The following is a 111,346-nucleotide window of genomic DNA, read 5'->3' as shown; positions in this document are numbered from 1 at the left end:
CAGAGCCTGTCAAGCGTTTATTTTGAAGTTTTTTGCGAGAAACTCGTTTAGCTTCAAACACTTGGCTCGCTGCGATCTCTCGTAGCGGGAGGCGAATCATACAGCGTTTAAAACCGCTGTCAACCACCATTTCAACCGCTTGCGATCATTCGATCGTAGCCCTTTCAACTTCACCTTAACTAGTTAACTCGTTGAATATCAAGGAGTTTTTCGTTCCGATGTCGCTGGAAGTGGGGCGCATTATAAGGGGATTCGAAAGCGCGTCAACCCTTAATTTCAGAAATGTTTCAAACTGCCCTACCCCGCCCACGGGCGAACCTGGGCAGAGCCCGCGTAATAGCCGGAATACGCAGCAGCATCAGTAAAGCGCCAACCCCTGCATAGATCGCCCACTCCCTGAGGTCCGAGCGCACGATCCACAAAAAGTGCAGCAACCCCAAGCCAAGAATCACGTACACCAACCGGTGCAACTTCTTCCACCTGGCCCCCAACCGCCTCTGGCTATAGCGATTCGAGGTCACCGCCAAGGCCAGCAAGCCGAGGAACCCCAGCGCCCCCACAATAATGTAAGGCCGCTTACGCAGCTCCACCGCCAGTTGCCCCCAATCCAGCCCCAGAATAAAGAACAGGTAGGCCAGGATGTGCAGCACGATGTAAGCAAACACCCACAGCCCCAGCTGCCGACGCACCACGACCCAGCCCGCCCAGCCTGTCAGCTTCTGTAGCGGCGTCATGCTCAAGGTCACCAGCAGGAAAGTGAGCGCCCCGAGCCCAAGACGATCCATCATGATCTTGCCGGGGTCCGGCCCCAGCAGATTCATCGCCGCCTCATACAACCACCACGCCGGGAACAGACACCCCACAACGAAGATGGCCAGGCGAAACCAGGGATAGCGCATCAATAGTTCTTCCGCAGATCTAGCCCGCTGTACAGTGAGGCCACTTCATCAGCGTAGCCATTGAACATTTGTGTTTCGCGCACATTGGGGCTGAACAACCCGCTGGGCAACCGCCGCTCACGCGCCTGGGTCCAGCGCGGGTGGTCGACCGTCGGGTTCACGTTGGCATAAAAGCCATACTCATCCGGCGCCAACCCTTGCCAAGTGGTGCCGGGCTGTTCAGCCACCAGGCTGATGCGCACGATCGACTTGATACTCTTGAAGCCATACTTCCAGGGCACCACCAACCGCAACGGCGCACCATTCTGGTTGGGCAACACCCGCCCATACATGCCCACCGCGAGGATCGCCAGCGGGTGCATAGCCTCATCCAGTCGCAACCCCTCTCTATAAGGCCAGTCGATCAGGGCGAACCCGGAGCGCTGCCCCGGCATATGCTGCGGGTCTTTCAATGTCTCGAAGCGCACGTAGCGCGCCTTCGAAGTCGGCTCGACCTGCTTGAGCACCTGCGCCAAGGGAATGCCCAGCCAGGGAATGACCATCGACCAGGCTTCGACGCAACGCAACCGGTAGATGCGCTCTTCAAGCTGATAGGGTTTAACGAAGTCTTCCAGCGCATAGCGGCCTGGCTTACCTACCTCACCATCCACTACAACCGACCACGGCTCGGTCTGCAGGCTGTCGCCATTTGCCGCCGGGTCGCCCTTGTCGGGGCCGAATTCATAGAAGTTGTTGTAGTGGGTGGCATCCTTGAAGGGCGTGATCGCCTCCCCCTGCACCGTCACAGCCTGCCAGTGGGCAGAAGAAAGCTTGTCACTGAACCAGCCTGGCGCCTTGCCCGCCTCGACATCGGCATATCGACTGGGCTCTGCCGCCAGCCCCATGCGCGGCAATGCACCCAGCGCCAGGCCGGCCAACGAGCCACCCAGCAGGGTGCGACGGGAAAGGTAGATGCCTTCGGGGGTGATCTCCGACACCTTGCACTCGGAAGACCTGGGAAGCTTGATGAGCATGGGCGGCTCCACAGCACTGGATAACGGATGTACCAGTAAGACTATGGAGCCGGAGGGTTATTCCAGCATTAAGCGTTTTTTACGCTTTGCGCCGACGCGCCTTCAACAGGAACTGGATCGGCCCCGATGCAGCATAGGCGAGGAAGATCAGCAGCAGGATGCGCGGTGGGTCGCTGAACACCACGGCAAACACCAGCACCACCGCCAGAATGGCCACGAACGGTACGCGCCCTTTGAGGTCCAGTTCCTTGAAGCTGTTGTACTTGATGTTACTGACCATCAGCATGCCGGCAGCCGCTACCAACAGCGCCACCAGGAACGACAGCTTGGAGCCCTGGATACCGTAGTCGCTGAACGCCCACACGGTACCCGCCACCACGCCCGCCGCAGCCGGGCTGGCCAGGCCAATGAAGTAGCGTTTGTCGGCGGTGCCGACCTGGGTATTGAAGCGTGCCAGGCGCAGTGCTGCACCGGCCACATAGATGAAGGCGACCATCCAGCCGACCTTGCCCATGTCACCCAGCGCCCAGCCGAAGGCCAGCAAGGCCGGGGCCACGCCGAAGGCAACCATGTCCGACAGCGAGTCGTACTCGGCGCCGAAGGCACTCTGGGTATTGGTCATGCGCGCAACGCGGCCATCCAGGCCGTCGAGCACCATGGCCACGAAGATGGCGATGGCGGCAAAGGCGAAGTACTTGCTCGCCTCACGCGGGTCACCGGCACTCAGGGCGCTCTGCGCACTCATCGAGCTGATGATGGAATAGAAACCGGCAAACAGGTTGGCGGTGGTAAACAGGTTGGGCAGCAGGTAGATGCCGCGGTGGCGCACCTTGCGCCCTTCGGCGTCATGCCCTTCTTCAACGTGCTCATCGACAGGTAGCAGGCTTTCGGCGTCGGAGGGCTTGTTCGGCTCTTCGGGACGTTCGCTCATGGAGGGTACCTTGCAACAGGATGGAAAATGTTCGACACGGGCCTGCGAAACAGGTTCTGACGGCAGGCCACTGGTCTGCTTTATACCAGAAGCGGACTGCCAGAACGAAAAAACGCGGCCGAAGCCGCGTTTTTAATCTTTCGATAAGACTTAGTTCTTGGTCTTGTCGACGATTTTGTTAGCCGAGATCCACGGCATCATCGAACGCAGTTGCTCGCCGATGATTTCGATGCCGTGAGCGGCGTTGTTGCGGCGCTTGGCGGTCATCGATGGGTAGTTGGTAGCACCTTCGGAGATGAACATCTTCGCGTATTCGCCGTCCTGGATGCGCTTCAGGGCGTTGCGCATGGCCTTGCGGGATTCTTCGTTGATGACTTCCGGGCCAGTGACGTACTCACCGTATTCGGCGTTGTTGGAGATCGAGTAGTTCATGTTGGCGATGCCGCCTTCGTACATGAGGTCAACGATCAGCTTCAGCTCGTGCAAGCACTCGAAGTAGGCCATTTCTGGCGCGTAGCCAGCTTCGACCAGGGTTTCGAAACCGGCTTTGACCAGCTCGACGGTACCGCCGCACAGAACAGCCTGCTCACCGAACAGGTCGGTTTCGGTCTCGTCCTTGAAGGTGGTTTCGATGATGCCGGTGCGGCCACCGCCAACGCCCGAAGCGTAGGACAGGGCGACGTTCTTGGCGTTACCCGAGGCGTCCTGGTAGATAGCGATCAGGTCAGGGATGCCGCCGCCTTTGACGAACTCGGAGCGAACGGTGTGGCCCGGGGCCTTCGGCGCGATCATGATCACGTCGAGGTCGGCACGCGGAACAACCTGGTTGTAGTGGATCGAGAAGCCGTGGGAGAAGGCCAGGGTAGCGCCCTTCTTGATGTTCGGCTCGATCTCGTTCTTGTACAGCGCGCCCTGGAACTCGTCCGGGGTCAGGATCATCACCAGGTCAGCCGCAGCGACAGCGGTAGCAACGTCAGCAACTTTCAGGCCGTGGGCTTCAGCCTTGGCAACGGTAGCCGAACCTTTACGCAGACCGACGGTAACGTCTACACCGGAGTCCTTCAGGTTGCACGCCTGAGCGTGGCCCTGGGAGCCGTAACCGATGATGGCGACTTTCTTGCCCTGGATGATGGAAAGGTCGCAGTCTTTATCGTAGAAAACTTTCATGAAAATACCCCTGGTTATATCTCGGCCCCTGCGGAGCCATCGCTAATTTTTGAATTTAGATGCTGAGCACTTTGTCGCCACGGGCAATGCCGGTAACGCCGCTGCGCACGGTTTCGAGAATCGATGCAGTGCCGATTGCCTGGATGAAGCTGTCCAGTTTGTCGCTGGTACCGCTCAGCTGTACGGTGTACACGCTGGCGGTCACGTCGACGATCTGGCCACGGAAGATATCCGTGGTGCGCTTGATCTCGGCGCGCTGGGCACCGGTGGCCTTGACCTTGACCAGCATCAGTTCACGCTCGATGTGAGCGCTTTCCGACAGGTCGACAAGCTTGACCACTTCGACCAGCTTGTTCAGGTTCTTGGTGATCTGCTCGATCACTTCGTCATGGCCAACGGTGGTCAGCGTCAGACGCGACAGGGTCGGGTCTTCGGTCGGCGCCACGGTCAGGCTTTCAATGTTGTAGTTGCGCTGGGAGAACAGGCCGACCACGCGGGACAGAGCACCGGGTTCGTTTTCCAGCAGCAGGGAAATGATGTGCCGCATATCAGGTACGCTCCGTCTTGCTCAGCCACATGTCACGCATCGAGCCATCCTTGATCTGCATCGGATAGACGTGCTCACTGCGGTCAACCGCGATGTCGATGAACACCAGGCGGTCCTTCATCGCAAACGCTTCTTCCAGCTTCGGCTTGAGGTCCTTCAGGCTGGTGATGCGGATACCCACATGGCCATAGGCCTCGGCCAGCTTGATGAAGTCAGGCAGCGATTCGACGTACGAGTGCGAGTGACGACCGTTGTAGGCCATGTCCTGCCACTGGCGAACCATGCCCAACACACCGTTGTTCAGGTTGACGATCTTCACCGGCAGGCCGTACTGCATGCAGGTGGACAGCTCCTGGATGTTCATCTGGATGCTGCCTTCGCCGGTCACGCAGGCTACGTCCTGGTCCGGGAAGTTGAGCTTGACGCCCATCGCCGCCGGGAAGCCGAAGCCCATGGTGCCCAGGCCACCGGAGTTGATCCAGCGGTTCGGCTTGTTGAAGCGGTAGTACTGCGCCGCGAACATCTGGTGCTGGCCCACGTCGGAGGTGACGAAGGCATCGCCATGGGTCACTTCGCACAGGGTCTCGATGACTTTCTGCGGCTTGATGACGTTGCCGTCGCCCTTGTCGTAAGGGAACAGTTCGCCATTGCCACGCCATTCGTCGATCTGCTTCCACCAGGCATCCAGCGCAACCTTGTCAGGCTGCTCGCCGATTTCCTTGAGGATGCCGAGCATTTCGCTGAGCACGCTGTCGACCGGCCCTACGATTGGCACGTCGGCCTTGATCATCTTGGAGATCGACGCCGGGTCGATGTCGATGTGGATGATCTTGGCGTTCGGGCAGAACTTGGCCGGGCCGTTTACAACGCGGTCGTCAAAACGCGCGCCCACGGCAAGGATCACGTCGGCATTGTGCATGGCCATGTTGGCGGTGTAGCTGCCGTGCATGCCGAGCATGCCGAGGAACTGGCGGTCGGTACCCGGGAAGCCACCGAGGCCCATCAGGGTATTGGTGACCGGCAGGTTCAATGACTTGGCGATTTCGGTCAGGGCTTCGGAGCCACCGCCGAGGATCACGCCACCACCGGAGTAGACGATCGGGCGCTTGGCCGCCAGCAGCATTTCGGCAGCCTTGCGGATCTGGCCGGAGTGGCCACGGACCGCCGGGCTGTAGGAGCGCAGCTTGACCTTTTTCGGGTAGACGTATTCGAACTTCTCAGCCGGGTTGGTCATGTCTTTTGGAATGTCGACCACGACTGGACCTGGACGACCGGATTGCGCCAGGTAGAACGCTTTTTTCAGAACTTCCGGGATCTCGGTCGGGTTCTTGATCATGAAGCTGTGCTTCACGATCGGCCGCGAGATACCGATCATGTCGGTTTCCTGGAAGGCATCGGTACCCACCATGGTGCTAGGCACCTGGCCGGACAGGATGACCATCGGAATGGAGTCCATGTAGGCAGTGGCAATGCCGGTAATGGCATTGGTCGCGCCCGGGCCGGAGGTTACCAGCACCACACCGGCCTTGCCGGTGGCGCGGGCGTAGCCGTCCGCCATATGGGTTGCCGCCTGCTCGTGACGAACCAGGATGTGTTCCACTTCCGGTTCTTTGAACAGTGCGTCGTAAACATGCAGGAGAGCACCACCAGGGTACCCGTAGATGTGCTTAACGCCTTCGTCACGCAAGAAGCGGACGACCATCTCAGCGCCAGATAAAAGCTCCACGTTGTTCACCTCTAAAACGCCAGAATACCGCCCTCACTGGACGGGTCTTAATAGGTTTACTGCCAAGCAGAGCATGAGCGAACGTCAGCACTGACTGAGCAAGTATTGGGAGCGCCCCAGAGTGTTGCGGGGTTTTCCCACCCAGCGCGAGGTAACGCGTTGCGGGGTGTAACAGGTCGGCGCGGGTGTGCACCTCATGATCTGCTTAGCGGGTCTGCTTCTGGCAGTCCCTCTACAGCGGAAGTTGGATTCTTGTGATTCGGCGCCAACAAGTCAAGAAAAATTATTGCCAATTTTTCCCCAAGATGAATTCCTGCCACCACTAAAAATCGCTTCAGCAGCAGAATTAATAAGATTTCCAAAAAAAAGGGCCACAATCTGCGGCCCTTGAAGGAAAAACTGAAGAAATCAGGCGGAAGGAGCGATCAATTGGTCAAAAGCTGCCAACAGGCGGCGAAGCTCACGACTTTGCTCCGGGCGGTCGGTAAACACGGTTTCGGCCATGACGAGAATGCTCGACGCGTTGGGCAGCGGGTGGCCCAGCTCGATGATGATCTTCATGCGCGGCAGGAAGATCCATTGCAGCCATTGCTCGAAACTGAGGGTATCGACGGCGAACGGCACGGTACTGGCCAATGCCTCGTCGCTTGGCGGTTCGTCATCCCACCAGCCTTGCACCTGCAGCTCTCGCTCGATCAGCAACAGGTGGTCGGCAATGTCCAGAATGCGTTGCTCGATCATCACGAATTGACCCGCGCTTTTTGCCGGGCCAGTGCGGCACCCGCGCTGTCACCCTGCTTTTCACGGGCCTGGGCGATGGTGTTCCACAGCTCGGCCTGCAGGCTTGGGCGGCCGTTGGCGTAAGTGAGCGCGCGGCGCGCCAGCTGCTCGGCCTGAGCCGCATCACCCTGCGACAGGCGCACCTGGGCGAGGCGGTACAACACCTGCGGCTCGCGCGGGGCAATGCGTTGGGCACGCTCCAGGCTGGACGCGGCGCCGTTGAAGTCGCCACTGCCCTGCTGGGTCTTGGCGGTAGTCAGCAATGCCAGTACCGGGCCGTCCAGTTGCTCGTCTGCCGACAGGCCGCCAGCAGCGCTGCTGCGCGGAATGCCGGTTGGCGCGCTGGTGCTTTGCGGGGTGCTGTTCATCGCGGCGATGTCGAACGGTTCGTCGGCGATCGGGTTTGGGTTGGTGGTCATTGGCGCCGAACTTACCGGCCCCGGGGTAATCGGGCCAGGCGTGATCGGCGAGGTGCTGATGGGCGCCGCACCATTGGCCGCCGGGAACGTCTGGATGCCCGAGGCGCCAGCGCCCTGCGGGATCATCACGGTGACGCCAGAATCCTCGGGTAGCGTCTGCGCCTGGGCGGTGCCCGTGTTATAGCCACCCGCCGAGCGGTTGGCTGTCACGCGTTCGCTGTTGGACACGCGGGTGCTCGAATCGACCACCGGAATATTGCCGCGCGGGACGCTGGAGCACCCCTGGAGCACTGCCAGCGCCGTCACGGCAGGAAACAGCCACTTGTTCACGTCACACCTCATCAATGCAGCCTGTGCTTAGTTCATCCAGCCCTTGACCCAGTCCATGACCGATTCGACTGGGTCCTGCTCGCCGCCACAGGTCGCGCCGGCGGGCGGCTCACTGCCGCGAATATACGGCATCTGCACCGCTCCCGGACAGCTGGCATCAGACCCATGACCCGTGTACGGGTCGATCCAGGCCTGCACCACGTTGTCCGGCTGCGGCATGTCCAGCGGCAGCGGGTCGGCCTTCTTCATGAAGCTGGTCCAGACCTGCAGGGCACCGGTGGCACCGGTAAATGGCGTTTTGCCGTTATCGTCACGCCCCATCCACACCACGGCCAGCAGGTCCTGGCTGAAGCCGGAGAACCAGCTGTCGCGCGAGTCGTTACTGGTACCGGTCTTGCCCGCCAGGGTCAGCGAGCGCGGCAGGGTGTTGTACACCGATCGGCCGGTACCTTCACGCATCACCCGCTGCATGGCGTTCTGCACCAGATAGATGGCGCCTGGGTCGAAGGTTTGCTGGATCTGGAACGGGTAGCGCTTGAGCGGCTCGCCTTCGGCAGTGAGCACGCTGCGGATACCGCGCATCGGTGTGTTGAAACCGCCGTTGGCGATGGTCTGGTACATGGTCGCAACCTGCATCGGCGACATGCCGCCGGCCCCCAGCAGCATGGCCGGGAAGGCTGGCCAGTCGACATTCACCCCCAGACGGCCGATGGTCTTGATCACGCTGGGCACGCCCACTTCCAGACCGAGCTTGGCAGTCGACAAGTTGTACGAGTTGGCCAACCCCTGATACAGGTAGATGGTCCCGTGCGGGCGGCGGTCATAGTTTTGCGGGCGCCAGACCTGGCCGTCGGCACCTTTGACCGAGAATGGCTCGTCCTGCACCCAGCTGGTCAGGGTGTACTTGCTCGGCTGTTCCAGCGCCGTCAGGTACACCGACGGCTTGACCAGCGAGCCGATCGGGCGCACAGCGTCGATGGCCCGGTTGAAACCGGCGAAGCCTGCCTGGCGGCTGCCGATCAGGGCTTGGACTTCACCGGTTTCCGGATTGGTCACGACCATTGCCGACTCCACCTCGTCAGCACCCTTGCGCCCCGCCAGGCGCTTGAAGGTCTCACTCATCGAGGTTTCGGCCTTCATCTGCAGGATCGGGTCGAAGCTGGTGAAGATACGCAGCCCTTCCTCGGTCAAGTCTTCGTCGCGGTAGTCCTGGCGCAACTGGCGCTTGACCAGGTCGAGGAAGGCCGGGAACGAGCTGTCAGCCAGGCTGCCACGCTTGGTCACGCCCAGCGGCATCTTCTTCGCTGCATCGACTTCTGCCTGGCTGGCCACGCCTTGCTCGGCCACAAGGTCCAGCACCAGGTTGCGGCGGGCCAGTGCGCGGTCAGGGTAACGCCGCGGGTTGTAGTAGGACGGGCCTTTGACCATACCCACCAGCAAGGCGATCTGGTGCAGTTTCAGCTCCGACAGCGGCTGGCTGAAGAAGAACTGGCTGGCGAGGCCGAAGCCATGCACGGCACGCTGGCCGTCCTGACCGACGAACACCTCGTTGAGGTAAGCCTCCAGGATTTCGCGCTTGTCGTAGTGCAGCTCCAGCAGCACCGCCATCATCGCCTCGGTCAGCTTGCGGCTGAGGCTGCGCTCGCTGCTGAGGTAGAAGTTTTTCACCAATTGCTGGGTCAGGGTACTGCCACCCTGGCGCATGGAGCCGGAGGAGGTATTGACCCACATGGCCCGGGCGATGGACTTGGGCGACACGCCAAAGTGGCTGTAGAAGTCGCGGTCTTCGGTCGCCACCAGGGTTTCGAGCAGGTACTTGGGCACCTGGTCGATCTTGATCAGGATGCGGTCTTCGAGGTTTTTCGGGTAGATACCGCCAATCATCAGCGGCTCCAGGCGCACCACATCCAGTGCCTTGCCGTTGGCACCGGAAAGGCCCGCCACGTAATCGCCCGAGAAGCGCACGCGAACGAACTGCGCCGGCTCCATGCCCTCGTAGAACTGGAAGCCACGGGTATTGAGGTCGACGGTATTACCGTTGATCGCCGCGGCACCCGGGCCGTTGGCCGCGCTCTCACGGCGGTAGCCGAGCGCATCGAGTTCGGTGAGGAAGTCGTTCTTGCTCAGTTTCTGGCCGGTGAACAACTCCAGTGGCCGGGCATACACCTTGGCCGGGATGGTCCAGCGCTTGCCGGAGAACTTCTCCTGCACAACGGCATCGAGGTAAACCGCGAAGCCGGCAACGATCACCAGGCCTACCAGGCTGAGCTTCAAAGCCCAGCCCAGCCAGGCGCGGGAGCGGCCAGTCGGGCGTTTCGGAGGGGTACGGGGATTTCGGGTTCGGGTCATGGCGGCGGATTATACGCACTTTATAAAGGCTGGGCAGACGGCCCGGCGGTAGGCAGGGACGGCACCATTGACCATAATGGCGCATTCGAATTCCCTGCCCCGGATGGATTTCCCGTGAGCCAAGCCCTTATCACTGCGTTGCAGAACCCAGCCCTGTACCCTCACCCTGTGGATGGGTTCCAGCTCATCGAGACGCATATCTCCTGGGTGCTGCTCACCGGCGAGTACGCCTACAAGATCAAGAAGCCTATGAACTTCGGCTTCCTCGACTTCACCAGCCTGGACCAGCGCCAGCATTTCTGTAACGAAGAGTTGCGCCTGAACCAGCGCATGACCGACGGCCTGTACCTGGAAGTACTGCCGGTCACCGGCAGCGTCGATGCGCCGCAGATCGGTGGCGAAGGCGAGGCCATCGAATACGCGCTGAAGATGCGCCAGTTCCCCCAGGGGCAGATGCTCAGCACCCTGCAGGCCAACGGCGAACTGAATGCCGCGCACATCGACCAGATGGCCCGGCAAATCGCCGAGTTCCACCTGCAGACCCCCAAGGTACCTGCCGAGCAGCCTTTCGGATCGCCTGAAAGCGTCATGGCTCCGGTCGAGCAGAACTTCGAGCAGATCCGCCCATTCCTCACCGAGAAGGCGGACCTTCAGCAACTGGACAACCTGCAGGCTTGGGCACGGAGCAGTTTCGAGCGGCTGCAAGGCCTGTTCGCTTCGCGCAAGGCCAATGGTTTCACCCGCGAGTGCCATGGCGACATCCATCTGGGCAACGCCACCCTGATCAATGGCCAGGTGGTGATCTTCGACTGCATCGAGTTCAACGAACCGTTCCGCAAGACCGATGTCTGGGCCGACACCGGCTTCCTTGCCATGGACCTGGAAGATCGCGGCCTCAAGTGCCTGGCACGACGCTTCATCAGCCAGTACCTGGAGCTGACAGGCGATTATGAAGGCCTGGAAGTGCTCAACTTCTACAAAGCCTATCGCGCCCTGGTACGGGCCAAGGTCGCGCTGTTCAGCATGCCGGCCAATGCCGATGGCGTGCAACGGGCCACCACCCTGCGCACCTACCGCAACTACGCCAACCTGGCAGAAAGCTACAGCGCCATTCCTTCGCGTCTCCTGGCCATCACCCACGGCGTTTCGGCAGTGGGCAAGAGCCATGTAGCAATGCGCCTGGTGGAGGCCTTGGGCGCCATTCGCGTGCGCTCTGATGTCGAGCGCAAGCGCCTGTTCGGCGAACAACAGCACGCCGACGCTGGCCAGCTGAGCACCGGTATCTATGGCCAGGACGCCAATGTAGCGACCTACCAGCGCCTGCACGAAGTGGCGGCAACCGTGCTGCGTGCCGGTTTCCCGGTGGTACTGGATGCCACCTACCTCAAGCGTGGGCAGCGCCAGGCTGCGGCCGACGTTGCCAGCCAGACCGGTGTGCCATTCCTGATTCTCGACTGCCACGCCCCGGATGCGGTCATCGCCAGCTGGCTGGAGCAGCGCCAGGCGCAGAACAGCGACCCGTCGGATGCCACGCTGGAAGTGGTCAAGGCCCAACAGGCCAGCCGTGAGCCGCTGGATGCGCAGGAGCTTGTGCAAAGCACCCAGGTCGATACCCAGACCGCCGGCAGCATGGACCAGGTGATCGAGCAGATTCGCCAGCGCTTGCCTGGGCTCTAAGCTCAGCACTTTCCTGTACCGGCCCCTTCGCGGGCTTGCCCGTGGAGCCCGGTACAGCACATCTCGTCACCCCCGATGGCAAAAGGCCGCGCATTTCCCAACCCCCGCTACACTCCTCTCTGACCTGCTCGCGATTTATCCCCCAGACCCGTTCAGCCATCGCAAGGAGGCTCGATGAACGATGAATTGCAGCATCTGAAGAACCTTGGCAAGACCTCTGCGCAGTGGCTGCACGCAGCCGGCATCCACAGTGCATCGGATCTGCGCCGCCTGGGCGCGGTGGGTGCATACCAGGCCGTGAAGACACGAGGGTTTCGCGCATCAAAGGTGCTGTTGTATGCCATTGAAGGCGCCCTGCTGGACATGCACTGGAACGATTTGCCGCTCGAACGCAAAGAAGCCCTCAACCAACAACTCGACGCGAAGAACCCTTCGCAAAAAAATCCAAAATAATCGTGAAAAGGGGATTGACGGCTAAATGAGAATTGTTATGATTATCACAACTGGTCGCGAGACTGGTTGGATAAGCTAAGAGCCCCTGGTTCGGACTCTCAGATTATCTCCTCATCAGGCTAATCACGGTTATTGACCCGGCAATTTGCCGGGTCTTTTTTTGCCTGTAGGTTTTGTGTCGCCTGGCGTGACCCGGTCACCGCTCACATTACTGACGAAACTGCGCGCAATAGTCCTGCTCCGGCATCGCCGCCGTGTACCACACGTAATCCGCCTCGCCTGGCTCAACCTGCTCGCCCACCTCGGTAAGCAGCAGTACCTTGCTCTCCCCCGATGCGCCCAGATCAGCCAGATGCAACGGCACGCCCAAGTCCTTGCGCGCGTGGTAGGCCCCTGCGAACAGCAACGCCGGCTGCGGTGCCGCCAGCAAGCGCTCGGCCATGCGCCGGTCGCGCTGTTGCTGCACAGCCAGCATCGCTGGCAACTGGCTTTCAGGCAGCATCCCGCAGTGCCCAGCGCGCACTTGCTCCAGCAACGCAGCCTTTACCGTAGGCGCATTGGACTTATCACCCTTTAACGAAGCGGGCTGCCGATAAGCCTGGCGCATCTCGCCAGGCGACAGGTTGGCCGCCAGCAGCGGCACGCGCTGCTGCAAGGCCTCACGCACGATCGGCCCGTACAACGTCCAGTCCCAACCCTCTTGCCACGCCAGGGCCTTGGGCAAGTCTGCCGGCACAGCATGCGCCTGCACCTTGTCGACCAGCGGTTGCTGCTCGGGCTGCAGCATTTCCAGCAAGAGGCTGCCTTGCGCGCGCCGAGCGTGCAAAGCGCGTAGCAGCCAAAGCTGCAGCGCATGATGATCGGGGTTGTCGTGCTTCTCGCCCACCATTACTCGGGGAGCCTCCGCCAAGTGCTGCACCAGCTGCTCAGGACTGATCACCTGACCACTGGCAAGGTCGATGATGTGCCCCAACTCGGCATGCGTGCGCCCTTCACTGCTCTGCCAGTCGGGTAATGGCGGCAAGCTGGCCTGGCAGCCACCCAGTGACAGCATCAGGCATAGCATGAGACCAGACAGCAGCAGATGACGCATCGGCAATGCCTCCTAGCGGGTGATGATCAGTGGGTGCCCACGCTCCGGGTGCGCCTGCACCAGCACGTCAATACCGTATACCGCTTTCAACGCTGCGGGTGTCAACACCGCCTCGGGCGTGGCAAAGGCATGGCAGCGCCCCTGTTCCAGCAACAGGATACGGTCACAGTAACGCGCCGCCAGGTTCAAGTCGTGCAGGATCACCAGCACTGCGGCGCCGCGGTCGGCGAAGCGGCGTACAGACTCCAGCGTTGTGTGCTGGTGCAGCGGGTCGAGCATCGAGGTCGGCTCGTCGAGCAGCAGCGTGGTGCCCTCTTCGCCCGGCCACAACTGCGCCAGCACGCGGGCCAGGTGCACTCGCTGCCGCTCACCTCCCGATAAGGCCAGGTAACTGCGATCCACCAGATGCCAGGCATCTGCAGCCTGCAAGGCCGCCTCGACAATTTCTGCATCGCGCCGCTGCCCAGTGCCATGCGGCATACGCCCCATGCTCACAACCTCTTCGACCCGGAACGAGAAGCCCAGGCTGGACACCTGCGGCAGCACCGCCAGGCGCCTGGCACGCTCCTGCCCACCCCAGTCAGCCAATGGCCGTCCCTGTAGCGTTACCTGCCCACGGTCCGGCGCCAGTTCGCCACACAACACCCCCAACAGGCTGCTTTTGCCGGCACCGTTGGGGCCTAGCACACCCACAACCTGCCCCGGGCTCAGTTGCAGGTGAATGTCGTGCAGCACCTCGTTGCTGCCCCGCCGCAGGTGCAGCCCTTCCACTTGCAACATCAGCTGCGCCCTCTTATCAGCAAGAACAGGAAGAACGGCGCACCGATAAAGGCCGTGACGATACCGATCGGCAACTCGGCAGGCGCCAGCAGCAGCCGCGCGGCCAGGTCGGCGAACAGCATCAGCACGCCGCCCGCCAGCAACGAAGCCGGCAGCACCACCCGGTGATCAGGCCCGGCCAGCAAGCGCACCAGGTGTGGTACCACCAGGCCGATGAAACCGATCAGCCCGGCGGCAGCCACCGCTGCCCCCACCCCCAGCGCCGTGCAGAACACCAGCTCACGCTTGAGCCGCTCGACATCAACGCCCAGGTGGCGTGCCTCCGACTCACCCAACAACAGCGCATTCAGCGCCTTGGCCCGGCGTGGCAACCACACCGCCACACCCGCGGCCACCAGCAGCAACGGCCACAGCCGCTCGTAGCTGGCACCGTTCAGACTGCCGAGGTTCCAGAACGTCAGGGTGCGCAGGGTAGCGTCGTCGGCCAGGTAAGAGAACAGCCCCACCGCCGCGCCGCCCAGCGCGGTCATGGCCACACCGGCCAGCAGCATCGTGGCCACGTTGGTCTGCCCATCGCGCCGCCCCAGGCGGTAAACCAGCGCGGTTACCCCAAGCCCCCCGACAAACGCGCAAAAGGACAGCAAATAGGGCGCGAAGGCCTCCGGCATGCCGCCAAACCAGGCACCGCCGACAATGGCGACCGCAGCCCCCATCGCAGCCCCGGCGGCCACCCCCACCAGCCCTGGGTCGGCCAGCGGGTTACGGAACAGGCTCTGCATGGCCACACCGGACAGCGCCAGCACCGCGCCCACCGCCAACCCCAACAGGGTACGCGGCAGACGGATCTGGCCCAGGATCATCTCGGCCTGTTGCAGGCCGTCAGCCGCAATCGGCAGCCCCAGCAGGCGCAGGCCGGCACGCAGGGTGTCGAACAGCGGCAGGCTGACCGGCCCCAAAGCCAACGACAGCCAGACCGCCAACAGGCACAACAGGCTCAGGCAAATGAACAACGTACGTGGCTGTACCCGCTGCTTCATTGTGCAAAGCTGGCCTTGGCCGCCGGGTAGAAGTTGGCAGCCAGCGACTGCAAGGTAGCCGGCAGGCGTGGCCCAAGACCGCCGACCAGCAATGTTGGGTCAAGCGATACAAGGCGCTTCTCACGCACGGCACGGGACGCCGCCAGCGCGGGGTTTTCTTTCAGCAGCGCCTGCAAGGCCTGCTCATCGGCCAGCGCCCGGTCGGAGAACACGATCACATCCGGGTCCAGCGCGGCCAGTGCTTCATTGGAGAAATTCTTGTAACCCTGATGCGCTGCCAGGTTACGCCCACCCGCCTGGCCCAACAGCCAGTCACCCGCAGTGCCCTGCCCGGCAATCAGCGGCTTGGCGCCGGCATGCCCGACGAGTAGCAGCACGCCCGGCGCCTTGTGCCCTGCCTGGGCCTGCTTGACCTTGGCCTGCAAACCCTCAAGCTGCTGGTGGTAACTGGCCGCCAACGCCGACGCTTGCTGCTCGGCGCCAAGCAACTGGCCCAGGTGCTTGAGGTTTTCATCCAGCGCCGACAGCTCGGCCTTGCTGGAAAACAACTCCACCTGCACACCCGCCTTGCGGATTTGCGCCAGCACCGGTGGCGGGCCCATTTCTTCGGTGCCCACCAGCACATCCGGGCGCAAGCTAAGGATGCCTTCCGCCGACAGTTGCCGCTGGTAACCCACACTGGGCAGTGATTTCAACGATGCCGGGTGCTGGCTGGTGGTATCAACCCCCACCAGCCGCGCTTCACCGCCCAGCGCAGTTATCCACTCACTCAGTGCACCTCCGGCGCTGACCCAGCGTTGCGGCAGCTCGGCCGCCAGGGCCTGGGTAGAGAGCACAAGGCTTGCGCACAGCGCGAGCAAGGCGACGGGACGGCGCATCATCGGGTTCCTTCTGAAGGCGGACCACACGCCTTGTGGCGGGCGGCAGAACTGCGCACCATAGGTAGCCAGGCGCAGCGAATGCGGGCAATTTGATAATTATTCGCATTGGCACGTCAAGCCATCATCTGTTTCACGAGTCGTCCTTGCCATGCACTTCCTTTGTACCTCCCACGGCCTGGCCGAAGGCCAAAGCCGCGCCTTCAGCGTAGACGGCGTCGAACTGTTCGGCGTGCGCCGCCAGGGCCAGGTGTACCTGTACCGCAATCGCTGCCCGCATCGGGGGATCCCGCTGAACTGGGCGGAAGATGCGTTTCTGGATGACAGCGCCAGCCTCATCCACTGTGCCCACCACGGTGCGCTGTTCCTGATAGAAAGCGGCGAATGTGTGGCCGGCCCCTGTGAAGGAGAGCAACTTCAGCCCATAGGCTGCCACGAAGACAGCCAGGGCATCTGGTTCAAGGGTTGAGCAGCACTGGCAAGCGGCGGTCGATGACGATGCCTTCAGCGTCCAGGCGGGTACCGTAGGCCAGCACCTCCACTCCGTCGGCCACCGCGGCACGCAGGGCCTGAGCGTAGGCACCGTCGATTTCCTCGGCCGGGCGCACGGCATCGATATCGGTCAGGTTCACGCAGTACAGTTGTACCGCCCGTACGCCCTGCCGGGCCAGCGTGGCCAACTCGCGCAGGTGCTTGGCACCGCGCTGGGTCACCGCATCCGGGAACGCTGCGACCGTGCTGTCGGGGTAGCCCAAGGTTACGCTCTTGACCTCGACATACACGGGCGCGCCGTCAAACTCCAGGCGAAAGTCTATCCGGCTGCCTTCCTCGCCGTAAGCCACTTCGCGCTTGAGCGCCGTGAAACCGGCCAGCTCGGCAATCACGCCAGCCCTCAGCGCCTCCTCGACCAGCGCATTGGCCCGCCCGGTATTCACACAGGCCAGCCGCCCCTGCGGCGTTTCGCTGATTTCCCAGGTACCCGGCAGCTTGCGCTTGGGGTCGTTGGAGCGGCTGAACCACACCTGCCCACCTTCACGCATGCAGTTGAGCATGGAGCCGGTGTTCGGGCAGTGAATGGTCAGCTGTTCACCATTGGCCAGTTCGATATCGGCCAGAAAGCGCTTGTAGCGGCGCAGCAGGCGACCCTGTTCAAGTGAAGGAGAGAAAAGCATCAGCCTTGCCAGCTCCGCAGGCCACGGGCAATGCGCTGCACCGCCTCCTCCAGGCGTGGCAGGCTCTGGGTGTAGGCAAAGCGCACATGGTGGCCGGCCAGGTGGCGGCCGAAGTCCAGGCCCGGCGTGAAGGCCAGGTGCTCGGTTTCCAGGAAGTGCCGACAGAAGGCGAACGCATCACCGCCAAAGGCACTGATGTCGGCATACAGGTAGAACGCGCCCTGTGGCTCGACGGCAATGCGGAAGCCCAGTTCGCGCAGGGCTGGCAACAGATAGTCGCGACGGCGGGCGAATTCGGCGCGGCGTTCTTCGAAAATGGCCAGGGTTTCCGGCTGGAAGCACGCCAAAGCGGCATGCTGCGCCATGCTGGGTGCGCTGATGTACAGGTTCTGCGCCAGCTTTTCCAGATCGGCCACTGCACCAGGCGGCGCCACCAGCCAGCCGAGGCGCCAACCGGTCATGCCGAAATACTTGGAAAAACTATTCAGGACGAACGCCGAGTCGTCGACTTCCAGCACGCTTGGCGCGTCCATGCCATAGGTGAGGCCATGGTAGATCTCGTCCACCACCAGGTGACCGTGACGCTCATGGGTGGCCCTGGCAAGGCTGGCCAGCTCGTCACGCCCCAGCACGGTGCCGGTCGGGTTGGCCGGCGAAGCGACCAGAGCGCCCACCGTGTCCTTGTCCCAATAACGGTCGACCAGGTCGGCTGTCAGTTGGTAATTCACGTCCGGCCCTACCGGCACCAACTGCGCGCCACCCTCGACCAGGCGCAGGAAGTGGCGGTTGCACGGGTAGCCCGGGTCGGCCAGCAGCCAGTGCTTGCCCGGGTCAACCAACAGGCTGCTGGCCAACAGCAATGCGCCAGAGCCACCCGGGGTAATGAGGATGCGCTCCGGGTCGATACTCAGCCCATACCGCTGGCCATAAAAGCCGGCGATGGCTTCGCGCAGTTGTGGCAGCCCGCGCGCAGCGGTGTAGCGGGTGTGCCCAGCGGCCAGTGCCGCCTGGCCGGCTGCGACGATGGGCGCGGCCGTGGTGAAGTCCGGCTCACCGATTTCCAGGTGGATCACGTCATGCCCGGCCGCCTGCAGCTCGTTGGCCCGGGCCAGCAGTGCCATGACATGGAAGGGTTCGATGGCGCGACTGCGCGCACTGTAGGGGTGGGCCATGACCTTCTCTCAATTGGGTCTAAACTGGAGATTCTACCTCTGCACGCCACCGAACGTACGGCTCAGGCCGCTGTCAATTGCCAGTAACAGGCGGGGTAGCGCACCCCCGATCTATCTGGTAAGTTCGGCGGCTCGCAGTCGCAGGGCCGGCGGGTGCCGGAGATGGAGCAGCCTGCGCATTGGATCAGATGAGTGAGAGGCGGTCTATTCATGTCCACCGTAGAAAAGCAAAAAGCCCAGACCATGTACGGTGTCGAGCCATACGTAGAAACCAAGGGTGAAGAGTACATGGGCGAGCCCATGAAAAAGCACTTCACCAAGCTTCTCGGCGCCTGGAAGCAAGAGCTGATGACCAGTGTGGACCGCACTGTGGACCACATGAAGGACGAAGCAGCCAACTTCCCCGACCCGGCCGACCGCGCCAGCCAGGAAGAAGAATTCGCCTTGGAGCTGCGCAACCGCGACCGCGAGCGCAAGCTGATCAAGAAAATCGACAAGACCCTCGACAAGATCAAGGCCGACGAATACGGCTGGTGTGAGTCGTGCGGTATCGAAATCGGCCTGCGCCGCCTGGAAGCCCGTCCGACCGCGGACCTGTGCTTCGACTGCAAGGAAATCGCCGAGAAAAAGGAAAAAACGGTCGGCAAAGGCTGATCTTTCTTCCACCTGAACGGGGCGCTCGATGCGCCCCGTTTCATTTATATGCCCAGCCAGACCATGACCGACTCCAGCTACATCGGGCGTTTCGCCCCCACCCCCAGCGGCTTCCTGCACTTCGGCTCGCTGGTCGCCGCCCTCGCCTCCTGGCTCGATGCCCGCGCCGTCAATGGCCGCTGGCTGCTGCGCATGGAAGACACCGACCCACCCCGCGAAATGCCCGGCGCCCGCGATGCCATCCTGCAAACCCTTGAACGTTACGGCCTGGAATGGGATGGCGAGGTCGTGTTCCAGAGCCAGCGCCACGACGCGTACGCGGCAGTGGTCGACCGCCTGTTCAACATGGGCCTGGCTTATGCCTGTACGTGTTCGCGCAAGCAACTGGAGGGTTACAACGGGATTTACCCGGGCCTGTGCCGCAACGCCGGGCATGCCCGTGAAGGCGCGGCAATCCGCTTGCGCGTGCCCGAGCTGATCTACCGTTTTACCGACCGGGTACAGGGTGAGTACCAGCAGCACCTGGGGCGTGAGGTGGGCGACTTTGTCATCCAGCGCCGTGACGGGCTGTATGCCTACCAGCTGGCGGTGGTGCTGGACGATGCCTGGCAGGGTGTTACCGATATCGTGCGTGGCGCCGACCTGCTCGACAACACCCCGCGCCAGCTGTACCTGCAAGAGCTGCTGGGCTTTTCGCAGCCGCGCTACCTGCATATTCCGCTGATCGTGCAGCCGGACGGGCACAAGCTGGGCAAGTCGTACCGCTCGCCGCCGTTGCAGGCGGAGCATGCTACGCCGTTGTTGCTGCGCGCGTTGCGGGCGCTGGGGCAAGAAGCAGACCCCGAGTTACTGCTGGCAACACCGGCTGAAGTGCTGGCGGTGGCGCGCAAGCAGTGGCGGCCAGAGGCGATTGCGCAGCGGACCACGGTGCCAGAGGCTGATTTGCGCTGAGCCTCGGATCTGACCGGCCAATGCGGTCAGTGTAGGAGCGGCCTTGTGTCGCGATGGGCTGCAAAGCAGCCCCGGCAATATGTGCGGCAGGGCTGAAATCCTGGGGCCGCTACGCGCCCCATCGCGACACAAGGTCGCTCCTACAGGGATCGCGTGATGCTAAACACCGCGCATCTCACCAAAAACAAAAGCCTAACAAATTCAAACTCTTGGCTAACGCCACCGATTCCCGCTAGCATCCCCTCAGCCATTTGCGCCAATAATAAGTCCAAGCCCGCAGCGCCCAACCATCGAGGCCAGCATGTACATCTATCGTTTGGTCCTGCTTCTGGTCGTGGGGATCTACCTGTTCTCCCCGGCCATCATGGACTGGTGGATCGAACCGACCGGAGCCTGGTACCGCCCTTACCTGCTCTGGCTGATCCTGATCGTCGTCACCTTCATCCTGCAGAGCCAACGAGATGCCGATGAGCTTTAGCCTGACCCAGATGATCCTGATCAGCGCCGGGTACCTCATGGTGCTGTTCGGCGTGGCCTGGATCAGCGAGCGGGGGGTCATCCCGCGCTCGATCATTCGCCACCCGCTTACCTACACCCTGTCGCTGGGCGTATACGCCAGTGCCTGGGCCTTCTATGGCTCAGTCGGCCTGGCCTACCAGTACGGCTACGGCTTCCTTGCCTGTTACCTGGGCGTGTCCGGCGCGTTCCTGCTGGCACCGGTGCTGCTATACCCGATCCTCAAGATCACCCGCACCTACCAGCTGTCATCACTGGCCGACCTGCTGGCGTTTCGCTTCCGCAGTACCTGGGCGGGGGCGCTGACCACCATCATCATGCTGATTGGCGTGTTGCCTTTGCTGGCGCTGCAAATCCAGGCGGTGGCCGACTCGATCAGTATCCTCACCGGTGAGCCGGTCAAGGCAAGGGTGGCATTCGCCTTCTGTACGCTGATCATCCTGTTCACCATCTTCTTCGGTTCGCGGCACATCGCCACGCGTGAGAAACACGAAGGGCTGGTGTTCGCCATCGCCTTCGAATCGGTGATCAAGTTGCTGGCCCTGGGCGGCATCGGCCTTTACGCCCTTTATGGCGTATTTGGCGGCCCGCACGAACTGGAAGTCTGGCTGCTGCAGAACCAGACCGCCCTGGCCGCCCTGCACACCCCGCTGCAGGAAGGGCCATGGCGCACCCTGCTGCTGGTGTTCTTCGCCTCGGCCATCGTCATGCCGCACATGTACCACATGGCCTTCACCGAAAACCTCAACCCGCGCTCACTGGTCAGCGCCAGCTGGGGCCTGCCGCTGTTCCTGCTGCTGATGAGCCTGGCCGTGCCGCTGGTGCTGTGGGCCGGCCTGCGCCTGGGCGCCAGCACCAACCCCGAGTACTTCACCTTGGGCCTGGGTATTGCCGCCAACAACGAGGCACTGGCACTGTTGGCCTACGTCGGCGGCTTGTCGGCCGCCAGCGGCCTGATCATCGTCACCACCCTGGCGCTGTCGGGCATGGCCCTCAACCACCTGGTATTGCCGCTGTATCAACCCCCGGCCGAGGGCAACATCTACCGCTGGCTGAAGTGGACCCGCCGCGCCCTGATCGTTGCCATCATCACCGCCGGCTTCATGTTCTACCTGACCCAGAACAACCACCAGAGCCTGGCCAACCTGGGCATCGTCGCCTTCGTCGCCACGCTGCAGTTCCTGCCCGGCGTACTGTCGGTGCTGTACTGGCCCACCGCCAACCGCCGCGGCTTCATTGCCGGGCTGCTGGCCGGCACCCTGGTGTGGATGGTGACCATGCTGCTGCCGCTGCTGGGCAACCTGCAGGGCTTCTACATCCCGCTGCTGGACATGATCTATGTGCTGGACGACACCAGCTGGCACATGGCGGCCATTGCCTCGCTGGCGGCCAACGTGCTGCTGTTTACCCTGATCTCGCTGTTCACCAACGCCAGCAACGAAGAAGTCAGCGCCGCCGAAGCCTGCGCGGTGGACAACGTGCGCCGTCCGCAGCGCCGCGAGCTGCACGCAGCCTCGCCCCAGGAATTCGCCACCCAGCTGGCCAAACCACTGGGCGCCAAGGCCGCACAAAAGGAAGTGGAGCAGGCCCTGCGCGACCTCTACCTGCCGTTCGACGAGCGCCGCCCCTATGCCCTGCGCCGCCTGCGAGACCGCATCGAAGCGAACCTGTCCGGGCTGATGGGGCCGAGCGTGGCCCAGGACATGGTCGAGACCTTCCTGCCGTACAAGTCCGGTAACGAAAACTACGTGACCGAAGACATCCATTTCATCGAAAGCCGCCTGGAAGACTACCACTCGCGCCTGACCGGCCTTGCCGCAGAGCTCGATGCCCTGCGCCGTTACCACCGCCAGACCCTGCAGGAGCTGCCCATGGGCGTCTGCTCGCTGGCCAAGGACCAGGAAATCCTGATGTGGAACAAGGCCATGGAAGAGCTCACCGGCATCGCCGCCAAGCATGTGGTCGGCTCGCGCCTGGTCACCATCGACGAGCCTTGGCGCGGCCTGCTGCAAGGCTTCATCAACGTGCCCGACGAGCACCTGCACAAGCAGCGCCTGGCGCTGGACGGCCAGCCGCGCTGGCTGAACCTGCACAAGGCCGCCATCGACGAGCCGCTGGCACCCGGAAACAGCGGCCTGGTGCTGCTGGTGGAAGACCTGACCGAAACCCAGGCACTGGAAGACAAGCTGGTGCATTCCGAGCGCCTGGCCAGCATCGGCCGCCTGGCCGCTGGCGTAGCCCACGAAATCGGCAACCCGATTACCGGCATCGCCTGCCTGGCGCAAAACCTTCGTGAGGAACGTGAAGGTGATGGCGAAATCATCGAGCTGTCCAGCCAGATCCTCGACCAGACCAAGCGGGTATCGCGCATCGTCCAGTCGCTGATGAGCTTCGCCCATGCCGGCGGCAGCCACCAGAACAGCGAAGAGCCGGTGTGCCTGGCCGAAGTGGCGCAGGACGCCATCGGTCTGCTGGCGTTGAACCGGCGCAATTTCGAAGTACAGTTCTTCAACCTCTGCGACCCGGACCACTGGGCCGAAGGGGACCCGCAGCGCCTGGCCCAGGTGCTGATCAACCTGCTCTCCAACGCCCGCGACGCCTCACCGCCCGGCAGCGCCGTGCGCGTGCGCAGCGAAGTGAGCGAGCACACCGTCGACCTGATCGTCGAGGACGAGGGCAGCGGGATACCGAAGAGCATCATGGACCGCCTGTTCGAACCCTTCTTCACCACCAAGGACCCGGGCGAAGGAACCGGACTGGGGCTCGCTCTGGTCTATTCCATCGTGGAAGAGCATTATGGGCAAATCACCATCGACAGCCCGGCCGATATCGAACGGCAACGTGGCACCCGGATCCGCGTGACCCTGCCCCGGCATGTCGTAGCGACGTCCCCTGAAATTCGAGACCGTCGAGAGAATTGAATCAATGCCGCACATTCTGATCGTCGAAGACGAAACCATCATCCGCTCGGCCTTGCGTCGCCTGCTCGAGCGGAACCAGTACCAGGTCAGCGAAGCCGGCTCGGTGCAGGAAGCCCAGGAACGCTTCAGCATTGCCACCTTCGACCTCATCGTCAGCGACCTGCGCCTGCCTGGTGCGCCCGGCACCGAGCTGATCAAGCTCGGCCAAGGTACCCCGGTGCTGATCATGACCAGCTACGCCAGCCTGCGCTCGGCGGTGGACTCGATGAAAATGGGCGCGGTGGACTACATCGCCAAGCCCTTCGACCACGACGAGATGCTGCAGGCCGTGGCGCGTATCCTGCGCGACCGGCAGAACGCTCCGGCCGCCGCACCGGCTGCCGAGCCACGCGCCACCAATGGCAAGGCCGCCCCGGCCGACAAAGGCAGCGCGGCTGCGGCCAATGGCGAAATCGGCATCATCGGTTCATGCCCGCCCATGCAGGACATGTACAGCAAGATCCGCAAGGTGGCGCCCACCGACTCCAATGTGCTGATCCAGGGTGAGTCGGGTACCGGTAAAGAGCTGGTGGCCCGCGCCCTGCACAACCTGTCACGCCGGGCCAAGGCACCGATGATCTCGGTGAACTGCGCGGCCATCCCCGAAACCTTGATCGAGTCCGAACTGTTCGGCCACGAGAAAGGCGCGTTCACCGGTGCCAGCGCCGGGCGTGCGGGCCTGGTAGAGGCCGCCGACGGTGGCACGCTGTTCCTTGACGAAATCGGTGAACTGCCACTGGAAGCCCAGGCCCGTCTGCTGCGTGTACTGCAGGAAGGCGAGATTCGCCGGGTGGGGTCGGTGCAGTCGCAAAAGGTCGATGTGCGCCTGATCGCTGCGACCCACCGCGACCTGAAGAACCTGGCCAAGGCCGGCCAGTTCCGCGAAGACCTTTACTACCGCCTGCACGTCATCGCCCTGAAACTGCCTGCCCTACGCGAGCGCGGCAGTGACGTGAACGAGATCGCCAGCGCCTTCCTCGCCCGCCAACGCGCGCGTATCGGTCGCGACGACCTGCACTTCTCGGCCGAGGCCGAGCAAGCCATTCGTCATTACAGCTGGCCAGGTAACGTGCGAGAGCTGGAAAACGCCGTGGAGCGTGCGGTGATTCTTAGCGAGAGCGCAGAAATTTCGGCCGACCTGCTGGGCATCGACATTGAACTGGGCGACCTGGAAGAGGACGAGATCCTCAACAACGCCCTGGTTGCAGCCAGTGCTGCCAATGCCAGCCACGAGCCGACCGAAGACCTGTCGCTGGAAGACTACTTCCAGCACTTCGTGCTCGAACACCAGGACCACATGACCGAGACCGAACTGGCACGCAAGCTTGGCGTCAGCCGCAAGTGCCTCTGGGAACGCCGTCAGCGCCTGGGCATTCCTCGGCGCAAGAGCAACGTTACCAGCGATAACTGACCTGCCTGGGCGGGAGGTTCCTCCCGCCCCTTCTCTACCAGCCTCACCGGCCTATTCGCGGGCTCGCCCGCTCCCACAGGGACCGCACAACCTGGCAGCCCGTGGTGATCCTGTGGGAGCGGGCAAGCCCGCGAAAGGGCCAGCACAGCTAGCCACCACACCCCAGGTAACACATCAGTCCCCGCAAAAATCTGTTACCCAACCTTTCCGTCGTAACAGTTCCCGAGGCGTACGGTAACGAAATCCCGACATTTTCAGCCCCTCGAAAATCACCAGAACGCCCCAACCCCTTGATTTTACTGGGTTTGCAAAAGTTGGCACGGCACCTGCTATATGCTTAGTACAAAAACAATAACAAGCACTGCAACTCAGAATAAGAACAAGACGAAACGGCTCACGCACAATAAAAACAAGACGGCGGAGGCGCAGCTAACTGATTCTTTTGGAGAGGATGCGTGTTTGGGGCTTGCCCCACAACCAGGCAGAGAACAACAAAAACTGCACTAAAAAGCAGCGCCTGAACTGGTTGGATCGACAGATCAACGTGACATCAGCGGCCAAAGCAATCCGTTTGCTCTTAACCCCTGGATTGGGGGTCGTCCACAAGCTTCGAGATTTGTGGACAGGGCACTCAACAAAAACAAGAAGCCCAGCAAAAAAACAATAAGAGCACGCAACGACTTCTTGGGGAGCTTAGGCTCCCCTTGTCGTTTCTACCCTTCTGGCAGGCATCCTGCTACCCGCCTACACCATTCCCTGAGTAAATGCTAGAATCCCCGCCCATCATGCGGCCATTCTCCTATTCTTGGCCGAACATTCCTTCAAACAGTGCATCCCATGCTGAAGAAGCTGTTCCAGTCGTTCCGCCCGCCCGTACCGGGCCAGCACCACAGGCGCACCACGCCTGAGGTGATCAACAAGAGCCAGCACTCGCTGCAGCGCCACCAGTTCAGCCGCCATGCGGTGAACATCGTGGAACGCCTGCAAAGCGCCGGCTACCAGGCTTACCTGGTCGGTGGCTGTGTCCGCGACCTGATGCTGGGCATCACGCCGAAAGACTTCGACGTCGCCACCAGTGCCACTCCCGAACAGGTCCGTGCCGAGTTCCGCAACGCGCGCATCATTGGTCGCCGCTTCAAGCTGGTCCACGTGCATTTCGGCCGTGAGATCATCGAAGTCGCCACCTTCCGCGCCCCTCACTCGGAAGACGATCAGGGCGACAGCCACCGTTCGTCGCACAATGCCAGTGGCCGCATCCTGCGTGACAACGTGTACGGCACCCTGGAAGAAGACGCGCAACGCCGCGACTTCACCATCAACGCCCTGTACTACGACCCGGTCAGCGAGCGCATTCTCGATTACGCCAACGGTGTGCACGACGTGCGCAACCGCCTGCTGCGGCTGATCGGCGACCCGACCCACCGCTACCAGGAAGACCCGGTGCGCATGCTGCGTGCAGTGCGTTTCGCCGCCAAGCTCGACTTCGGCATCGAAAAGCACACGGTCCAGCCGATTCGCGAACTGGCCCCGTTGCTGCGCGAAATCCCGCCAGCGCGCCTGTTCGAGGAAAGCCTCAAGCTGTTCCTTTCCGGCCAAGGCGCCATCGCGTTCGAAATGCTGGTCGACCTGCAATTGTTCGAGCCGCTGTTCCCGGCCAGTGCCCACGCCCTGGACGAGCGCCCGACCTACACCCACACGCTGATCAGCCAGGCACTGAACAACACCGACCTGCGCGTGAAGCAAGGCAAGCCGGTCACGCCGGCGTTCCTGTTCGCTGCACTGCTGTGGCCAGCCTTGCCATCCCGCGTGCTGCACCTGCAGAACCAGGGTGTACCGCCGATCCCGGCCATGAACGGTGCCGCTCATGACCTGATCGCCGAGCAATGTGCACGCATCGCCATCCCCAAGCGGTTCACCCTGCCGATCCGCGAGATCTGGGACATGCAGGAGCGCCTGCCACGTCGCAGTGGCAAGCGTGCCGACATGCTGCTGGACAACCCCCGCTTCCGCGCCGGTTACGACTTCCTGCTGCTGCGTGAAAGCGCGGGCGAAGAAACCGACGACCTCGGCCAGTGGTGGACCGATTACCAGGATGCCAACGACAGCGAACGCCGCGAGATGATCCGCGAGCTGGGCAGCCGTGACGAAGGCACCGGTGCCGGCCCGCGCAAACGCAAGCGCAGCGGCAGCAAGCGCAAACGCGGTGGCGACGAGGCGTTCGAGTGAAGACGCGCGCCTACGTCGGCCTGGGCAGCAACCTGGACGCACCTGCCGAGCAGCTGCGCAGCGCCTTGCAGGCGCTCGACCAAGTGGACGGGACACGCCTGGTAGCCGCCTCGGCCCTGTACACCAGCGACTCGTTGCTGCCCGGCCAACCGCGCTACACCAACGCAGTTGCTGCCCTGGACACCGCTCTGCCGCCCCTGGCCCTGCTCGATGCGCTGCAGGCCATCGAGAACGACCAGGGCCGCGTACGCAAGGAACGCTGGGGCCCGCGCACGCTGGACCTGGACATCCTGCTGTTCGGTGATCAGGTACTCGACGAGCCACGCCTGAAAGTGCCGCACTACCACATGCACGCACGCCCCTTCGTGCTGTATCCGCTGGCTGAACTGGTCCCGGGTGATTTCCGCCTGGCCGATGGCCGCGCCCTCGCGCAGTTACTCGACGACTGTCCGTTCGTCGGCCTGGAACGCCTGTAAACCGGGCGTTCCAGCCTGCCACGCCACCGCGGTAACGCCAGTAACACCCTGATCGTAACAATGCGGTAACAGGGTGATTGACTTCCCCCACCTCGCTCACGACTATAGGCGTCCCGTGTGGCACCAAAGTGCCGCATACCCGTATTTAGGCCCGGACGGACCTGTGCCCGAACATCACGCGCGATGATGTGCCGCTCCGGAAGATGACTACACGCGTTGAATGCAGTCGTTTTTTACAGCGCCTGAACGAGGAATTTCCTACATGCCTGAAGTAACCCTCACCACCCTCAATGGCCTCAAGGCCAAGGGTGAAAAAATCACCATGCTGACCTGCTACGACGCGACCTTCGCCAAGGCCGCCAGCCAGGCCGGTGTCGAAGTGTTGCTGGTGGGCGACTCGCTGGGGATGGTCCTGCAGGGCCACGACAGCACCTTGCCGGTCACCACAGCAGACATGGCCTACCACACCGCCTGTGTCAAACGCGGCAATGACGGCGCCCTGATCCTTGCCGACCTGCCGTTCATGGCACATGCCACCCCGGAGCTGGCCTTCGCCAACAGCGCCACGCTGATGCAAGCCGGCGCCCACATGATCAAGATCGAAGGCGCTGCCTGGCTGGCAGAAACCATCCGCCTGCTGGCCGAGCGTGGCGTGCCGGTGTGCGCACACATGGGCCTGACCCCGCAGACTGTCAACGTGCTGGGCGGCTACAAGGTGCAGGGCCGTCAGGAGGCCCAGGCCCGGCAGATGCGTGCCGACGCCATCGCCCTGGAGCAGGCCGGTGCGGCCATGCTGCTGCTTGAATGCGTACCCAGCGAACTGGCGGCGGAAATCACCAATGCCGTGGGCATCCCGGTAATCGGCATCGGCGCCGGCAGCGCCACCGATGGTCAGGTGCTGGTGCTGCACGACATGCTCGGCCTGTCGCTGAGCGGCCGGGTACCGAAGTTCGTGAAGAACTTCATGGAAGGCCAGCCAGACATTCAAGGCGCCCTTGTCGCCTATGTCGAGGCCGTCAAGCAAGTCAGCTTCCCAGGTAGCGAACACGGGTTCAGTGCATGAATACAGTCAAAACCGTCCGTGAACTGCGTGCAGCCGTTGCCCGCGCCCGCGGTGAAGGCAAACGCATCGGCTTCGTGCCGACCATGGGCAACCTGCACAGCGGCCACGCAGCCTTGGTGACCAAAGCTGCACAGCGCGCCGACTTTGTGGTGGCCAGCATCTTCGTCAACCCGCTGCAGTTCGGCGCCAACGAAGACCTGGACAAATACCCGCGCACCCTGGCCGCCGACCAGGAACGCCTGCTGCAAGCCGGCTGCAACCTGCTGTTCGCGCCCACCGTGGAAGAGATGTACCCCGACGGCATGAGCGTACAAACCCGTGTCAGCGTACCGCAGCTTTCCGAAGGCCTCTGCGGCGCCAGCCGGCCAGGGCATTTCGAAGGCGTGGCCACCGTCGTCAGCAAGCTGTTCAACATGGTCCAGCCGGACCTTGCCGTATTCGGTGAAAAGGACTTTCAGCAACTGGCAGTGATCCGCGCCATGGTGCGCGACCTGAACATGCCGGTCCAGATCATCGGCGAGCCCACCGTGCGTGCTGACGATGGCCTGGCGCTGTCGTCGCGCAACGGTTACCTCACGCCCGAGCAGCGTACTGCAGCGCCCGCGCTGTACCGCACACTGCAGCACATCGCAGCGGGCATCAGCCGTGGCCAACGGGATTTTGCCGCGCTGGTCGCTGAAGGCCTGGCGCAACTGAACACTGCCGGTTTGCGCCCGGACTACCTGGAAGTGCGTCATGCCGTGAGCCTGCGCCCGGCAATGATCGATGATCGCGACCTGGTTGTGATCGCGGCGGCTTACCTCGGTAACACGCGGTTGATCGACAACCTTTACCTGCACGTCGAAGACAAAACCGCGTAATGGCCTGGGGCTGCTTTGCAGCCCCAAAATCACCCTGCCATACCCATTCCCAGCGCGTGGCCTTTGCCTATAATGATGCCAGCCTGAACCCGGCAATGACTGCCGTGTCCAAGGTATCACCACGCACCAAGGGAACCCCGCGCAATGGCGTATTACTGTACACCCCACGATGTGACGGCCCTGCCCGCCTGGCAGGCGCTTCAGCAACACCGCGACGCCATGCAAGGTTTCAGCATGCGCGAAGCCTTTGCCGCCGATGCCAAACGCTTCGACCAGTTCTCCCTGAGCTGCTGCGGCCTGTTCCTGGACTACTCGAAAAACCTGATCACCGAACAAAGCCGCGACCTGCTGGTCAACCTGGCCAACGAAGTGGGCCTGCAAGACGCCATCAAGTCGATGTTCGGCGGCGAAATCATCAACGCCTCCGAAGGCCGCCCCGTGCTGCACACTGCGCTGCGCAGACCGGTAGGCGACAAGCTTAGCGTCAACGGCGTGAACGTCATGCCGGAAGTGCACAAGGTGCTCAACCAGATCACCGAACTGGTCGGGCGCATCCACGACGGCCTGTGGCGCGGCTACAGCGAAAAGCCGATCACCGACGTGGTCAACATCGGCATCGGCGGCTCGTTCCTCGGCCCCGAACTGGTGTCCGAAGCACTGCTGCCGTACGCCCAACGCGGCGTGCGTTGCCACTACCTGGCGAACATCGACGGCAGTGAGTTCCACGAGCTGTCGGCCAACCTGCGTGCCGAAACCACCCTGTTCATTGTCTCGTCCAAGTCGTTCAACACCCTCGAGACCCTGAAAAACGCCATGGCCGCACGCACCTGGTACCTGGCCCAGGGCGGCTCGGAAGCCGAGCTGTACCGCCACTTCATCGCCGTTTCCAGCAACAAGGCTGCCGCTGTGGCCTTCGGCATCCGCGAAGAAAACATCTTCCCGATGTGGGACTGGGTAGGCGGGCGTTACTCGCTGTGGTCGGCCATCGGCCTGCCGATTGCCCTGGCCATTGGTACGGCCAACTTCAAGGAGTTGCTGTCGGGTGCCTACACCATGGACCAGCACTTCCAGACCGCGCCGTTCGACAAGAACATGCCAGTGCTGCTGGCCCTGCTAGGCGTGTGGTACGGCAACTTCTGGGACGCGAACAGCCATGCGATCCTGCCGTACGATCACTACCTGCGTAACATCACCAAGCACCTGCAGCAGCTGGACATGGAATCCAACGGCAAGAGCGTGCTGCAGGACGGCACCCCGGTGAAGGTTGATACCGGCCCGGTGATCTGGGGCGGCGTCGGCTGTAACGGTCAGCACGCCTATCACCAGTTGCTGCACCAGGGCACCCAGCTGATTCCGGCCGACTTCATCGTGCCGGTGGTGAGCTTCAACCCGGTGGCCGACCATCACCAGTGGCTGTACGCCAACTGCCTGTCGCAGAGCCAGGCGCTGATGCTGGGCAAAACCCGTGAAGAAGCCGAAGCCGAGCTGCGCAGCAAAGGCCTGAACGAAGCGGACATCGAAAAGCTGGCCCCGCACAAGGTGATCCCGGGCAACCGCCCGAGCAACACCTTGGTCGTGGAGCGCATCAGCCCTCGCCGCCTAGGTGCGCTGGTGGCGATGTACGAACACAAGGTGTTCGTACAAAGCGTGATCTGGGGTATCAATGCGTTCGACCAGTGGGGCGTAGAGCTGGGCAAGGAGCTGGGCAAAGGCGTTTACCAACGCCTGGTCGGCAGCCTGGAAGACAGCGCCGAAGATGGCTCCACCCAGGGTCTGATCAACTACTTCCGCGGCCGTCACCGCGGGTAATCCGATACCTGCACCGGCCTCTTCGCGAGCAAGCCCGCGAAGAGGCCGGTACAGGTTGAACACCTCTCCCAGCTACACTGTCCTATCGAATAGCCGTTGCAGTCCATCGCCCCTTACAAGAGCAGGACCACCCGCCATGTTCGATATCAAGCAGTATCCCCAGGCCCTGGCCGTCAGCCAGTCTGCCGCCCTCACTCCCGACGAATACCGCCGCCTCTACCGCCAGTCGGTAGACGACCCTGACACCTTCTGGGCCGAACAGGCCAAGCGCCTGGACTGGATCAAACCTTGGTCCAGCGTGCAGCAATGCGACCTGAAAACCGGCAAGGCCCGTTGGTTCGACGGTGCCCAACTCAATGTCAGCTACAACTGCATTGATCGCCACCTGGCCCAGCGTGGCGAGCAAACTGCCCTGTTGTGGGAAGGTGACGACCCAAACGACTCAAAAGCCATCACCTACCGCGAGCTGCACCGCCAGGTCTGCCGCCTGGCCAACGCCCTGAAGGCACGCGGAGTAAAGAAAGGCGACCGGGTATGCATCTACATGCCGATGATCCCCGAGGCAGCCTTCGCCATGCTTGCCTGCACCCGCATAGGCGCCATCCACTCGGTGGTGTTCGGCGGTTTCTCCCCCGATGCCCTGCGTGACCGTATTCTCGATGCCGACTGCCGCACCGTGATCACCGCCGATGAAGGCGTGCGCGGCGGCAAACGCATCCCGCTGAAACAGAACGTCGACAAGGCCCTTGCCAGTTGCCCTGCCGTCAGCAGCGTATTCGTGGTGCGCCGCACCGGTGGCGATGTTACCTGGGTCGAAGGCCGTGACCTCTGGTACCACGAAGCAACAGAAAATGCCGGCAACGACTGCGCCCCCGAACCGATGGAGGCCGAAGACCCGCTGTTCATCCTCTACACCTCTGGCAGCACCGGTAAACCCAAGGGCGTGCTGCACACCACCGCCGGTTACCTGCTGCAGGCGACGATGACCTTCAAGGTGGTGTTCGACTACCGTGACGGCGAGGTGTTCTGGTGCACCGCCGACGTCGGCTGGGTCACCGGCCACAGCTACATCGTCTACGGCCCACTGGCCAATGGCGCGATTTCGCTGATGTTCGAAGGCGTGCCCAACTACCCGGACACCTCACGCTTCTGGCAGGTGGTGGACAAGCATCAGGTGAACATCTTCTACACCGCCCCGACCGCCCTGCGCGCACTGATGCGCGAGGGCTCCGCGCCACTGCAAAGCACTTCGCGCAAAAGCTTGCGCCTGCTGGGCAGCGTCGGCGAGCCGATCAACCCCGAAGCCTGGGAATGGTATTTCGAGGAAGTCGGGCAAAAGCGCTGCCCCATCGTCGACACCTGGTGGCAGACCGAAACCGGCGGCATCATGCTTACCCCGCTTCCCGGTTCCCAGTCACTCAAGCCCGGCTGCGCGACCCAGCCCATGTTCGGCGTGCAACCGGTACTGCTGGACGAAAAGGGCAAGCTGATCGAAGGCCCCGGCGCCGGCCTGCTGGTGATCAAGGCCAGTTGGCCAGGGCAGATTCGCAGCGTGTATGGCGACCACCAGCGCATGGTGGATACCTACTTCAAGCCCATGCCCGGCTATTACTTCACTGGCGACGGCGCCCGCCGCGATGCCGACGGCGACTACTGGATTACCGGCCGCATCGACGATGTGATCAATGTCTCGGGCCACCGCATCGGCACCGCCGAAGTGGAAAGCGCACTGGTGCTGCATGACAGCGTCGCCGAAGCGGCAGTGGTCGGATACCCCCACGACCTCAAAGGCCAAGGCGTCTACGCCTTCGTCACGCCGATGAATGGCGTGACGCCAGACGACACGCTGAGGACCGAACTGCTGGCCCTCGTCAGCAAGGAAATCGGCAGTTTTGCCAAGCCCGAGCTGATCCAGTGGGCCCCGGCGCTGCCCAAGACCCGCTCAGGCAAGATCATGCGGCGTATACTGCGCAAAATCGCCTGCAACGAGCTGGACAACCTGGGTGACACCTCTACCCTGGCCGACCCCAGCGTAGTCCAAGGCCTGATCGACAAACGCCTCAACCAGTAACCGGCGGCCGCTGCCCATGGCCGCCCTGCACCGCAGGTCGCCATGGAAGCCCTTCGTCGCCGTATCGAAACCCAGGTCATGAGCCTCACCGGGCTGGCCCTCGGCCAGCTCGACCTGGAAACGCCCAAGGGCGACCCCGGCCTGTTCGGCCCCCACAGCATCAGTTGGCAAGTGCATGGCGACTTCCCGAGCATGCTTGTCGGCGGCATCAGTGCACTCATGCTGCAGTTACTGCACCCGCTGGCCCTGGCCGGTGTGTGGGACCACTCCAATTTCCGTGAGGACCTGATCGGCCGCTTGCGCCGTACCAGCCAGTTTATTTCCGGTACCACCTTCGGTTCTACGCGCGATGCCGAATGGCTGATCGACAAAGTGCGCACCATCCACCTGCAGGTCACCGGCACTGCGCCGGATGGCCGCCCTTATGCGGCCAGCGACCCCGACCTGCTGACCTGGGTTCATGTGGCAGAGGTCAGCAGCTTCCTCGCTGCCCACTTGCGCTACCGCAACCCGCAGCTGTCGCGCGCCGAGCAAGATGCCTACTACGCCGAAATCGCCCTGATTGCCGAGCGCCTTGGCGCCCGTGACGTGCCACGTTCGTGCCAGCAGATCGAAGACTACCTGCTGCGCATGCGTGCGCAGTTGCGCTGCGACAGCCGCAGCCACGAGGTAGTCGGGATTCTGCTCGACGCCCCGGCCCCCAGCCGCCTGGCACAGCCGGTGGGCAAACTGATGCTGCACGCCGGTATCGACCTGTTGCCGGATTGGGCCCAGACCCTGCTCGGCCTGCAGCACGGGCCCTTGCAGCGGCGCCTGATACGCCTGGGCCTGCGACGCACCGCACCGGTATTGCGCTGGGCCATGCGAGACGGTTCGGCGCACCGGGCCAAACGGCGCATGGGCATCGAATAAGGTCAAATGGTCGCCCCTGCGGAACTGATTTAACGTGCCATACTCCAAGCACTCCTGCTTAGACAGACGAAGCGACACATGTACAAAGGATTGACTCGCGCCGCTGGCGCAATCTTGGCCCTTGTGGCCCTCTATAGCCTGCTCGGCTTTCTCATTCTTCCCGGTGTGGCACTGCGCATCGCCAACCAGCAGTTGGCCCAGTACGCGACGGTGCCGGCCCACCTCGAACGGATCGAACTCAACCCCTTCAGCCTGGAGCTGACATTGTGGGGCCTGCAGATCGGCGAGCCCGGCAAGGAACAGGTCGGGTTCGAGCGGCTGTATGCCAACCTCTCGCTCGACAGCCTGTGGACCAAAGCCCTGCACCTGGAAGCCGTCGAGCTCGACAAACCGCGTAACGAGGTGCTGTTTGCCAAGGACGGTAGCCTTAACCTGACCGGCCTGTTCAAGCTGCCCGCCAGCGAAGCCAAACCTGACGAGCCACCCAGCGATCCGTTTCCGCTGCGCATCGGTAGCATCAAGCTCATCGACGGCTACCTGCATTTCGAGGACTTGCGCCCCAGCGAGCCGATCGAGTTCCTCTACGACAACATGAATCTGGAGCTGAAAAACCTCAGCACCTTGCCCGACGACAGTGCCGACATGACCCTGGTGGCCAACGGCCCCAATGGCGGGCGCATTGATTGGAACGGGACCCTGAGCCTGTCACCGATCGCCTCTGAAGGCACGCTGAAGATCACGGAAGGCAAAATGAAGGCCTTCTGGCCGTACGTACGTGATGCTGTGCCACTGGTGCTGGAAGACGGCGTGGTCAGCCTCGACACGCACTACAAGCTCAACCTCGCCAAACAGACCGAGCTGTTGCTGGAAAACGCCTCCGTGCGCATTGCGCCGTTCGCCATCAAGGCCCCGGATGGCCGCCCCTTGGCACGCCTGGCCAGCCTTGAGGTGAGCGAAACCTCCGTTGACCTGGTCAAGCAGCAGGTCACCGTAGGCAAAATCCGCAGCGAGAAACTCGAAACCTGGGCTGCGCTGGAAAAGGACGGCCAGCTCGATTGGCAAAAGCTGTTTGCCAGCCAGCCTGCCAAAGCCACGCCGAAGGAAAAGGCAGAGCCGGCTGCCGCCGAGCCGACACCTGAGCAGCAAGCCGCCAAAGAGCCGAGCAAGCCCTGGCAAGTGCTGCTCAAGGACGTGCAATTGCGCAACTACCTGGTGCACCTGGCAGACCGCAGCCAGAAAGAACCGGTAGCCTTGGACATCGGCCCGCTCAACGCCGACCTGCAAGGCTTCGACAGCCTCAACCAGTCGCCCTTCACGCTCAAGCTCGATACGGGCGTAGGCAAACAAGGCAAGCTGCAGGCGGCCGGCCAGGTCAACCTGGCGCCGATATGGGCCAAGCTGGACGTAAGCACCCGCGATATCGACCTGCGCGTAGCACAGGCCTATATCAGCCCGTTCATTCTGCTGGAATTGCGCAGTGGCATGCTCTCCAGCGACCTCAAGGTCGACCTGAAGAACACCGCACCGCTGGCCTTCAATATCACGGGCAAGGCCCAGGTGAACCAGCTGCACACCCTCGACACCATCAAGAGCCGCGACTTCGTCAAGTGGCAGCAGGTGAACGTCGATGGCTTGTCTTATGTACACGGCGATGCCTTGTCGATCGACAAGGTAACCCTGCTGCAACCCTATGCACGCTTCATCATCAACGAAGACCGCACCACCAACGTCAATGACCTGTTGATCCCGCAACCGGCTGGCACCCCGGCGAAAAGCCAGGCCAAGCCGGCCGCCGCCAGCAGCGACAAGCCGCTGGGTATCCACATCGGCCAGATCGACATCAACGACGGCTCGGCCAACTTCGCCGACCTCTCCCTCACCCCCAACTTCGCCACGGCCATTCAGCAGCTCAATGGCCAGATCGGCACCATCGACAACCGCAAGCCGGTGCCGGCCAAGGTCGACGTGAAGGGCAAGGTCGACCGCTACGCACCGGTCACCATCAAGGGCGCACTCAACCCGTTCAACCCGCTGGCCAGCCTGGATATCGCCACCAGCTTCAAGCGCGTCGAACTGACCACCCTCACGCCCTACTCCGGCAAGTTCGCGGGCTTTCGCATTCGCAAAGGCCGGCTCAACCTCGACCTGCACTACCTGATTACCAACGGCCAGCTCAAGGCCGAGAACAAGGTGGTGGTGGAGCAACTGCAGCTGGGCGAAAAAGTCGACAGCCCAGACGCAGTCGACCTGCCTATTCGCCTTGCGGTGGCGTTGCTGAAAGATACCGAGGGCAAGATTTCGATCGAGCTGCCAGTGTCTGGCGACCTCAACAACCCGCAGTTCAGTGTGATGCCGATCGTCTGGCAAACCCTGCGCAACCTGGTACTGCGCGCGGCACAGGCGCCGTTCAAGTTCATCGGCGGGCTGATTACCGGCGGTGGCTCGGAAGACCTGGGCAACGTGGCTTTCGCCCCTGGGTCCAGCGAGCTCAGTGGCGACGCCCAGTCGTCCCTGGACAAGCTGGCATCCGCGCTGAAAGAACGCCCGGAACTGCGCCTGGAAATCGAAGGCACCAGCGCCCAGGCCAGCGATGGCCCGCTGATCGCCCAGCAGCGCCTGGAGCGTGAGTACCAGGCCACCTGGTACAAGATCCTGCAGCGCCGGGGCGACAAGGTGCCGGCCAATGCCTCGATGCTGGTGGTGGACGACAGCGACAAACCGGCAATGCTCGAAGGCATTTACCGCACTCGCCTGAAGCAGCAGCCACCTGCCGAATGGGAGCAACTGGGCCGCGACGAACGTACCGCCAAGCTGCGCGAGGCAGTGATCAAGTCGTGGGCCGAGAGCAGCGCCTTGCTGCGCACGCTGGGCCAGGAGCGGGCCAGCAGTATCAAGGATTACCTGGTGGACAAGGGCAAGCTGGAAGATGACCGGGTGTACTTCATCGATACCAGCCTGGGGCAGCCTGAAAGCGATGGGCGGGTGGTGACGCCGATGCATCTGGATGCTGAATAAGCATTTGACCTAGGCGCGCATTTGTGGGAGCGGCCTTGTGTCGCGAAAGGGCCGCGCAGCGGCCCCAGGATTCAGCTTTGGTGCGCATTTCCTTGGGGCCGCTTTGCGGCCCTTTCGCGACACAAGGCCGCTCCCACAAAAAGGCGGCGCCCTGCCAACTATCAGACCAGCCGCTGCCCCGACACTGCCGGGTGATACAGCGGCTGCACCTTGTTCCCCGCCGGGTCCAGCAGGTGGAAGCTACGCGCCCCGTCACCGTGGTTGAACGGCCGGTCCAGCAGCGTCACACCGTGGGCCTTGAAGTACTGGTACCACGCCTCCAGCTCCTCCACGCTGTCCACAATGAACCCGTAATGGTCCAGGGTCTGCAGCCCGTTGGCCGCCCCTGCCCCACGCCCCAACGAAAGGTTGTCGTTGCCACAGGTGAGGTACACCAGGTCTTCGTTGGCACGGTTCAACACCTCCATACCCAGCACATCGACATAAAAGCGTTCGCACTCTTCCAGGTTGGGTACCAGCAAGGCGATATGGCGCAAGCCATTCAGGCGGCCGGGGCGTGCAGGCAATTCGGACATTGGCGAGACTCCATTTTTGTATACAATTCACTAGTGAATTTAAAACAAAAGGAGCGACTTGTGTATAGCCTGTTTATCAAGACCCGTGTGAAGCCCGGTTGCGCCGAGGATTTCCTGACAGCGATCAAGGTCAATGCCGCAGCTTCTGTCACCAACGAGCCAGGCTGCCTGGTATTCGATGTGTCGCAGGACCGACTCGATCCGGAGGTAATCTACCTGTACGAAATCTACCGCGATGATGCCGACTATGAAGCGCATACCCAGACCGCACACTTTCGCGACAGCCGCCCACTGGTAGAGCCGCTGATCGTCGAGCAGGAATGCTTCGAAAGCGATGTAATCGCCCTCAACCCGGGCTACTGAGCGCAAAAGCAAAGCCCCGGCACAGGCCAGGGCTTCGGTGGCGGTGGCCAAATCCGTTTGGCCGACGGGACATCCCTTATTCGGACTTCAGGCCATCAGCCGAAACGGCCTGGACGCCTTTGATCTTCTTGGCGATGGCGACTGCCATCTCTTTCTGTGCATCGGTAATGGCCACTTCGGACGACAGCGACACGACACCTTTATTGGTCTCGACTTTGATGTCACTGCCTGGCACGCCTTTCTCGGTCATCAGGTCAGCCTTGACCTTGGTGGTGATCCAGGTATCAGAGGTAGCTTCCTTGGCTTTGGTCACCTCACCGGCCGCCAGCGTCATGGGGGCCTGGGTGGACTGTTGGGCGAATGCCGCGTTAGCCATGGTCAGGGTCAGAGCGGTAGCAGTAGCGGCAGCAATGGCGAACTTCTTCATGTGGGTCACTCCTGTTTATCGAAAGGTCTGCGCCGTATGTCCTGGCGGCAGGTATGAAGGTAGTTGCATGTGCTGTGCCAGCTTTATCGCCTAAAATTAACCCTTTTAAATCAATCAGTTAGCAAAAAGACATCACTTTCAGTGTCGTGCATTTTGCAATCTGCACGGTAAACCTGCATGCAAGATGCAAGTCCGCAAAAGGTTCCCGCAGCCCATGAAAAAAGGGCCCCGAAGGGCCCTTTTCCTGTTGCGTGGCAGTCGCTTAGACGCCCGAGGCCTTGGCCGCGGCAACGTCCTTGATCGACAGCTTGATACGGCCGCGGTTGTCCACGTCCAGTACCAGTACTTCAACTTCCTGGCCTTCTTTCAGGATGTCGGTGACTTTCTCGACGCGAGCATCGCTCAGCATGGAGATGTGCACCAGGCCGTCCTTGCCAGGCAGGATGTTGACGAAGGCGCCGAAGTCGACGATACGCTCAACCTTGCCGACGTAGATCTTGCCGATTTCGGCCTCGGCGGTGATGCCCAGGATGCGCTGCTTGGCAGCATCTGCAGCTTCCTTGGTTTCGCCGAAGATCTTGATCGAGCCATCGTCTTCGATATCGATCGAAGCCTTGGTCTCTTCACAGATGGCGCGAATGGTGGCGCCGCCTTTACCGATGACGTCACGGATCTTGTCGGTGTCGATCTTCATCGCGATCATGGTCGGGGCGTTGGCCGACAGCTCGGTACGCGACTGACCAATGATCTGGTTCATCTGACCGAGGATGTTCAGGCGCGCTTCCAGGGCCTGGCCCAGGGCGATTTCCATGATCTCTTCGGTGATGCCGTTGATCTTGATGTCCATCTGCAGCGCGGTGACGCCTTTGGCGGTACCGGCTACCTTGAAGTCCATGTCGCCCAGGTGGTCTTCGTCACCGAGGATGTCGGTCAGGACCGCGAACTTGTCGCCTTCCTTGACCAGGCCCATGGCGATACCGGCAACTGGCGCCTTCATCGGCACACCAGCGTCCATCAGGGCCAGGGAAGCACCGCAGACCGAAGCCATGGAGCTGGAACCGTTGGATTCGGTGATTTCCGAAACCACGCGGATGGTGTACGGGAACACGTCGGCGGCCGGCAGCATGGCCTGGACCGAACGACGGGCCAGACGGCCGTGGCCGATTTCGCGACGGCCAGCACCGCCCATGCGGCCACACTCACCTACCGAGAACGGTGGGAAGTTGTAGTGCAGCATGAAGGGGTCTTTCTTCTCGCCTTCGAGGGTGTCCAGCAGCTGGGCGTCACGGGCAGTACCCAGGGTCGCAACGACCAGAGCCTGGGTTTCGCCACGGGTGAACAGTGCCGAACCGTGAGTTTTCGGCAGCACGCCTACTTCGATGTTCAGCGGGCGAACAGTCTTGGTGTCGCGGCCGTCGATACGTGGCTTGCCGTTTACGATGTTTTCGCGAACGGTGCGGTATTCGATTTCGCCGAAGATATCTTTGACTTCGGAGGCCGAAGGCTGGCCTTCTTCACCCGAGAACTTGGCAACAGCCTGGTCACGCAGCTCGCCCAGGCGCGCGTAGCGGTCAGCCTTGACGGTGATGGTGTAGCCCTGCGAAACCGCTTCGCCGAACTCGGCGCGGATGGCGTTGAACAGCTCGGTGTTGGCAACGGCTGGTTTCCAGTCCCAGGTCGGCTTGCCAGCTTCGGCAGCCAGTTCCTTGACAGCCTGGATAACGGCCTGGAATTCGTCGTGGGCGAACAGTACGGCACCCAGCATCTGGTCTTCGGTCAGCTCTTGAGCTTCCGATTCAACCATCAGTACGGCGTCGGAAGTACCGGCTACGACCATGTCCAGGCTCGAAGCAGCCAGTTGCTCGTAAGTCGGGTTCAGCAGGTAGCCGGTGCTTTCGTGGAAGGCAACGCGAGCAGCGCCGATCGGGCCTTCGAACGGAATGCCGGAGATGGCCAGGGCAGCCGAAGTACCGATCATCGCGGCGATGTCCGGGTCGGTCTTCTTGCTGGTGGAAACCACGGTGCAGACGACCTGCACTTCGTTCATGAAGCCTTCCGGGAACAGCGGACGGATCGGACGGTCGATCAGGCGCGAGGTCAGGGTCTCTTTCTCGGAAGGACGGCCTTCACGCTTGAAGAAGCCACCCGGGATCTTGCCGGCGGCGTAGGTCTTTTCCTGGTAGTGAACCGACAGCGGGAAGAAGCCCTTGCCTGGATCAGCCTGTTTGGCGCCTACCACAGTCACCAGCACGGTGACGTCGTTGTCGACGGTAACCAGCACAGCGCCGGTTGCCTGACGGGCAATACGGCCCGTTTCGAGAGTAACGGTCGATTGACCGAACTGGAAAGTCTTGATTACCGGGTTCACGGTTTCCTACCTTTTTCAGTGGCTCTTGGGGGAACTGGTTTCTTGCGAATTCTTGGGCAGAACGGGGAATCGGCCCCATTGACCGTCCAGATACAACACGAGGCTGGGAGCCTGGCACCAAGCGGAAAAACCGCTCAGCATTGCCAGGCTGCCAACCTCGGAGATACGCGTGGCGTGTCCAACGGCAGCGCTGCAAAACAGCCCTGCCGAAGCCTGCGACACGCCATGCACACCACTGACCAGGCCGCTATTAGCGACGCAGGCCCAGGCGACCGATCAGGGCGCTGTAACGAGTGGTGTCTTTGCCCTTCAGGTAGTCCAGCAGCTTACGACGCTGGTTGACCATACGGATCAGACCACGACGGGAGTGGTGGTCTTTATCGTTGGCCTTGAAGTGGCCTTGCAGCTTGTTGATGTTGGCGGTCAGCAGAGCAACCTGCACTTCCGGGCTACCGGTATCGCCGGCGGCTTGCTGGTATTCGGCAACGATCTGAGCTTTTTCTTCAACGCTGAGGGCCATTTGGCTTCTCCTGATAACGGATCCCGCAAGCGGGGTCCAATAGGCCAGGGACAAATCCCCGTATTAATAAAAAAGGTGTGACCGTGCCTACTGACAGCCACCCTTGATGCCGCGGGGTTCGGCTACTGCCTGGCCCCCCGGTTTCGGTCATTCCGACCGAATCAGCCGACGCGGCGCAATGCGCCCGTCTTCGCTCACTTCACCGATACCGATGAAGCGCGCATTGTGATCCTGTACCCGGACCATGCCAAATTGTGGCGCGTCCGGTGCGCGTACCGCCTGCCCATGCAGCCAGTAGAACGCACTGTGTTCGGACAGGCACACCAAAGGCCAGTCCTGCAGGCCGCTGTCCGATGGCATCAGGAAGCGATCGAGCGCTTCGTTGCCACCTTCGGCATGGGCCTGTTCGAGTTCCTCGAGGGTGACCGTCTGTGCCAGCGCGAAAGGCCCGGCCTGGGTCCTGCGCAGCTCGGCAACATAGGCGCCGCAGCCAAGGGCCTCGCCAATATCCTCCACCAGGGTGCGGATATAGGTGCCTTTGCTGCATCCTACGCTCAACCGTGCACGGGTGCCTTCGCACTCGAGCAACTCCAAGCGGTTAATAGTAACAGAACGCGCCTCGCGCTCCACTACCTCTCCTGCACGAGCCAGCTTATACAGTGGCTGGCCGTCACGCTTGAGCGCCGAGTACATCGGCGGTATCTGGCTGATCTGGCCACGAAAACGCGGCAACAGCGCCTCGATGTCGGCGCGACCAACGGTCACGTCGCGGGTCTGCAGCACCTCACCTTCGGCATCGCCGGTGTTGGTAGTCTGCCCCATCTGCATGACGGTTTCGTAGCCCTTGTCGGAATCGAGCAGGTACTGCGAAAACTTGGTCGCTTCACCGAAGCACAGCGGCAGCACGCCGGTTGCCAGCGGGTCGAGGCTACCGGTGTGGCCGGCCTTTTCCGCATTGAGCAGCCAGCGCACCTTTTGCAGGGCGGCATTGGAGGTGAAACCCAGCGGCTTGTCGAGCAGGATGATGCCGCTGACATTGCGGCGGATACGTTTGACCTGGGCCACCGCTTACTCCTTGGTGTCCGGCTCGTCGGCTTCCTTGTGCATGCGGTCTTCGGCCACTGCACGTTCGATCAGCGCCGACAGGTGCACACCGCGGCTGACGCTTTCATCGAAGTGGAAGTGCAGTTGCGGCACGCTGCGCAGCTGCATCGAGCGGCCCAGGTGCAAACGCAGGAAGCTGGCAGCGCTGTTCAACGCCTTCAGCGACTGCTGCACGGCATCTGGCGTTTCCTCGCCCATGACGGTGATGAACACCTTGGCATGGCCCAGGTCACGGCTGACGTCCACGGCGGTGATGGTCACCAGGCCAACACGCGGGTCTTTGACTTCGCGACGGATCAGCTCGGCCAGCTCGCGCTGCATCTGATCGCCAATACGTTGGGTACGGCTATATTCTTTGGCCATTCTTGTTACCTGTAACTTAAAGCGGCAAACGCCCGGTCAGACCAATGCCTGACCGGGCGCTACCTGTAGAGGTGCTGAAAACCGCCGCGTAGAGAAGCGGTTTGCAGCCAGCTCACCCTTAGAGGGTACGAGCAACCTGGACTTTCTCGAAGACTTCGATCTTGTCGCCGACCTTGACGTCGTTGTAGCTCTTGACGCCAATACCGCACTCCATGCCGTTACGCACTTCGGAGGCATCGTCCTTGAAGCGACGCAGCGATTCCAGCTCGCCTTCGAAGATCACAACGTCTTCGCGCAGTACGCGGATCGGACGGTTGCGGTACACGGTACCCTCGATGACCATACAGCCAGCGATGGCGCCGAACTTCGGCGAACGGAACACGTCACGTACTTCGGCAACGCCCAGGATGTTCTCGCGAACATCGCTGCCCAGCATACCGGTCAGGGCCTTCTTGACGTCTTCGATGATGTCGTAGATCACGTTGTAGTAACGCATATCCAGACCTTCCTGCTCGACGATCTTGCGGGCGCCGGCATCGGCACGCACGTTGAAGCCGAACAGTACTGCATTCGAAGCCAGCGCCAGGTTGGCGTCGCTTTCGGTGATACCACCGACGCCGCCACCAATCACGCGCACCTGAACTTCGTCGTTACCCAGGCTGCCGAGCGAGCCCTGCAGTGCTTCCAGGGAACCACGCACGTCGGTCTTGAGGACGATGTTGAGGGTCTTCTTCTCTTCCTGACCCATGGTCTCGAAGATGTTTTCCAGCTTGCCGGCGTGAGCACGGGCCAGCTTGACCTCGCGGTACTTGCCTTGACGGAACAGGGCAACTTCGCGGGCTTTCTTCTCGTCGGCAACCACGGACAGCTCGTCACCGGCTTCCGGAGTACCGTCCAGGCCGAGGATTTCGACCGGGATCGACGGGCCGGCTTCCTTCACAGGCTTGCCGTTCTCGTCGAGCATGGCGCGCACGCGGCCATAGTTGGAACCGCACAGGACCATGTCGCCCTGACGCAGGGTACCGTCCTGAACCAGGATGGTCGCCACCGGGCCACGGCCCTTGTCCAGGCGCGATTCAACGACCACGCCACGACCTGGAGCGGTCGGGGTAGCGGTCAGTTCGAGAATCTCGGCCTGCAGCAGCACGGCTTCGAGCAGCTCGTCGACACCGGTACCCATCTTGGCCGAAACCTTGACGAACGGCGTGTCACCACCCCAGTCCTCGGAGGTAACGCCTTCGACGGCCAGCTCGTTGCGGATGCGATCGAGGTCGGCACCCGGCTTGTCGATCTTGTTCACTGCAACCACCAGCGGAACGCCAGCTGCCTTGGCATGCTGAACCGCTTCGCGGGTTTGCGGCATCACGCCGTCGTCCGCCGCCACCACCAGGATGACGATGTCGGTGGCCTTGGCACCACGGGCACGCATGGCGGTAAACGCGGCGTGGCCAGGGGTGTCGAGGAAGGTGACCATGCCACGGTCGGTTTCCACGTGGTACGCACCGATGTGCTGGGTAATACCACCGGCTTCGCCAGCAGCCACCTTGGCACGACGGATGTAGTCGAGCAGCGAGGTCTTACCGTGGTCAACGTGACCCATGACGGTAACGACCGGTGCACGCGACTCGGTCTGGCCTTCGAACTTGAGCGATTCGGCCAGGGAGTCTTCCAGTGCGGTATCGCTGACCAGGGTGACCTTGTGGCCCAGCTCTTCTGCGATCAGCTGAGCGGTTTCCTGGTCGAGCACCTGGTTGATGGTAACCGGGGTGCCCAGCTTGAACATGAACTTGACGACTTCAGCGCCCTTGACGGACATCTGGTTGGCCAGTTCAGAGACCGTGATGGTCTCGCCGATGGTCACATCACGGATGATGGGGCCAGTCGGGTTCTGGAAGCCGTGCTGGTTGCGCTTCTTCAGCTTGCTCTTGCCACCGCGGCCACGGCGTACGCCATCGCTTTCTTCATCGGTGGTGCGCGGTGCGGCACGTGGAGTCGGAGCCTTTTCCTTCTCCTTGACCTTGACCTTGATCGACACGCGCGGGGCTTCGCCACGACGCTCGCCGCCACGACGGTCTTCGTCACGGGTACGGCCTTCGTTGCGACGGGCTTCGTCCTTCTTGCGCTCGGCAGCACGGGCTGCGGCGTCTTCGGACGCCGGGGCGTCGGCGACTACCGGGGCCGGAGCAGCGGCAGGCGCCGGCTCAGGCTTGGCGGCTGGCGCAGGTGCGGATGCAGCAGCTTCGGCGGCCTGACGGCGAGCCTGCTCTTCGTTGCGCTGGCGAACTTCGGCCTCGACCTTGTCGCGAGCGGCATTTTCAGCCGCGCGGCGCTCATCCAGCTCACGCTTCTGCTCAGCCTGGATTTCTTCCGGGCTGCGCTGCACGAATACTTTCTTCTTGCGTACTTCTACGCTGATGCTCTTGCTACCGGCGACACGCAGCGTGCTGGTGGTTTTGCGCTGCAAGGTAATCTTGCGCGGCTCTTCCGCCTTGCTCTTGTGGCTGCTCTTCAAATGAGTCAGCAGGGTCTGCTTCTCATTGTCGGTCACTACCTGACCGGCGTCGGTGTGCGGCAGACCTGCCTCACGCATCTGCTGCAGCAGGCGCTCTACCGGTGCCTCGACCTCTTGGGCCAGTTCTTTCACCGTGACTTGCGTCATGCACTTCTCTCCTCAGGCCGCGCCTAATTACTCGAACCAATGGGCTCGGGCGGCCATGATCAACTTGCCGGCACGCTCTTCGTCGATGCCGTCGATGTCGAGCAGATCGTCGATCGACTGCTCGGCCAGGTCTTCGCGGTTAACCACGCCGCGCACCGCCAGTTCAGCCGCCAGGTCCTTGTCCATGCCCTCGAGGGAGAGCAGGTCTTCGGCCGGGTGGGCGTCTGCCAGTTTTTCTTCGGTAGCGATGGCCTTGGTCAACAAACGGTCCTTGGCTCGAGCGCGGAGCTCATTGACGATATCTTCGTCAAAGCCATCGATGTTGAGCATTTCTTCCAACGGTACGTAGGCAATTTCTTCGAGGCTGGTGAAGCCTTCGTCGACCAGCACTTGGGCCAGCTCCTCGTCGACTTCCAGCTCATCGATGAAGTTGCGCAGGATGTCACCGGTTTCGGCCTGTTGCTTGGCCTGGATGTCCTTCTCGGTCATCACGTTCAGGGTCCAGCCGGTCAGCTGACTGGCCAAACGAACGTTCTGACCGCCACGGCCAATGGCCTGGGCCAGGTTGTCCTCGGCGACGGCGATGTCCATGGCATGGGCATCTTCATCAACGATGATCGCCGCGACTTCAGCCGGCGACATGGCGTTGATGACGAACTGCGCCGGGTTATCGTCCCACAGGACGATATCCACACGCTCACCACCCAGCTCCCCGGATACGGCCTGGACGCGCGAACCACGCATGCCGATACAGGCGCCTTGCGGGTCGATGCGCTTGTCCTTGGAGCGGACGGCGATCTTGGCTCGCGAACCCGGATCACGGGAAGCAGCCATGACTTCGATCAGGCCCTCGGCAATTTCCGGCACTTCAATGCGGAAAAGCTCGATCAGCATCTGCGGCGCGGTGCGCGACAGGATCAGCTGTGGGCCACGGTTTTCGGTGCGAATTTCCTTGAGCAGCGCACGCAGGCGCACGCCAACACGGAAGGTTTCGCGCGGAATGATGTCTTCGCGGGCCAGCAGGGCCTCGGCGTTGTTGCCCAGGTCAACGATAACGTTGTCGCGGGTAACCTTTTTGACGGTGCCGGAGATGATCTCGCCAACGCGCTCACGGTAGGCATCGACCACCTGCGCACGCTCGGCCTCACGGACCTTCTGCACGATGACCTGCTTGGCGGTCTGGGCGGCGATACGACCGAACTCGATGGACTCGATCTTCTCTTCGATCACGTCACCGACCTTGGCTTCAGGGTGGGTGTCCTTGATCTTGTCCAGCCAGGTCTCGATTGCCGGATCATCAAGATCGGCTTCGTCGACCACGGTCCAGCGACGGAAAGTCTCGTAGCTACCGGTGTGGCGGTTGATTTCCACACGCAGGTCGACTTCGTCTTCAAAACGTTTTTTGGTTGCAGTGGCCAGAGCCACTTCCAGCGCTTCGAAAATGACGCCGGGCGGTACACCTTTTTCGTTGGATACCGATTCAACAACCAGCAGTACTTCTTTGCTCATCGTACGCCTCGCCTTGCGCAAGCCATTGGGCCCGGACAGTTCACCGGGCCCGGCACGTCTCAGTCAAAACTGGGAATAATATTGGCCTTGTCGATCGAGTCGATCGGCAACAGGAACTCCTGGTTGTCCACCTGGACCACCACGTCCTGCTCCTCCACACCGCGGAGAAGGCCCTGGAAGTTACGACGACCCTCGAAGGGTGAGCGCAGCTTGATCTTCACTTGTTCGCCGGCATGCGAGGCAAACTGTTCCAGAGTGAACAGTGGGCGATCCATGCCTGGAGAAGACACCTCGAGGGTGTACTCACTGCTGATTGGATCTTCCACATCGAGGATTGCGCTGGCCTGACGGCTGACCGCTTCGCAGTCGTCCACCAGGATGCCACCTTCCTTGTCGATGTAGATGCGCAGTACCGAATGCTTACCCTGGGAAACGAACTCGATCCCCCAGCACTGATAGCCCAGACCCTCGACAACCGGGGCCAACAAGGCCTGCAACTGTTCTAGCTTGCTCGACACCTGAACCCCCTCGTGCATGCTGTGCAAATAAAAAATGGGCGAAGCGCCCATCCCTGAAAGCGCCGTTGGACAACGACGCCGAAAACTGTTCGGTTAGCAAAAAGCCCCTGAAAAGGGGCTCCGCTGAAGCTGGTTGCGGGGGCTGGATTTGAACCAACGACCTTCGGGTTATGAGCCCGACGAGCTACCAAGCTGCTCCACCCCGCGACAAAGCTGGGGCAAAAGTATAAGACCGAACCCTGTTGAGGGTCAAATCAGAACCTTCACCTGCAAGAAAGCCCGCTAAAGCGGGCTCTCAAGCTTTAATTGGTACCGAGAAGGGGACTCGAACCCCTACACCCTATGGGCACAACCACCTCAAGGTTGCGTGTCTACCAATTCCACCACCTCGGCAATACTACTACTTGAAACCCGTTACTTCTGCTCTTGCGCCGGAGGAGGTACATCACCCGAGTTGCTGGTGGTTTCGCTCTTCTGCTGCTGGAGCACCGGTACATCATCATTAACTGCCGGTTTCTGCGGCTCTTTCACTTCTAGCACTGCTGGATCTGGAAGACCTGCTTGGCTAAGCTGGTGAGCTTGTTGCTTCGCGAAGTATCCTAACCCAAGTGCTGTCAAAAAGAAAGTGGCAGCGAGTATAGCAGTTAATTTACTTAGGAACGTTGCAGAGCCCTGGCTTCCGAACACGGTGTTTGAGGCACCCGCGCCGAAAGATGCACCTGCTTCAGCACCTTTACCCTGTTGCAACAGAACCAGCACTACTAGCGACAGCGCTGCCAACAGATGAAAAACAACGATGACTGTTTCCAGCATTTGTTCAGTTTCCTGCGGCGCGACAAATTGCACCGAATTCGTCTGCGTTCAGGGAAGCCCCACCAATGAGACCCCCATCGATATCCGGCATGCCGAACAGTTCGGCCGCATTGGCCGCCTTCACGCTGCCGCCGTAGAGCAACTGCACCTTCGCAGCCACTTCAGCATCTTCTGCCGCCAGCTGGCCGCGGATGGCGGCGTGCACATCCTGGGCCTGCTGTGGCGTGGCCGTCAGGCCAGTACCGATGGCCCATACAGGCTCATAGGCAATTACTGCATTGGCAAAAGCCTTAACACCGAATGCTTCGATGATACTGCTTAGTTGACGCCCGACAACTTCAAGCGTCTTGCCAGCCTCGCGCTCTTCAAGGGTTTCCCCGATGCAAAGCACTGGCTTCAAACCTTTGGCCTGCGCTGCTGCAAACTTGCGATTGAGCACTTCGTCGGTTTCACCAATGATCTGGCGACGCTCCGAATGACCAATCAACACCAACTTGCAACCCGCTTCAACCAGCTGCTCGGGAGCAACTTCCCCGGTCAGCGCACCCTGTTCGGGCTGTACAGCAGAATTCTGTGCGCCAACAGTAATTTCTTTACCTGCCAGGCCATCGATCACTTGATTGATGAACAAGGCCGGTGGAAATACCGCGACTTCCACTCCGCTCGGCAAGGCGAGATTACTCAAGCCTTCGGTCAGCTCAGCGACGCTAGCGCGGGTACCGTGCATCTTCCAGTTACCAGCTACCATAGGGCGACGCATGCTTTACCTCGTCGGTCAAAGTGGGCGCAGATCTTACCCAACCAGATCTGCGCTGGCAAGCGCCTTCAGACACAAACTTCGCCGACCAGTTTGGCCAGCGCTTCAGCGTGCATACGCACCTGGTTTTCGTCCTCGCCCTCGACCATGACCCGAACCAGTGGCTCGGTACCGGATTTGCGCAACAGCACACGGCCACGGCCAGCCAACGCCTCGGTCACCTTGGCACTGGCTTCCTTGACGGCCGGGTGCTCCAGCGGGTCGACCTTGCTGGCGCCGAAGCGCACGTTGATCAGCACCTGCGGGCACTTGCGCAGGGCCTGGCGGGCCTGGGCAAGGGTTTCGCCACGGCGCTTGAGCGCCATCAGCACCTGCAGCGCGGCGATGATCGCATCACCAGTAGTGGTGTGGTTGCAGCACACGACGTGGCCGGAGTTTTCGCCACCGACCAGCCACTCACGCTCAAGCAGCTCGGCCATGACGTAACGGTCACCGACCTTGGCCCGCACGAACGGGATATCCAGGTCCTTCAGCGCCAGCTCCAGACCCAGGTTGCTCATCAGCGTACCCACTACCCCGCCCTGCAGCTTGCCGCGGTCGTGCAGATCCCGGGCGATGATGAACAGCAACTCGTCACCATCGACGATGGCGCCGGTGTGGTCGACCATCAGCACGCGATCGCCGTCACCGTCGAAGGCAATACCAAGGTCGGCATGGCCTACCAATACGGCAGCCTGCAGCGATTCGATGTGGGTCGAGCCGCAACCTTCGTTGATGTTCAGGCCATCCGGCTGTGCATGCAGCACGGTCACGTCGGCGCCCAACTCACGGAACACGCTCGGCGCAACCTTGTAGGTGGCACCGTGGGCGCAATCGACCACCAGCTTGAGGCCTTCAAAGCCAGTACCCGTGGGTACACTGCTCTTGCAGAACTCGATATAACGGCCGGCAGCGTCGTTGATGCGCGAAACCTTGCCCAGCTTGCCCGAGTCGACCACGGTCATCGGCTGGTCGAGCAGCTCTTCGATCATCAGCTCGACTTCGTCCGGCAGCTTGGTGCCCTGACCGGAGAAGAACTTGATGCCGTTGTCTTCATGCGGGTTGTGCGAGGCACTGATGACAATGCCAGCCTGGGCATGGAACGTGCGCGTCAGATAGGCGATGGCCGGCGTAGGCATTGGCCCCAGCAGCATGACGTCGGCACCTGCCGCGGCCAGGCCGGCTTCGAGTGCAGACTCGAACATGTAGCCGGAGATACGCGTGTCCTTGCCCACCAACACCCGGCAATGGCCTTGCTTGCGGAAGGCCATGCCGGCCGCCCAACCCAGCTTCAGCATGAAGTCAGGCGTGATCGGGTATTCGCCGACGCGGCCACGAATGCCGTCGGTACCAAAGTATTTTCTGCTCATAGGGACTCCAATGTTCTTATTCGGCGTTTTGTACCGCAGCAATCATGCGCACCACATCGACAGTTTCAGCCACGTCATGGACACGAAGGATGCTCGCCCCCTTGGTCATGGCCAACGCCGCCAGCGCAAGGCTGCCGTACAACCGCTCGCCGACCGGACGTTCCAGCGTCAGGCCGATCATGCTCTTTCGTGAAACGCCCACCAGCAGCGGGCGCCCAAGGCGATAGAGCGCTTCCATGTGCTTGAACAGGCTCAGGTTGTGCGCCAGTGTCTTGGCGAAACCAAAGCCCGGGTCAAGGATGATTCTGTTTGCGTCGATGCCCGCCGCCGCACAGGCGGCCATCCGCTGCTCAAGATAACGCGTAACGTCAGCGGTCACATCATCGTAATGCGGGTCGTCCTGCATGTTACCCGGCTCGCCACGCATGTGCATGAGGCACACCGGCAGGCCGGTATCTGCCGCAGCGTCCAGAGCGCCATCGCGCTCCAGGGCGCGCACGTCATTGATGAGCCCGGCACCGAGACGGGCCGATTCACGGATGACGGCCGGTGTAGAGGTATCGACCGAGATGACCACATCGAGGCGGCTGTTGATTGCCTCGACCATCGGCGCGACACGCTCCAGCTCCTCGGTTACCGATACCGCCCGCGCACCAGGGCGCGTGGACTCGCCACCGATGTCGATCAGCGTGGCGCCGGCGGCGACCATTGCCTCGGCATGGCGCAGAGCCTCGTCGCGCTGACTGAAGCGTCCGCCATCGGAAAAGGAATCGGGGGTGATATTGAGAATACCCATGACATGGGTACGCGACAAATCAAGAACCCGGTTGCCGCAAGGCAACCGGGTCGGGTACTGCGCTGAGCTCATAGATGCCCTTAGTGTTGAGCTGCTGGGCCGCCGATTGGCGATTCCGGACGGTCATTCTGGGCCGCAGGCGTACCCGAATCCTTGTCATCGTCCCAGTCACGCGGTTCGCGCGGCGTACGCCCAGCCATGATGTCGTCGATCTGATCGGCATCAATGGTCTCATACTTCATCAGCGCTTCGGTCATCGCTTCGAGCTTGTCGCGGTTGTCGATCAGCAATTGCTTGGCCGTGGCGTAGCACTGATCGATGATGCTGCGCACCTCGGAGTCGATCAGCTTGGCAGTCTCGCCAGAAACACTGGCGTGCTGGCTGCCGGCGCTACGACCGAGGAACACCTCACCCTCTTCTTCTGCGTACATCAGCGGCCCGAGTTTCTCGGACAGGCCCCATTTGGTGACCATGTTCCGCGCGATCTGGCTGGCACGCATGATGTCGTTGGACGCACCGGTAGTGACGCCATCGAAGCCCAGGGTCATTTCTTCGGCGATACGGCCACCGTACAGCGAGCAGATCTGGCTGATCAGCGCACGCTTGGACAGGCTGTAGCGGTCTTCTTCCGGCAGGAACATGGTCACACCCAGGGCGCGACCGCGCGGAATGATGGAAACCTTGTAGACCGGGTCGTGCTCAGGCACCAGGCGACCAACAATGGCGTGGCCAGCCTCATGGTAGGCAGTGTTGCGCTTTTCTTTCTCGGACATGACCATGGTTTTGCGCTCGGCGCCCATCATGATCTTGTCCTTGGCCAGCTCGAACTCTTTCATTTCGACCAGGCGCTTGTTGGAGCGTGCGGCAAACAGCGAGGCCTCGTTGACCAGGTTGGCCAGGTCGGCACCGGAGAAGCCAGGGGTACCACGGGCAATGACCGCCGGGTTGACGTTTTCGCCGACCGGCACTTTGCGCATGTGCACCTTGAGGATCTGTTCGCGACCGCGGATGTCTGGCAGGCCTACCACCACCTGGCGGTCGAAACGGCCAGGACGAAGCAGCGCCGGGTCGAGTACGTCCGGTCGGTTGGTAGCAGCGATGACGATGATGCCATCGTTCATCTCGAAGCCGTCCATCTCTACCAGCAACTGGTTGAGGGTTTGTTCACGCTCGTCGTGACCGCCGCCCATGCCGGCGCCACGGTGGCGACCCACAGCGTCGATCTCGTCGATGAAGATGATGCATGGAGCGTGCTTCTTGGCCTGTTCGAACATGTCGCGCACACGGCTGGCACCGACACCTACGAACATTTCCACGAAGTCCGAACCGGAAATGGTGAAGAACGGTACTTTCGCTTCGCCGGCAATTGCCTTGGCCAGCAGGGTCTTACCGGTACCTGGCGGACCAACCATCAGCACACCGCGCGGAATGCGGCCGCCCAGACGCTGGAATTTGCCCGGATCACGCAGGAACTCGACCAGCTCGCCAACCTCTTCCTTGGCCTCGTCGCAGCCGGCAACATCGGCCAGCGTGGTCTTGACCTGGTCTTCGGACAGCAGGCGCGCCTTGCTCTTGCCAAAGCTCATCGGCCCGCCCTTGCCGCCCGCACCGCCTTGCATCTGGCGCATGAAGAACATGAACACGGCAATGATGACCAGGATCGGGAAGCTCGCCACCAGCAGTTGCGTCCAGATGCTCTGCTGCTCAGGCTGCTTGCCTTCGATGATGACATGGTTATCGACCAGGTCACCGATCAGGCCATTGTCGGTAATGGCCGGGCGCACGGTCTTGAAGTTGTCGCCGTCGGCGCGCTTGCCGGTAATGATGTAGCCGTCGACGGTCACACGCTCGACCTTGCCATCCTTGACCTGCTGGATGAAGTCGGAGTAGTTGAGGGTCTGCGGCTCGTTAGGGCTGGAGAAGTTGTTCATCACTGTCACCAGGACAGCTGCGATGATCAACCACAGGATCAGATTCTTTGCCATGTCGTTCAATTCGCTACCCTCTGAGGCCGGCGCACGACGCAGCCGTGCCTCGCATGATATTCATCGCCCTAACTTACTACATTACCCACGCAGCCGCAGGCACCGTCTGTAACCCTTTGTGAAAGCTAGACTACACGAAGTTCGGACAATCCTGACGCAGTGGCCGATTGGAATTAACTATCGGCCACCCCGCTTCACACCTTTCACGCCCCTTTGAAGCCCCTGCCCAACAGGTACTGCTCACGGGAACGGTCCCGCGACGACGACGGCTTGCGCATCTGCACCTTGTCGAACTTGCTGCGCACGTCCTTCAGGTACACGTCAAAACCTTCGCCCTGGAAAATCTTGATCAGGAAGTCGCCGCCGGGCTTGAGCACGCGGGTTGCCAGATCGAGGGCCAGCTCGCAGAGGAACATGGCGCGCGGTATGTCCACCGCAGGCGTACCACTCATATTGGGGGCCATGTCGGAAATCACAAGGTCTACGTGCGAATCACCGACCGCTTCGAGAATGCGCTGCAGGACTTCGTCGTGGGTGAAATCGCCCTGGATGAAGGTCACGTCGGCGATCGAGTCCATTTCCAGGATGTCGGACGCGATCAGCCTGCCCTGGCCACCAATCAGACGACTGGTCACCTGCGACCAGCCCCCCGGGGCCGCACCGAGGTCGATTACGCTCATGCCTGGACGGATCAGCCGGTCCTTTTCCTGGATCTCAAGCAGTTTGTAGCTCGCACGCGAGCGGTAGCCATCCTTCTGCGCCTGTTTCACAAAAGGATCGTTGAAATGCTCTCGCAGCCAGTTTGCGCTGCTTTTGGAACGTTGTACCACGGGGCACCTCGATGATATGCGTCGTGATTGACTGGGCGGAGCCGGTGGCCCTCGGGTAAAATGCCCGTCAATTTTACAGAATCAGACGGAAAGGGTCAGATTATGCCGCTCAATAACGAGCAGAAGAAGCAATACAAGTCCATTGGTCATGACCTGAAGCCGGTCCTGATCGTTGCTGGCAACGGTTTGAATGAAGGCGTCATCGCCGAACTGGAACGCGCGCTGGTCGACCATGAACTGATCAAGGTCGAGATTCGCTCGGAAGACCGCGAAGAACGCGCCGAAACCACAGCCGAGCTGTGCAAGGCTGGCCGTGCCGAGCTGGTGCAGACCATTGGCAAGAAAGCCCTGATCTACCGCAAGAATCCACAGCCGAACAAGCAGCTGTCCAACATCCACCGCTACAAGTAACGGTGGCTCCGGTCAGTGGCGCGGCGAACGCGCCCTGACCGGCACCGGCTGGGCCACCAGCACGATGCCGGAAAAGCCCAGTACCAGGAAGCAGAACATCTGCCAGCGCTCGCCCACGGAAATACCGTAGCGCAAGGTGTAGTACCCCACGCAGGCGCCGAAGCCGAGCAACAGCATCTGGCCACGGAACTGCCGCCACCAGGCCGCCAGGCCGTCCACCCTTGCCAGCACTGCCAGCTGGGTCAACAAGCCAAGCAACGCCACACCGATCAACCAGCGGTCGATCTGCCCGGCGATATCCTGCACCAGCAGCGGCGCCAGGCCACTGACCTTGAGCGCAGGCACCAGCCCTACATGAAACACCCACAGGCCACCGACCCAGAAAACCTGGGCCAGTTGCCAGAGGATCCCCTCGAGGGATGGCGCCCGCAGGCGCCGGTCAGATGTGCTTGACTTCGACAATCTCGTACTCGACCGTGCCGCTAGGCGTCTTGACGACGACAGTATCACCTTCTTCCTTGCCGATGATGGCACGGGCAATCGGCGCACCGCTCGAGAGCTTGCCCTGTTTCACGTCGGCTTCATCCTCGCCGACGATCTGGTAGGTCACCTCTTCATCGGTTTCGGTGTTGGCCAGTACCACGGTGGTACCGAAAATCACCTTGCCGGTGTGAGGGATCGTGGTCACATCGATCACGACCGAGTTCTGCAGGCGGCCTTCGATATCGCGGATACGCGCCTCGACCATGCCCTGCTCTTCGCGGGCTGCATGGTATTCGGCGTTTTCCTTGAGGTCACCCAGTTCGCGCGCTTCGCCGATTGCCTGGCTCAGGCGCGGGCGCTCGGTCTTGCTCAGGAACAGGTGCTCCTCTTCCAGGGCGCGAGCGCCCTGGACGGTCATCGGGTACTTGGTAATGCTCATGCTTTCAGTCCTGCATGCAGATCTTGCAAGCGACGAACGGTCTTTTCCGGACCAAACTTCAGCGCTTCGCAGATGGCTTCACCGGCCGCAATGGTGGTGGTGCAGTAAATCTTGTGCTGCAGCGCATTGCGACGAATCGAGTAGGAATCGGCGATCGACTGGCGGCCTTCGGTGGTGTTGATGATCAGCGACACTTCGTCGTTCTTGATCATGTCGACCACGTGCGGGCGACCTTCGGTCACCTTGTTCACACGGCGTACTTTCAGGCCAGCCGCTTCGATAACCTTGGCGGTGCCAGCAGTTGCAACCACTTCGAAGCCCAGGGCGATCAGGTCGCGGGCAACGCCAGCCACTTGTGGCTTGTCGTCGTCACGCACGCTGATGAACGCGGTACCGCCGGTCGGCAGCACTTCGCTGGCACCCATCTGGGCCTTGGCGAAGGCTTCACCGAAGCTGTCACCCACGCCCATGACTTCACCGGTCGATTTCATCTCAGGGCCGAGGATCGGGTCAACCCCCGGGAACTTGGCGAACGGGAAGACGGCTTCCTTGACGCTGTAGAAGTTCGGGATGATTTCCTGGGTGAAGCCCAGCTCTTTCAGGGTTTTGCCAGCCATGACGCGGGCGGCGATCATGGCCAGGGAAGTGCCGATGCACTTGGACACGAACGGCACGGTACGCGAGGCGCGCGGGTTGACTTCGATCACGTAGATCTTGTCGCCCTGCAGGGCCAGCTGCACGTTCATCAGGCCGACGACGCCCAGCTCCAGGGCCATTTTCTTGACCTGTACGCGAACTTCGTCCTGCACTTCCTTGCTCAGCGAGTAAGGTGGCAGCGAGCACGCCGAGTCACCCGAGTGAACACCAGCCTGCTCGATGTGCTGCATGATTGCGCCGATCACCACATCGGTACCGTCGCACACGGCGTCCACGTCCATCTCGATGGCGCAGTTGAGGAAGTGGTCGAGCAGTACCGGGCTGTCGTTGGAAACCTGTACGGCTTCACGCAGGTAGCGCTTGAGCTCGTCCAGTTCGTAGACGATTTCCATGGCGCGGCCACCCAGTACGTACGACGGGCGCACCACCAGCGGGTAACCGATACCACCAGCAGCGCTGATGGCTTCTTCTTCGCTGCGTACGGTGGCGTTTGGCGGCTGCAGCAGGTTCAGGCGCTGAACCATCTGCTGGAAGCGCTCACGGTCTTCGGCGCGGTCGATGGCGTCCGGGCTGGTACCGATGATCGGTACGCCGGCTTCTTCCAGGGCACGGGCCAGTTTCAGCGGAGTCTGGCCGCCGTAGTGCACGATCACGCCTTTCGGCTTCTCGACGCGGCAAACTTCCAGCACGTCTTCCAGGGTCAGCGGCTCGAAGTACAGGCGGTCGGAGGTGTCGTAGTCGGTGGAGACGGTTTCCGGGTTGCAGTTGACCATGATGGTCTCGTAACCGTCTTCACGCAGCGCCAGTGCGGCGTGTACGCAGCAGTAGTCGAACTCGATACCTTGACCGATACGGTTCGGGCCACCGCCCAGGATCATGATCTTGTCGCGGGTCGACGGGTTGGCCTCGCACTCTTCCTCGTAGGTGGAGTACAGGTAGGCGGTGTCGGTGGCGAACTCGGCGGCGCAGGTGTCGACGCGCTTGTACACCGGGAACACTTCCAGCTTGTGGCGGTGACGGCGCAGGTTCTTGTCGGTGATGCCCAGCAGCTTGGCCAGACGCTGGTCCGAGAAGCCCTTGCGCTTGAGGCGCAGCATGTAGTCCTTGTCGATCGCCGACAGGGCCAAGGTCTTGACCTTCTCTTCTTCCTTGATCAGGTCTTCCATCTGCACCAGGAACCACAGGTCGATGCCGGTCAGCTCGAAGATTTCCTCGATGGTCATGCCGGAACGCATGGCGTCAGCCACGTACCAGATACGCTCGGCACCCGGCACAGTCAGCTCGCGCTTGAGGATGCTGACAGCCTCCGGGCTGGCCAGATCGACTTTCGGGTCGAGGCCGCAGGCACCGACTTCCAGGCCGCGCAGGGCTTTCTGCAGGGATTCCTGGAAGGTACGGCCGATGGCCATGACTTCACCCACGGATTTCATCTGGGTGGTCAGACGGGCGTCGGCTTTCGGGAATTTCTCGAAGGCGAAGCGTGGCAGCTTGGTGACGACGTAGTCGATCGACGGCTCGAAGGACGCCGGGGTGCGGCCGCCGGTGATGTCGTTCTGCAGTTCGTCGAGGGTGTAACCAATGGCCAGCTTGGCAGCGATCTTGGCGATCGGGAAGCCGGTAGCCTTGGAGGCCAGTGCCGAGGAACGCGACACGCGCGGGTTCATCTCGATCACGACCATGCGGCCGGTGTTCGGGCAGATACCGAACTGCACGTTGGAACCGCCGGTTTCAACACCGATTTCACGCAGCACCGCCAGCGAGGCGTTGCGCATGATCTGGTATTCCTTGTCGGTCAGGGTCTGTGCCGGAGCAACGGTGATCGAGTCACCGGTGTGCACGCCCATCGGGTCGAAGTTCTCGATCGAGCAGACGATGATGCAGTTGTCCTTTTTGTCGCGGACCACTTCCATCTCGTACTCTTTCCAGCCGATCAGCGATTCGTCGATCAGCAGCTCTTTGGTCGGCGACAGGTCCAGACCACGGGTGCAGATTTCTTCGAATTCTTCACGGTTGTAGGCGATACCACCGCCAGTGCCGCCCATGGTGAACGATGGGCGGATGATGCATGGGAAGCCCAGCTTCTCGAGGACCGCGTTGGCCTCTTCCATGCTGTGAGCGATACCGGAGCGCGGGCACTCCAGGCCGATGTCCTTCATGGCCTTGTCGAAGCGCGAACGGTCTTCGGCTTTGTCGATGGTGTCGGCGTTGGCACCGATCATCTCTACGCCGAACTTCTCCAGAACGCCGTGGCGCTCCAGGTCCAGGGCGCAGTTCAGTGCGGTCTGGCCACCCATGGTCGGCAGGACGGCGTCCGGGCGCTCTTTCTCGATGATCTTGGCCACCGACTGCCATTTGATCGGCTCGATGTAGGTGGCGTCGGCCATGGCCGGGTCGGTCATGATGGTGGCTGGGTTGGAGTTCACCAGGATGACGCGGAAACCTTCCTCGCGCAGGGCTTTACAAGCCTGGGCGCCGGAGTAGTCGAATTCGCAGGCCTGGCCGATCACGATCGGGCCAGCGCCGAGAATCAGGATGCTTTTGATGTCTGTACGTTTTGGCATGGTTGTCACTCAAATCCGGGGTCAGTCGGCAAGCCGCTTTGAACAATCTGGGTCAGGCGCTTCCGGGCGCGGCGCAAGCCGGCCCGGGGCCTTGAAGCAGGATGCTCAGCGGCGCTTGGCCATGGCATCGGTGAAACGATCGAACAGTGGCGCGACGTCGGTCGGGCCTGGGCTCGCTTCAGGGTGGCCCTGGAAGCTGAACGCGCTCTTGTCGGTGCGCTCGATACCCTGCAGGGTGCCGTCGAACAGCGACTTGTGAATGGCGCGGACGTTGCCCGGCAGGGTGGCCTCGTCAACGGCAAAGCCGTGGTTCTGGCTGGTGATCATGACCACGCCGGTGTCCAGGTCCTGGACCGGGTGGTTGGCACCGTGGTGACCGTGGCCCATTTTCACGGTCTTGGCGCCGGAAGCCAGGGCCAGCAACTGGTGGCCGAGGCAGATGCCGAATACCGGGATCTCGGTTTCGAGGATTTCCTTGATCGCCTGGATCGCGTAGTCGCACGGCTCAGGGTCACCAGGGCCGTTGGACAGGAACACGCCGTCCGGGTTGAGTGCCAGCACTTCGCTGGCCGGGGTCTGGGCTGGTACCACGGTCACGCGGCAGCCACGGGCCACCAGCATGCGCAGGATGTTCAGCTTGACGCCGTAGTCGAAGGCAACCACGTGGTACGGCAGGTCGGCCGCGTCGATGGTCGGGTGGCTGTCGGTTTTCAGCTCCCACACGCTGGAGCGCCACTCGTAGCGTTCCTTGGTGGAAACGACCTTGGCCAGGTCCATGCCCTTCAGGCCCGGGAAGCCGCGGGCGGCGGCGATGGCGGCTTCTTCGCTGATGTTGTCACCGGCGAGGATGCAACCGTTCTGGGCGCCCTTTTCACGCAGGATTCGGGTCAGGCGACGGGTGTCGATGCCGGCGATGGCAACGACGTTGTTGGCCTTGAGGTACTCAGGCAGCGACTGGGTGTTACGCCAGTTGCTGGCCAGCAGCGGCAGGTCACGGATGACCAGGCCAGCGGACCAGACACGGTTCGACTCGGCATCTTCCGGCGTGGTGCCGGTGTTGCCGATGTGCGGGTAGGTCAGGGTAACGATTTGCTGCGCGTAGGAAGGGTCTGTAAGGATTTCCTGGTAGCCGGTCATAGCGGTGTTGAATACCACCTCACCAACGGTCTGACCGTCGGCACCGATAGCTTCACCGCGGAAAATACTGCCGTCGGCAAGGGCGAGTATGGCTGGCTTTGTCAAGAAGACCTCCCGTAAATCAAGCATGAAAGGGCGATCGCAGGTTGCAAAAAAGCGGAGTGACGTATGGACACGTCACCCCGCTTTCATGTGCTGAATTCAATTCGCTGCGCGCTTTTAGTGGACACACTAAAGCTGTAGCTTACAGAAAAGTGCGTTTTGGGTCTACCGCGGATGTGCCTCTAAAACACAAGATTGCGACAGGCTGACATCGGCGGCGGTTTCTCCGCGAGCAAGCCCGCGAAGAAACCGCCGCTCGAACGGCTTAATGCAGCTCAAGCACATCCTGCATGTCATACAGCGCAGGCTCACGCCCATCCAGCCACAGCGCCGCACGCACGGCACCCTTGGCAAAGGTCATGCGGCTGGAGGCCTTGTGGGTAATCTCCACGCGCTCACCTTCAGCGGCGAACAGCACGGTATGGTCACCCACCACATCACCGGCACGCACCGTGGCAAAGCCGATGGTCTGGCGCTCACGCGCACCGGTCTGCCCTTCACGGCCATACACGGCCACTTCCCTCAGGTCACGACCCAGCGCCTGGGCAACCACTTCACCCATGCGCAGCGCAGTGCCCGACGGGGCATCAACCTTGTGCCGGTGGTGCGCTTCGAGAATCTCGATGTCCACATCATCACCCAGCACACGCGCCGCGGTATCCAGCAGCTTCAGGCACAGGTTGACGCCAACGCTGAAGTTGGCCGCGAACACGATCGGGATTTCCTTGCCCGCTTCCAACAGCAGCGCTTTCTCTTCTGCAGTGAAACCGGTGGTACCAATCACCATGGCCTTACCCGCCTTGCGGCAGAACGCCAGGTTCTTCAGGGTAACCGACGGATGGGTGAAGTCGATCAGCACGTCGAACTCGTCAACCACCTTGGCCAGGTCGTCGGAGATCGGCACACCAATACGCCCCAAACCTGCCAGCTCACCCGCATCAGCACCTACCAGCGTGCTGTCAGGGCGATGGATGGCGGCCGTCAGGCCAGCCTTGGGTGCCTGCTGCTGGACAGCCTCGATCAGCACCTTGCCCATGCGCCCTGCCGCGCCCATTACCGCAATACGTCGCATAGCTTGTTCCTTGTCAGAGATCGCCGAAGAAGCGCTTCACGCCATCGAACCAGCCACTGGCCTTGGGCGAGTGGGAGCTGTCGCCTTCCAGCGAGTCACGCAGTTCTTCCAGCAGCTCGCGCTGGCGACGGCTGAGGTTGACCGGGGTTTCCACCGCCACACGGCACAGCAGGTCACCCGCACCACCGCCACGCACCGGCGCCACACCCTTGCCACGCAGGCGGAACTGCTTGCCGGTCTGGGTACCTTCCGGAATTTTCAGCTTCACGCGGCCATCCAGGGTCGGCACTTCCAGCTCGCCACCCAGGGCAGCATCGGTGTAGCTGATCGGCACTTCGCAATACAGGTGCTTGCCATCACGCTGGAAGATCTCGTGCTCACGCACGCTGATCACCACATACAGGTCGCCGGTCGGGCCACCATGGGTACCCGCCTCGCCCTCGCCGGACAGGCGGATGCGGTCGCCCGTATCGACGCCCGCCGGCACTTTGACCGACAGCGTCTTGTATTCCTCGACCCGGCCTTCGCCGTGGCACGAAGTGCATGGATCGGTGATGATCTTGCCCTGGCCATGGCAGCGCGGGCAGGTCTGTTGTACCGAGAAGAAACCTTGCTGCATGCGCACCTGGCCGATGCCACCGCAAGTCGGGCAAGTCGATGGAGTCGAGCCCTTCTTGGCGCCGGAACCATCGCAAGGCTGGCAGTTGACCAGGGTAGGTACGCGGATACTGACGGTGGTACCACGCACCGCTTCTTCCAGGTTCAGCTCCAGGGTGTAGCGCAGGTCGCTGCCACGCTGGGCACCGCCACGACCACCACCACGGCCACCACCGAAGAAGTCGCTGAATACATCGCCGAAGATGTCGGAGAAGTTGGCGCCGCCGAAACCAGCACCGCCACCACCCATGCTTGGGTCTACGCCGGCATGGCCGTACTGGTCGAACGCCGCACGCTTGCTGGCATCAGACAGTACTTCGTAGGCCTCGTTGGCCTCTTTGAACTTGTCTTCCGACTCTTTATCGCCCGGGTTGCGGTCCGGGTGGTACTTCATCGCCAGTCGGCGGTAAGCCTTTTTGAGGTCAGCTTCGCTGGCGCCGCGCTCGACACCCAGAACCTCATAGTAATCACGCTTGGACATAGGTCATTTGCACCTTGTTGGGCGTCTGGCATCTGCGCCGCGCCATCAGCACCTGCCGCCCCTCCAGGAGCGCTGACAGATACTGTAAAAATTCTCGAATTCCAGATACGCCAACGCGGGAGCAAGCCCCCGCGCGGCGACATCCTACCAGCTCACCGCCAAACGGCGGTGAACTGGCCGACAACATGCAGGGATTACTGCTTGTTGTTGTCTTTCACTTCTTCGAACTCGGCGTCAACCACGTCATCGTGCTTGGCTTCCGGCTCGGCCTGCTGCGCGCCACCTTGAGGCTGCTCAGCCGACTGCTCGGCGTACATCTTCTGGGCAACCGGGGCAGAGACCTTGGACAGCTCTTCAACCTTGGCATCGATTGCGGCCTTGTCGTCGCCTTTGACAGCGGCTTCCAGGGCAACAACGGCAGCCTCGATGGCGGTTTTCTCTTCAGCGGTAACCTTGTCACCTGCGTCAGCGACCATCTTGCGGGTCGAGTGAACCAGCGCATCACCCTGGTTACGGGCAGCGGCCAGCTCTTCGAACTTGCGGTCTTCCTCGGCGTTGGCCTCGGCATCACGCACCATGCGCTCGATTTCTTCGTCCGACAGGCCGGAGTTGGCCTTGATCACGATCGACTGCGACTTGCCGGTGGCCTTGTCTTTGGCGCTAACGTGCAGGATGCCGTTGGCGTCGATGTCGAAGGTGACTTCGATTTGCGGCACGCCACGCGGCGCTGGCGGAATGTCAGCCAGGTCGAACTTGCCCAGCGACTTGTTCTGCGCAGCCTGCTTACGCTCGCCTTGCAGCACGTGAATGGTCACGGCGCCCTGGTTGTCGTCGGCAGTCGAGAACACCTGCGACTTCTTGGTCGGGATGGTGGTGTTCTTCTCGATCAGCGCGGTCATCACGCCACCCATGGTTTCGATACCCAGAGTCAGCGGGCTGACGTCCAGCAGCAGCACGTCTTTCACGTCACCGGCCAGAACGGCGCCCTGGATGGCAGCACCCATGGCCACAGCTTCATCCGGGTTGACGTCCTTGCGAGCTTCTTTACCGAAGAAGTCGGCAACGGTTTTCTGTACCAGCGGCATACGGGTCTGGCCACCGACCAGGATCACGTCGTCGATCTTGCTGGCGTCGATGCCGGCATCTTTCAGGGCGATGCGGCAAGGCTCGATGGTGCGCTGCACCAGCTCTTCAACCAGCGACTCCAGCTTGGCGCGGGAGATTTTCACGTTCAGGTGCTTAGGACCGGTGGCATCTGCAGTGATGTACGGCAGGTTGACGTCGGTCGACTGAGCGGACGACAGCTCGATCTTGGCCTTTTCAGCGGCTTCTTTCAGGCGCTGCATGGCCAGCGGGTCGCCTTTCAGGTTCATGCCGGTTTCTTTCTTGAACTCTTCGACCAGGTAGTCGATCAGCAGCATGTCGAAGTCTTCGCCACCCAGGAAGGTGTCGCCGTTGGTAGCCAGTACTTCGAACTGGTGCTCACCGTCGACTTCGGCGATTTCGATGACCGAAACGTCGAAGGTACCGCCACCCAGGTCATAAACGATGACAGTGTGGTCGCCCTTGGCCTTGTCCATGCCGTAGGCCAGTGCAGCGGCGGTCGGTTCGTTGATGATGCGTTTTACGTCCAGGCCCGCGATGCGGCCGGCGTCCTTGGTGGCCTGACGCTGGCTGTCGTTGAAGTAGGCCGGTACGGTGATGACCGCTTCGGTCACTGGCTCGCCGAGGTAGTCTTCGGCGGTTTTCTTCATCTTTTTCAGCACTTCGGCGCTGATTTGCGGCGGTGCCATTTTCTGCCCGTTCACTTCAACCCAGGCGTCACCGTTGTCGGCCTTGGCGATTTTGTACGGAACCAGCTGGATGTCTTTCTGCACGACCTGCTCTTCGAAGCGGCGGCCGATCAGGCGCTTTACCGCGAACAGGGTGTTGTGCGGGTTGGTGACAGCCTGGCGCTTGGCCGACTGACCTACCAGGATTTCGCCATCGTTGGCGTAGGCCACGATCGAAGGGGTAGTACGCGCACCTTCGGCGTTTTCGATGACCTTGACGTTACCGTTTTCCAGAATGGAGACGCACGAGTTGGTGGTCCCCAGGTCGATACCGATGATTTTGCCCATGTTAACTCTCCCGAAACTTGAATTTGGTAGCAGCGACTACTTTGGCCAACTGCGGTAATACTTGAAGGCTTGACACCTAGATGGGGATGCCCCGATGGATTTCAAGCCTTTTCATTGATCGAGGGTTGCGCCGCGCTCGGCGCCTTGCTGACCACCACCATGGCGGGGCGCAGCAGGCGGCCGTTCAGCAGATAACCCTTCTGGAACACGTTCAGCACGCTGTTTGGCTCTACCTCAGCGTTTTCCTGCATGGCCATGGCCTGATGGTGGTCAGGATTGAATGGCTGGCCGTGCGGATCGACAACTTCGAGGTTGTAGCGCTTGAGGGTGTCCTGGAACATCTTCAAGGTCAGCTCGACGCCTTCACGGATCTGCTTGACGTGCTCATCCTCGGCACTGGAGTGTGCCAGGGCCAGCTCCAGGCTATCGATTACCGGCAGCAGGTCGCTGGAGAATTTCTCCAGGGCGAACTTGCGGGCCTTGTCGACTTCCTGCTCAGCGCGACGAATGCTGTTCTGCGCTTCCGCAGCGACACGCAGCGACTGATCCTTGGCGGCGGCCAGCTGCTCCTCGAGTTCCAGAACACGGGCGTCCGCAGTGGTTTCTGCACCGGTTTCTTCAACGTTAAGGTCTTTTTCGTTCAGCTGTTCGTCAGCCATGGGGTCTCTCCTGCGCAATTTTGTGGACTGCGAGCCAGGCTCGCCTTGGATGTCGGCTATATGGGGCCGGAAAAACCAGCTTCAAGGGGCAAGGTGGTTTTCCGGGCAGTAACAGAATCTGCCAAGGAGCATTGGCAGGCCTGAAAAAAGTACTGTATAAATAACCAGACCTGACTTTCGGGAGCCGCCCCCATGCTGGTGCACCTGTCCATTCACAATTACGCCATCGTCGAGCACCTCGACCTCGAAATTGCCCGCGGCATGTCCGTCATCACCGGCGAGACCGGTGCCGGCAAATCGATCATGCTCGACGCCCTCGGCCTTGCCCTGGGCGACCGGGCCGACAGCGGCGTGGTGCGCCCCGGCACCGACAAGGCGGACATTCTCGCCACCTTCGACCTGGTGGACATTCCCGAGGCCCATGCCTGGCTGGCCGAACGCGACCTGGACAACGACGGCCTGTGCATCCTGCGCCGGGTCATCACTGCCGAAGGCCGCAGCCGCGGCTACATCAACGGCACGCCCTGCCCGCTCGGCGACCTCAAGGCGCTGGGCGAACTGCTGATCGATATCCACAGCCAGCACGAACACCAGTCGCTGCTCAAGACCGATACTCACCGCCGCCTGCTCGACGAGTACGCGGGTGCCGTCGACCTGGCCCGCCAGGTGCAACTGGCGGCCAAGCGCTGGAACCAGACGCGTCTGGAGCTGGAACGCCTGTCCAACTCCGGCGATGAGCAGCGCGCCCGCCACCAGTTGCTCAGCTACCAACTGGAAGAGCTGGACAACCTTGGCCTGGGTGAACACGAACTGGAACACCTGGAGCAGGAGCACAAAAACCTGACCAGCGCCGAAGCGCTGTTCGGCATCTGCCGCCAGGTTATCGATCAGTGCAGCGAAAGCGATTCGGGCAACGTGCTGAGCGCCCTCACGTCCAGCCTCAACCGGCTGGGTGCGGCCACCAACTCACCCAAAGCCCTGGGTGAAGCAGCCAACCTGATTGCCAGCGCGCAGATCCAGGTAGAAGAAGCCGTGGGCGAGCTCAACCGCTTCCTCGACAACTTCGACGCCGACCCTATGCGCCTGCAAGCCTTGGAAGAACGTCTCGACACCATCTATACGCTGGCGCGCAAACATCGCGTGCACCCCACCGAGCTGCCTCATCTGCAGCAGCAGTTGATGGAAGAGATCGAAGGCCTGAACGCCAGCGACGAGTCAATCGAGCGATTGGGCGAAGAGCTTGCCGCCTTCGCCCAGCACTATAAAGAGAAGGCTCGCGAACTCAGCGGCCTGCGCCAGCAAGCGGCGCAGCAGCTGGCAGGCGCAGTGGAGCAAGAAATCCAACGCTTGGGCATGCCTGGTGGGCGTTTCTGCATCGACCTGACGCCCAACGAAGGCGCAGATTTGTCGCCTCACGGTTTGGAGCAGATCGAACTGCTGGTCAGCGCCAACCCCGGTCAACCACTCAAAGGGCTGGCAAAGGTAGCCTCGGGTGGCGAACTGTCGCGTATCAGCTTGGCGATTCAAGTGATCACCGCGCAGACCTCACGCATTCCTACCCTGGTGTTCGACGAAGTCGACGTGGGCATCGGCGGCCCTACCGCCGAAATTGTCGGGCAACTGCTGCGCCGCCTTGGCGAGCGCGGGCAAGTACTGACTGTAACCCACCTGCCGCAGGTGGCCGCGCAAGGGCATCACCACCTGTTCGTGCACAAGGTGCGCAACAGCGATACCACACACACCGCCGTGGCCAGCCTGGGCAAGCGTGAGCGGGTAGAAGAAGTGGCGCGGATGCTGGGCGGTATCGACCTGACCAAGGAATCCCTGGCGCATGCGCGCAAGATGGTCGTAAGCGGCAAGGCCTGACCCCTTCTTGTTCGGCCCCTCCAAAAGCACAAAGGCGACCCTAGGGTCGCCTTTGTCATTCATAACGATAAAAAATCGTTACTTCTTCTTACGCACATACAGGACCAGATTGTGGTCCACCAGCTCGTAGCCATGCTCGGCCACGATTTCGCGCTGGCGCTTCTCGATTTCGGCGTCCATGAACTCGATGACTTCACTGGTATCCACGTTCACCATGTGGTCGTGGTGACCACCATCGGCCAACTCGAACACGGCGTGGCCGCCGTCGAAGTTGTGGCGAACCACCAGGCCCGCCGCTTCGAACTGGGTCAGTACGCGATAGACGGTGGCCAGGCCTACGTCCTCGCCTGCTTCCATCAGCGCCTTGTAGACATCTTCGGCGCTCATGTGACGCTGCTCGGTGGAATCGAGCATCTGAAGGATCTTGACTCGAGGCAGGGTCACCTTGAGACCGGCTTTGCGCAATTCGCTATTTTCAACCATGGTCAGCTTTCTCGCCGATGCTGCTTCGCAGCTTCTCTTAATACGGGTATGATCGGGGTTTACGTTGTCCAGCCAAGATAGTGGAAGTCGCCCACCGATGCAAAACACCAAGCTCTTGCTAAACAGCCTCGCCCTCGCGGGACTGCTCGCACTCGCCGGTTGCTCGTTTCCCGGGGTTTACAAAATCGACATCCAGCAGGGCAATGTCGTCACGCAAGACATGATAGACCAATTACGCCCCGGAATGACCCGACGGCAAGTAAGGTTTATCATGGGCAACCCGCTGATTCAGGACACCTTCAACACCAACCGTTGGGACTACCTGTACAGCCTGCAGCCAGGTGGCGGTAAACGTCAGCAAGAACGCATGAGCGTGTTCTTCAACGAAAGCGACCAGCTGGTCAGCCTGTCTGGCGACTTCATGCCAGGTGTCAGCCGCGACCAGGAAATCCTCGGCGGTAGCAGCGACACCACGGTCAGCCCGGCCACCGAGCCTGGCCAGGCCGAACAGCCAGTCGTGCAGCCCGTGGAAAAACCAGCCAAGCCTGGCTCGACCGAAGAGTCCATCCAGCGCGAAATCGACACCATCGAGACCACCCCGGTCCCGACCCCTGCACCGCTGGAAACCCGCTAATCGGGCCAGCAGGCACAAAAAAGCCCGGACGTGTTCCGGGCTTTTTATTTTCGCTCGCTTAATCAGGCATTCAGCTGCTTGGCGCGCTGGCAGAAAGCATCAACCAAGGTGTTGGCCGCCTGATTGAACAGCGGGCCCAACGTGGCGCGCACAATCGGCCCGGCATAGTCGAAGGACAGGTCGAGGCTGATCTTGCAGGCCTTTTCACCGAGCGGCTTGAACACCCACACACCATGCAGCTGGGTGAACGGCCCTTCTTCGAGGTTCATCTCGATGGACTGCCCCGGTACCAGCACGTTACGCGTGACGAAGTGCTGGCTCATGCCCCCCTTGGCCACTTCGAGCCTGGCGCGCATATGCGTGTCGCTGGCTTCCATTACCGTCGAAGCCGAGCACCACGGCAGAAACTCAGGGTAGCTGGCCACATCGTTGACCAGATCGTAGAGCGCCTGGGCGGGGTATGGCAGCAGGGCAGAGCGTTGAATATGGGTAGTCATCCAGGCGTCACTTCCAAGGCTGGGTGGCGGCGCTTCGCAGCGTGCCGAAAACAGGTTCTGTGCGTATGACAGGGTTTGTATTGTCCGGTATTCATTCCGGTGGCTCAAGCACACCGAAATCCCATAGCGGACGACGCGCGGACTTGCCTATAATGCCGCCCCTATGGCTAAGCAAAAAAAACATCCGACCGGGACCATCGCGCAAAACAAGAAAGCGCGACACGATTACTTCATCGAACACAAGTTCGAGGCCGGGCTGGTCCTGTCCGGCTGGGAAGTAAAAAGCCTGCGCGCCGGCAAGGCACACCTGACTGACAGCTACGTGCTGCTCAAGGACGGTGAAGCCTGGCTGTTCGGCAGCCACATCACCCCGCTGACCACCGCCAGCACCCACGTCATCGCCGACCCCATCCGCACCCGCAAGCTGCTGCTGAACAAGCGCGAGCTGGAGCGCCTGGAGGCTGCCGTGGCGCAAAAAGGCTACACCTGCGTAGCTCTGGCGCTGTACTGGAGCAAGCACCTGATCAAGTGCGAAATCGCACTGGGCAAGGGCAAGAAGGAATTCGACAAGCGCGACACCATGCGCGAACGCGATTCCAACCGCGAGCTGCAGCGGGCTGTGCGGAACAAGGGCAAGGAAGACTAAGTTTTCTTCAGCCTGTTCTGGCCTCTTCGCGGGCACGCCCGCTCCCACAAGGATGGCACCAGCCTCAGGCCCGGCGCATATCCTGTGGGAGCGGGCGAGCCCGCGAAGAATCCAGCACCGCTCTCAGCGCCCGCTCCGCCGCTCCGCCCGGGCCACGCGCTGCGCTTCCTCATGCGCCTCTTCCAGCACCTCCTGCACATACAAAATGTGCCGGCTGGACACCTCTCGCGCATCCTCCGCCCTGCCCTCGACAATCGCCAGGTACAGCTCCCGGTGCTGACTGATCAGCATGTCCCGGGTCTCGGTGCGTTGCTGGTACATGCCACCAATGTTGGTCACCACGTTGCGCTTGAGCAGGTCGAACAGCCCTCGGATGGTATGCAGCAACACCGCGTTGTGGCTGGCTTCGGCAATCGCCAGGTGAAAGCTTGCATCGGCTGCGCCCTCTTCCGCACGGGTCACTTCATCGACCCGGGCATAGCAGTCCTGCAGTGCATCGAACGCCGCCTTCAACCGCGCCCGGTCCGGCTCGGTGGCACGCTGGGCAGCGTAATAGGCGCAGGACGCCTCCAGCGTGTGGCGGAATTCAAGCAAATCACGCTGGGCTTCGGCACTGTGCTCTAGCAACTGCAGCAACGGGTCGCTGAAGGTGGACCCCAACGACTCGGCAACAAAATTGCCCCCGCCCTGGCGGCTGACCAGCAGCCCCTTGGCCACCAGTTTCTGGATTGCCTCACGCAGTGACGGGCGAGACACGCCGAACTGTTCGGCAAGGACACGCTCGGCCGGCAGCCGCTGCCCCGAGGTCAGCGTACCTTCCAGAATCATCCCTTCCAGACGATCGACAATGTCGTCGGACAGGCGCCGTTGGCGGACCTGATCAAAAACCATCACATGCTCTCCACAAACCCCCGGCAAATTTCAGGGGGCGCCTATTCTCGCCGATCCAGGCCGCGCAAACACCCATCAAGCCGCGATTTTCCCAGCACATCAGGTGCCCGCTCATCGGCACGCGACCAAAGTTTTGCACGGGACAAATTGACACACCCACGACAGCGCTTTTAACCTAGCGTCCAGCCATTGTAAATTGGTCTTACCAATTATCCAATGCCAGTGCTGACCAACAACAATTAGGGGCCACCCCATATGCAAACCTGGCAACAACTCTATAGCCCGCTTGGTAGTCTTGGCCTGTCCGCACTGGCGGCGGTCATTCCCATCGTGTTCTTCTTCCTTGCCCTCGCCGTGTTCCGCCTTAAAGGCCACGTAGCCGGCAGCATCACCCTCGCGTTGTCGATCCTGGTGGCCATCTTCGCCTTCCAGATGCCTGTCGACATGGCATTCGCCGCCGCGGGTTATGGTTTCCTCTATGGCCTCTGGCCAATTGCCTGGATCATCGTTGCCGCGGTGTTCCTGTACAAACTCACGGTCAAGAGCGGCCAGTTCGAAGTGATCCGCAGCTCGGTGCTGTCGATTACCGACGACCAGCGCCTGCAAGTGCTGCTGATCGGCTTCTGCTTCGGTGCCTTCCTGGAAGGTGCGGCGGGCTTTGGTGCACCGGTGGCAATCACTGCCGCGCTGCTGGTGGGCCTGGGCTTCAATCCGCTGTACGCCGCCGGCCTGTGCCTGATCGCCAACACCGCACCGGTAGCCTTTGGCGCCCTGGGCATCCCGATCATCGTGGCCGGCCAGGTGACTGGCATCGACGCCTTCCACATCGGCGCCATGACCGGCCGCCAGCTGCCGCTGCTGTCGCTGTTCGTGCCGTTCTGGCTGGTGTTCATGATGGACGGCCTGCGTGGCGTGAAAGAAACCTGGCCTGCCGCCCTGGTCGCCGGCCTGAGCTTCGCCGTCACCCAGTACTTCACCTCGAACTTCATCGGCCCGGAACTGCCCGACATCACCTCGGCCCTGGCCAGCCTGATCGCCCTGACCCTGTTCCTGAAAGTCTGGCAGCCCAAGCGTTCGTTCAGCGAAGCCAAAGGCAGCGTCGGCGCAGCGGTTGTGCAGCCAAGCGGCAGCCAGCCTAGCCCGTACAGCTTTGGCGAGATCTTCAAGGCCTGGTCGCCGTTCCTGATCCTCACCGTGCTGGTCACCATCTGGACCCTGAAGCCGTTCAAGGCAGCGTTCGCCCCGGGCGGCGCGATGTACAACTTCGTGTTCAACTTCGCCATCCCGCACCTCGACCAGCTGGTGATCAAGACCGCACCGATCGTTGCCGCGCCAACCGCCATGCCTGCGGTATTCAAGCTCGACCCGATCTCCGCCACTGGCACCGCGATCTTCCTCTCGGCGCTGATTTCCATGGCGGTGCTGAAGATCAACTTCAAAACTGGTCTGACCACTTTCAAAGAGACCTTCTGGGAGCTGCGCTGGCCTATCCTGTCGATCGGCATGGTGCTGGCCTTCGCCTTCGTCACCAACTACTCGGGCATGTCTTCGACCATGGCCCTGGTACTGGCCGGCACCGGCGCCGCGTTCCCGTTCTTCTCGCCGTTCCTCGGCTGGCTGGGCGTGTTCCTGACAGGTTCCGACACGTCGTCCAACGCCCTGTTCAGCTCGCTGCAGGCCACCACCGCGCACCAGATCGGGGTCAACGACACCCTGCTGGTAGCCGCCAACACCAGCGGCGGCGTGACCGGCAAGATGATCTCGCCGCAATCGATCGCCGTGGCCTGCGCCGCCACCGGCCTGGTGGGCAAGGAGTCCGACCTGTTCCGCTTCACCGTCAAGCACAGCCTGTTCTTCGCCACCATCGTCGGCCTGATCACCCTGATCCAGGCTTACTGGCTGACCGGCATGCTGGTTCATCACTAAAGTGAAAGGGGCCGGGCGCCATCGCGCGCCCGGCACTCCCCACAAGCAACGCTGCGAGAATCCATGATCATTTCTGCCTCTACCGACTATCGCGCCGCGGCCCAACGCAAGCTGCCTCCTTTCCTGTTCCACTATGCCGACGGCGGCGCCTACGCCGAGCACACCCTGCGCCACAACGTGTCGGACCTGGCCAGCATTGCCCTGCGCCAGCGCGTGCTGAACAACATGTCCGAGCTCAGCCTCGAGACCAAGCTGTTCGACGAAACGCTGAGCATGCCCGTGGCCCTGGCCCCGGTCGGCCTTACCGGCATGTATGCCCGCCGTGGCGAAGTGCAGGCCGCCCGCGCGGCAGCGGCCCACGGCATCCCGTTCACCATGTCTACGGTGTCGGTGTGCCCGATCGAAGAAGTGGCCCCGGCCATCGACCGGCCGATGTGGTTCCAGCTGTACGTGCTGAAAGACCGCGGCTTCATGCGCAACGCGCTGGAGCGAGCCAAGGCCGCCGGGGTCAAGACCTTGGTGTTCACCGTCGACATGCCCGTACCCGGCGCCCGCTACCGCGACGCCCATTCCGGCATGAGCGGCAAGAACGGCCCGCTGCGCCGCGTGCTGCAGGCCATGACCCACCCTGAATGGGCGTGGGACGTGGGCGTGATGGGCCGCCCGCATGACCTGGGCAACATCTCCAAGTACCGTGGCAATCCCACCGGCCTTGCCGATTACATCGGCTGGCTGGGCAACAACTTCGACCCGTCCATCTCCTGGAAAGACCTGGAGTGGATCCGCGAGTACTGGGACGGCCCGATGATCATCAAAGGCATCCTCGACGCCGATGACGCCCGCGATGCGGTCAAGTTCGGCGCCGACGGTATCGTGGTGTCCAACCACGGCGGCCGCCAGCTCGATGGCGTACTATCCAGTGCCCGCGCCCTGCCGGCGATTGCCGACGCGGTCAAAGGCGACCTGAAGATTCTCGCCGACTCCGGCATCCGCAGCGGACTCGACGTGGTACGCATGATCGCTCTGGGCGCCGACACCGTGCTGATCGGCCGCGCCTTCCTCTACGCCTTGGCCGTGCATGGTCAGGCCGGCGTGAAAAACCTGCTGGAGCTGTTCGAGAAAGAAATGCGCGTGGCCATGGTGCTGACCGGCGCCAAGTCGATCAGCGAGATCACCCGCGACTCGCTGGTACGCGAACTGGGCGCCTGACCGCCTGCAAGAACGACCGCCTGATTGACCCGGGGCATGTGGCGCACAGACGCCACGGCCCCGCGAGGAGACTGCATGAGCCTGCCCGCCGCGTTCCTGCGTGATGCCGAGCGCCTGATACCCGCCGAACGCCGCTTCGACGACCCCACTTCCACCCTGGCCTTTGGCACCGATGCCAGCTTCTACCGGCTGATCCCCAAGCTGGTGGTGCGTGTCGAGTCCGAAGACGAAGTGGTCGGCCTGATCAAACTGGCCCAGCGCGAGCGGGTGCCGGTCACCTTCCGCGCCGCCGGCACCAGCCTGTCTGGCCAGGCCATCACCGACTCGGTGCTGATCGTGCTTGGCGATAGCTGGGGGGGTAAAGAAATTCGCGGCCAGGGCGAGCAGATCCGCCTGCAACCCGGCGTCATCGGCGCCCAGGCCAACGCCTGGCTGGCCCCCTTCGGGCGCAAGATCGGCCCGGACCCAGCCTCGATCAACGCCTGCAAGATCGGCGGCATCGTCGCCAACAACGCCAGCGGCATGTGCTGCGGCACCGCGCAAAACACCTACCACACCCTGGCCGGCCTGCGCCTGGTGCTGGCCGACGGCACCCGCCTGGACAGCGAAGACCCGGCCAGCGTGGCCGCCTTTGAACGCAGCCATGCCGACCTGCTGGAGGCGCTGGCCCGCCTGGGCCGCGAAACCCGCGCCAACACGGCACTGGCTGACCGTATTCGGCACAAATACCGGCTGAAGAACACCACCGGCCTGTCGCTGAACGCACTGGTGGACTTCGACCAGCCGCTAGACATCCTGCAACACCTGCTGGTGGGTTCCGAAGGCACGCTGGGCTTTATCAGCGCCGTCACCTACGACACCGTGCCCGACCACCCGCACAAGGCCAGTGCCCTGCTGGTGTTCCCCAGTGTCGAAAGCTGCTGCCGCGCGGTCACCGTGCTCAAGCGCCAGCCTGTTTCCGCTGTGGAGCTGCTCGACCGCCGCAGCCTGCGCTCGGTGCAGAACATGCCCGGCATGCCACTGTGGGTAAAAGGCCTGTCGGACAACGCCTGCGCCCTGCTGATCGAGTCCCGCGCCGCCAGCCAGAGCCTGCTGCACGAGCAACTGCAACAGGTGATGGCCTCCATCGCCGATTTCCCGCTGGAACAACAGGTGGACTTCAGCGAAGACCCGGCCGTGTACAACCAGCTGTGGAAAATCCGCAAGGACACCTTCCCCGCTGTCGGCGCCGTGCGCCAGACCGGCACCACGGTCATCATCGAAGACGTGACCTTCCCCATCGAGCAGCTGGCCGAAGGCGTCAACCGCCTGATCCAGCTGTTCGACAAGCACCGCTATGACGAGGCGATCATTTTCGGCCACGCGCTGGAAGGCAACCTGCACTTCGTCTTCACCCAGGGCTTCAACAGCGCCGAAGAAGTCGCCCGCTACCAGGCCTTCATGGACGACGTGGCGCAACTGGTGGCCGTGGAGTTCGGCGGCTCGCTAAAGGCCGAACACGGCACCGGGCGCAACATGGCGCCGTTCGTGGAGCTGGAATGGGGGCATGACGCCTACCAGCTGATGTGGACGCTCAAGCGCCTGCTCGACCCCAATGGCATCCTCAACCCCGACGTGGTGCTGAGCGAAGACCCCGATATCCACCTGAAGAACCTCAAGCCGCTGCCTGCCGCCGACGAAATCGTCGACAAGTGCATCGAATGCGGCTTCTGCGAACCGGTGTGCCCGTCCAAGGGACTGACCCTCAGCCCGCGCCAACGCATCGTCATGTGGCGTGACATCAAGGCCAAGCAGCGCGCCGGCATCGACACCCGCGAACTGATGCAAACCTACCAGTACCAAGGCATCGACACCTGCGCCGCCACCGGCCTGTGCGCCCAGCGTTGCCCGGTGGGCATCAACACCGGCGAACTGGTGAAAAAACTGCGCAGCCAAGCTGCCGACCACGGCAAGACCGCCGACTGGCTGGCCGAGCACTTCCACACCGCACTGGGCGGCGCCCGCCTGACCCTGACCGCCGCCAACACCGCACGCAAGCTGCTCGGCGCCCCCCGCCTGGGCCGCCTGACCGCCTCGTTGAGCAAAGCCAGCAAAGGCCGCCTGCCCCAGTGGACGCCCGCGATGCCACAGCCGCTGCGCCCGCTGGACTTCGGCCCGGCCAGCAACGACGCCCGCCCCCGCGTGGTGTACCTGGCCGCCTGCGTCTCGCGGGTGATGGGCCCGGCCTATGCCGACCGCGAGCAAAGTTCGCTACTGGACAAAACCCGCGCCCTGTTGGAGAAAGCCGGCTACCAGGTGGTGTTCCCCGACAACGCCGACAGCCTGTGCTGCGGCCAGCCATTCGCCTCCAAGGGCTACCCCGAACAGGCCGAGCACAAGCGCCAGGAACTGATCAACGCCCTGCTGCACGCCAGCCGCGGCGGCCTTGACCCGATCTACTGCGACACCAGCCCCTGCACCCTGCGCCTGGTGCAAGACCTGGGCGAAACACGGCTGGACGTGTACGACCCCGTGCGCTTCATCCGCACCCACCTGCTCGACCGCCTGGAGTTCACCCCCCAGGACGAGCCGGTGGCTGTACACGTGACGTGCAGCACGCAGCACCTGGGCGAAAGCCAGGCTTTGATCGACCTGGCGCGACGCTGCAGCAAACAGGTGGTGATCCCGGAAGGCATTCACTGCTGCGGCTTTGCCGGCGACAAAGGCTTCACCACCCCCGAGCTCAATGCCCACTCGCTGCGCAGCCTGAAGGATGCGGTGCAGTATTGCAGCGAAGGCATCTCCACCAGCCGCACCTGCGAGATCGGCCTGTCGAGCCATAGCGGCATCGACTACCACGGCCTGGTCTACCTGGTAGACCGCGTCACCCGCCCCCGTAGCATCTGACCTCTCCCACGGGTGCAGCGTACGCCTCGAACCGTACGCGCACCCTGTGGGAGCGGCTTCAGCCGCGAACACCGGCAAAGCCGGTGCCATGCCACCCCGATATCCCGATTGAACCCCCGCCAATCCCCCACAGTCCACCTTACAGGCCCACCTTCCAGAGGCCCCAGAGGAGACACCCATGAAAGGTACCGCGCTTTCGGCCCTGTTCGCGGCCGCCACCCTGCTGGCTTCGCCGGTGTTTGCCGCCGATGACCTCTGCACCACCAACCTGCAAAAAATCGACGACAGCATGGCCACCGCCGGCGCCACCTCCGAAGGCCTGGACAAAGCCATCACCGAGCACGTCGACAAAGCCAAGGCCGCCCAGGCCTCGGGCGACACCAAGGAATGCATCGCCATCACCAGCAAAGTGCTGGAGCGCCTGGAGAAAACCGAAAAAGGCAGCGGCACCGGCAGCGGTGGTGCGTAACCCTGAGAGCGGGCGACCAGACCGGCTGTCGACGTCGCCCGCGCAATGGCGTATACTCCGCCTCACGTGCCGTAAGGTGCGTTAGCCAAGAGCTAGTGTGGGGCCGATTAGGATTCGACGCCGGTAGCGAAACTCTAGGTGCATGCCGAGTTGGTAACAGAACTCGTAAATCCACTGTTGCAACTTTTATAGTTGCCAATGACGAAAACTACGGCGCGGAGTACAAGCTGGCTGCGTAAGCGGCCCTCTTGACCCGTTGCTTCTGGTAGCTTCGGCTCCAGCAATCACTAGGGGATGCCTGTAAACCCGAACTGATTGTCATACAGAACAGGATCGTCGCGTAGCACGTTGTGGGCGAAGTGACTAAAACTTACACAACTCATCCAAAGCACCCTGCCCGTCGGGCGGCTGCGGATTAAATCAGTAGACACGGCTAAGCATGTAGTACCGACAGCGGAGTACTGGCGGACGGGGGTTCAAATCCCCCCGGCTCCACCAAATCCAAAAAAGAAGACGCCCTCGGGCGTCTTTTTTTGTGTCTGAATTTTGGGATCTGCGGGCCAGAGAAATCAGATTTAGCCCCTTTCTTGTAGGGCGTTTCCCAAAGATACTCCCAGCGCCTGTTTTGCGTTGCACACGCTAAATGCGGTCTCTAGTCTCGACGTGTCGTTGGCATTCAACGACCGGGTTTAGCCGCCCGATATCGTCAGACAACACAGCCGTGCAATTCCGAGCAATCGGAATTGGCGCCTTATGGCGGCTGTGCGTGGGGCACCTTCGGGTGCGCCGGGTGCCTGACGTCCCGGTCGGCTAACCCGCGTACAGCTGCCACCTTACTGTTTAGCCGCGGAGGGTGGTTGCCTCACTACGACAGGAGCCACGCCATGCTGAAGATAGCCCCCGACCCTCCTCACCACCTCCATTCCCTGGAAGACACGATCATGATGGCCTCGGACTACGCACTCTGTGCAGAAGCCGTAGCCCAGCAGGCGATGCTGATGCAGCCCAGGTCGCCCGCATCGGTTTTGATCATGGCCTCGATGCACGAGCTTGAAGCCCTGCGGCGATTACTCGAATCAGCGCTGGCTCAAATACAGACGCCCGCAAACCCGCAACCGATGCATTGATTCGCATACCGAGCGAGAAACCTGTGGGAGCCCGACTTGCCGGCGATAGGGCCAGCCCAGGCAATTACAAGACCAGGGAGATTGATCAATGACCACCGAAGACACCCAATGCACTGTCGGTAAAACCATCTTCTTTCAAGGTGAAAACCAGACCCACCCACTGTTTCGCATCGAACCCGGCATCCCTTGCCAGAACGCCCGCGAGCAGGCCTCGGAATTGATGGGCTATGCGCGAGACCTGACCATCGACGGACTGATGGAAGATAAACCGAAGCTAATCTGGGCCGCGCACTACCTCTGCGCTTTAGGCAAAGCACTGCTGGATGATGCCGAGCTCGGCATGATGCGTTGATTGATACACGCACCGAGATCTTTGAAGGGGCCAGCGTTAACCGCTTGGCCCCTACTACCCAGAGCGATCAACTCCGAGGGATGGGGTAGCCCTCAGCAACCGTCGCATTGATACACCTCAACATTGAAATCGAACCACCATGCAATCCGGTACGCGTCGGCTTTCGCCCCGGCTAGCTGCTGCTGGATGAGAGCTCCCGGCCCGTTGTAGACCTTTTCGAACGTTCCGCAAGGCTTCATACGGATGCCTAGTTAGTAATCAGGCACATGAAGCGCCGGGAAGGTCAGGGTCCTGCCGAACGTGGTCTTGATCTGGACGTTACGACCCTCGTCACAGATCGCGTCATGGCGCTTTGTCAGCCCCTCGTTTAACGTCAACTTTCAAATCAAACTCGCAACCACGTCCCCGACATCACCGACTAACCGACCATCCAAATCCTGCTAACACCTCTAAAATCAAATTGAGACCATCAATCTTCTTTGTGGTACCAGACCCTCCACTACAGGCACGCGGAGTAAATCCAAGCTTATGTGTAGAAATTTTTAGCGTCTAAGTTAGTGCGGACGTTTACCAGAAAGCACAAACCGGCTTTCCCAGAAGCCGAAACCACACCATATCCGACAGACTGCTAATTTTTTGGGGAATTATTTTCCTCAACACCAGCACAGACTTCTTTCTCTAGACGAGCCTTTATATTGGTTTGGGCGCGGGGTAAATGGCACTATCTAGCAGTTGCCCTGGATCTCTATGCACGCAGAGTGGTGGGCTGGGCCTTATCAGAAAAGCCGGATGGAGACCTCGTGGTAAAAGCGCTGGACGTGGCTTACGAACAACCCGGAAAGCCTCAGGGATTACTGTTCCACTCCGACCAGGGATCGTAGTATGGCAGCCGTCAGTTCCGCCAAAGACTGTGGCGCTACCGCATGCGCCAGAGCATGAGCTGAAGAGTTCCGTCATCGACAAGCCCCTGCCGCAGCCTCCAGCAACCGCTCATAACCTACCCGCTGCCGGAATTCAGCCAATGCGATCTGGCCGATCCCAGAAATAATTCCTCTACCCTTCTAATGCCGCCACCCTTCGTTTTGTGATATCAATGTGATACCACTCACATCACGTAAAGCACATCAGGAAATAGGCATGGCAATCGAGACGGATGACGCAATTGCTGCAGGGGTAGGGGCCGCCACTGGAGCAGGCATAGGTGGATTTATTGGCGTGTCAGGCGTGGCAACAGCAGCCTCCGGCGCAGCCGCTACTGCATTAGGTACTGCCGGAGCCGGGGCCGCGACCACTACTGCAGCTTTGGCAGCAGCCGGCGGAGGAACAGTAGCCGCTGGAGGCGCTGGAATGGCTGGGGGGGTTTCAGCGATAGCAGGGACGGCAGCAGCAGCGAGCGCCGTCCCCGTTGTGGGCTGGGTAGTGGGAGGAACGATAGCAGCAGGTCTAGGAGTTTACTTCGGCTACAAAAAGATAAAAAAACACATGAAGTAGCTTTAACGCTGGTTAAGGGATTGAGGACGCGGCGTATTCACTCTCGCATTGCTGACCAGCAATCCTGGCTCGATCACAAGCCTGCGCCAGCTCTTGATTCGTTGCGAAAGACCGGCTGATCAGGTCGGAGAGCACCATGGCGGCGCGGGTGGCTGCCTGGCCTCGGACGATAGCGGCGGTATCCGGGCCGGGACAACCGACGGCGGCAGCGAACTGGGCGGCTTCACTGCGCAGCCGCTGGCCAGCAGCATCGGCATCAGCAGCGCCAGCAGTCGTTCGTTTTTCCTGGGAATGGACTCTCGCCTCCTCCTGCGCCTGGGCGCGTCGTTGTTCTTCCTGGCGGGCACCGGCTCTGGCAGCCCTAAGCGGCCAAGCTAGGAACATGGTGCAATTCGCTCTCTGGACAGGGCTCCGGACAAGCGAACTGGTAGCGCTGGACTGGGGTGATGTGGACTGGGTTCAGGGGGAAGTGATTATTTACCGGGCAATGACCCAGGCTGCAGTTGGAGAGGCCGAGGTGACCAAGACTGCTGCCGGTCGGCGCTCAGTGAAGTTGCTGCGCCCCGCCATGGAAGCGCTCAAGGCGCAGAAGGAGCAGAAGGAGCAGAAGGAGCAGAAGGAGCAGACATTTCTGGCGGAAAATGAGGTGCTCCAGAACCCACGCACGCTTGAGCGCTGGACTGGTGACCAGCCGATCCGCAAGACGATGTGGCATCCCACAATGAAGAAAGCTGGTGTTAGGTACCGACGCCCCTACCAGACTAGGCACACCTATACGTCAATGATGCTGTCGGCCGGGGAGCATACTATGTGGGTAGCTAAGCAAACGGGGCATAGCGATTGGACGATGATTGCAAGAACATATGGGAAATGGATGCCTTCTGCTGACAGTTTTGCGGGAACAAAAGCAGAAGCGATATTTAATTCCCCTTCAAAGTCTGTCAGGAAGAATCAAGGATGCGTCGGTGACTGACACAATCGATAAAAGCACGTTAGCCTGGATAGGAGGGCTTCTGCTCGGGGCTGTAACGACAACAGCTACAGTGGTTCACATGCTCCACGAGCAGTACATAACACCGCTCAAAATAATTGAATCATCTCAGAAAATTGAGAAATTAACTGAACAACTAAATAAACAAACAGCATCAATTAACACCATTAAAACACTAAAAGAAAAGCTAGACAAAACCCAAACAAAATTAGCCCAAATTGAAAACTCCAACCTATTCGCAAAAGGAGAGATTTACCCTGCGACTTTGGACGTAATTGAGATTGGAAGGGCTATCGAAGATATCTACAAAATATACGAAAGGAAGAATCTAGAAGAAACTTCAGAGGAGCCTGACCGAGCCCGCATAAAAGTCAAGCTTGAAAGATCCGTTTTTGAAAGCATCGGCTACACTTACGACACCAAAACCCGAAAAATACTAACAGTGTCTTTTGTTCTTGATTACCAAAAAGAGCTGGGAGACGATTTCTTATTAAAATCTCTTACCAAATCCTTAGGGGTGCCTGAAAAGTCCCTATCTAAGCGGCAGTACCGGTGGACTCAGCCTAAAGGCCCAAACGCTTACTTGATGTACGACAGATACTATGTGGTCATGCGAGATGGATACGCTCCGGTGCTCTGGCGAGAGCCTGGCGAATGAAATGAAAGCTTTATGCCAGCCTTTAGGCTGAAAGCCACGAACATAGGGGCTTAGGTGTTCAGTCCCAGAGAGTCATGGTGCATCCTTAGCGCCTCATGAGGAGGATGCATTTTGGAAGGACGTATCCACGGTTCAGCCCGCAAGACGCCGCGAAGCCGAGCCGAGCTCCAAGCGTCGAAAGAGTCGGATCGAAAGCCCGCCGCCCGCTACCGGCTGAACGTGAAGACGGTCATCAAATGGCGATCACGAACTACCACGCAGGATGCTCGGATGGGGCCTGCCAAGCCTTGCAGTGTCAAGCTGACAGCCGCTGAAGAGGCAATGGTGGTCGAGTTCCGGCAGCGTACGATGATGCCCCTGGACGACATGCTGGGTCACCTCCTTGATTACTTTCCGCAACTAACCCGCAGTGCTTTACATCGCTGCCTGGTGCGTCACGGGATCAACCAGGCGCCCAAAAGCGGTACCGCAACCAAACGCGGAAAATACGACAAAACGGAGATGGGCTATCTGCACATCGATAGCTCGGAGCTGCCTCTTGAAAGTGGCAAGCAGCACCTGTTCGTGGCCATTGATCGCGTAACCAAGTTCACCTACGTTGCGTTCTTCGACGCCGCGACCAAGCGCAACGGTGCTGAATTTCTACGTCAGGTAGTGCAGGCGTTTCCTTACAAGATCCAAACAGTGCTCACTGACAACGGTGTGGCGTTCACTGAGCAGCCGCGGTATCGCAACGGCGCGACCAATAGGTTCGTGGCCACATTTTTGATCGTGTCTGCCACGAACACGGCATCAAGCACCGTCTGACCAAGGCCTACCACCCCTGGACCAACGGCCAGGTCGAGCGCATGAACCGGACGGTCAAAGCCTTCCACTATCCCGACTTCGCTGCCCTACAGGCGCACGTGCTGGCCTTTGTCATGGCCTACAACTTCGCCAGACACTTCAAGGCCTTGCGATGGCGTACACCCTTCAAGGTGATTTGCGAGACTAGGACGAAAAACCCAGAGCGCTTCACTATCAATCCGCACCATCTCATTCCGGGACCGTACACCTAGCAGAGACATCTACCAGCCCCTCAACATTCCCCCCTTGCCCCCACAACCATGGCAAACCGCCATCAAAACAAGGTAAATTCGCCACATAAATGGCGTCAACAATCGCCACCCCGTTCAAAAAGACAAGGACGTAGCGATGCCCACCCCCAGGTACTCCCTCCTCAGGCACCTGTCCCCAAAGCACGCGCACCACTTCTCCCCACAGGCGCTACTCGCAAAGCCGCATGGCCGTGGATAAGGAGTAGTAGCCATGCCCCAACCTTTCCGCTTCCAAAGCGCACGCTCTGCCGGCTCCAGCACCACAGAAGCCAACATCTTCATCCACGGCTACAGCGCCGGGCATACCGATGAAGACAAGCAGCTCCTGCTCGACAGAATTCCCGAGCAGCTAACGCACTACACCAACATCTTCGCGTTCTGGCCTTCGAATCACATCTTCCGGTTCGACAAATCCTCAGCCTGGAAGCTTGCAGCAGCGGGCCTGAATGCCGGCGGGGCCTTCACCGGCGCCTCCATGGGCTCTCTAGGTCTTGTGGGAACGCTCGCCAAGGACCGGATGGGCAACTTCAACCAGGCCCGCGCACGCGCGGAAAGCATGGGCGCGGTATTGCTGGACCAGCTCCAGGAGTATCTGAGCAGCCACCATCCCCACATCAAGAGCATCAACCTGATCGGCCACTCGCTCGGTGGCCGGCTGGTCATCAGTACCCTGAAAAATTTCTCCAAACGGCAGCAGTTGGCCATCAACGATGTGTTGCTGATGGCAGCTGCCGTCGAGGTCACGGCCATCGAAGCACGCAAGATGCGCGGCCTGCTCCAGGGCCGATTGATCAATGCCTATTCGAAGGCAGACAAGACCCTGCTGCTGAACGTGGGTGAAACCTGCTTGGGGCGTAACGAGGTCGAGCACTTCGAAAGCATCGAGATGGACGACTTCGGCCACACCGATTACTGGGAGCGGCTGCCCGAGGTGTTGAGCAAAGCGCGCTTCAAAGCAGGCCTGCCGCCTTCCCCGGCGCCCGCTCAACCATCCGCTCACGCCAATAAGCCAACCCGCGTGCCTACACAACCCGCCAAAGCAAACACGATGAAACTTGAACTGAACAGCCCACGTGACGTTTACCAGCAAATCAACGATGAACTGTCACTCATCATCGCTGAGCTGAAAAATGCCTCGGACGACGAAGCCTTGAACCAGGCACGCGAAGAGGCGCTCCAGCGTCTTGGCCAGCATCGCACCGCGCTGTATGAACGACTCGCCGAGCTGGAAAAGAACGCCGAGTGGAACACGTTCACCATCGCCTTCTACGGCGAAACCGGCGCGGGCAAATCCACCCTTATCGAGACCTTGCGCATCCTGCTCCAGGAGCCCGGCAAGCGGGCCAGCCAGCAGGCATTCCGCAAGCTGCGCGAGCAATATGGGGTGACGGAAGAAAACCTGCAACGCCTGCAGCAGGACATCGAGCAAGCCGAAGCGCGCCTTGGCGAACTGACGCAACAGCTGAATGCCACGATGCAGCAGTTCGAACTGCCGTTCAGCGAGGCCCAAAGCGCCCTCGACCAAGCCAATGCACAAGCCAACGAGCTGACTCAACGGCTTGGCGCTGCACTTGAACAACACGAGCAAGCGCACAAGGACGCCTTAACGGCCGTAACCCGACTGCATACGCTGCTCGCCACACGCAAAAGTACCGCCTCGCTCTGGCAAACGCTCTTGGGCCTGTTCAGAAAAATGCCGGAAGAGCTCGAGCTGAATGCAGCCACCGCGTCGCTGACCGAAACCACCCAAGCACGCGATAGCGCTGCCGCGACCTTTAACGCCGAACAGCAGAAGACAAGCCATGAGCGCCTTACGCTTGAGCGGCAGTTGGTTGAGGTAACGACAGCGCGTGACCAAGCCTGTGCGGCGCTTGCCACCCAACAGACACAGGCAACACAGCAGCAGCAGGCACTTGTGCAGCAGCGCCTTGAAAATGAAAGCCAATTGGCGGACCTGGTGGAGCAACTGCAGCTCCATGCCGATGGTGAAATCATCGGTGACGGCCAAGCCGACTACACCCGAACGACACAGCGCTATGAGTTCGAGCTGGACGGCCAGCCATTCGCGTTGCTGGACGTACCGGGTATCGAGGGTAAGGAAGGCTTGGTACTCGACCAGATTGAGCGCGCGGTGCAAACCGCTCACGCCGTGTTCTATGTCACCAACCAGCCCGCCCCCCCTCAAACGGGCGATGGGCAGCATCAAGGCACACTGGAGAAAATCAAGCATCACCTGGGGGCGCAAACCGAGGTCTGGACCATTTTCAACAAGAAAATCACCAGCCCCAAGCACTCCCTGGGTAACCGACCGCTGATCTCCGACGATGAACGCATCAGCCTTGCCGGGCTTGACGAGAAGATGGGCGAACAGCTTGGCAAACACTATCAGGAGGTGTTCCCGCTAAGCGCGCTGCCAGCATTTCTTGCTTCAACCGATCACCTCGCGCCGGGGTCACAGAATGCCAAACGGCGCAGCAAAGCGCTTGAAGACTTCGGCGCTGACGAGTTGCTGGAAAAGTCACGACTGCGCGCCTTCCTGCAACTGCTCGGCGACCGGTTAATCCATAACGGCAAAGCCAAGATCGTCCGGGCGAACTTCAACAAAGCCAATGATGTGCTTAACCAGACCACCACGACGCTTTCAGGCGTGCAGCAAACCTTGGGCGCGCTGTCGAGAAAGCTCTCTCAAGAAGAGCAAAGTGCCAAAAGCCAGCTGAGCAGTAGCTTCCAAGCGCTGAAAAAACGCTTGGAATCCAGTGGCGAAACCTTGATCGACAAGTTCGCCAGCAACGTGCGTAACAGTGTGTATGCGCAGATCGAAGAAAATATCAGCAACGACGCTTTCAAAAGCACCCTGGCCGAAGCACTCGAAGACCAGAAGCATCAGCTGAGCGAAAAACTGCCCGACGCCGTGAACGCTGAGGTTGGCAAGTTCCAAAAGGCGGCCGAAGATATTCTCAAACGCTTCGAAAAACATGCTCAAGAGCTGACCACAAGCTACGCAAAGCTGGGTAGCTTGCGCTTCAACGAGCATTTCAACCTCAACATAAAAATCGATAACGGCATCAAGGTCATGGGATTGCTGGCCAGCCTTGTGGGGATCGCAGCAGCACCGTTCACTGGCGGTGCCAGCCTGTGGGTCGCTGGTGGGGCAGCACTTACCTTCCTGATCGCGGTCGGCAAAGCGCTTTGGAGCGCAATCGACAAGGACTACAAGAAGTCACAGCAGCGTCAGGCCACTGATAAAAACCTGCGCAGCGCCACCGAGCAACTGAGCGAGACGTTGCGCGAGAGCCTTGATAGCGCCCTGGAGGATATGCAAGGGACGATCAAGCAACTCGACCTTGCGCTGGAAGCTCCGGCCAAACAGGCTGCCAACCAGGTGAACACACTGTCTCGCTCGACCAACCGCCTGAAAATCCTCTCTCGCCAAATTGAAATCGCAGGAAATCTGTAATGGAAAACACCCTCAAGACATTCAAGGCCCAACAGACAAGTGCGCTGACACTGCTCGACAGGCTGCAAGGTTTTCTCGCACAGGGCGCACAGGCGGGTATACCGATTGACCCTGCGTTGATCAGCAAGCTGCAGAATGTCATCAACAGCATGTCCGGTGAAAAACTCAAGGTCGCGCTGATTGGCGGCTTCTCGGAAGGCAAAACCTCCATTGCGGCGGCCTGGATGGAAAAACTGGACAGGTCGAGCATGAAGATCAGCCACCAGGAGTCTTCCAATGAGGTGAAAGTCTACGAGGTCGGCGAAGACTTCGTGCTGATCGACACTCCCGGGCTGTTTGGTTTCAAGCAACAGGAGAATGCCGAAACGCACACCGTCGAAAAGTACAAGGACATCACCAAAAAGTACGTGAGCGAATCGCACCTGGTGCTTTACGTGATGAACTCGACCAACCCCATCAAGGAAAGCCACAAGGATGACCTGACCTGGTTGTTCCGCACCTTGGACCTTCTGCCCCGTACCGTTTTCGTCCTCAGTCGTTTCGATGAAGTTGCCGATGTAGAGGACGAGCAGGACTACCAGTCCAACCTGCAGGTAAAACGCAACAACGTGGCAGGTCGCCTTCGCGAACAGATCGGACTGACCGATCAGGAAGCAGCCGAACTGTCCATCGTCGCAGTCGCCGCCAACCCCTTCGACATGGGCGTGGAGCACTGGCTGGCCAACCTTGAGCAGTTCAAGGAGCTGTCGCATATCGCTACCTTGCAGACGGCCACCACTGGCAAGATCCAGCAGAACGGTGGCAGCGCCGCACTGGCCAACGAGATGCGCGCCAGCGTAATCCGAGACGTGCTCAACAACCAACTGCCTGTTGCCATCGAGAACGACGAGAAGGTTGCCCAGGAAGTTGGCCGGCTTGACGAACTCAACACGCGCCTGGTCAATCAACTGGCCGTGACCGGGCAGCAGATCGAAGAGGCGCGCATCAGCCTGCGCAACTTCGCCACGCGCTACTTCTCTGACTTGATCCTTCAAGCCAAAGGTTCCAGCCTGGAAACCTTCGGCGACTTTTTCGAGCGTGAGGTCGGTGCTGAAGGCATCATCGTGTCCACCCGCCTGCAAAACGAATTCAGCCGCCAGACCCAGTCGATCACGCTCGAAGTTGAAAAGATGCAAGTTGGCTTCGACAGCGAGGTCAACCACTTCAATACCACGGTCAAGGCGCTGGGCAAACAAGGCATCAACCATGTGCTCAAAGGCAACCTTATCAGCAACACCACGGTATTGGCCGCGCGCGATGGCATCACGACAATCGCCAAGACGGTAGGCATGGATATCGGCAAATACCTGAAGTTCAAGCCGTGGGGTGCTGTGAAATTCGCCAAAGGTGCCAACGGGGCCCTGGCCTTCGTAGGCGTAGCGCTCGAAGCCTGGGATAGCTGGGAGCAATACAAGCGCGAAGAGGCATTCAAGAAGTCTGTTGCGGACATCGTCAGCAACTTCGAACAACAGCGTCAGGACTTCCTTGACCTGGTGAACTCCGAAAGCTTCAAAGAAAAGTTCTTCCCCGACTACCTGCAGCTCAATTCACGCCGCCAGGAACTTCAGGCCAACGTAGATGAAAGCCGTGTCCGTCAGCAGCGGTTCCTGGCATGGCGCAATGAGGCAGAAGCCATCGACGCCGAATTCAAAAGGTTGAGCTAACCCACCTCAGGTGCCCGCTGCATGCAGCGGGCACACTACAAGCACGGCTGGTCACCAAGCGGACGCACACCGCCGTTCACAACGTCTTCCTTGCCCGCTGTTCAGCTAGCCCCTCGCCGCGCCAAAAGCTCCGCTACAGCAGCCTCCAGCCACCCTGCCGCTCGCATCTTCAAATGAGTGCTACCGCACCGCGGGCACACCATAAACCATTCACTCGGCCTCAATGCATCACTACGCGGGGCGACGGTCTTCTTCCAGTTGCAGTCCTCACACACCAGCGTGAAGGGCTTTGGTTTTATCGGCATGAATGCCTACTCCTATAGAACGTCACCAAGCATCACTGCCCAACCGGCACCACCCCCTGCAACAACTCCACCTTGCGCCGCAACTGCGCCACATGCTCCCGCTCCGCCCGCACCGCCGCCCTCAGCTCTCGGTTCTCCATCTCCCAAATCTGCAACCAGCGCAAATCCTTCTGGCAATGCTCCACCTTCTTCCCAAGCTCCCCCAGCCTCAACCCCTGCTGAATCAGCACCAGCAGAATGATCCCCATCGCCACCAGGGCACCCGTCGCAACCACTTCCGGCATTGTCATGCTCATATCCTGTGCAGCCCCCGATGTATTCCGAAGACGAGCCAAAGATATGTAATGCAAAACTACACGTCTAGAATGTAGACTTATACAGGTAAAGTAATCGCGCACATGGAGAGGGTATGAAACGCAAGCAATCCATCGAGCAGGTACGCTGGGACCTGGCACTTCGCTATCGCCTGATCGAAACCGTTGCCTGGTGGGAAGGCCGGCTGACCACGGGCCACCTGATGCAGAGCTTTGGCATCAGCCGCCAGCAGGCGTCGAAAGACATCAATACCTACATCACCGAACATGCGCCCGAAAACTTGACGTATGACAAGCAGATCAAGGGCTATGTACCGAGCGAACAGTTCGAGCCGCTGTTCATCGACAACAGCGCCAGCGCCTATCTGCACCTGCTGTACCAGAACAATGAGCGCGCCCCGCACATCGACGGGCTGGCGCTGGCTTATGCGCACACCCGGGTGCTGGAGGTGCCTGACCGCCCCATTCGGCCAGAGGTGCTGCGCCCCTTGCTCAAGGCCTGCCGTGAAGGCCGGCGGCTGGAAACCGAATACGTGTCCTTCAACACCCCCAACGTCGAGGTGCGCCTGATCGCCCCGCACACGCTGGTGTACACCGGCATGCGCTGGCATGTGCGGGCCTACTGCGAAAAGAACGGTCAGTACCGCGACTTCGTGCTCAGCCGCCTGCGTGGGCAGCCCGATTTGCTCGACGCCTCGCCGAACACGCGCGAGCAGGATGAAGACTGGAATGTCGAAGTGCCAATCATCTTCGAGCCTGATTGGCGCTTGAACGCGGCGCAGAAGGCAATCATCGAAACCGACTACGGCATGACGGATGGGCAATTGGTAGTGCCCAGCCGCAGGGCGTTGGTGAAGTACGTATTGCAGCGGTATCAGATCGACCACCGCAACATGGCGATACTGCCCGAGGCCCAGCAACTGGTGGTCAGCAACCTCCAGGAACTGCAGCCATGGTTGATGAAGTACTGACACTCGGGCCTTGGCCTGGAAGGGTTCAACTGCGGCTGTAGCTGCTCAGCGTGGCGCACAGTTGCTGCCAGGTGCGGGCGGCCCCCAGGTAGTCGTCGATTTCCCGGTTCAGCAACTGCGCCGCCAGGTCGTAATGCCCCGCCAGGGTGGCGACGTTCCGGGCCGTATGCCCTTGGTTGTTCTTCGCGTCCAGATCAAGGCAGAACTTTCTATAGTGCCTGGCAAAGTGGTTTACCGCCTTGTGGTGACCGTTCGCAACCAGCCAATGGAGTGGCGTATTTCCCGCCACGTCACGGTCATTCAGGCTGTGGCCTTGCTGGTAGCGCCCGACAAGCGCTTTTATGATGCCCTGCTTGCCAGGCAAACGGGAAAAGTTGTCATGGCCGCGAAAGCTGCCAAGGCCTTTCCAGTCCCTAAGTGCCTTGTCCCCTTCTGCACCCAACGCCTCCAGCGCGTCGATCCATGCGGCTCGGCCAAACCGGTAGGCGACATCCAGCGGCGTGCTCTCGGCGCAGTCACGGTCGTTCATCGCCGCAGGCGCAAGTGACTGAAGGTGTGCCATGTCGTCGAGCAGAACGGCAGCATGCCAGGCGCCGACTTCAAGCGCCGGCAGGTCGTCGACGCTGAAGCGCGTTGTCCGCAATGCGTTTTCCAGCACGGCAAGCAAAGTGGGTGGATAGGTCATCACTCGGCTCCTCAGGGCCGCTATGCACGCATAGCGGGCAGGCGTTGCTGCTGTCCGTACCGGGCTGCCATGCACAAGCCGTTGACCAGGCTCATGTCTTGCGGCGTCTGGCAACGAATGGCTGTCAGCGCCGGGCTGGCAACGATGCAAGCCAGCGACTTGGCCCGACTGACCGCCACATTCAATCGGTTTTTCGAGTACAGAAAGCCAATATCCCGGGGCAGGTAGTCTTCATTCGACGTGGCCATCGAGACGATGACAATTTCGGCCTCCTGCCCCTGAAACTTGTCCACAGTACCGACGCGCGCGCCAGCAGGCAGAACCTGTTTCAACAGCTGCACCTGCAAGTTGTAGGGCGCCACGACCAGGATGTTTTCCGGGGTAATGGTATGTTCCTCGCCAGTGGTGTTCACGTAACGCTGGCATAAGAAATACGCGTACAGCGCTTTGATGTACGCGGCCTCTTCGTCGGAGCTCTGCCCGTTGCCGTCATGCTCGACAGCGCAGAACATCAACCCGGTGGCTGGTACCTCCGGCCGAGCGCCATCAAGCAGCAACTGCTGCAGCTCGGTGCCTGGCGCCGATGACAGTTGACCGTTATACATCGCCTGGGAAATGAACGCACAAACCTGCGGATGCATCCGCCAGGTTTGTCCCAGGAACACGCCGCGGCCTGCTGCAATGGTGGGTGTACCGTTCAGCAGGTAGTCAAGGATCGAATCACCAGAGCGGCCCGGATGCACGCCTTGCACAGGTTGCGACAGCTGCATCTGGTCACCCATCAGGACAATGTTGCGTGCCGCCATGCCCATGGTGACCAGGTTCGCCACACTCACTTGGCCGGCCTCATCAATGAACAGGTAATCCAGCTGTTCAGTGAAGGCCTCATCGGCAAACAGCCAAGCCGTACCGGCGGTCAGGTTGATACCCGGCCCCCAAGCGTCGAGGAACTCCTTCTTGTTCTCGATGGAGCGAATGCAGCGCCCAGCGAATTCCGTGCCCTCTCCTTCCGATGATTTTTTCAGCCCCGTGAATGCAACACCCTCTGCTTGTGCACGCACCTCGACAGCAGCCAGCAGGTTGTTGATGGCATGGTGCGAATTGGAGGTTACACCGATGCGCTTGCCCGCCTTGAGCAAGTCGACAATCACGTGCGAGCCGGTATAGGTCTTCCCGGCACCCGGCGGCCCCTGGATGAACAGCACACTGTTCTCGAGGTTGCGTACCACTTGCTTGATGGCATCGGTCGTCGCCAGGCGTGGATCTAGCAGCGGTGCGCCCGGCTCAATACCTTTCACCCTTGGCGCGCGACGATGGAGGAAGTCCGCCACTGCCTGGAAGCGCGGCTCAGCCGCCAAGACGCTGTCTGCATAGCGAAACAGTGCCTCGCGCAGCAAAGTCGACGGGATTGGCCTTCCGGGAATCATGTCGAAGGCAACCGGCGGCGCATTCCTCACGGTCGCTTTGAAAACCGCCAGACACGCGTCGTTGTCCAGGCTGACCAGTTGCGCAGTGGCCAGGGACTCTGTGATGACGCCTTGAGAGCCCGAGCGCATCTTGCTTTCCTGGGGATCGAAACTGTATTCAAACAGAAACGACTGTTTGATCGGCTCAGGCGGTGTTTTCGTGCGCCGTAAACCGGCAAGGCTTTCAATGTCTTCCAGTAGCTCCTCAGTAGTCATGTCCTGACGGCTAAACAGCTGCCACCACACAGGCTTCTCTGCCCTGCGGTGGAAGTCGAGCAGCTGGAAGGTGAGCAACCTGACCTGGTCTGCTTCGCTCAAGGCGCTGTCGTCGGCAGACAAGCCAGCGAGCAATCTATCGCGATAGACCTCCAGTCGAACCTCGATCTCCTGCAGCTCCGCTACCGCTTTCTCGCCTTCAGCTTCCGGCACAAGAGCGGTGCCTGCATCCTGCGGCTTGATGCTCAAAAGCCAATTGCGCAGCAGATAGGTGGATAGCACGTCGTCTTCGTTGTAGCGCTCGATCTGCTCGAGCAAGGCCTGCTCGCCAGTCTCTTTCCAACGTTCATAAAACACGATGCTCGCACCGGCATTGGTAACATCGCCGTCGCGCTTGGCCATGTAGAAGTGCTCGATGTTCTTGATCGAGTAGCTGGGCTCGGACACTCGGATCGCTTCGCGCACCACCTTGTAAAGGTCAACGAGCTTGCCGTTGCGCAGCAGCCAGTCCACTTGCGCCTCGCGCGTGCCATGCTGGCTCATCAGGCGCTTGATGGCCGTCTCTTCATAGCTGGCATAGTGGTAAACATGTGCGTTGGGGTAGCGCTTGAGGTGCGCGATGACCCAATCGATGAACTGCTCGAACGCGAGCTTTTCCTCGTCCCGGCTGTGCGCCCAGAAAGGTTTGAAGAATTGTTGACCGCCTTCGTCGATATACAGGCCGAAGAGGTACTCCAAGCCGCCCTCCTCCAGCGGATTGCCCTCCATGTCGAAGAACAGATCGCCCTCGACCGCAGCGGGCATTCGGCCGAAGCCACGCCGTTGCCCCGTGGCCGGCAGCAGCTCGAACAGCGGGGTATCGCTGGAGCGCCCCTGAAACTGCAAACGTGCCTGATGGCGCAACTTGTTCAGTGACTCCACTTGCAACCTGGGGATGCGCAAGTCGTCGGCACTACCCGCCAACTGCTGCAATGTGCTCACCCCACCGGCCTGCAGTTTCTTGACTTGCGAGCGGCTGATGCCGGCGACTGCCGAAAGGTGGTCATCCTGCAAGCGCTGTTCGCTGCAGTGTTCGCGCCAGCCGCAAAAGCCACAATGTCCACAGGGCTCAGGGTACGTCACACGCTGCCCGTCACTGTTCACGAACGCATTGAAACGCTGCAGTACGTTCTCCAGATAATCGGCGTAATCAGCCACCCGAAAAGCCTGTTCGGTACGTGCAGCATCACCCAGCACGATGTACATGAACTGCGGCTGTACCCCCTGAATGGCAACCAGCATTCGCGAGTAAAGCGCAACCTGCACCAAAAACTTTGCCTTGGCCGACTTGGCCAGTTTGGTATCGATGACTTCATAGCAGTGATTGCCCAGCGCCGATACACCCGGCACTTTACGCAGGAAGTCGGCGTGCCCGATAAAGGCACCTTCCTGAAGCGAGGCCTGAAAGATGATGTCGGCGCCAGCCTTCATGGCCTCGATGGTCAGCTCCACCCGCCGTGCAAAACTCGGGTTGCCTTCGGCAATGTCTACGACATCGGCATAACTGCTTTTCAAGCGTTCGAGAAACGCCGCTTCATGAGCGAGCCCCTTATCCTGAATCAAACGGTTCTGTTCACTTGCAGGCGTTTTTTCCATAGGCGTGACAAGGTGCTGCAGCTCCAGCGCTGTCAGGTGCTGACATTCCAGAAAGCCGCAGATATCCGAGGCGGAATACAGCTGAATCCCGTTTCGAGTTTGCATGGTTGTATCCCACCTGATGTATGCCCGGAGGCACATGACACTTCACTGTTGCTTGCATGGCTCAGGTGTCGAGCGAGCAATCCTGGTAGAACTGCTTGAACAGGGCCGTCGGCAAATGGTTCTCGTCCAACAGACCGAAGTGCTTACCTACTTTGCGTCCAACGTCCATGAGCGTCTTGGCAGCGTGTTCGGTACCGGCATGTCCGGCGCTCATGATGTAGTCGACACGCGCCTTGCCAGTCCCTGCGTGCGCATAGGCATTACCCGTGATCAATACATCCACCAGGCAGACACTGACTCGCTCGTCGCCCAGCACGAACGGCTCCAGCGTTTCGGTTGCCAAGGCGGCGCGCAATCCGTCCTCGCCACCGGCGACGATGCGCTCCAGTTCAGCCAGTGGGCGCTCGAACAGATCGAACTCCTGCATGGAGAACGGGAAACAGTAGTCCAGCGCAGTGCTGCGGGTAATCGGCTTCTTGTCACGCGGCTTCGCCACCAGCCAGTCGACGAAGGCTGCTTTTTCGTCGGACGCACCGCTGCGGCGGAAGGCCAGATAATCTCTGAGCACTTGGCCAAACACATGCCCTGTGGGCACCCAACCAGTCTTGCCACGCGTGCGAGACGAGCCCCCGCCTTCCTCTGCAGCAGCGTTGGGATCAGTTGCCAGCGTCAGGCCAAAACAGCGCAGGTCGTAACCCAGCATGAACAGGCTGGCCTCGAATGCATGGCAACGCGCAGGCATTGCACCTTGCTCAGAAAACCAGCTGGTGCGCTGGAGCAGTGCGCGGATAATCCAGCCCAACCTTACCTGCCAACGTGCCCACTCGGCATAGTCGATGGCCGAAAACTGCGGCGCAGCCAGGCTGTTCAGGAACGCGCCCGGGTTGCGGACCTGATCGCCACGCGCACCACCGGACGGAAACCGTAGCAGGGGTTTGCCACGCCCTGCCCATTGCTGGCGAAACAGCGAATACAACATGGCAATCGCTGCACCCACACGGCTGTCATAGATGGGCGACCCCGTCACATCGAGCAAGGCGTGAATCTTGGTCAGGCCCGAGTCAAAGCGCGCGACACTATCGTCGAGTTCATCAAGGTCATTGTCACCGTCGAGCGACATGAGCCCTGCCATCTTTTGCAGGTAACTCGACAGCTCACCCCGAGCCGCCAGCCGATGCAAGAACGGAATGGCACCCACTACGCCGCCCCACCGCAGAATCTGCAAGCACGCCAGCAGCGCTTGTTGTTCGTCACCTGCATTGACTGCACTGGCCAACCACTCGCGCAATTGCCCCAGCGAGCGCTGGGTCTGGGCCCAGGTCATGGACTCAACTGCACTGCGATTGGCGTCGTACCAGCTTGCCTTCCAGCGATAGTGCCCGATTACCTGCTCGATTCCCTGTACATCAACCGTCAATCCGCCGGGTACACAGTTGCTGGCCTTGAAGCGCAGCTTGAACGTGAGTACCGGCAAGTTGGCTGCGAGCCACGCAATGAAAGACTCTACTTCGGGTTGTGCCAGGAACTCTTCACGCTTCATGCAGGCTGCCTTGCGAGATAATGTCGAATGGCCATACCCTAAGCAAAATGACCGGCAACGTCCACGTTGGCTGTTCATACAGGTAAACAATTGGAGCAGGTTGGAGCGCCCGGATCAGACAGGTTTCCCCACCGGCTACCAGCAGCTTCAATACCTGTAAAGTTTTCAGACACACGCTACCACTTTACGGATCGTTCACCACCTCAAGGATCAGCCCTTCATGGACCATCAAGCACTCAAGGCCCGTCACCGCCAGGAACGTGAAGGCCATCACCCCAACCTCGCCTTGCGCGTTCATCGCGCACTGAGTTGGCTGAACCGTGCAGAGCAGGCAGATGATGTCGATGGGCGCTTCGTGTTTCTGTGGATTGCATTCAACTCTGCTTATGCGACAGACATCGATGAAGCGTTCCGCCTTTCCGAGCAGTCCACATTCAAGGCTTTTCTCGACAAACTCTGTGCATTGGACAAACAGAACCTGATCGAGAACCTGGTGTGGTCCGAGTTCTCGGGCAGTATTCGGGTGTTGCTGAACAACCCCTACGTGTTCCAGAGTTTCTGGGACCACCAGAACGGCAAGATCACCGAGCAGCAGTGGACCGAACGCCTTGCCAGCGGCCAGCGCACGGCACAACAAGCACTGGCCAACCGCAACACCGCTGGCGTGCTGGGCGTGCTGTTCAATCGAATCTATACCCTGCGCAACCAGATCATGCATGGCGGCGCCACCTGGAACAGTAGCGTCAACCGGGACCAACTGCGGGACTGTGCCAACCTGCTCGGCAAGTTAGTGCCGGTGATTATTCTACTGATGCTGGATAACCCAGATACCTTGTGGGGGGATGCTTGCTATCCGGTTGTGGCTTAGGTTGACGGGGGATCTACCGCGCCTACGCCCTCCAGGCAGGCTCAAATCCCCCTCCAGATTCAGAGAGCCCAGCCTTACCAGCTATAACTCACCTTGGCCGTAACCTCCCGCCCCGGGTTGTAGTAGTTCGCCGTCCCCGACCCCACCACATGCTGCTCGTCAAACAGGTTGCTCACATTCAGCGCAAGGTCTGTCCCCTTGGCAATCTTGTAGTTCAGCGCCGCGTCAAACAGCGTGGTGCCGTCGCTTTTCTTGGTGTTGGCAGCATCCATGTAATAGCCACCTACGTACCGAGCACCCAGACCAACGCTCACATCCGTGTTGGCAATGTCGTAGTAGCTCCACAGCGAAGCCGTATGCTTCGGCGCCACGGTGAATTCCTTGCCCTTGAGCGAAGTACCGTCATACAGCGCACCGCGCAGCACCTCCGTTTCCATGTAGGAATAGGCACCGATCAGGCTGAGGTTTTGCGTAACTTGTGCCTTGGCTTCCAGGTCCAGGCCACGTGCACGTGACTCTCCCACCGTCTGCTGCTCGATGATGCCGCTCGGCAGCACGACGGCGATGGTGACGTTTTCCTGGGTCAGGTCATAAACGGCAGCAGAGAACAACGCATCCATACCCAGTGGCGAGTACTTCACACCCACTTCGTACTGCCTGCCGGTCTGCGGCGTTACGCCAACCTGCGGAGGCGAAACCGATTCCACCATGCTCACGTAAGTGGAAACTTCATCGTTGACGATGTACGTCAGCGCGCCACGGTAGGACGTTTCAGAGAAGTTGTCGCTTTGCTTGTTCACCCCGCCGACGTACTCGGTGCTGGACAGGTCCATGGAGTCATTACGCACACCCGCTGTTGCGATCAGGCGGTCATAGAAGGACAGGTTCTGCTGCAGGAACACGGCCTTGGTGGTGGCGTCGTTCTTCTTGCGGGTATAGGGCGTAACGCCGCCCGGCACGCCGGTGAATACCGGGTTGGCGATATCGATGGAGGGCGCCAGGCTGTAGACAGAGCTCTGTTTGGTGGTCGAGTCGAGGTATTCCACACCCACCAGGGTGCTGCTGTCGATGTGCTCGAACTGGGCATCGTATTGCAGCATCAGGTTGCCGTTGAGCTGGTCGGCATCGCTGTCAGTTCCGAATACATAGCGCGGTATGGTGGTACCCACCCGCGACGCGCTGTCGCTCAGGTAGACATAGCCAAAGTCATCGCTCAACTCGCTGTAGCGCAGGTTACTGCGCAGCGTAAAGCCGTTGTCGAAGTCGTGGGTGATGTTGCCGCTGAGGCTGGTGCGCTCGACATCGTGGAAGTTGTAGCCGGGCTCGCCGTAGAAGTCGCTGCGGTCGTATTCCTTGTCCAGTGGGTAGCCACCGCTGTTTGGCGAGCTGTTGGTCTTCAGGTAGTCGAGGATCACCGTGGCCGAGGTGAAGTCGGTAGGTGCCCAGGTCAGGCCACCCATCACGAAGCGGTTGTCGTCCTGCGAATGGTCGTACTCGCGGTCGCTGTTCTGCATCTTGGCAGTGAAGCGGCCCGCCAGCGTTTGTTCGTCGTTCAGCGCATCGCCTACATCGATACCGGTCTCGGCATGGTCATAGGAGCCATAGGTCACGTAACCCTGGCCAAACTTTTCGAAGCGCGGCTGCTTGGTCACGAAGTTCAACGAGCCACCCGGGTCTGCCGGGCCGAACAGGGTGGAGTTGGCGCCTCGTAGAATTTCGATGCGCTCGTAGGCGTAAGGGTCTTCGCGCACACCCCGCATCGAGCTCAAGGTCAGGCCGTCACGGTACGTGGTGGCCTGAAAGCCGCGGATCTGGAAGTAGTCGTTGCGGTCGTCCGAGCCGTAGAAGTCGCTGACCACGCCAGGGGTGTATTGCAGCGCCTCTTCCGTGGTGCTGACACTGCGCTGCTGCATTTCCTTGTTGGTTACCACAGACACGGAAGCTGGTGTGTTGAGGATGCTGGTCGCTACCTTGCCACCTACCCAAAGCTCCTTGGCAACCACCGAGTTGATGTCGTCATCGGCACTGGCCTTGACCTTGGAGTTGATGATGATGGGCGCCAGGCGGTAGTCCTCGGTCGCACCCAGCTCCAGCGGGCCGGCAGGTTTTGGCTGCGGCACCACCAGATAGGCACCCGGGCCTTGCTGCTCAGCCTGAAGCTCGGTCCCCTGCAACAACGACGAGAGTGCAGCCGAGGTGCCCAGCGTCCCCTGAACGCCCGCCGTGTTGCGGTTGGCGATGCTCTGTGCGTCGTAGGACAGGCTGATACCAGCCTGGCGCGCAAAGTGGTCAAGCGCCGGCGCCAGTGGGCCGCCAGGAATGTTCCATTGCTGGACTTGGTTGTTGTGCTCAGCGTTTGCAGCTTGCGCAAGCGCAGGCAACGCAGCGCTGCTGACAACCAGGCCCAGGAAAGCAGCGTGCACGGCACGGCTCAAAGGATGGCGCTGTGAAACCGGGGTAGAACTCATTCTCTCGCTCCGTAGGGGGTCGGCGGGGCGGCCTGTAATCCGGCCTTATCTACAGGCCGGACGAGAATGAGAAATCACCTCATTTATTTTACGACGCTATCAGCACGTCCTGCCGGGTGGGCAGCGGGCGGTTCAGCAGCACGCCAACCAACACCGCAAACAACAGCGCGGCAACACCCGCAACCTGCAACACGGCCTGAAAACCACCCATGAAGGCCTGCCGCGCAACGGGAGCTACTGCGTCACGTAAACCCGGGTCGAGCAACGCCAGCGCCGCCTGCAAGTCCCCTGCGGCAACCCGCGCGGCCATCGCAGCAACCTGGCCCGATTGCGCGGGCGCTACAACAGCCATGGATGCGTGCAGCAACTGCCCGCTGCGCGTAGCCAGCACACCGCCGAGCACGCCAATGGCCAGCACGATCGCGCCAAACCGAATGGTGGTACTCAACCCCGAGGCCATGCCGGTTCGCTCACGCGGCACACACGCCATGATGTTCTTCTGTGTATCGCCATTCAGCAGGCCGGCACCCGCGCCCAGCACCAGGCTGGCCAGGGCGAATGCGCCATAGCCGCCGTGGCGCGTGGCCCAGGCACACAGCAGGTTACCCGTGCCCACCAGCACCAGGCCCAGTGAAAATATTTGCGCCGGGCTCATGTGGGCAGCCAGGCGCATACCCAAGCGCGGCGTCAGCAGCATGGCGATGGCGAATGGCAACATGCCTGCGCCAGCCGCCAAGGGTGACAGTTGCAAGCCGCTCTGCAAGTAAAGCGGCAGCAGGGTCATCATTACCTGGGCGCAGGCTGCGTAGGCGAACATGCCCAGCAAGGCGCCAACGAAACGCCCGCTACGCATCAGCTGCAGGTCGATCATCGGCCGCGTCTGGCTGCGCTCCACCATGATGAACAGGCCGAACAGGAAGGCACTGATCACCAGTCGACCGAGGGTTTGCGCGCTGCTCCAGCCCACCTGGTTGGCATCGATCATCGCCCAGATCAGGTAGCCCAGGCTGCCGGCGAAGGTCAGGCTGCCCCAAGGGTCGAGCCGCGCGGCGGCGCTGTCGCGAGACTCCTCGACACTGCGCAAGACCATCACCGCCAGCAATGCCACCAACGGCAGGTTGATGTAGAAGATCCAGCGCCAGCCCAAGGTGCTGGCAATCACGCCACCCAGCAGCGGCGCCAGGGTGATGGTGGCGCCCATGCAGGCCCCCCAGAAGGCCCAGGCACGCATGCGTTCCTGGGGTTCATGAAAGCGGTTGCCGATCGCCGCCAGGGCCGAGGTAAGCAGCAACGCGGCACCAATCCCCTTGGCGGCCCTGGCCAGGTCGAGGAACAGCAGGTTGGGCGCCGCACCGCAGGCCAGCGAAGCGATGCCGAACAGGGCCAGGCCAAGCAGCAGCATGCGCCGCCGGCCGAAGCGGTCGGCCAGGCTGCCGGCGGGCAGCAGGCAGGCGGCGAAGGCCAGCAAATAGGCACTGACCACCCACTCGATATCGGCGAACGAGCCGGACAGGTCACGGGCGATACTGGGCAGGCTGACGGCGACAATGTTGGTGTCGAGGATGATCAACGCACAGACCAGGGAGGCAGTGAGCAGGGTAAAGCGTGCAGAGGGGGCAGGCATGGCAGGCTCCAGATGCGGGCTGGTCGCCGCAGCGCCAGCCTTGTAGTGTTGGCCTCACCATAACGCCGCCAACCCCAGGCCTTGTTAGCCCAGGCGGCCTGCGTCATTACCCTGTAGGTAACACCCATGGAAATCCGCCATTTCCGCTATTTTCTCTGCGTTGCCCGCCACGGCCATTTCACCCGGGCCGCCGAGCAACTGGGCATCGCCCCGCCTACCCTCAGCCGGCAGATCCAGGACATGGAGCGCGAGCTGGGCGTGCGCCTGTTCGAACGCAACCAGCGCGAGGTCAACCTGACCGCTGCCGGCCAGGCCTTGTTGATCGAGGCCGAGCACGCCGTGCGCCAGTTCGACGCCGCACAACTGGGCGCACAACGGGCCGCCCGTGGTGAAAGCGGGCGCATCGAACTGGGCTATGTGGCTTCAGCCGCCTACTCTGGCATGCTCCAGCAGCAAGTCGCCCGCTACAGCGAAACCTGCCCCGGCGTGCGCCTGAACATCCGCGAACTGCCCATGGCCGAATTGCCCGGCATGGTTCGCGATGGCCTGCTCGACCTGGCCTATGTGCGCTCGCCAATGGAGCTGCCGGAAGAGCTTGATGCCATCGCGTTGCATCAGGAAGGCTTTGTTCTCGCCCTGCCCGCCAGCTCACGCATCAACGAAGTGCCGCAAGTTCCGGCCGCGCGCCTGGCCAATGAAACCTTCATCTTGCCGGAGCAGATTTCCGGCACGCTGGAGGTGGCGGCACAGGGTGGGTTTGTTCCCCGGCTTGGTCCGCAGCCCGGCAGCCTGGTGGCGGTGATTACGCTGGTATCGCTCGGGCAAGGTATCGCAGTGGTCCCGGAGTCGGTGGTGCAGCGTATCAACCTGCCACAGGTGAACTACCGGCGTATCGTCGATTGCCAAGCCAGCTCTTGGCTCAGCCTGCTTCACAGGCGTTTCGAAAAAGCACCGGCGGTGAAGCGCTACGTGGAAGGCGTGAAATGCGGTGCATGACCGATGCTCAGGCGTCCTCTTGCGCGGTAGCGCCCAAGGCATAGAACTCATGCAGTTTGGCTTGCAGCAGCGCCTTGTCCGGCAGGCGCGTTTGATACTCTGCAATCAATGCAGGAGACAAACTGCGATTCAGCGCGTACTCGACCACCTCGTCGTCCCTGCTGGCGCATAGCAACACGCCGATGGCGGGGTTTTCATGAGGCTTGCGCTCGTTGCGATCCAGTGCCTCCAGATAGAAATCGAGCTTGCCAAGGTACTCAGGTTCGAAGCGGCCAACTTTCAGCTCGATCGCTACCAGGCAGTTGAGGCCGCGATGGAAGAACAGCAAATCCAGCGCGAAGTCCCGGCCGCCGACCTGAAGCGGGTATTGAGACCCAACGAAGCAGAAATCCCGGCCCAGCTCGATCAGGAACTGTTTCAGTCGGTCCATCAATGCGCAATGCAGATCTGACTCGGCATGCGTTGCTGGAAGTGCAAGGAACTCCACAACGTAAGCATCACGAAAAACGTCCATGGCCGCCGGGTAGTTCTGCTTCAGCTGAGTGGAGACTTTGGCCGGCTGCGTAACGCTACGCTCAAACAAGGACGTTTTCAGCTGACGCTCCAGTTCGCGCTTTGACCACCTCTCCTGAATCGCCATCCGCACATAGAAATCACGCTCATCTGCGCGTTTGCATTGGCTGAGAATGATGTGATTGAGCGTCCAGGGCAATTGTCTCACCAGTGGTGAGACTTTTTGATCGTCGCGGTAAACCTCATAAAATCGACGCATCCTGAACAGATTGGGACGGGTAAACCCTCGCAGTCCCGGCTGAGTCAGCGCCAGATATGCCGCCAGCTGGTTGACCACCGAATCCCCCCACTCGGCGCGCTCCAGCTTGCGACTGATGTGAGCCCCTACCTGCCAGTACAATTCGATCAACTGCGTGTTGACCGCCTGCACCGCACGTTGCCTCGCGTCCCTGATTAACCCGAGCACTTCCTCGAACCGGTCATCCTTGACCGAAGGAAGGGCCGTCGACGCTTGGGATTGTTGTTCTGCGCTCATGCCTCGACTCCCTTTATGAATTCGACAGGAAGTCTACGCCTGGTAAGCCGCCTCCCAACCGCTGGCGGCACCAAACAAGTGTTTCAAAAAAACAAAGGGCACCCATCCACAGGTGCCCTTTGCCCTACCGCCAGGTGAACTCAATCACCCCATCGAACGCGCCCCCACCGGTTGCGCATGGCCGCGCGAAGTCACGATCCCCAGGAAGGAAATCACGATCGCCAGGCCCAATGTGGAACTCACTTCCGCCCGGTGCTCGGGCGTGTACATCATCACCGCCAGCGCCCCGGCGATGAAGATGATCACCGCCCAGGTCAGGTACGGGAACAGCCACATACGGAACTTCAGCTCGGTGTTCTCCCGCTCCAGGCGGCGGCGCATGCGCAGCTGCGAGATGGCGATGACCATGTACACCAGCAGGGCGATGGCGCCAGAGCTGGCCAGCAGGAACTCGAACACGCCCTTCGGCGCGAAGTAGTTGAGGATGGCGATGGCCGCGCCGATCAGGGTACTGCCAAACACTGCAGCACGCGGCACGCCAACCCTGGAGGTCTTGTTGAGGAAGGCCGGGGCATCACCGCGCTTGGCCAGCGAGTACATCATCCGCGAAGCAATGTAGATTGACGAGTTCATGCAGCTGGTCACGGCCACCAGCACCACCAGGTCGACCATGAACGCCGCATTGGGGATGTTCATGATTTCCAGCGCACGCTGGTACGAGCCCACCACGGCCAGTTGCGGGTCGTTCCATGGCACCACCGAGATGATCACGAAGATCGACAGGATGTAGAACGTGCTGATACGCCAGATCACCGAGCGGGTGGCCTTGGCGATGTTGCGCGACGGGTCGCTGGACTCGGACGCGGCGATGGTCACCGCCTCGGTGCCGATGAAGCTGAACATCACGGTAATGAACGCGCCCACCACGGCCGACCAGCCCTTCGGCGTAAAGCCGCCGTGCTCGGCCATCAGGCTGCTCAGGCCGCTGACCTCGCGGTTAGGCAGCCAGCCCATCAGCGCGGCAAAGCCCAGGCCGATGAAACCCAGAATCGCCGTTACCTTGAGAATGGCGAACCAGAACTCGAACTCACCGTACTTGGCCACGCTGAACAGGTTGGTGCCGGCCAGCAGCAGTACCGAGGCCAGGGCGAAGATCCAGCTGTCCACCTGGGGGAACCAGGCGTTCAACACATGCCCGGCGGCCAGCGCTTCGATAGGGATCACCAACACCCAGAACCACCAGTACAACCAGCCGATGGTGTAGCCGGCCCAACGGCCGATGGCCTGGTCGGCATAGGTGGAAAACGACCCGGTGTCAGGGTGTGCCACGGCCATTTCGCCGAGCATGCGCATAACCAGAACCACCAGGGTCCCGGCCACGAAATAGGAAATTATGGTAGCTGGCCCGGCCGCCGCGATGGCATGGCCAGAGCCTACGAAAAGTCCGGCGCCGATGATGCCGGCGATGGACAGCATCGTTACATGACGTGGCTTGAAACCTTGTGCAAGGTTGCCATCAGATCCCACGGTGTTCATTGATGTTGTTCTCTTTTTGCTGACACAAGGATGGACGGGCAGGCGTAGGCGAAAATATCTCCTTTCAAATCAATAAGTCGACAGGTTGCTCGCGCGCTGTTGTTGATCTTTGGCACGCATCACAGAGCAAGGTGTCATTGCGGTTCGGGCTTCATTTAAGCCCCGTAAGGCTGTGGGAAATTACACGAGAACGCCCCGGAACTGTTCGATCACGACAGGGCAATTCCATTCACGCCAGATGTCGCGAATGGCATGCCCGATCGCGCCATCGGGCAGTCTGAAGCTTTTGTTTTTCATTTGAATGTGCCACTTGGTCTGGCCACGCTTGAGCACCCACAAAAAAGCCCCGGTCTCCCGGGGCCTCTGTTGCCAAGGCGTCTGCCTACGCCTGCCCGGTGCGCTCGAAGCGTCGGGCCAGCAACAGGTAAGCGAGGATCCCCAGCACGCCATGGGCGGCCACGAACCAGAGTGCGTTATGGAACGAGCCGGTGCTGGCCACCACATAACCGATCACCAGCGGGGTGACGATACCGGCAACGTTGCCGATGCCATTGAACACACCGCCGCACAGGCCAACCATCTTCTTCGGCGCCACATCCGACAGCACCGCCCAACCTACCGCTGCCAGGCCCTTGCCGAAGAAGGCCAAGGTCATCATGGCAATCACCGCCGCGTTGCTATCCATGTAGTTGGCCAGCACCAGGCTGGTGGACAGTGCCATGCCGATGATGAACGGGGTCTTGCGCGCCCTGGAGGGATGCACGCCACGGCGGATCAGCCAATCGGAAACGAACCCGCCAAGGATGCCACCCGTGAAGCCACAGATGGCCGGCAACGCAGCCACCCAGCCTGCCTCCATGATGGTCATGCCACGGCCCTTGATCAGGTAGATCGGGAACCAGGTGATGAAGAAGTAGGTCAGCGCCGTGATGCAGTACTGGCCCAGGTACACCGCCCACAGGTTGCGGCTGGTGAACAGTTGCATCACTTCGGAACGGGTCGGTTTGCTTTGGGTCGCCTTGCGTTCCTTTTCCAGGTCGACCAGGGCGCCGCCTTCACGCATGTAATCCAGCTCTTCGCGGCTCAAACCTGGCGCGCTGTGCGGTTCGTGGTACAGGCGGAACCACACCACGCTCAGTACCAGCCCCAACACCCCCATCCAGATGAACACCTGCTCCCAACTCAGCGTATGGGTCATCCACGCCATCAGCGGGGCAAACACCACCACAGCCATGTACTGCGCCGAGTTGAACAGCGCCGAGGCGGTTCCACGCTCACGGGTGGGAAACCAGCAACTGACGATGCGCGAGTTGGCCGGGAACGCCGGCGACTCCACCAGGCCCAGCATGAAGCGCATGGAAAACAGCGCGACCGCAGCGGACACACCGGCCAACCCCATCCAGCCGACAGTCCCTTGCAGCAGCGTGAACAGCGACCAGAGGATCAGGCTGATGCCATACACGCGGCGGGCACCGAAGCGGTCGAGCAACCAGCCCCCGGGCACCTGGCCCAGGGCGTAGGCCCAGGCGAACGCGGAAAAGATCATGCCTAGCATGACCGGGTCCAGGCCGAGGTCCTTGAGCACCTCGGTGCCGGTGATCGACAAGGTGGCGCGGTCGGCGTAGTTGATGACGGTGATGACGAAGATCAGCGCCAGGACCAGGAAGCGATGGCGACCGACCCCGGCCACGGCCTGCGGTGCGGCGACGGCGGATTTGCTGTTCATGTGGACCCTCTTGCTTCTCGATGGAAGCGATTGTTCTTGTGAAGAGAAGGTGTGGCCCTTGGGCCTTTTGTTGCTTGTACTGGCCTCTTCGCGGGCATGCCCGCTCCCACAAGGGACCTCACAGGTCTCAAGGCATGCGCTGTACCTGTGGGAGCGGGCGTGCCCGCGAAGAGGCCCTTGAGCTAAACCACCCGATTCGGCGGTAACTCACCCCGGAAGCAGGCCTCCAGATTGCTTAAAACCATGCCCCCCATCTCCAACCGGGTCTGCAACGTGGCACTGCCCCGATGCGGCTGAAGGCTGACCTGGTTGAGGTCCCGCAAGGCCGGCGGCACTTGCGGCTCATCGACGAACACGTCCAGCCCGGCGCCGGCGATACGCTGCTCGCGCAATGCCTCGACCAGCGCGTCTTCATCCACCAACTTGCCGCGCGCCACGTTGATCAGGTAACCATTCGGCCCCAGTGCCTCCAGCACCTCGGCCGTTACCAACACCTGCCCACCATCGGCAGCAGCGGCGACCACCAGCACGTCCACCGAACGCGCCAGCTCGACCAGGTCAGCCTCATAGCGGTAACCCGCATCCGGCTGTTCACGCCGCCCGTTGTAGGCAATGCGCATGTCGAATGCCGCCGCACGCCGGGCAATCGCCTTGCCCACCTGGCCAAGCCCGACAATGCCCAGGTCGATACCACTGGCCCGCCGCGCCAGCGGCAGCTCGACCGTGCCCCACAAGCCATCGCGCACCAGCCGTTCGCCCTCGCCCATACGGCGCAAGGTGTTGATGATCAGGCCCATCGCCAGGTCAGCCACGTCGGCGGTGAGTACACCCGGTGTTGTGGTGACATGGATGCCGCGGCTGGCAGCATGGCGAAGGTCCACAGCGTCGGTACCGATGCCGCTGATGGCGATGATCTCCAGCGCGGGCAGCTGATCCATCAGCGCATTGGACAGCCCTTTGGCACCGCCAGTGACCACACCTCGAATGCGTGGGCCAACGTCGTTGATCAGCTGTTGCGGGTCACGGTGTTGATACAGGCGATGCACCTGATAAGCGCTGACCAGTTGGGCATCGATGGCCTCGGGGACTGGCTGGGTCAGCAGCACTTCGATGGCGTTTTCGTTCATGTTGAGCATCCGGCAGTTCGAAGACATGACTCGATGCTAGGCCTGCAATTGATACAGGTCTAATATAGATACTGGATCGAATAATTCAGGAATTGAATCATGGAGCTGCACCAGTTGCGCTGCTTCGTGGCCGTTGCCGAAGAGCTGCATTTCGGCCGTGCCGCCACCCGCCTGCACATGACCCAGCCACCCTTGAGCCGGCAGATACAACTGCTGGAACATTCCCTGGGTGTACTGCTGCTTGAGCGTAACAACCGCCAGGCGCGGCTGACCCTGGCGGGCCAGAGCTTTCTTGAAGACGCCCGGCGCATCCTGCAAATCGCCGACTCGGCCAGCCACTCGGCACGGCGCATCGCCCATGGCGAGGCAGGCCGGCTGACCCTGGGCTTCACGGCGGTGGGGGCCTACAGCATGATCCCGCGCTTGCTGGTGCATGCCGGGCAGACGTTGCCGGATATCGAACTGGTGCTCAGCGAACGGGTTTCCAGTACCCAGGTGCACGACCTGGAAGCCGGCCTGATCGATGTCGGCCTGGTGCGCCAGGTGCTGCCCAGTGCGCGCGTGGAGTACCTGCCGATTCACCGCGAACCCTTCGTCGCCGCCCTGCCCGCCGGGCATGCGCTGGCACCGCGCGAGCGGATCAGGCCAAGCGATTTCGATGAGCAGCCTTTCGTGATGTACAGCGCCAACGAAGGGCGCTACTTCCATGACCGCATCGCCAACCTGTTTGCCCGGCATGAAGTGCAGCCGAAGTACCTGCACCAGCTGGGGCAGACGCATTCGATTCTGGGCCTGGTCAATGTGGGGTTGGGGTGTGCGGTGGTACCGGCCTCGGCGCAGGCGCTGCGCCTGGAACAGGTGGTGTTCAGGCCGCTGGTGGGGATGGAGCAGCAGGCGGAGATTTTTTTGGCGTACTGCCGGGATAACCCCAACCCGGTGCTAGGGGCATTTGTAGAGATGGCACGGGCTTTCTTTGAAGCAGGATAAAAGGTGATGGCCTCTTCGCGGGCAAGCCCGCGAAGAGGCCGGCAGCTTTAACGCACCAGGCAAGGCCGCTTGTTATCGAAGCTCCACCCCGGAATCAGGAACTGCATCGCCACGCTGTCATCCCGCGCGCCCAGGCCCATGTTGCGGTAGCACTCATGCGCCTTGGCCAGCTGATCCTCATCCAGCTCCACCCCCAGCCCCGGCCGTGCCGGTACCCGCACATGCCCGTCAACAATGCGCAGCGGCTCACGGGTCAGGCGTTGGCCATCCTGCCAGATCCAGTGGGTGTCGATCGCGGTGATCTCACCCGGCGCCGCAGCCGCCACCTGAGTGAACATCGCCAGCGAAATGTCGAAGTGGTTGTTCGAATGCGAACCCCAGGTCAGCCCCCAGTCATTGCACATCTGCGCCACCCGTACCGAACCCTGCAAGGTCCAGAAGTGCGGGTCGGCCAGCGGGATGTCCACCGACTGCAACTGGATTGCATGGCCCATCTGCCGCCAGTCGGTGGCGATCATGTTGGTGGCGGTCGGCAAGCCGGTGGCGCGGCGGAACTCGGCCATCACCTCGCGGCCCGAGTAACCGTTCTCGGCACCGCACGGGTCTTCGGCGTAGGCCAGCACATCGTGCTTGTCGCGGCACAGGGCAATGGCTTCCTTCAACGACCAGGCACCGTTCGGGTCAAGGGTGATACGGGCTTCGGGGAAGCGCTCGGCCAGGGCCGTTACCGCCTCCATCTCTTCCTCTCCCCGCAGTACACCGCCCTTGAGCTTGAAGTCACTGAAGCCATAACGCGCCTTGGCGGCCTCGGCCAGGCGCACCACTGCTTCCGGGGTCAGGGCCTTTTCGTGGCGCACGCGGAACCAGTCATCCTCGGCATCGGCCTCGTTGCGGTAGGCCAAGTCGGTCTGCTGGCGGTCGCCGATGTAGAACAGGTAACCCAGCATCTTCACGGCATCGCGTTGCTGCCCTTCACCCAGCAATGCCGCCATCGGCACGTTGAGGTGCTGACCGAGCAGGTCGAGCAGCGCCGATTCGATGGCCGTTACCGCATGCACGGTAATGCGCAGGTCGAAGGTTTGCAGGCCGCGCCCCGCCGAGTCGCGGTTGGCGAAGGTCTGGCGCATGGCATTGAGCACGCGCTGGAAATGGCCGATCGGCTGGCCGACCACCAGGGTGCGGGCGTCTTCCAGGGTTTGCCGAATTTTTTCCCCACCCGGCACTTCACCCAGCCCGGTGTTGCCAGCGCTGTCGCGCAGCACCACTACGTTGCGGGTAAAGAACGGGCCATGGGCGCCACTGAGGTTGAGCAGCATGCTGTCGTGGCCAGCCACGGGGATCACGCGCAGGTCGGTGACCACCGGGGTGCTGGAGTGAACGGCGGGATTGGTCTGCATATTCATGGTTGTTGTCTCGCAGTCATCAGTGGGTCTGGCCCAGGGCCGAACGGGCCTTGAGGTCATCGGAAGGGGCGCCCTTCGGGCGAGTGCGTACAAAGAAGATGGCTATGGCCGCCAGCACCGAGGTCACCGCCAGGCCATACAGGCCGCCCTGGATCGAGCCGGTCTGCTGCTCCAGAAAACCGAAGGTGGTAGGGGCGACGAAGCCACCAAGGTTGCCGACCGAGTTGATCAGGGCGATCACGGCCGCCGCGATGCGGGCGTCCAGGTAACCCTGTGGAATCGGCCAGAACAGTGACGACGCCGACTTGAAACCGATGGCGGCGAAGCACACGGCCACGAAGGCAAACACCGGCCCGCCGGTGGTGGACATGAACATGCCAATGGCAGCGACCACCAGCGCCCCGGCCACCCACGCCTGCTGGAACTTCCAACGCGCAGAGCCGGCCGCGAAGGCATACATGGCCAAGATCGAGATCAGCCACGGGATCGAGTTGAAGAAGCCGACCTGCAAGTCGCTGAGGTCACCCATGCGCTTGATGATGCTCGGCAACCAGAAGGTGGCAGCGTAGATGGTCAGCTGGATGCAGAAGTAGATGAGGCAGAACAGGACAATCTGGCGGTCCTTCAGCAGGCTCCAGGCCGAGGGTTTGACCGCCCCCACCGCTTCGCGCTCTTGCTGCTCGCGGTCGATGGTAGCTACGAGCGCGTCTTGCTCGGCCGGGCTCAACCACTTGGCATCCTGTGGTTTGGAATCCAGCCAGAAGAACACGAAGAAGCACAGCACCACCGAGGCCATGCCTTCGATGAACAGCATCCACTGCCAACCGTGCATGCCCAGGCCCTGAATCTGCATCAGCGCACCGGCCAGCGGCCCGGAAATCAGCGAGGCCAGCGCAGAGCCGCTGAGGAAGATGGCAATCGCCTTGCCGCGCTCTGCACCTGGCAGCCAGCGGGTGAAGTAGTAGATCACACCGGGGAAGAAGCCCGCTTCGGCAACACCCAGCAAAAAGCGCAGCACGTAGAACTGGGTTTCGTTCTGCACAAAGGCCATGGCCGTGGCCACCAGCCCCCAGGTGAACATGATGCGGGTCAGCCAGAGCCGCGCCCCCACCTTCTGCAGCAACATGTTCGAAGGCACTTCGAACAAGGCGTAGCCAATGAAGAACAGGCCGGCACCAAAACCATAAGCTGCGGCACTGATGCCGAGGTCGCTTTCCAGGTGCGGGCGGATGAAACCGATATTGACGCGGTCGAGGTAGTTGACGATGAACATGATGACGAACAGCGGCAGGACGTGGCGCTTGACCTTGGCCACGGCACTGGCCAACGCGTCGCCTTCAGTCCGGGCAGACGGAGCGAGGGTGTCGTTCACTTGTGAATCTCCCACTAATTGTTTTTGTGCGGGTCGGGGTTGTCTGACATGGCAGTGGGGATGAGCATATGCCCAGCGAAGTTGTACGACAAGATCAACAAAATCGACAAATACGCAAAATACAAGCTGTCACAATGCCAATTTGCTGCGATCTTGCAAAAACTGATTGGCTACGCGTGGGATTGGCAACAGGAAAAAACGGCAAAAAATATTTTTATGGTTTAACTTGTCGTACAAGCACAACAAGAAGTGGCTCACACCATGGAACCCGAACACTCGCACAAACGCGGCCATAGCCGCGCCCATGACCTGGTCTCCAGCCTGACCCAACAGATTTTGTTGGGCACCTTCAGGCCTGGGGACAAATTGCCCTCGGAGAACACCCTGGTGCGCGAGCATGGCGTCAGCCGAACGGTGGTGCGTGAAGCCTTGTCGAAATTGCAGGCCTCGGGGCTGGTGGAGCCGCGCCACGGTATCGGTACCTTCGTGATGGAGCGCCAGCCACAAGCGGGGCTGCGCATCGGCGCGGAGAGCGCAGCCAATGTGCGCGACCTGCTGGAACTGCGCATTGGCCTGGAAGGCCAGGCCGCTGCTCTGGCCGCACTGCGTCGTGACGAGGGGCACCTGGCTCGCATGCGCCAGGCACTGGATGACTACCAGGACCTGGCGGCGGCCGGCGACAGCTGCATCGAGGCGGACCGGCGCTTCCACCTGCTGATTGCCGAGGCCACCGGTAACCTGTACTTCACCGAGATGCTGCTGCAACTGGGCAACAGCCTGATCCCGCGCAACCGCATGGCGCTGGCCGAACGCGGCGGGGCGAAGCTGGCGCGGCAGGCTTACCTGGCGAACCTGGAGCATGAAGCCGTGCTCAATGCCATCCGCCGGCAAGACCCGGATGCAGCGCGGGCGGCGATCTGCCTGCACCTGTCCAACAGCCGTGACCGGTTGCTGCCGGACTGACAAACAGCGCAATGTTCTCAGACCTGATGCGATCGTTGTGGGAGCGGCCTTGCGTCGCGAAAGGGGCGCGCAGCGGCCCCAGAATTTCAGCCATCCTGCAAGATCGCCGGGGCTGCTGCGCAGCCCTTTCGCGACGCAAGGCCGCTCCCACAATGTGGACTGCCCCCCAAAAGTTGGACAGTTTTAGCCAGTGGTCTGAGTCCTGTAGCTCACAGGGCTCAGGCCATTGAGTTTCAGCCTGATGCGGTCATGGTTGTAGTAGTGAATGTACTCATCCAGTCCCGCTTTTAGTTCCTCGACACTCTCAAAGCGATTCAGGTAGAAAAACTCCGACTTGAGCGTGCCGAAGAAGCTTTCCATCGCCGCATTATCCAGGCAATTGCCTTTGCGGGACATGCTCTGCTTCACACCTCGTGCGGCAAGTTTGTGACGGTATTGAGCCTGCTGATAATGCCACCCTTGATCTGAGTGGATGACTAGCTTGGG

90 protein-coding genes, 2 tRNA genes, 1 other RNA gene and 4 pseudogenes are annotated in these 111,346 nt (G+C 61.1%); 39 read left to right on the top strand and 58 right to left on the bottom strand.

What is annotated here, in order from left to right; all coding sequences use genetic code 11:
• Window positions 1-287: 287 nt before the first annotated feature.
• From msrQ to mrcB, 9 genes are all read right to left on the bottom strand, one after another.
• A complete protein-coding gene (gene msrQ, locus N436_RS27065) occupies window positions 288-899 on the bottom strand; it encodes a protein-methionine-sulfoxide reductase heme-binding subunit MsrQ (protein ID WP_110742397.1) in 612 nt (203 codons plus the stop codon).
• The gene (gene msrP / locus N436_RS27060) at window positions 899-1,912 is read right to left on the bottom strand and encodes a protein-methionine-sulfoxide reductase catalytic subunit MsrP (protein WP_110742396.1); all 1,014 of its coding nucleotides are present in this window, start codon (window positions 1,910-1,912) and stop codon (window positions 899-901) included. The genes msrQ and msrP overlap by 1 nt, the downstream gene beginning before the upstream one ends.
• Window positions 1,913-1,991: 79 nt before the next feature.
• Window positions 1,992-2,843 (bottom strand): CDP-diacylglycerol--serine O-phosphatidyltransferase, encoded by an 852-nt coding sequence (gene pssA / locus N436_RS27055; protein WP_003250045.1) that lies wholly within the window; start codon window positions 2,841-2,843, stop codon window positions 1,992-1,994.
• 150 nt (window positions 2,844-2,993) lie between these two features.
• Window positions 2,994-4,010, bottom strand: coding sequence for a ketol-acid reductoisomerase (ilvC, locus tag N436_RS27050; RefSeq protein WP_003250043.1), 1,017 nt, complete (start codon window positions 4,008-4,010; stop codon window positions 2,994-2,996).
• Between the two features lie 55 nt (window positions 4,011-4,065).
• Window positions 4,066-4,557, bottom strand: coding sequence for an acetolactate synthase small subunit (gene ilvN / locus N436_RS27045; protein ID WP_003250040.1), 492 nt, complete (start codon window positions 4,555-4,557; stop codon window positions 4,066-4,068).
• 1 nt (window position 4,558) lies between these two features.
• On the bottom strand, window positions 4,559-6,283 hold the full coding sequence (locus tag N436_RS27040; RefSeq protein WP_060498430.1) for an acetolactate synthase 3 large subunit: 1,725 nt from the start codon (window positions 6,281-6,283) through the stop codon (window positions 4,559-4,561).
• Window positions 6,284-6,691: 408 nt separating this feature from the next.
• Window positions 6,692-7,024, bottom strand: coding sequence for a YqcC family protein (locus N436_RS27035; RefSeq protein ID WP_019099850.1), 333 nt, complete (start codon window positions 7,022-7,024; stop codon window positions 6,692-6,694).
• A complete protein-coding gene (locus N436_RS27030) occupies window positions 7,024-7,824 on the bottom strand; it encodes a M48 family metallopeptidase (RefSeq protein ID WP_105948671.1) in 801 nt (266 codons plus the stop codon). The genes N436_RS27035 and N436_RS27030 overlap by 1 nt, the downstream gene beginning before the upstream one ends.
• A gap of 15 nt (window positions 7,825-7,839) precedes the next feature.
• Window positions 7,840-10,161 carry a penicillin-binding protein 1B gene (mrcB, locus tag N436_RS27025; protein WP_110742395.1) on the bottom strand — a complete coding sequence of 774 codons (2,322 nt, stop codon included), beginning with the start codon at window positions 10,159-10,161 and terminating at the stop codon, window positions 7,840-7,842.
• Between the two features lie 114 nt (window positions 10,162-10,275).
• Between mrcB and N436_RS27020 the strand changes: the two genes are divergently transcribed.
• Together N436_RS27020 and N436_RS27015 are read left to right on the top strand one after the other, a co-directional pair.
• Window positions 10,276-11,838, top strand: coding sequence for a bifunctional aminoglycoside phosphotransferase/ATP-binding protein (locus tag N436_RS27020; RefSeq protein WP_105948673.1), 1,563 nt, complete (start codon window positions 10,276-10,278; stop codon window positions 11,836-11,838).
• A 174-nt stretch (window positions 11,839-12,012) separates the two neighbouring features.
• Window positions 12,013-12,291: a TfoX/Sxy family protein gene (locus N436_RS27015; RefSeq protein ID WP_060498420.1), complete on the top strand. Its 279-nt coding sequence runs from the start codon at window positions 12,013-12,015 to the stop codon at window positions 12,289-12,291.
• Between the two features lie 208 nt (window positions 12,292-12,499).
• Here the strand turns inward: N436_RS27015 and N436_RS27010 are convergent, their stop codons facing one another.
• Genes N436_RS27010 through N436_RS26995 form a run of 4 tightly spaced genes read right to left on the bottom strand, consistent with a single transcriptional unit; the run spans window position 12,500 to window position 16,082 of the window.
• The gene (locus N436_RS27010) at window positions 12,500-13,384 is read right to left on the bottom strand and encodes a ChaN family lipoprotein (protein ID WP_105948674.1); all 885 of its coding nucleotides are present in this window, start codon (window positions 13,382-13,384) and stop codon (window positions 12,500-12,502) included.
• A gap of 12 nt (window positions 13,385-13,396) precedes the next feature.
• Complete coding sequence (locus N436_RS27005) at window positions 13,397-14,164, bottom strand: heme ABC transporter ATP-binding protein (RefSeq protein ID WP_028699679.1); 768 nt, start codon at window positions 14,162-14,164, stop codon at window positions 13,397-13,399.
• Complete coding sequence (locus tag N436_RS27000) at window positions 14,164-15,147, bottom strand: iron ABC transporter permease (protein ID WP_177410906.1); 984 nt, start codon at window positions 15,145-15,147, stop codon at window positions 14,164-14,166. The genes N436_RS27005 and N436_RS27000 overlap by 1 nt, the downstream gene beginning before the upstream one ends.
• A 50-nt stretch (window positions 15,148-15,197) precedes the next feature.
• Window positions 15,198-16,082 carry a hemin ABC transporter substrate-binding protein gene (locus N436_RS26995; protein WP_110742393.1) on the bottom strand — a complete coding sequence of 295 codons (885 nt, stop codon included), beginning with the start codon at window positions 16,080-16,082 and terminating at the stop codon, window positions 15,198-15,200.
• Between the two features lie 148 nt (window positions 16,083-16,230).
• Between N436_RS26995 and N436_RS26990 the strand changes: the two genes are divergently transcribed.
• Window positions 16,231-16,548, top strand: a complete 318-nt coding sequence (locus tag N436_RS26990; RefSeq protein ID WP_105948676.1) for a Rieske (2Fe-2S) protein — start codon at window positions 16,231-16,233, stop codon at window positions 16,546-16,548.
• Here N436_RS26990 and sfsA read toward each other — a convergent pair.
• Both sfsA and N436_RS26980 read right to left on the bottom strand, forming a co-directional pair.
• The gene (gene sfsA, locus N436_RS26985) at window positions 16,538-17,251 is read right to left on the bottom strand and encodes a DNA/RNA nuclease SfsA (protein ID WP_110742392.1); all 714 of its coding nucleotides are present in this window, start codon (window positions 17,249-17,251) and stop codon (window positions 16,538-16,540) included. The genes N436_RS26990 and sfsA overlap by 11 nt on opposite strands.
• The gene (locus N436_RS26980) at window positions 17,251-18,423 is read right to left on the bottom strand and encodes a pyridoxal phosphate-dependent aminotransferase (RefSeq protein WP_060498426.1); all 1,173 of its coding nucleotides are present in this window, start codon (window positions 18,421-18,423) and stop codon (window positions 17,251-17,253) included. Before N436_RS26980 ends, sfsA begins: the two co-directional genes overlap by 1 nt.
• Window positions 18,424-18,633: 210 nt before the next feature.
• Between N436_RS26980 and dksA the strand changes: the two genes are divergently transcribed.
• From dksA to N436_RS26915, 13 genes are all read left to right on the top strand, one after another.
• Window positions 18,634-19,077 (top strand): RNA polymerase-binding protein DksA, encoded by a 444-nt coding sequence (dksA, locus tag N436_RS26975; RefSeq protein ID WP_012274224.1) that lies wholly within the window; start codon window positions 18,634-18,636, stop codon window positions 19,075-19,077.
• A 63-nt stretch (window positions 19,078-19,140) separates the two neighbouring features.
• Window positions 19,141-20,028: a tRNA glutamyl-Q(34) synthetase GluQRS gene (gene gluQRS, locus N436_RS26970; RefSeq protein WP_177410905.1), complete on the top strand. Its 888-nt coding sequence runs from the start codon at window positions 19,141-19,143 to the stop codon at window positions 20,026-20,028.
• A gap of 301 nt (window positions 20,029-20,329) precedes the next feature.
• A complete protein-coding gene (locus N436_RS26965) occupies window positions 20,330-20,506 on the top strand; it encodes a hypothetical protein (protein ID WP_003250005.1) in 177 nt (58 codons plus the stop codon).
• Complete coding sequence (locus N436_RS26960) at window positions 20,490-23,465, top strand: sensor histidine kinase (RefSeq protein WP_177410316.1); 2,976 nt, start codon at window positions 20,490-20,492, stop codon at window positions 23,463-23,465. The genes N436_RS26965 and N436_RS26960 overlap by 17 nt, the downstream gene beginning before the upstream one ends.
• 4 nt (window positions 23,466-23,469) lie before the next feature.
• Window positions 23,470-24,915 carry a sigma-54 dependent transcriptional regulator gene (locus N436_RS26955; RefSeq protein WP_105948681.1) on the top strand — a complete coding sequence of 482 codons (1,446 nt, stop codon included), beginning with the start codon at window positions 23,470-23,472 and terminating at the stop codon, window positions 24,913-24,915.
• Between the two features lie 837 nt (window positions 24,916-25,752).
• Window positions 25,753-27,141, top strand: a complete 1,389-nt coding sequence (locus N436_RS26950) for a polynucleotide adenylyltransferase PcnB (RefSeq protein WP_016712071.1) — start codon at window positions 25,753-25,755, stop codon at window positions 27,139-27,141.
• Window positions 27,138-27,617 carry a 2-amino-4-hydroxy-6-hydroxymethyldihydropteridine diphosphokinase gene (gene folK / locus N436_RS26945; RefSeq protein ID WP_016712072.1) on the top strand — a complete coding sequence of 160 codons (480 nt, stop codon included), beginning with the start codon at window positions 27,138-27,140 and terminating at the stop codon, window positions 27,615-27,617. Before N436_RS26950 ends, folK begins: the two co-directional genes overlap by 4 nt.
• 262 nt (window positions 27,618-27,879) lie before the next feature.
• On the top strand, window positions 27,880-28,680 hold the full coding sequence (panB, locus tag N436_RS26940) for a 3-methyl-2-oxobutanoate hydroxymethyltransferase (RefSeq protein WP_019098148.1): 801 nt from the start codon (window positions 27,880-27,882) through the stop codon (window positions 28,678-28,680).
• Window positions 28,677-29,540, top strand: a complete 864-nt coding sequence (gene panC / locus N436_RS26935; RefSeq protein ID WP_110742390.1) for a pantoate--beta-alanine ligase — start codon at window positions 28,677-28,679, stop codon at window positions 29,538-29,540. The genes panB and panC overlap by 4 nt, the downstream gene beginning before the upstream one ends.
• A 144-nt stretch (window positions 29,541-29,684) precedes the next feature.
• Window positions 29,685-31,349 carry a glucose-6-phosphate isomerase gene (gene pgi, locus N436_RS26930; RefSeq protein ID WP_110742389.1) on the top strand — a complete coding sequence of 555 codons (1,665 nt, stop codon included), beginning with the start codon at window positions 29,685-29,687 and terminating at the stop codon, window positions 31,347-31,349.
• Window positions 31,350-31,485: 136 nt separating this feature from the next.
• Window positions 31,486-33,420, top strand: coding sequence for an acetate--CoA ligase (acs, locus tag N436_RS26925; RefSeq protein ID WP_110742388.1), 1,935 nt, complete (start codon window positions 31,486-31,488; stop codon window positions 33,418-33,420).
• Window positions 33,421-33,462: 42 nt separating this feature from the next.
• Window positions 33,463-34,332, top strand: a complete 870-nt coding sequence (locus tag N436_RS26920) for an oxygenase MpaB family protein (protein ID WP_028699675.1) — start codon at window positions 33,463-33,465, stop codon at window positions 34,330-34,332.
• Window positions 34,333-34,410: 78 nt separating this feature from the next.
• Window positions 34,411-37,347, top strand: coding sequence for a DUF748 domain-containing protein (locus tag N436_RS26915; protein ID WP_110742387.1), 2,937 nt, complete (start codon window positions 34,411-34,413; stop codon window positions 37,345-37,347).
• Window positions 37,348-37,508: 161 nt separating this feature from the next.
• Here the strand turns inward: N436_RS26915 and N436_RS26910 are convergent, their stop codons facing one another.
• Entirely contained in the window at window positions 37,509-37,922 is a 414-nt protein-coding gene (locus tag N436_RS26910) for a VOC family protein (protein ID WP_010955354.1), read from the bottom strand.
• Between the two features lie 60 nt (window positions 37,923-37,982).
• Between N436_RS26910 and N436_RS26905 the strand changes: the two genes are divergently transcribed.
• Window positions 37,983-38,285 carry a putative quinol monooxygenase gene (locus N436_RS26905; RefSeq protein ID WP_110742386.1) on the top strand — a complete coding sequence of 101 codons (303 nt, stop codon included), beginning with the start codon at window positions 37,983-37,985 and terminating at the stop codon, window positions 38,283-38,285.
• Window positions 38,286-38,361: 76 nt separating this feature from the next.
• Here the strand turns inward: N436_RS26905 and N436_RS26900 are convergent, their stop codons facing one another.
• The 16 genes from N436_RS26900 to rlmE all read right to left on the bottom strand — a co-directional run bounded on the left by N436_RS26900 (window position 38,362) and on the right by rlmE (window position 54,343).
• Window positions 38,362-38,712, bottom strand: coding sequence for a BON domain-containing protein (locus tag N436_RS26900; protein WP_105948687.1), 351 nt, complete (start codon window positions 38,710-38,712; stop codon window positions 38,362-38,364).
• A 262-nt stretch (window positions 38,713-38,974) separates the two neighbouring features.
• Window positions 38,975-41,080 carry a polyribonucleotide nucleotidyltransferase gene (gene pnp, locus N436_RS26895; protein ID WP_014859357.1) on the bottom strand — a complete coding sequence of 702 codons (2,106 nt, stop codon included), beginning with the start codon at window positions 41,078-41,080 and terminating at the stop codon, window positions 38,975-38,977.
• Window positions 41,081-41,330: 250 nt separating this feature from the next.
• On the bottom strand, window positions 41,331-41,600 hold the full coding sequence (rpsO, locus tag N436_RS26885) for a 30S ribosomal protein S15 (protein ID WP_003249971.1): 270 nt from the start codon (window positions 41,598-41,600) through the stop codon (window positions 41,331-41,333).
• 147 nt (window positions 41,601-41,747) lie between these two features.
• The gene (gene truB / locus N436_RS26880; RefSeq protein WP_016712081.1) at window positions 41,748-42,665 is read right to left on the bottom strand and encodes a tRNA pseudouridine(55) synthase TruB; all 918 of its coding nucleotides are present in this window, start codon (window positions 42,663-42,665) and stop codon (window positions 41,748-41,750) included.
• 3 nt (window positions 42,666-42,668) lie between these two features.
• Window positions 42,669-43,067 (bottom strand): 30S ribosome-binding factor RbfA, encoded by a 399-nt coding sequence (rbfA, locus tag N436_RS26875; protein WP_009685351.1) that lies wholly within the window; start codon window positions 43,065-43,067, stop codon window positions 42,669-42,671.
• Window positions 43,068-43,185: 118 nt separating this feature from the next.
• Window positions 43,186-45,726 carry a translation initiation factor IF-2 gene (infB, locus tag N436_RS26870; protein ID WP_060498442.1) on the bottom strand — a complete coding sequence of 847 codons (2,541 nt, stop codon included), beginning with the start codon at window positions 45,724-45,726 and terminating at the stop codon, window positions 43,186-43,188.
• Window positions 45,727-45,753: 27 nt separating this feature from the next.
• Window positions 45,754-47,235, bottom strand: a complete 1,482-nt coding sequence (nusA, locus tag N436_RS26865) for a transcription termination factor NusA (RefSeq protein WP_009685349.1) — start codon at window positions 47,233-47,235, stop codon at window positions 45,754-45,756.
• 59 nt (window positions 47,236-47,294) lie between these two features.
• Window positions 47,295-47,753, bottom strand: a complete 459-nt coding sequence (gene rimP / locus N436_RS26860; RefSeq protein WP_009685348.1) for a ribosome maturation factor RimP — start codon at window positions 47,751-47,753, stop codon at window positions 47,295-47,297.
• Between the two features lie 130 nt (window positions 47,754-47,883).
• Window positions 47,884-47,960 (bottom strand) — tRNA-Met (locus N436_RS26855).
• A 100-nt stretch (window positions 47,961-48,060) separates the two neighbouring features.
• Window positions 48,061-48,146, bottom strand: a tRNA-Leu gene (locus N436_RS26850).
• A 21-nt stretch (window positions 48,147-48,167) separates the two neighbouring features.
• Entirely contained in the window at window positions 48,168-48,566 is a 399-nt protein-coding gene (secG, locus tag N436_RS26845) for a preprotein translocase subunit SecG (protein WP_016712084.1), read from the bottom strand.
• Between the two features lie 4 nt (window positions 48,567-48,570).
• Complete coding sequence (tpiA, locus tag N436_RS26840) at window positions 48,571-49,326, bottom strand: triose-phosphate isomerase (protein ID WP_086977100.1); 756 nt, start codon at window positions 49,324-49,326, stop codon at window positions 48,571-48,573.
• 65 nt (window positions 49,327-49,391) lie between these two features.
• Complete coding sequence (gene glmM / locus N436_RS26835) at window positions 49,392-50,732, bottom strand: phosphoglucosamine mutase (protein ID WP_110742385.1); 1,341 nt, start codon at window positions 50,730-50,732, stop codon at window positions 49,392-49,394.
• 16 nt (window positions 50,733-50,748) lie between these two features.
• On the bottom strand, window positions 50,749-51,600 hold the full coding sequence (gene folP / locus N436_RS26830; protein WP_105948690.1) for a dihydropteroate synthase: 852 nt from the start codon (window positions 51,598-51,600) through the stop codon (window positions 50,749-50,751).
• An 8-nt stretch (window positions 51,601-51,608) separates the two neighbouring features.
• Entirely contained in the window at window positions 51,609-53,513 is a 1,905-nt protein-coding gene (ftsH, locus tag N436_RS26825; RefSeq protein ID WP_105948691.1) for an ATP-dependent zinc metalloprotease FtsH, read from the bottom strand.
• 203 nt (window positions 53,514-53,716) lie between these two features.
• On the bottom strand, window positions 53,717-54,343 hold the full coding sequence (gene rlmE, locus N436_RS26820; RefSeq protein WP_012274251.1) for a 23S rRNA (uridine(2552)-2'-O)-methyltransferase RlmE: 627 nt from the start codon (window positions 54,341-54,343) through the stop codon (window positions 53,717-53,719).
• Window positions 54,344-54,445: 102 nt separating this feature from the next.
• Between rlmE and yhbY the strand changes: the two genes are divergently transcribed.
• Window positions 54,446-54,754, top strand: coding sequence for a ribosome assembly RNA-binding protein YhbY (yhbY, locus tag N436_RS26815; RefSeq protein WP_110742384.1), 309 nt, complete (start codon window positions 54,446-54,448; stop codon window positions 54,752-54,754).
• Between the two features lie 12 nt (window positions 54,755-54,766).
• Here the strand turns inward: yhbY and N436_RS26810 are convergent, their stop codons facing one another.
• The 8 genes from N436_RS26810 to grpE form a co-directional block, all read right to left on the bottom strand.
• Window positions 54,767-55,216: a hypothetical protein gene (locus tag N436_RS26810; protein WP_012053750.1), complete on the bottom strand. Its 450-nt coding sequence runs from the start codon at window positions 55,214-55,216 to the stop codon at window positions 54,767-54,769.
• Window positions 55,194-55,670 (bottom strand): transcription elongation factor GreA, encoded by a 477-nt coding sequence (gene greA / locus N436_RS26805; RefSeq protein ID WP_024717413.1) that lies wholly within the window; start codon window positions 55,668-55,670, stop codon window positions 55,194-55,196. The genes N436_RS26810 and greA overlap by 23 nt, the downstream gene beginning before the upstream one ends.
• 2 nt (window positions 55,671-55,672) lie before the next feature.
• Window positions 55,673-58,894 carry a carbamoyl-phosphate synthase large subunit gene (carB, locus tag N436_RS26800; RefSeq protein ID WP_105948692.1) on the bottom strand — a complete coding sequence of 1,074 codons (3,222 nt, stop codon included), beginning with the start codon at window positions 58,892-58,894 and terminating at the stop codon, window positions 55,673-55,675.
• A 105-nt stretch (window positions 58,895-58,999) separates the two neighbouring features.
• On the bottom strand, window positions 59,000-60,136 hold the full coding sequence (gene carA, locus N436_RS26795) for a glutamine-hydrolyzing carbamoyl-phosphate synthase small subunit (protein ID WP_003249935.1): 1,137 nt from the start codon (window positions 60,134-60,136) through the stop codon (window positions 59,000-59,002).
• Window positions 60,137-60,398: 262 nt separating this feature from the next.
• Window positions 60,399-61,205 (bottom strand): 4-hydroxy-tetrahydrodipicolinate reductase, encoded by an 807-nt coding sequence (gene dapB, locus N436_RS26790; protein ID WP_105948693.1) that lies wholly within the window; start codon window positions 61,203-61,205, stop codon window positions 60,399-60,401.
• Between the two features lie 13 nt (window positions 61,206-61,218).
• The gene (gene dnaJ / locus N436_RS26785; protein WP_012274254.1) at window positions 61,219-62,343 is read right to left on the bottom strand and encodes a molecular chaperone DnaJ; all 1,125 of its coding nucleotides are present in this window, start codon (window positions 62,341-62,343) and stop codon (window positions 61,219-61,221) included.
• A 194-nt stretch (window positions 62,344-62,537) separates the two neighbouring features.
• Window positions 62,538-64,463: a molecular chaperone DnaK gene (gene dnaK / locus N436_RS26780; RefSeq protein ID WP_105948694.1), complete on the bottom strand. Its 1,926-nt coding sequence runs from the start codon at window positions 64,461-64,463 to the stop codon at window positions 62,538-62,540.
• A gap of 101 nt (window positions 64,464-64,564) precedes the next feature.
• Window positions 64,565-65,122, bottom strand: a complete 558-nt coding sequence (gene grpE, locus N436_RS26775) for a nucleotide exchange factor GrpE (protein WP_060498451.1) — start codon at window positions 65,120-65,122, stop codon at window positions 64,565-64,567.
• A 192-nt stretch (window positions 65,123-65,314) separates the two neighbouring features.
• Between grpE and recN the strand changes: the two genes are divergently transcribed.
• Window positions 65,315-66,988 carry a DNA repair protein RecN gene (recN, locus tag N436_RS26770; RefSeq protein ID WP_110742383.1) on the top strand — a complete coding sequence of 558 codons (1,674 nt, stop codon included), beginning with the start codon at window positions 65,315-65,317 and terminating at the stop codon, window positions 66,986-66,988.
• 78 nt (window positions 66,989-67,066) lie between these two features.
• On the opposite strand, the gene fur is transcribed toward recN, so the two are convergent.
• On the bottom strand, window positions 67,067-67,471 hold the full coding sequence (gene fur / locus N436_RS26765; RefSeq protein WP_012274258.1) for a ferric iron uptake transcriptional regulator: 405 nt from the start codon (window positions 67,469-67,471) through the stop codon (window positions 67,067-67,069).
• A gap of 97 nt (window positions 67,472-67,568) precedes the next feature.
• Here fur and N436_RS26760 point away from each other — a divergent pair, with 97 nt between their 5' ends.
• Entirely contained in the window at window positions 67,569-68,105 is a 537-nt protein-coding gene (locus N436_RS26760) for an outer membrane protein assembly factor BamE (protein ID WP_110742382.1), read from the top strand.
• 62 nt (window positions 68,106-68,167) lie between these two features.
• On the opposite strand, the gene N436_RS26755 is transcribed toward N436_RS26760, so the two are convergent.
• Window positions 68,168-68,602 carry a type II toxin-antitoxin system RatA family toxin gene (locus tag N436_RS26755; protein WP_105948696.1) on the bottom strand — a complete coding sequence of 145 codons (435 nt, stop codon included), beginning with the start codon at window positions 68,600-68,602 and terminating at the stop codon, window positions 68,168-68,170.
• A gap of 163 nt (window positions 68,603-68,765) precedes the next feature.
• On the opposite strand from N436_RS26755, the gene smpB reads away from it, so the two are divergent.
• Window positions 68,766-69,248 carry an SsrA-binding protein SmpB gene (gene smpB / locus N436_RS26750; RefSeq protein WP_012274261.1) on the top strand — a complete coding sequence of 161 codons (483 nt, stop codon included), beginning with the start codon at window positions 68,766-68,768 and terminating at the stop codon, window positions 69,246-69,248.
• 123 nt (window positions 69,249-69,371) lie between these two features.
• On the opposite strand, the gene N436_RS26740 is transcribed toward smpB, so the two are convergent.
• Window positions 69,372-70,139 carry an FCD domain-containing protein gene (locus N436_RS26740; protein ID WP_019098164.1) on the bottom strand — a complete coding sequence of 256 codons (768 nt, stop codon included), beginning with the start codon at window positions 70,137-70,139 and terminating at the stop codon, window positions 69,372-69,374.
• A 255-nt stretch (window positions 70,140-70,394) separates the two neighbouring features.
• Between N436_RS26740 and N436_RS26735 the strand changes: the two genes are divergently transcribed.
• The 7 genes from N436_RS26735 (at window position 70,395) to N436_RS26705 (ending at window position 78,108) form a co-directional block, all read left to right on the top strand.
• Window positions 70,395-72,065, top strand: coding sequence for a lactate permease LctP family transporter (locus tag N436_RS26735; RefSeq protein ID WP_019098165.1), 1,671 nt, complete (start codon window positions 70,395-70,397; stop codon window positions 72,063-72,065).
• Between the two features lie 63 nt (window positions 72,066-72,128).
• Entirely contained in the window at window positions 72,129-73,274 is a 1,146-nt protein-coding gene (gene lldD / locus N436_RS26730) for an FMN-dependent L-lactate dehydrogenase LldD (protein ID WP_016712100.1), read from the top strand.
• 75 nt (window positions 73,275-73,349) lie between these two features.
• The gene (locus N436_RS26725; protein ID WP_105948699.1) at window positions 73,350-76,160 is read left to right on the top strand and encodes an FAD-binding and (Fe-S)-binding domain-containing protein; all 2,811 of its coding nucleotides are present in this window, start codon (window positions 73,350-73,352) and stop codon (window positions 76,158-76,160) included.
• A 178-nt stretch (window positions 76,161-76,338) separates the two neighbouring features.
• Window positions 76,339-76,629 (top strand): hypothetical protein, encoded by a 291-nt coding sequence (locus tag N436_RS26720; RefSeq protein WP_025754271.1) that lies wholly within the window; start codon window positions 76,339-76,341, stop codon window positions 76,627-76,629.
• 99 nt (window positions 76,630-76,728) lie between these two features.
• Window positions 76,729-77,127, top strand: a transfer-messenger RNA (tmRNA) gene (gene ssrA, locus N436_RS26715).
• Window positions 77,128-77,513: 386 nt separating this feature from the next.
• On the top strand, window positions 77,514-77,756 hold the full coding sequence (locus N436_RS26710; RefSeq protein WP_105946184.1) for a hypothetical protein: 243 nt from the start codon (window positions 77,514-77,516) through the stop codon (window positions 77,754-77,756).
• A gap of 88 nt (window positions 77,757-77,844) precedes the next feature.
• A complete protein-coding gene (locus N436_RS26705) occupies window positions 77,845-78,108 on the top strand; it encodes a DUF3077 domain-containing protein (protein WP_105946185.1) in 264 nt (87 codons plus the stop codon).
• 251 nt (window positions 78,109-78,359) lie between these two features.
• On the opposite strand, the gene N436_RS29040 is transcribed toward N436_RS26705, so the two are convergent.
• Entirely contained in the window at window positions 78,360-78,485 is a 126-nt protein-coding gene (locus N436_RS29040) for a hypothetical protein (RefSeq protein WP_371920934.1), read from the bottom strand.
• Window positions 78,486-78,806: 321 nt separating this feature from the next.
• Between N436_RS29040 and N436_RS26695 the strand changes: the two are divergent.
• A pseudogene (locus N436_RS26695) lies at window positions 78,807-79,049 on the top strand (DDE-type integrase/transposase/recombinase); the annotation flags it as partial.
• Window positions 79,050-79,611: 562 nt separating this feature from the next.
• On the opposite strand, the pseudogene N436_RS26690 reads toward N436_RS26695, so the two are convergent.
• Window positions 79,612-79,947, bottom strand: a pseudogene (locus tag N436_RS26690) (DUF2514 family protein); the annotation flags it as partial.
• A gap of 4 nt (window positions 79,948-79,951) precedes the next feature.
• Here N436_RS26690 and N436_RS26685 point away from each other — a divergent pair.
• From N436_RS26685 to N436_RS26665, 5 genes and pseudogenes are all read left to right on the top strand, one after another.
• Window positions 79,952-80,572, top strand: a pseudogene (locus N436_RS26685) (site-specific integrase); the annotation flags it as partial.
• On the top strand, window positions 80,565-81,248 hold the full coding sequence (locus N436_RS26680) for a hypothetical protein (protein ID WP_105946186.1): 684 nt from the start codon (window positions 80,565-80,567) through the stop codon (window positions 81,246-81,248). The pseudogene N436_RS26685 and the gene N436_RS26680, both read left to right, overlap by 8 nt.
• 111 nt (window positions 81,249-81,359) lie before the next feature.
• Window positions 81,360-82,306: pseudogene (locus tag N436_RS26675) on the top strand (IS481 family transposase).
• 250 nt (window positions 82,307-82,556) lie between these two features.
• Window positions 82,557-85,802, top strand: coding sequence for a DUF726 domain-containing protein (locus N436_RS26670; protein ID WP_110742380.1), 3,246 nt, complete (start codon window positions 82,557-82,559; stop codon window positions 85,800-85,802).
• The gene (locus tag N436_RS26665; RefSeq protein ID WP_105946188.1) at window positions 85,802-87,505 is read left to right on the top strand and encodes a LeoA/HP0731 family dynamin-like GTPase; all 1,704 of its coding nucleotides are present in this window, start codon (window positions 85,802-85,804) and stop codon (window positions 87,503-87,505) included. The genes N436_RS26670 and N436_RS26665 overlap by 1 nt, the downstream gene beginning before the upstream one ends.
• A gap of 337 nt (window positions 87,506-87,842) precedes the next feature.
• On the opposite strand, the gene N436_RS26655 is transcribed toward N436_RS26665, so the two are convergent.
• The gene (locus N436_RS26655; protein WP_105946190.1) at window positions 87,843-88,100 is read right to left on the bottom strand and encodes a hypothetical protein; all 258 of its coding nucleotides are present in this window, start codon (window positions 88,098-88,100) and stop codon (window positions 87,843-87,845) included.
• 119 nt (window positions 88,101-88,219) lie between these two features.
• Here N436_RS26655 and N436_RS26650 point away from each other — a divergent pair, with 119 nt between their 5' ends.
• Entirely contained in the window at window positions 88,220-89,095 is an 876-nt protein-coding gene (locus tag N436_RS26650; protein ID WP_110742379.1) for a WYL domain-containing protein, read from the top strand.
• A 25-nt stretch (window positions 89,096-89,120) separates the two neighbouring features.
• Here the strand turns inward: N436_RS26650 and N436_RS26645 are convergent, their stop codons facing one another.
• The 3 genes from N436_RS26645 to N436_RS26635 all read right to left on the bottom strand — a co-directional run bounded on the left by N436_RS26645 (window position 89,121) and on the right by N436_RS26635 (window position 94,742).
• On the bottom strand, window positions 89,121-89,780 hold the full coding sequence (locus tag N436_RS26645; RefSeq protein ID WP_110742378.1) for an ankyrin repeat domain-containing protein: 660 nt from the start codon (window positions 89,778-89,780) through the stop codon (window positions 89,121-89,123).
• 20 nt (window positions 89,781-89,800) lie between these two features.
• Window positions 89,801-93,202: a TM0106 family RecB-like putative nuclease gene (locus tag N436_RS26640; RefSeq protein ID WP_110742377.1), complete on the bottom strand. Its 3,402-nt coding sequence runs from the start codon at window positions 93,200-93,202 to the stop codon at window positions 89,801-89,803.
• A 61-nt stretch (window positions 93,203-93,263) separates the two neighbouring features.
• Window positions 93,264-94,742 (bottom strand): hypothetical protein, encoded by a 1,479-nt coding sequence (locus N436_RS26635; protein WP_110742376.1) that lies wholly within the window; start codon window positions 94,740-94,742, stop codon window positions 93,264-93,266.
• 220 nt (window positions 94,743-94,962) lie between these two features.
• Between N436_RS26635 and N436_RS26630 the strand changes: the two genes are divergently transcribed.
• The gene (locus N436_RS26630) at window positions 94,963-95,610 is read left to right on the top strand and encodes a HEPN domain-containing protein (protein WP_105946195.1); all 648 of its coding nucleotides are present in this window, start codon (window positions 94,963-94,965) and stop codon (window positions 95,608-95,610) included.
• 74 nt (window positions 95,611-95,684) lie between these two features.
• Here the strand turns inward: N436_RS26630 and N436_RS26625 are convergent, their stop codons facing one another.
• Together N436_RS26625 and N436_RS26620 are read right to left on the bottom strand one after the other, a co-directional pair.
• Complete coding sequence (locus tag N436_RS26625; RefSeq protein ID WP_110742375.1) at window positions 95,685-98,078, bottom strand: TonB-dependent siderophore receptor; 2,394 nt, start codon at window positions 98,076-98,078, stop codon at window positions 95,685-95,687.
• An 88-nt stretch (window positions 98,079-98,166) separates the two neighbouring features.
• A complete protein-coding gene (locus N436_RS26620; protein ID WP_105946197.1) occupies window positions 98,167-99,702 on the bottom strand; it encodes an MFS transporter in 1,536 nt (511 codons plus the stop codon).
• A gap of 126 nt (window positions 99,703-99,828) precedes the next feature.
• Between N436_RS26620 and N436_RS26615 the strand changes: the two genes are divergently transcribed.
• Entirely contained in the window at window positions 99,829-100,698 is an 870-nt protein-coding gene (locus tag N436_RS26615; protein ID WP_105946198.1) for a LysR family transcriptional regulator, read from the top strand.
• A gap of 7 nt (window positions 100,699-100,705) precedes the next feature.
• On the opposite strand, the gene N436_RS26610 is transcribed toward N436_RS26615, so the two are convergent.
• The 4 genes from N436_RS26610 to N436_RS26590 form a co-directional block, all read right to left on the bottom strand.
• The gene (locus N436_RS26610) at window positions 100,706-101,746 is read right to left on the bottom strand and encodes a YhcG family protein (RefSeq protein WP_110742374.1); all 1,041 of its coding nucleotides are present in this window, start codon (window positions 101,744-101,746) and stop codon (window positions 100,706-100,708) included.
• Between the two features lie 144 nt (window positions 101,747-101,890).
• Entirely contained in the window at window positions 101,891-103,282 is a 1,392-nt protein-coding gene (gabP, locus tag N436_RS26605) for a GABA permease (protein WP_105946200.1), read from the bottom strand.
• A 382-nt stretch (window positions 103,283-103,664) separates the two neighbouring features.
• Window positions 103,665-105,008: an MFS transporter gene (locus N436_RS26600; protein ID WP_110742373.1), complete on the bottom strand. Its 1,344-nt coding sequence runs from the start codon at window positions 105,006-105,008 to the stop codon at window positions 103,665-103,667.
• A 182-nt stretch (window positions 105,009-105,190) separates the two neighbouring features.
• Window positions 105,191-106,135: a 2-hydroxyacid dehydrogenase gene (locus tag N436_RS26590; protein WP_110742372.1), complete on the bottom strand. Its 945-nt coding sequence runs from the start codon at window positions 106,133-106,135 to the stop codon at window positions 105,191-105,193.
• A gap of 99 nt (window positions 106,136-106,234) precedes the next feature.
• Between N436_RS26590 and N436_RS26585 the strand changes: the two genes are divergently transcribed.
• Complete coding sequence (locus N436_RS26585; protein ID WP_105946203.1) at window positions 106,235-107,122, top strand: LysR substrate-binding domain-containing protein; 888 nt, start codon at window positions 106,235-106,237, stop codon at window positions 107,120-107,122.
• Between the two features lie 47 nt (window positions 107,123-107,169).
• On the opposite strand, the gene gudD is transcribed toward N436_RS26585, so the two are convergent.
• Both gudD and N436_RS26575 read right to left on the bottom strand, forming a co-directional pair.
• On the bottom strand, window positions 107,170-108,525 hold the full coding sequence (gene gudD / locus N436_RS26580; protein WP_105946204.1) for a glucarate dehydratase: 1,356 nt from the start codon (window positions 108,523-108,525) through the stop codon (window positions 107,170-107,172).
• A gap of 19 nt (window positions 108,526-108,544) precedes the next feature.
• Window positions 108,545-109,897, bottom strand: coding sequence for an MFS transporter (locus tag N436_RS26575; protein ID WP_110742371.1), 1,353 nt, complete (start codon window positions 109,895-109,897; stop codon window positions 108,545-108,547).
• Window positions 109,898-110,158: 261 nt separating this feature from the next.
• Here N436_RS26575 and N436_RS26565 point away from each other — a divergent pair, with 261 nt between their 5' ends.
• Window positions 110,159-110,860: a FadR/GntR family transcriptional regulator gene (locus N436_RS26565; protein ID WP_105946207.1), complete on the top strand. Its 702-nt coding sequence runs from the start codon at window positions 110,159-110,161 to the stop codon at window positions 110,858-110,860.
• A 183-nt stretch (window positions 110,861-111,043) separates the two neighbouring features.
• Here the strand turns inward: N436_RS26565 and N436_RS26560 are convergent.
• Window positions 111,044-111,346, bottom strand: a 303-nt coding sequence (locus N436_RS26560) for an IS3 family transposase (protein ID WP_146232681.1), incomplete at its 5' end; no start/stop codon positions are given.

It is taken from the genome of Pseudomonas sp. RV120224-01b, from assembly GCF_003208145.1.
In the GTDB taxonomy this organism is placed as follows: Bacteria; Pseudomonadota; Gammaproteobacteria; order Pseudomonadales; family Pseudomonadaceae; genus Aquipseudomonas; species Aquipseudomonas monteilii.
This window is presented reverse-complemented; position numbering and strand designations above follow the sequence as displayed.

Excerpts from the sequence above, each read along its gene's own strand:
- msrQ (WP_110742397.1), bottom strand. The coding sequence starts at position 899 with ATGCGCTATCCCTGGTTTCGCCTGGCCATCTTCGTTGTGGGGTGTCTG.
- msrP (WP_110742396.1), bottom strand. The coding sequence starts at position 1,912 with ATGCTCATCAAGCTTCCCAGGTCTTCCGAGTGCAAGGTGTCGGAGATC.
- pssA (WP_003250045.1), bottom strand. The coding sequence starts at position 2,843 with ATGAGCGAACGTCCCGAAGAGCCGAACAAGCCCTCCGACGCCGAAAGC.
- ilvC (WP_003250043.1), bottom strand. The coding sequence starts at position 4,010 with ATGAAAGTTTTCTACGATAAAGACTGCGACCTTTCCATCATCCAGGGC.
- ilvN (WP_003250040.1), bottom strand. The coding sequence starts at position 4,557 with ATGCGGCACATCATTTCCCTGCTGCTGGAAAACGAACCCGGTGCTCTG.
- N436_RS27035 (WP_019099850.1), bottom strand. The coding sequence starts at position 7,024 with ATGATCGAGCAACGCATTCTGGACATTGCCGACCACCTGTTGCTGATC.
- N436_RS27030 (WP_105948671.1), bottom strand. The coding sequence starts at position 7,824 with ATGAGGTGTGACGTGAACAAGTGGCTGTTTCCTGCCGTGACGGCGCTG.
- mrcB (WP_110742395.1), bottom strand. The coding sequence starts at position 10,161 with ATGACCCGAACCCGAAATCCCCGTACCCCTCCGAAACGCCCGACTGGC.
- N436_RS27015 (WP_060498420.1), top strand. The coding sequence starts at position 12,013 with ATGAACGATGAATTGCAGCATCTGAAGAACCTTGGCAAGACCTCTGCG.
- N436_RS27010 (WP_105948674.1), bottom strand. The coding sequence starts at position 13,384 with ATGCGTCATCTGCTGCTGTCTGGTCTCATGCTATGCCTGATGCTGTCA.
- N436_RS27005 (WP_028699679.1), bottom strand. The coding sequence starts at position 14,164 with ATGTTGCAAGTGGAAGGGCTGCACCTGCGGCGGGGCAGCAACGAGGTG.
- N436_RS26995 (WP_110742393.1), bottom strand. The coding sequence starts at position 16,082 with ATGATGCGCCGTCCCGTCGCCTTGCTCGCGCTGTGCGCAAGCCTTGTG.
- N436_RS26990 (WP_105948676.1), top strand. The coding sequence starts at position 16,231 with ATGCACTTCCTTTGTACCTCCCACGGCCTGGCCGAAGGCCAAAGCCGC.
- sfsA (WP_110742392.1), bottom strand. The coding sequence starts at position 17,251 with ATGCTTTTCTCTCCTTCACTTGAACAGGGTCGCCTGCTGCGCCGCTAC.
- N436_RS26980 (WP_060498426.1), bottom strand. The coding sequence starts at position 18,423 with ATGGCCCACCCCTACAGTGCGCGCAGTCGCGCCATCGAACCCTTCCAT.
- dksA (WP_012274224.1), top strand. The coding sequence starts at position 18,634 with ATGTCCACCGTAGAAAAGCAAAAAGCCCAGACCATGTACGGTGTCGAG.
- gluQRS (WP_177410905.1), top strand. The coding sequence starts at position 19,141 with ATGACCGACTCCAGCTACATCGGGCGTTTCGCCCCCACCCCCAGCGGC.
- N436_RS26965 (WP_003250005.1), top strand. The coding sequence starts at position 20,330 with ATGTACATCTATCGTTTGGTCCTGCTTCTGGTCGTGGGGATCTACCTG.
- N436_RS26960 (WP_177410316.1), top strand. The coding sequence starts at position 20,490 with ATGCCGATGAGCTTTAGCCTGACCCAGATGATCCTGATCAGCGCCGGG.
- N436_RS26955 (WP_105948681.1), top strand. The coding sequence starts at position 23,470 with ATGCCGCACATTCTGATCGTCGAAGACGAAACCATCATCCGCTCGGCC.
- N436_RS26950 (WP_016712071.1), top strand. The coding sequence starts at position 25,753 with ATGCTGAAGAAGCTGTTCCAGTCGTTCCGCCCGCCCGTACCGGGCCAG.
- panB (WP_019098148.1), top strand. The coding sequence starts at position 27,880 with ATGCCTGAAGTAACCCTCACCACCCTCAATGGCCTCAAGGCCAAGGGT.
- panC (WP_110742390.1), top strand. The coding sequence starts at position 28,677 with ATGAATACAGTCAAAACCGTCCGTGAACTGCGTGCAGCCGTTGCCCGC.
- pgi (WP_110742389.1), top strand. The coding sequence starts at position 29,685 with ATGGCGTATTACTGTACACCCCACGATGTGACGGCCCTGCCCGCCTGG.
- acs (WP_110742388.1), top strand. The coding sequence starts at position 31,486 with ATGTTCGATATCAAGCAGTATCCCCAGGCCCTGGCCGTCAGCCAGTCT.
- N436_RS26920 (WP_028699675.1), top strand. The coding sequence starts at position 33,463 with ATGGAAGCCCTTCGTCGCCGTATCGAAACCCAGGTCATGAGCCTCACC.
- N436_RS26915 (WP_110742387.1), top strand. The coding sequence starts at position 34,411 with ATGTACAAAGGATTGACTCGCGCCGCTGGCGCAATCTTGGCCCTTGTG.
- N436_RS26910 (WP_010955354.1), bottom strand. The coding sequence starts at position 37,922 with ATGTCCGAATTGCCTGCACGCCCCGGCCGCCTGAATGGCTTGCGCCAT.
- N436_RS26900 (WP_105948687.1), bottom strand. The coding sequence starts at position 38,712 with ATGAAGAAGTTCGCCATTGCTGCCGCTACTGCTACCGCTCTGACCCTG.
- rpsO (WP_003249971.1), bottom strand. The coding sequence starts at position 41,600 with ATGGCCCTCAGCGTTGAAGAAAAAGCTCAGATCGTTGCCGAATACCAG.
- rbfA (WP_009685351.1), bottom strand. The coding sequence starts at position 43,067 with ATGGCCAAAGAATATAGCCGTACCCAACGTATTGGCGATCAGATGCAG.
- infB (WP_060498442.1), bottom strand. The coding sequence starts at position 45,726 with ATGACGCAAGTCACGGTGAAAGAACTGGCCCAAGAGGTCGAGGCACCG.
- nusA (WP_009685349.1), bottom strand. The coding sequence starts at position 47,235 with ATGAGCAAAGAAGTACTGCTGGTTGTTGAATCGGTATCCAACGAAAAA.
- secG (WP_016712084.1), bottom strand. The coding sequence starts at position 48,566 with ATGCTGGAAACAGTCATCGTTGTTTTTCATCTGTTGGCAGCGCTGTCG.
- tpiA (WP_086977100.1), bottom strand. The coding sequence starts at position 49,326 with ATGCGTCGCCCTATGGTAGCTGGTAACTGGAAGATGCACGGTACCCGC.
- glmM (WP_110742385.1), bottom strand. The coding sequence starts at position 50,732 with ATGAGCAGAAAATACTTTGGTACCGACGGCATTCGTGGCCGCGTCGGC.
- folP (WP_105948690.1), bottom strand. The coding sequence starts at position 51,600 with ATGAGCTCAGCGCAGTACCCGACCCGGTTGCCTTGCGGCAACCGGGTT.
- ftsH (WP_105948691.1), bottom strand. The coding sequence starts at position 53,513 with ATGGCAAAGAATCTGATCCTGTGGTTGATCATCGCAGCTGTCCTGGTG.
- yhbY (WP_110742384.1), top strand. The coding sequence starts at position 54,446 with ATGCCGCTCAATAACGAGCAGAAGAAGCAATACAAGTCCATTGGTCAT.
- carB (WP_105948692.1), bottom strand. The coding sequence starts at position 58,894 with ATGCCAAAACGTACAGACATCAAAAGCATCCTGATTCTCGGCGCTGGC.
- dapB (WP_105948693.1), bottom strand. The coding sequence starts at position 61,205 with ATGCGACGTATTGCGGTAATGGGCGCGGCAGGGCGCATGGGCAAGGTG.
- dnaJ (WP_012274254.1), bottom strand. The coding sequence starts at position 62,343 with ATGTCCAAGCGTGATTACTATGAGGTTCTGGGTGTCGAGCGCGGCGCC.
- dnaK (WP_105948694.1), bottom strand. The coding sequence starts at position 64,463 with ATGGGCAAAATCATCGGTATCGACCTGGGGACCACCAACTCGTGCGTC.
- grpE (WP_060498451.1), bottom strand. The coding sequence starts at position 65,122 with ATGGCTGACGAACAGCTGAACGAAAAAGACCTTAACGTTGAAGAAACC.
- recN (WP_110742383.1), top strand. The coding sequence starts at position 65,315 with ATGCTGGTGCACCTGTCCATTCACAATTACGCCATCGTCGAGCACCTC.
- fur (WP_012274258.1), bottom strand. The coding sequence starts at position 67,471 with ATGGTTGAAAATAGCGAATTGCGCAAAGCCGGTCTCAAGGTGACCCTG.
- N436_RS26760 (WP_110742382.1), top strand. The coding sequence starts at position 67,569 with ATGCAAAACACCAAGCTCTTGCTAAACAGCCTCGCCCTCGCGGGACTG.
- N436_RS26755 (WP_105948696.1), bottom strand. The coding sequence starts at position 68,602 with ATGACTACCCATATTCAACGCTCTGCCCTGCTGCCATACCCCGCCCAG.
- smpB (WP_012274261.1), top strand. The coding sequence starts at position 68,766 with ATGGCTAAGCAAAAAAAACATCCGACCGGGACCATCGCGCAAAACAAG.
- N436_RS26740 (WP_019098164.1), bottom strand. The coding sequence starts at position 70,139 with ATGGTTTTTGATCAGGTCCGCCAACGGCGCCTGTCCGACGACATTGTC.
- N436_RS26735 (WP_019098165.1), top strand. The coding sequence starts at position 70,395 with ATGCAAACCTGGCAACAACTCTATAGCCCGCTTGGTAGTCTTGGCCTG.
- lldD (WP_016712100.1), top strand. The coding sequence starts at position 72,129 with ATGATCATTTCTGCCTCTACCGACTATCGCGCCGCGGCCCAACGCAAG.
- N436_RS26725 (WP_105948699.1), top strand. The coding sequence starts at position 73,350 with ATGAGCCTGCCCGCCGCGTTCCTGCGTGATGCCGAGCGCCTGATACCC.
- N436_RS26720 (WP_025754271.1), top strand. The coding sequence starts at position 76,339 with ATGAAAGGTACCGCGCTTTCGGCCCTGTTCGCGGCCGCCACCCTGCTG.
- N436_RS26710 (WP_105946184.1), top strand. The coding sequence starts at position 77,514 with ATGCTGAAGATAGCCCCCGACCCTCCTCACCACCTCCATTCCCTGGAA.
- N436_RS26705 (WP_105946185.1), top strand. The coding sequence starts at position 77,845 with ATGACCACCGAAGACACCCAATGCACTGTCGGTAAAACCATCTTCTTT.
- N436_RS26670 (WP_110742380.1), top strand. The coding sequence starts at position 82,557 with ATGCCCCAACCTTTCCGCTTCCAAAGCGCACGCTCTGCCGGCTCCAGC.
- N436_RS26665 (WP_105946188.1), top strand. The coding sequence starts at position 85,802 with ATGGAAAACACCCTCAAGACATTCAAGGCCCAACAGACAAGTGCGCTG.
- N436_RS26655 (WP_105946190.1), bottom strand. The coding sequence starts at position 88,100 with ATGACAATGCCGGAAGTGGTTGCGACGGGTGCCCTGGTGGCGATGGGG.
- N436_RS26650 (WP_110742379.1), top strand. The coding sequence starts at position 88,220 with ATGAAACGCAAGCAATCCATCGAGCAGGTACGCTGGGACCTGGCACTT.
- N436_RS26645 (WP_110742378.1), bottom strand. The coding sequence starts at position 89,780 with ATGACCTATCCACCCACTTTGCTTGCCGTGCTGGAAAACGCATTGCGG.
- N436_RS26640 (WP_110742377.1), bottom strand. The coding sequence starts at position 93,202 with ATGCAAACTCGAAACGGGATTCAGCTGTATTCCGCCTCGGATATCTGC.
- N436_RS26635 (WP_110742376.1), bottom strand. The coding sequence starts at position 94,742 with ATGAAGCGTGAAGAGTTCCTGGCACAACCCGAAGTAGAGTCTTTCATT.
- N436_RS26630 (WP_105946195.1), top strand. The coding sequence starts at position 94,963 with ATGGACCATCAAGCACTCAAGGCCCGTCACCGCCAGGAACGTGAAGGC.
- N436_RS26625 (WP_110742375.1), bottom strand. The coding sequence starts at position 98,078 with ATGAGTTCTACCCCGGTTTCACAGCGCCATCCTTTGAGCCGTGCCGTG.
- N436_RS26620 (WP_105946197.1), bottom strand. The coding sequence starts at position 99,702 with ATGCCTGCCCCCTCTGCACGCTTTACCCTGCTCACTGCCTCCCTGGTC.
- N436_RS26615 (WP_105946198.1), top strand. The coding sequence starts at position 99,829 with ATGGAAATCCGCCATTTCCGCTATTTTCTCTGCGTTGCCCGCCACGGC.
- N436_RS26610 (WP_110742374.1), bottom strand. The coding sequence starts at position 101,746 with ATGAGCGCAGAACAACAATCCCAAGCGTCGACGGCCCTTCCTTCGGTC.
- gabP (WP_105946200.1), bottom strand. The coding sequence starts at position 103,282 with ATGAACACCGTGGGATCTGATGGCAACCTTGCACAAGGTTTCAAGCCA.
- N436_RS26600 (WP_110742373.1), bottom strand. The coding sequence starts at position 105,008 with ATGAACAGCAAATCCGCCGTCGCCGCACCGCAGGCCGTGGCCGGGGTC.
- N436_RS26590 (WP_110742372.1), bottom strand. The coding sequence starts at position 106,135 with ATGAACGAAAACGCCATCGAAGTGCTGCTGACCCAGCCAGTCCCCGAG.
- N436_RS26585 (WP_105946203.1), top strand. The coding sequence starts at position 106,235 with ATGGAGCTGCACCAGTTGCGCTGCTTCGTGGCCGTTGCCGAAGAGCTG.
- gudD (WP_105946204.1), bottom strand. The coding sequence starts at position 108,525 with ATGAATATGCAGACCAATCCCGCCGTTCACTCCAGCACCCCGGTGGTC.
- N436_RS26565 (WP_105946207.1), top strand. The coding sequence starts at position 110,159 with ATGGAACCCGAACACTCGCACAAACGCGGCCATAGCCGCGCCCATGAC.